The organism is Spirosoma utsteinense (genome assembly GCF_014282275.1).
Classification (GTDB): domain Bacteria; phylum Bacteroidota; class Bacteroidia; order Cytophagales; family Spirosomataceae; genus Spirosoma; species Spirosoma utsteinense.
Genome location: NZ_VFIA01000024.1, coordinates 1 through 99470, shown reverse-complemented (window position 1 = coordinate 99470; position 99470 = coordinate 1). Strand labels below are relative to the sequence as shown.

Here is a 99470-nt window from a genome sequence, read left to right as displayed (position 1 = left end):
TACGAGTACACGCTATCTTCTTCGGTTGGTTGGCTGCTTTTAGCCAACATTCAGATCATGTTGCAACGAATCAAACCAACACCCCCAATATAATTCCCCAACACCTTCTTATAGTTTTGATAAACTAATTGACGAGCATTGAGCCAGATTATTGATTTCATCCTACTTGACCAATGCTTGGGGATTCCCTGAAGTGGTTGATACATTTTACCCCATAAGGGACTCTGTGTATTCTCGGGATGAAGGACATCAAAATTGGGGTAAAAAGGCCCGTAACCTGTTTTCAACTGAATGGGTATCTGAGCGGAGTATGTCATTTGATCCTCATGCGACTGACAGCCGATTAATAAGGAGACCAGAGGAAGAACCCATAAATACCGCTCCATAGACACTACTGTTTAATCAATGGTTGTACCTGCTCAATTGTCTACTGTCAAGTGATTTCTGTATTGCCCTGATTTTATTTGGCAGAATTACATTCATTTTTATACAGCAGCTATTGACGCGACGTACTGCATTTTTGCCTGTTGACGCTGTTTCATTACCCGCTATTTCTTTATCAATTCGCCTTGCCTACGATTACGCTCACTTGATGGTTGGGTATCATAGGCTGAGTGAAGGTAAATCCGGGTAAGACCCCTGGCCAGGCGGTGATAATCTGGCTGGGTGAAAGTCAGATAGGGAGTTCGGCCCCATTTTTACCAACCATCCACTATTCCACGTTTGTGATGCGTGGCTACGCCATGTCACAACCCGAAAAGCCGCCAACTAGGCTAACGATCAACAACGGGGCCACCACCCGGCAGTAATTACCCCCCTACTTCATTTCACGGGCATCGACGCTTTCAAGTCCGCAAACGGAATCACCGTTTTGACCCCATAATCCGAAACCGGCCAGGACTGGATGATGGTGCGAACCGGTAAGCCTAACTGCTCAATGGCTTCGTACAAACCGACCTGACGAGCGCTGGCTTTAGCGGGAGCGCCCGTCCTGGCTATCCATACCGAATCATCTTCGAATAGCAACTGCTCCCCCGGAAAATAGTAAATAAGGTAGTCGTTCGTGTGGGCCGATTGCCGCCCGATCAGGTAAATCTCCAGCGTCAACAGCCCATCGGTGATCGTTCGATGGGTACCTACTCCCTCCAGCTTTAGCGCTTTGGGATCAAGCGCCAGACTATCGGGTTGCAATTGGTGAGGAGCCTCGATCAGATACTTCACATAAGCCTCATTCCCCGGGCTGCACAGAATCGTCGCTCCTTTGTGCACGAAAGGGCGTATGCCTCCCAGGTAATGGGGATGATGATGCCCGAAGACGAAATACCGAATTGGCTTGGTGGGTGCTATTCGGCGGGCTTCGCGAATAATGAGTTCCCCGTTCCGGCTGGTAAGCGGAGCTTCCGCCACCAACAAGAAGTTGGCAAACTCAACCATCATTACTTTGTCGTCGGTGTGGGGTAGATTGATGAAATACACGTGATTATTGTATTTTTCTACCTGCGCAGTAGGCTCAGGCGTATCTGCCGTTTGCAACTGGAAGTTGGCCGGTGTATCGATTAAGTGGGGTGCTTCGGCCGTCAGGGTGCCCAGACTTAGTTGAACTTGATCATGGAGCTTCCCATTAACCTTATCGATCGTTGTTCGGGTGGGCTGTAGACTGGAGCCCAGCGGGATATAGTCGTGGTAGGTGATGGTGCTGCGTACATCGCCCAACAGCTCATCCGCTTGCAAAGTGGTCAGATGCGTCAGCAGCCCATCCGCCCGTCGAATGAATAGCGAGACGATCGTTTGGTTAATGGTCGTGGTATAGCACGCCTGGTCAGCCGTGCTTTGCTTACGATCCAGGGCGATACGCTGTCGATAGCAATAGTCAATGAGGCTAACAGGAGAATAGCGAGCTGTCTGGATAGGCTGTTCTTCCAGCATTGCCCGGGTTACGGGGGCTACTTTGTCCTCGCCGGGTTTGAGCAGGAGCAATGCCTGGGGCGAGGCTTGCGTTTTGTCCAGGTAGGTCTTCTTTCGGATAAGATGATAGAGCGTATCGGTTTGGCGGAAGTTGGCCGCGTTCACCCAAAAAACGCCTTTAGCTTCATAAGGCGTTTGCTGCCAGGGTTCGGCGCTATGCTCCAGTTCGTAACGCTGCTCGTTGTAGGAAAAGCGGAGGTAGCGATTTTGAATGGGTTTTACTTGCCTGGTCCAGCAGGCCTGGAGCGGCTGCTGGCTGAGTGGACCTGTTGATGGAGCTGGCAGCGTTAGCCACGGGAGAAAAAGCCAGAGAAGAGGGTACATCGGTTATCAGTGAGTGAACGGAACGAAGATAGGCAGGCCCCGTTAATTAACTACTGCCAGCAGTGTCCTCTTCAACCTGTTTCATTAACCAAAGGATCTGTTAAAATCCTGTACTGGTACGCAGGTACTTACACAGTCACATGGCTTCGTTACCTGCTCAGTACCTCTCTCATGGCCGTCAGGATTAGCTGATCAACTTCCTGGTGCTCATGAGCATCGGCTGGCAGGCCCACCAGACAATGGATCTGGCCGGCAAAACAATGATAGCGCACCGGCACACCCGCGTTTCTCAGTCGCTCGGCATAGGCATATCCTTCATCACGCAGTGGATCGAATTCCGCCGTTATGACCACCGCTGGCGGCAAACCCGATACCCGTTTGCTTTGGAGGGGGGCCACTTCCGGATTGTCAAGGGCCGCATCGGGTGCATACGCCTGAATGGAGTACTGGCAGAAGGCTTTCGTTTGGAAGTAGCCCGATGCGTAGTGTTGATAGGAGGGATGTTGAGCAAAATTGCGGGGATTATCAGTCGACGGGCAGTTCAGTATTTGTAGCTTTATCCGCCTGGCCAGCCCCTCCTTTTCGGCTTTCTGACAAACGACGGCTGCTAAATTGCCGCCCGCACTTAAGCCTAACACCACAATTCGACTCGTATCGCCCCCATAGCGATGCCCATTGCTGGCCACCCATTTAAACGCGGAATAGGCATCATTGACGGCGGCCGGATATTTATGCTCCGGCGCTACCCGGTAATCAACGGCAAACACCAGCGCGTTGTAGGTTTTCGCCTGCCGCCAGAATTCGTACGCCATGAACGGAAGAATCGGGGTTACAAAACCGCCGGGGTGGTAGCTGATAATGATGGGCAGTCCGGTGGCGTGGGCAGGGTTGTAAACCTGTAGGGGTATACTGTCAGCCGTGATGGTTAAATAGCGCACATCCGCTTTGGGAAAATCGGGTGCTTTCATTTTTATAGCCCGAATCTGCTCAACGGAGGTCGTCAGGGACGAGGGAAGATCGGCGAGCACCGTTCGTAGTGCAACCGCCACCCGGGGGTCCAGCTTGCCCGTTTGGCAGGGCTGTGCCTGGACCAATTGGCTACAAAAGTTGAAAACAGCTAACCCAATGAAGGCTCGTTTCATAATGCTCGAATTTTGTCGATCAAAATTCAGGCAATCGATCGGTTCGGCGGTGGTAAAAACGCGACATTCTTCAGGTGTAGGAGGAGTCGCTCATCCCAAACAAGCGTTCGGGGGCCATCCCATCTTCGCGAGCATAGTTGTTCGGTGTAGTCCCGGCAAAGCGCTGGAAATCCTTGGCCAGGTGCTGGTAGTCGTGATAGCCACAAGCCAGCGCTATGCTGAGCCAATCCAACGTCGGCCTGGTATACTTGATTCGATAGGCGTTATGTAGCCGGGCGATGCGGGAAAAGAGTTTGGGAGCTACACCCATTCGTTTGTTGAAGAGCCGCTCGAACTGCCGGGGGCACAAGCACGTAGCTTCAGCCAACTGGATGATGGATGTCTTCTCCGGCCGTTCGATGAGCAGACTCGTTATACTATCCAGCGGATGGCTGTTTCGCTTGATACCTCCGACGAGCCCCGTCAGGAAACGCTCGACAATGTTTATCATCTCGGGATAGTCGTCGCTACTGGCCAGCCGTTCGTTAACCAGCCGTATCTCCCGGCCGAAAACGGCTTCTGCATCAATAAAGGTGTTGGTTAATTCATAAAATGGAATGCCAGTGATCCGGTACAGGACGCCCGGTTGGAAATCGACCAGCAATACCAGAAAGTCCTGCCCTGTCAAGAGCCGGTTCGTTCGCTCCGTGTACTGACCCGTGATCATGGAACGGGGTCTCTGTATGAGTTTATAGGGAGCAATATGTTCTACCAGTTCACGGCCTCGGGGGTAAAAGGCCATCTGCTGGTCGGGACGGGGTGCATAGGGCTTAAGCGGAGGGCTGGCCACGTCGGCAAACCTGAAGTGCCGGAGATGATAGCCCTTGATAAAATGCCGCAAAGGCGGACTGGGTAAGAAATCCTGACAAATCATAGGCGTAGCCACTACCTTTTACTGAAGTTAATAGTCACTGTGTTTTGTTACGTGGCGACAGGTAAATCAATCAAGGTTTCAGTTCCATAATTGATTAGCAGCTGTCAGGATGATTGGCTGATTATCAGTGACGACAATCGTTTGTTCATGCTGTACGGCAAAGCTGTCTCTGGCGACCAATGTCCAGCCATCTCCCTTCTCCCGGGCGTAGGTGGCTTTGGTGGATAAAAACGTCTCGATGGCCACGACCGAGTTCTTTCGGAAACGAGTTTTATTGGACCGGTCATAGTAGCATAGAATCTCAAGCGGTTCTTCATGCAGGCTTCGGCCAATTCCGTGCCCGGCCAGATTCTTGATCACTCGATAGCCACTTCGCTTTGCCTCGGTTTCAATTAAGCGTCCGATTTCGGCGATTTGTACCCCCCCTCGGATATGACTAATCGCTTTGGCCAGGATGCGTTTCGAGGCTTCTACCAGCCCACTGTGCTGATGAATATCCTGCCCCAGGACAAAAGATCCACCATTGTCTGACCAATAACCATTCAGTTCGGCTGATACATCAATATTAACCAGGTCCCCTTCCTGGAGAAAACGAGTTGCCGAAGGAATGCCGTGACATACTTCCTCGTTTAAACTAATACAGGTCCAGCCCGGAAAGTTGTAAGTGAGCTTAGGTGCCGAACGGGCACCGTGCAGTTCCAGCAGTTGTCGCCCATATTGATCTAACTCAAGCGTCGACATACCTGGACGGGCATACTGTTGCATGCGCCAGAGGGTTGAGCCAACAACGTGGCTAATTTCCTGCATACCTGCCAGGTCTTCTTCAGATTTCAATGACATAGCTTTTTGATTTTATGGCCAGCATGCCTACTCAGAGGCAATATGCACGGCTGAAACACAAAAAAGCACTTACGGTTTTACACGTAAGTGCTTAATTATCAACGTGGGCCAGCCTGGACTCGAACCAGGGACTTACTGATTATGAGTCAGGCACTCTAACCAACTGAGTTACAAGCCCGTTGCTGTTTGATTGCTCGAAACAGCCATGCAAATTTACGATTTTTTTTGAAGGATTGCAGAATCAGCGGGATTATGCGTTGAAAATCCAGTTAATCCTGAAATCCTGTCCGGTATCTTTGTCTGATGTCAGCACCTAACAAAAAGAAGATTCTTAACGACCCCGTCTATGGATTCATCACAATCCCGACGGAGTTGCTGTTTGATCTGGTCGAGCATCCGTTTTTTCAGCGGCTCCGGCGAATCAAGCAGCTGGGGCTGTCGGAGTATGTATATCCGGGCGCTCTGCATACGCGCTTTCACCACGCCCTGGGGGCTATGCACCTGATGGGGCAGGCCATGCAAACGCTCCAGAGTAAAGGCCACGCCATCAGCAGTGCCGAGTGTGAAGCCGCCCAGATCGCTATCCTGCTGCATGATATTGGCCATGGGCCGTTCTCCCACGTACTGGAGTGCTGCCTCCTGGACAATGTGCCCCACGAAGAAATCTCGCTGCTGCTGATGCACGACCTGAACCGTCAGTTTGATGGGCGACTATCACTGGCCATCCGTATGTTCGACGGGAGCTATGAACGGCCGTTTTTCCACCAGCTTACGTCGAGCCAGCTGGACATGGACCGTATGGACTACCTCAACCGCGACGGGTACTATACGGGTGTGGCCGAGGGCGCTATTGGGGCTGAGCGCATCATTAAAATGCTCGATCTTGTCGATGACCAGCTGGTGGTGGAAGCCAAAGGCGTGCTTAGTGTCGAAAATTTCCTGAATGCGCGTCGGCTGATGTACTGGCAGGTTTATCTGCATAAAACGTCTATTTGCTGCGAATCCATGTTGATTCAGATCCTGCGTCGGGCCAAATTCCTGATCGGGCAGCACACGCCTGTTTTTGCACCGGCTGCCTTTCAGCTGTTTCTCGCGGAGCGCATTTCGCTGGCCGAGTTCCGAACCAACCACACCTACCTGAAGGCCTTCACCCAGCTGGACGATTACGATGTCTGGGCCTGCATCAAGGAATGGGCGTTGCACGATGATACCGTGCTGGCAACGCTCTGTCAGATGTTGCTGGACAGGCGACTGTTCAAGGTTATCCTATCGACAGAACCCTTTGCCGGTGCTTTGGTTGATGAACTGGCCGGGCAGCTTCGGCAGGCCGGTTTGCCCGACGAAGACCTGTCTTACTTCCTGGTCGAAGGGCAGGCCACCAATGCGGCCTATCTACCGCTGGAAGAACGCATCAATATTAAGTTGAAATCGGGTAAAGTGATCGACATAGCCGACGCGTCGGATCTGTCCAATATTCAGGTGTTGACTAATATTGTGCGCCGGTACTACGTTTGCTGGGCAAAGGGATTGAATGTAGTCGAAAGTCAGTAGGTCATAACAGTCGTAAGCGAACAAAGTAGCAGAGTACAGGCGTCAGCCACTTTCAACTTACTGGCTAACTGATCGACTAAGCGACTATTTACCGGCTGTTTTATCCGAAAAGTGCAATTTGTTGTCTACCTTAGCGCCCCGAATGTCCGCCAAAACCGGATAGTTCGCGACGGCCGTCATACGTATATGGAGTTAACAGTCAAGCAGATTGCCACACTGCTGGAAGGCGAAGTAGTAGGTAACGATTTACTGAAGGTCAGTAGCTTAGCAAAAATAGAGGAGGGTAAACAGGGCGACATTTCATTTCTGTCGAACCCGAAGTATGAGTCTTTTCTCTATACGACGCAGGCCTCAGCCGTCATAGTCAACCGATCATTCCAGCCGCAAAAGCCAGTTGCGCCAGCACTGATTTTTGTAGAAAACTCCTATTCAGCCTTTACCCAGTTGCTGGAAGAATACCATCGGCAGATCAGTTTTGCCCGTATTGGTGTAGAGCAGCCTGCTTATGCGGGTGCTGGCACGCAGTTTGGCGAACGTGGGTACCGGGGTGCCTTTTCGTATGTCGGTTGCAATTGCCAGATCGGTACGAATGTTAAAATTTACCCGCATGTCTACGTAGGTGATAACGTTCAGATTGGCGATAACACGATTATTCAGCCGGGTGCGCGTATTCTCAGCAACTGCCAGATCGGCCGTAACTGCGTTATCCACCCTGGTGCGGTCATCGGTAGTGAAGGCTTCGGTTTCGCCCCCCAGACTGACGGTACCTATAAAACGATTCCGCAGCTGGGCAACGTTATCCTCGAAGACTACGTGAATGTAGGAGCCGGTACCACCATCGACTGTGCCACGATGGGGTCTACCGTTATCCGGCAGGGCGTTAAACTGGATAACCTGGTGCAGATTGGTCATAACGTTGAAATTGGTCGGGATACGGTAGTTGCCGCCCAGACAGGCATTGCCGGATCAACGAAAATCGGTGAACGCTGTATTATTGGCGGGCAGGTAGGTTTTGCCGGTCACCTCAGCATTGCCAACGGTACCAAAGTCGGTGCGCAGTCGGGTGTTGGGAAATCGATCAAGGAAGAGGGCATATCGCTGAATGGATCAACGGCATTCCTCATGCGTGACAATATGCGGTCGCAGGCAGTATTCCGCCGGCTTCCCGACCTGGAACGCCGTTTAGATGAATTAGAGAAAAAAACAGAAAAATAGTCTGTACCGCGCTGCTGGTGAGCCACTTCACCGAATGCCGGATACAAACCCGTTCTTGATGAATACAAAACAACAGACCATTCAGAAGGCCGTTTCGGTGTCGGGCGTGGGATTGCACACGGGCGTATCGGCAACGATGACGTTCTTGCCTGCACCAACGAATCACGGCTATAAATTCCAGCGCGTCGATCTGCCCGGAAGTCCTATTGTGGATGCTGATGTCGATAATGTGGTCGATCTCTCCCGTGGCACGACCATTGAGCAGAGTGGTGCCCGGATTCACACCGTTGAACACACGCTGGCTGCACTCGTGGGGTTGCAGATCGATAATGTGCTCATTCAGCTGGATGGTCCCGAACCACCCATCATGGACGGCTCATCGATTCAGTTCATCGACGCGCTGCGCGATGCGGGTATCGAAGAGCAGAACGCAACGCGTAACTATTTCGAGGTCAACGAGTATGTTCATTTCCGTAACCCCGAGAAAGACATCGAGCTGGCGGCTTTGCCCCTTAATGACTACCGCCTGACGGTGATGGTCGATTATAATTCGCGGGTGATCAGCAGCCAGCATGCTTATCTGAACGACATCAGTCAGTTTCCGGAGCAGATTGCCAATTGCCGCACCTTCGTATTCCTGCACGAGCTGGAGGCTCTCTATAAGCAGAACCTGATCAAGGGCGGAGACCTGACCAACGCCATCGTTATCGTTGACCGGGAAGTAAAAGAAGGGGAGCTCGATTACCTGGCCGACCTGCTGCACAAACCGAAAGTAAGCGTCAATAAAAACGACGGTATCCTGAATAATCTGGAGTTGCACTACCCCAACGAGATGGCCCGTCACAAGCTGCTCGATATGGTAGGCGATCTGGCACTGATTGGCCGGCCCATCAAAGCGCAGATCCTGGCCGCCCGGCCCGGTCATGCCGCCAACGTGGCTTTCGCCAAAAAGATCAAGAAGCTCATCCAGAAGAACGCATCCAACCAGGTGCCGCAATACGATCCCAAGCAGCCACCGGTACTGGACATCAACCGGATTTCGCAGTTGTTACCCCACCGTTACCCTTTCCAGATGATCGACAAGATCATTGCCCTGGATGAGAACAGTGTGGTAGGCCTTAAGAACGTGACGATGAATGAGCCGTTCTTCGCCGGACATTTTCCCGGCAACCCGGTCATGCCTGGTGTCATGCAGCTCGAAGCCATGGCCCAAACGGGTGGTATTCTGGTGCTTAGCACGGTGCCTGACCCTGAAAACTACTGGCCGTTCCTGGTCGGTATCGAAAACTGCCGGTTCCGGCGCAACGTTCTGCCGGGCGACACCGTAATATTTAAATGTGCGTTTACGACGCCAATGAAACGCGGGATCGTGAAAATGCAGGGCCGGGGCTATGTCAACGACAACCTGGTCTGCGAGGCCGATATGATTGCCAGCCTGGTTAAAAAGAAATGATGAAGGATAAATGATAAATGATGAGGAACCCTGTACCTGGTTTTCATCATGCTGTCCGGGTGGACAAATCATTCGTAACGGTACCGGAAGTGCCGTTTTCATTCATCGTTCATCATTCATCGTAAAAAATATGATTCAACCATTAGCTTATATTCACCCCGAAGCCAAAATCGCGCAGAACGTGGTGGTCGAGCCGTTTGCCATCATCCACAAAGACGTCGAGGTAAGCGAAGGGACGTGGATTGGTTCCCATGCGGTAATCAATGAGGGGGCTCGTATCGGACGTAACTGCAAGATTTATCCGGGTGCTGTAATATCGGCAACCCCGCAGGACCTGAAGTTTAAAAACGAGTATACCCGGACATTTATCGGCGATAATACAACCATTCGGGAGTATGCGACCATCAGTCGGGGAACGGAAGAGCACTGGAAAACCGAAATCGGGACCGATTGCCTCATTATGGCCTATGCACACGTGGCCCACGACTGCCGGATTGGTAATAATTGCCTGATTATCAATAACGTGCAAATGGGCGGTCACGTCCACATGGGCGACTGGGCTATTGTTGGCGGATCGAGCTCTGTACACCAGTGGGTTAAAATCGGTGCCCACGCTATGGTATCGGGCGGGTCGCTGGTGCGTAAGGACGTGCCGCCCTTTACCAAGGCAGCCCGCGAACCGTTGTCCTATACCGGCATCAACTCGATTGGCCTGCGTCGGCGCGGGTTCGATAATGAAAAAATCAACCAGATTCAGGAGATCTACCGGTATATCTATATGCGCGGCCTCAACAATGCCGATGCCCTTACCCAGATTGAACTCGAACTGCCTCCTTCCGACGAACGCGACGAGATCGTAAACTTTATCCGATCGTCGGAGCGGGGAATTATGAAAGGTCCCTCATCGGGTGGTGATCGGGAGTAAACGTACAGTAATGAGTGATAAACGATGAATGCCCGACGGGCTCTGAGCCTTGCCCATCGTTTATCATTCATGGCTCATCCACCCCTCGTCTATGAAAATCGTTGCGGAGCAGATCGGTAAGAAATACCGGAAAGAGTGGATTTTCCGGCGCATCGATCTGACGCTCAATGCCGGGTCGAGCTATACGTTCGTCGGGCCGAACGGCAGCGGTAAATCAACCCTGCTACAACTCCTGGCCGGTAGTTTACCCGCCACAGAAGGGACGCTGACCTACTCCGTAAATGGCCAGGCGCTGGACCCGGAAAACTGGTTCCGGCAGGTGAGCATAGCCGCTCCCTATCTGGAACTGGTGGAAGAACTCACCCTCGATGAGTTGCTGACGTTTCATCAGACCTTCAAACCCTTCAAGCCGGGTTTGACCCTGGGTAAGATTGCCGAGCAGTTGCTGCTGAGCCATGCCCGCCACAAAGAGATCAAGTTTTTTTCGTCGGGTATGAAGCAGCGCGTAAAGCTGGGGCTGGCTTTTTTCTCTGACTCTCCGGTCGTTATTCTCGACGAACCAACCGCCAACCTCGACCGTCAGGGTGCGCTTTGGTACCACGAACAAGTCCGTCAGTTATCGGCTGAGCAACTGCTGCTTATCGGTTCCAACCAGCCCGAGGAATACGATTTTTGTGAAAATGTAATCGACGTCACAGCCTGGAAGTAATGTACTGCGGACTTCAGTCCGCTTTCATTGATTGGTTTTAAACGGACTTCAGTCCGTGGTACGTTCACCGCAATTCCTGCCTCATCCGCTCAATAACCCGCCGTGTTTCGGCAATTCGTGCTTTCAACGCATCGGCGTAGCGCCAGGCCTGCCTTTCCGTAGCTGGATTAGGCCGACTGATCTCCTGTTCGATTTCCTGTAAGTAGCGCTCACTGAGGTCGAGGTAGTGGCCCGCCGTTTGCGGATTATGAAAGCCCCTGCCATCGACCGTTACGTAAACGGGGGTCGTGTGTGCGGCCTGGCTCGGCCCTCCCGTGCAGCGGGCGGCAATCCACCGGCCATAGTCAACAGACGGGATCGTAACCGTCAGTGACAGATGGGCGGCCGACTGTCCCGGCTGGCGCGCCGTTGTTCGCCCGATCACCTGCCCGTGACTGACAAGTTCGAGCGTATCCAGCGGCACTTGTCCGGCATGACCGTAGGCTTCAACGGTTAGGGTCAGGCTGCTGCCACGTGTTACGGCCAGTCGATCGCCGGGAATAGCGGGTTGACGCCCCGCTGCGTTCACCCGCAGATCGAGCATGGGGCCGCTCGACACGAACGTATGACCCGCCCGAACCGCGTTACGCCAGTTGGCGAAGGTAAGCGGGCCGTTAAGCCGGGTGTAGAAACGGGCATTGCCAATGCGGGATGATCGTTCGGGTGGGCCGTGGCCGTGGTCCTGCCCGCACCAGGGAAAGTCGGAACCTGCCGTGGCCGTGAGCGGAATGCCAAGGTCGAGCAGGTGGTAGTAATGTTCGGTATGCAGCGGGTGCTCGTCGACACAAAACTGAAGCAGTTCGAGCGCGTCGACTTTCCCACGCAGGCCGTCGAGCACCAGGCCCCGGTAACCGTGGAATGTTTCGGCCTGATGGGCGTAGCCCGTCATACCCCCGCGCTGGTGAACTTTGTCGAACACCTCATCGAAGAGGTAATACCGGTCGCGCTGCCGGACACGATCCAACGCGCCAATGGCGAAGGCATGGCCCAGCTCGGGCGTGCGGGGATCTTCCTGACCCGTGGTAAGCAGGTAATTCCCTTGTCCGTACAGACCCGCTTCGCCATAGGCATATTGCGGGTAATAGGTCTCCCAGAAATCACCCATGCGCAGCAACGCACCAACGTTGACATCTTCGGCCTGGAGCCAGGTCATAAGGAGCGGGTTCTCGTGGGGCGACCGCCGAATGTGAATATGCCCATCGGTCGAGTACCAGCTTTTATCGGCCATATGGGTCCAGCGTTGCAGCGTGTATGTTTGGCTGAGCGGCTGACCGGGCCTAATCACGACGTCGACCTGCTGCCGTAAAAATTCATGTCCTTTGGATACACTAAGCTGGTAGGTGCCCGGTGGTAGCGTCATTTTAAACTGTCCTGCTACGTAGAACGAGCTGTCGGGTTGAAAGGCGTACCCATCTTCATGATCCCACAGACCATACATAACGGCCACCGCTTCGGGCGGGAGGGCCGCTACGGGCTTACCATCGCGGGTGAGCCGGACCCGAACAGGCGTTGGTTTGCGCGTTGCTGCATCGAGGATCGTTACTGTCAGTAATCCAGGTCGTGCGGGCTGGCTTTGGGCCACTTGTGGTCCTATCGCCAGGAACAGGCTCAGAAAAAGAAAATCATAAAAAGATAGAAGCGGGCGCATACCTGCAAACATACGGGTGCTGTCTTAATAACCCGATTACCTGATAACCATTTCGTGCAGGGGGCGTTCTTTACTAAAATAAACAAGACTATGGAACATTCACTAGCTGGTAAAACCGCCCTCGTTACCGGGGCTGCTTCAGGCATTGGCAAAGCTGTTGCGTTACTCTACGCACAACATGGGGCCAACGTGCTGGTTACCGATCTGGACGCCGAAAAAGGACAGGTCGTCGTCGAGCAAATCAAAGGTATGGATGTACAGGGCCATTTTGTGCTGGCCGATGTGGGCGACCCGTCGGAGTGCGAACGTCTGGTCAACGAAGTCGTCAATCGCTACGGTAAGCTGGATATCGCCTGTAACAACGCTGGTATTGGTGGCGAACTGAATATGACCGCCGACTACAGTCTCGAAGGCTGGCAGAAGATCATCAATATTAACTTGAACAGCGTTTTCTTTTGTATGAAGTACCAACTGGCTCAGATGGTGAAACAGGGGAAAGGCACGATCGTCAATATGGCGTCTATTCTTGGTCAGGTCGGTACGCCCAACTCGCCGGGTTATGTAGCTGCCAAGCATGCGGTCGTAGGGCTGACGAAAACGGCCGCGCTGGAATACGCCCAGAAAGGTATACGGGTCAACGCCGTGGGCCCGGCCTACATCGACACGCCCCTGCTATCGGTTCTTCCCGACGAAGCCCGTCAACAACTGGTTGCCATGCACCCCATCGGGCGGTTAGGTAAGGCAGAAGAAGTGGCAGAACTAGTTATCTGGCTCTCGTCCGAAAAGGCATCGTTCGTAACAGGGTCGTACTATCCAATCGATGGCGGCTACCTGGCTCACTAAGTAGCTATTGATTGACATTAGTCATCGAAAAGCCCATGCTCTTCCTCTCGGAGCATGGGCTTTTCGATGACTAACATACGGGGGCGGTTACAGTCATTTTACCTATGTCGATCGGCTACACGTCGCCCCGCAGTACATCGAGCGGGGGCCTGACCAGCACTTCGCGGCTGTTGAAAACCCCAATCACCACAGTTAGCACCGTAACGACGGAGGCTATGACAAACAGGGGTACGACATCGGGCTGGTAGGCTACCTCGAAGACAAAACGTGCCAACGCCCAGGTTCCCGCTACCGATAGCAGAATGCCCGACAGCGCTGCCAGCAAACCTAACAGGCCATATTCCAGCGCAGTAATGCGCAGAATCTGATTACGACTGGCTCCCAGTGTACGCAGCAGTACGCTTTCGCGCAGCCGCTGGTATTTGCTGATGACGACCGACGAGGCCAGTACCAGCAAGCCCGTGAGGATGCTGAACAGCGCCATAAACCGAATCACGAACGAGATTTGATCAAGAATTTCGTCGACCGTTTTCAGGATCAGGCCCAGGTCGATGGCCGATACGTTCGGGAACTGGCTTACCAAACCCCGCTGTAACACCGCCGACGTCTGGTTGTCGGGTACGCGGGTCATCAGTACCCGAAACTGAGGTGCCTGCTCCAGCACACCCGATGGAAAAACGATCAGGAAGTTGGTTTGTACCCGGCTCCAGTCGACCTCACGGGTACCGCCCACGATGGTTGGGATGGGCGCGCCCTGCACGTTGAAGTTCAGCGTGTCGCCGAGCTTCACGTGCATCCGTTCCATATAGTCCTTCTCCATCGAGATATAGATCGCACCATTTTCCTGATATGGACCTTTGCCGGCCGCAATTTTTTCCGACGAAATCAGGGTATCCCGGTACGTTACGCGATACTCGCGGGTGAAGGCCCAGCTGGGTGGGCGCCGGGTGGAGTCGGCGCGTACCGTGTCGGCAGGCTGGTCGGGGCGGGGTGGTTTGCTTTCTGACGATGTCTTGCCGTTGATATCGTTCAGGCGCATGGTCACAATGGGCACTTCCTGCAAAATCGGCAATTTCTGCTGTTTCACCAGCGCCCGTACACCGGCAATCTGCTCATTCTGAATGTCGAACAGCACCATGTTCGGCTGCTTGCCGCTTCCCGACAGCTGCACCCGCCCCAGCAGCAACCCCTGCGTCAGGTACAGCGTAGCGATCAGGAATGCACCGAGTCCAATAGCCGTCACAAGAATAAGCGTCTGGTTGTTGGGTCGGTAGAGGTTGGCCAGGCTCTGCCGCCATACGTAGCTCCAGGAAGAGGGAAAAAACCGGCGTACCAGCGCAATAAGGCCCAGACCAAGCAGGGTCAGGATACCAAATGCTACGGCTAGCCCACCCGTAAAGCCTACGGCCAGCATGAGGTTACGGGTCTGGAGATAAGCGAAACCGACAATAAAGCCAATAATAAGCAGGTAAACCGCCCAGCGCAACGGATCGCGTCCGCTCAGGTCATCCTCGTACGAATTACGTAGCGCACGAAGGGGTGATACGTTGCGGATAGCCAGCAGCGGCAGCAGTGCGAAGAGTACCGAGATAAGCAGCCCTGTACCGATACCCCCCAGGATGGCTGGCCCCGACAGTGTCGTCTGCACCGTCACGGGCAGGAAGTCGCCGAAGACGCGGGGCAGCACCAACTGCACCGCCGACCCGACCAGGGCCCCAACGGTAGCGCCAATCAGGCCCATCAGCGCGGTTTGGAGGAGATAAATCAACAAGGCCTGCCTGCCGCTGGCCCCCAGGGTGCGCAGAATGGCTACCGAGGCTATCTTCTCTTTTACGTACAATTGAACGGCACTCGCTACGCCCACGCAACCCAGCAGCAGCGCCACAAAAGCCACCAGACTCAGGTATTTTGTCAGATCGGCGAACGAGCGGCCCGTCTGTTTTTTTCGTTCGCTGACGGTATCGTAATTGACACCGTCTTTATCCAGTCGTCCTGAAATTGTCCGGACGTATTTGTCAACATCCGTGCCCGGTGCGAACTGGTAATAATATTTGTAATTGACCCGGCTGCCGCGTTGCAGCAGACCCGTGTTGGCCAGAAACTGGTTCGGAACGAATACCGTTGGCGCAACCGTAGCGGCAATGGCCGCCTGGCCCGGCGTTTTGGTTACCCGGCCTGCAATCAGAAACGACAGGTTTCCCAGCCGGACCGAATCACCGGGCTGAGCCCCCAGTTGCACCAGCAGCGCATCATCAACGAGCGCCACGCGGCCACTAGCCTGCCGGAACGTCTGCACCGCCGATGCGGGCTGCACCTCCCAGGTGCCGTAATACGGGAAATTGCCGGTGAGTCCTTTTACCTGCGCCAGCCGGACTCCGCCCGTTTTAGGAATCGACACCAGCGACGCGAATGACACTTCATAAGCCCGGTCGCGACCCATGGTTTTAGCCAGTTGCTGCGTTTTACGGGTCGGTGGGCGGTTCCAGGAAAGCGTCAGGTCGGCACCGAGGAGTTCGCGGGCCTGATCATCGATACTCAGCGCCAGGTTATCGCCAAAGGAGTTGATAGCGACCAGAGCTGCAATGCCCAGCACAATGGCCGACATGAATAATAATAACCGTTGGCGGCTTCGACGGCTGTCGCGCCAGGCCATCCGGAAAAGCCAGGAGAATTTCATGGAATCTATTATGTTTTATTGAGTGATTAAGTGAATGATTGATTGAGTGAATGAGTGATTGAGTGAATAGCTGGCGCATGCATTATTCACTCAATCACTCATTAAATCATTCACCATTCGCTCTTTCTATCACTCGTTCGCTCTTTCGCTCCTGTGTGTCAGAGACGACCGTGCCGCCTTTGACCCGAACGATACGCTGGGTGCGGGCGGCCAGTTCCAGGTCGTGGGTGACCAGTACGAGGGTAGTGCCAGCTTCGCGGTTCAGTTCGAACAGCAGATCTACGACGGTAGCGCTGGTGTCGGCATCGAGGTTACCGGTGGGTTCATCGGCGAAGAGGAGTTTGGGTCGGTTCGCAAACGCCCGCGCCAGTGAAACGCGCTGCTGTTCACCGCCCGAAAGTTGGGTGGGGTAGTGATGCCCCCGCTGGCCCAGACCCACGCGGTCCAGCAGCGCCTGCGCATTTTTCTGGGCTCCACGCTCACCGCGCAGTTCGAGCGGAACCATGACGTTTTCAAGAGCGGTCAGGGTAGGCAACAGCTGGAAGTTCTGAAAAATGAACCCGACATGCTGATTCCTGATGGCGGCCCGCTGGTCTTCGCTGAGGGTGTCGAGCCGGATGTCGTTCAGGTAGACGCTTCCCGACGTAGCCCGGTCGAGTCCGGCGCACAGGCCCAGCAAGGTTGTTTTGCCGCTGCCCGAAGGCCCAACGATGGCGAACGTGTCGCCCGGTTCGAGAGTGAAGTTGACGCCGTGCAGAACAGTCAGGTTACTGCCTCCACTGGCATATGTTTTCGTCAGATTTTCGACGCGTAGAATGCTCATTGAACAAAATTCAGAGGATACGACTTGTTTGTGTAAACACAACTGCCTTGCTGTCTATGAAGTTCTTACCGGGTAATCGAATGCTGTATTCCGTGATGAGCGGACTAATGATACTCTTAACGGTCTGGGGCTGTGGCTCCTCCGAAACAAAAAGCGACAAGAAACCAGCTGCTGGCTCCACCCAAGCAACTGAGCAGCCTAAATCGACACCGACGTCTACCAAACAGACCGTATTATTTTTTGGGAATAGCCTGGCCGCTGGCTACGGTGTTGAACCAGGGCAGGCTTTTCCGGCCCTGATTGGCGCGAAGATAGACTCGGCGGGATTGAACTACACCGTTGTCAACGCGGGTCTCAGTGGCGAAACAACGGCGGGCGGCAAGAGTCGGATCGGTTGGGTGTTGCGCCAGCCTGTAGCGGTGTTTGTGCTCGAACTGGGCGGGAACGACGGGCTGCGCGGTTTGCCGCTGTCGGCCACGCGCCAGAATTTGCAGGCCATTATGGACACTGTCCGGCGTAAGAGCCCACAGGCGACCATCGTTCTTGCCGGGATGCAGATTCCGCCCAACCTCGGCACGGAGTACACGCGGGAGTTTCGGGAGTTGTTCAAGCAACTCGCCGACAAGAACAAAGCGATTCTGATTCCGTTCCTGCTCGAAAACGTGGGCGGTATTCCTAAACTCAATCAGGCCGATGGTATCCACCCCAACCCCGCCGGTCATAAGATCGTAGCCGAAAACGTCTGGGCCGTCATCAAGCCGATTTTACAGTAACGCGTCTACGTACCGCGGACTTCAGTCCGTTGATCTATAGTATCGGACTGAAGTCCGCGGTACGTAGGCGCGTTACTAGAATGGATAGCCAATGCCGATGTTAAACACCAGATTCTGTTTGCGCCAGTCGCGGCTGCGGAAATTGATCTGGTCAATGACCCACTCGCTGCCGTTGGTTTTATAAGGCTTTCGCAACGGTGTTGCCAGATCCAGACGTACCAGAAAGTAAGATAGATCGATGCGGATACCGACGCCCGCGCCAATAGCAATCTGTTTGTAAAAGTCATTCCTGAACTGGCCCTCCAGCGGATTTGTCGTGAACCGGACTGCCGGATAATACGTCCAGATATTACCAGCATCGACGAAGACGGCTCCCTCGATATACTTGTTGAATTTCTGCCGCAATTCTGTATTGGCTTCCAGCCGGATATCACCACCGCCATCCTGGAACAGCGGCAGGTTACGCAGCGTGTCACGAGTATATAGACCCGGGCCGATAGCGCGCGGCCGGAAAGCCCGTATGCTATTGGTGCCGCCAATGAAGTACTGCCGGGTAAGGGGTAACTGAAAATCTTTTGAGTTCCCATACGGAATGCCAACGCCGACAAAGAGCCGGTTAGCCCAGGTCAGGCTACTCCCCAGTTTGCGGTACAACCGGGCATCGGCATCGAAACGAAGGTACTGCGCGAAGGGAACGCCGAGGATGGTTTTCTGATCCTGACCCTCCTTGAGTGGAATCAGCAAGCTAGCTAAGTTACCGGCAGCTTCGGCGTTGGCAGTAAGCCGGAATGTCGTTGGCGAGTTCGAGCGGGGCGACGAGTTATAATTGAACGTGTATAAACTGCTCAGAATGAACTGGTCCGAGGAAAGGATATTGATATACTGTCTTTTAACAACTTCTGGCGTAAGGGGATCCTCATAAGTTTCATAGAAACGATTAGTTACGCGCTTCAGCGGTACAAAAATGTAGTTTGCGTTGAAGGGCTGAAAAACGTGTTCAACGCGCTGACTCCGACGCCAGGCATAGCCAAAGGTTGTGTTGAATGAATTGATCTTGTACAGGTCCCCGCGAATGATGGTTTGGTACCCCAGCGTAAGATTCGTTTTTGGCAGAGCTTGACGCTGATCAAACTGAAACCGGAACGGACTTACCAGACGCGGAAAGGTAAGTACCGCATCGAGTCCATATCGGTAGTTTGTCAGCGCCTGATCGCCGGCCCCTACTTGAAACTCGATACCTACGTTTGCGTTGAGCGTGAGCAACTCGGCGCGTCGGAGGGCATTCCGGTTGCGCCAGCTCAGGATAGCCTGTGTACCGTTGAAGTTGTTGGAACGGGAGGTGCCATCCAGCTCCAGCCGCACCGATTTTGTGGGGTAGGGGGTCAGGTAATAGTGAACGTCCAGTACGGCGGAGTCGCCCTGCTGGTCGGGGTCGAACCGGTTACGGACAAACTTAAACGCCCCCACGTTGACCAGCCGCGAAAGTGTCAGATCCTGCTGGCGGCTGTTATAGCGAGTGCCCGGCTGTACCGTTATCACATCCCGGAACAGTTTCGGATCGAACCGGCGGCTCGAATCGACGATGTTGAAGCGTTCTTCTGACTGATATGCCTGCTGTTTATTCGTATCGATCCGGGCTGTCGAAAGATTATAGTTTGGGTAGATAAAGATGTTTCGGATGGAGTAGGGCACGCCGGCCGCTTCGGGCATATCGGGCTTGATATAGAAGATCAGTGTGGTCCGGTGGCGTACCGAGTCGTTATCGGCCAGTACGCCGATGTAATCGGGGGTGAAGTAATACAGTCCCCGTTGCTTAAGGGCCTGTCCAATCCGTTCGCGTTCCAGCTTTATGTTATCGAAGCGGTAAGGGTCACCCTTTTTGAAAATAGTTCGCCGGGCCGATGCCTGTAGGGCCTGGATAACCGGACGCACCCCAACGCCCGCCGAGTCCTTCTGAAACGCGACCGAGTCAACGTAATAGCGCTGTTTCATGTCGGCCTGATACACCCCCCGCGCTTTATAGCCTTCCTCTTTCAGTGATCCACTTACGGTTGAGCCAAAATACCCTTCGTTTTGCAACAGGGCGTTCATGACCGGTGCGTTAGCCGATATAGCCCGTGCACTGGCGAATACGGGTTCGCGGCCGAATTTCTTACGAAACCAGGAGCGGAAACCCTTCGGCTTTTTGGGTTCGCCGAACAAATAGTAAAGACCAACCCGAAAGGGGTAGCCAAAAAGTTGTGCATTGGGCCGTGGCCGGGCCAGGGCCGAGAGTTGCTCTGCCATCGACTCCTGCTCTACTTTGGCAACGGTAGAATCAGCGTTAACGACAACATCGGTACCCATATAAAGCCGTTCGTTGGCTGGCAGGTGTTTGGCAATGTTGCAGGCGTTGAGCAAACAAGCGAGTAGCAGCAGACTCAGAACGGTCCATATCGAAAGGCCGGGTGATGGGTGCGTCTGCTTCAGCATAGAAAAGGAAGTTTGTTCAGTCTTTGAGGGATGAATGGCATGAATACTTAATTCAGGGACGTTGTGGATGGGTCGGCCGTACCCACCGACGTTTTACGGAACATCTCCGAAATTGTGTTGTAGTCGAAGGTGATGATAAACCCGACGCCTGTTTCAATAACGAACCCGTCCAGTACGGCCTGGTAGTTGTTGCTTCGGTATGCCCGCAGCACATAACGGCTGTCGCGGGTAAGGCTGTAGTTGACCGACAGGTTGTCGAATACCTGGCTGGCCGAAGTAGCCGCACCCGCTGCATTTTCGAGTACGAAGTTTTTGCCGACCGATACCGTTATACGCCCTTCCAGAAAACTCCGCGACAACCCAACGTTCAGGTCGGTACGGGCCCCGTTGGTAGTGCCGCCGGTATTGGCGCTACCCGTCTGCGAGAGCAGGTTGAAGTCTACATCGAACCCTTTCAGGACGTTAGACGCCAACTGCCCCAACTGGTCGGAGATCAGCTTGCTGACACTGCTACGGGCTACGCCTTCGGCTTGGCTGTTCAGGCCACCGCCACCCGATCCGGAGAAGAAGTCGGAGGTATTTTCGGGCAGGAACCGGTTCAGGATCAACAACGCAAAGACCTGTTTGTTGATCTGCGACTGGTCTTGCCGCAGGGTGGTCAGCTTGTTCTCGATTGTTGTAACGATCGGGCTTGATGCAGCCTGACCACTCTGATCGACACCCGACAGCCGGATATCGAAGTCCAGTTTAGGCGCAGCCAGGTTGTTGCTCATACTCAGCGCCACGTTGAAGGGTAGCTTACGTTTAGCCGCCGATGCGTCCAGCGAGCTGGATTCGTTGCCCACCAGGTCGCCGGGCGGTACCGACACTTTGTAGATCGCCGTGATGTTCAGGTCGGCTTTAAGCGGGTCGCCTGAGAAATTAATGTAGCCGCCTTTCTGAATTTCGAACTGACGCTTCAGCACCTGGTACGTGAGCGAGTACTCACCCTCGGTCACTTCGTAGCGCCCCAGCACGCTGAGCTGTCCGGCCGCGTTCACCGTTACGTTCAGGCGGGCGTTGCCCCGCGCCCGCAGGTAGTCGCCGTTGAGTTCATCGACGATAATGGTCAGTTCCGATTTCTCGTCGGCTTCCAGATCGAGCGAAATATTGGCATTGGTCAACTGATCGAATGCCAACCGGGTGGTCACGCTGTCGCGTTTTGGCCGGTAAATGTATTTGCCCAGCGCCAGCGAATCGTTGTGATCGATAAACGTAACGATACCGTTGGCTTCATTCACATCCACTGATTCGTCGGGTAGTACCACCGACACTTTACTGCCATCTTCGAGTTTGACCGTACCATTGATCGATGCGTTCGTTCCTGCTCCCTTCACGCGCAGGTCGGCCGTGACAGCGGCTTGTCCGTAGGCATAGTCATTGTCTTTACGAGCCGCGTTCAGCACCTGGAAGTTGGCCGCCCTGACGCGCAGGTTATAGGTCGCATCGGGCAGATTTTTCAGCACAACGGTTCCATCGGTGGTAAGTGTCCGACCGAGGGTATCGCGTACATTGAAATCGTTCAGGGTGATGGTCTGACCGGCAAAGTTGAGCTTTTCCTGATCGATGCGATAGGTAGCGTTGAGCTGTTTGATATTGAAGGCGACCGAGTCGAAGGCTACGCTGCCGTTCAGCTGGGGGTTGTCGGCCGAACCATTGACCGTAAATTCACCGACGAGTTTTCCTTTCGCCTGCCTAAGCTCGCCAAAGCTGAAGGCTTCGATTGTCCGGGCATCGAGCCGTTTCAGATTGATTGTCAGATCGAGTGCCTGTTTCGCATTTTCGGGATTATAAAAACCAACGACAGTGGCATCGTTATAAGGCCCGGCTAGAGTGGTGTTTACGTCGATACGCCCATCGGAGTTGTTCCGGAAACGGGCCGTCAGATTCCCGATCGGCTGTGCCATTACCCGCAGGCTGTCGACGTAAACCGAGCCGATGAAGGCCAGTTGGCTATCTTCGGTCATGTAATCCCGTACAACTACTGTACCATTGAGTTCACCAGCCGCCAGCGTCGTATCCTGGTTGGCCAGCCGGGCCAGGTTGGCGAGTTGAATACCGCGGGTCGTTACCCGAATCGGCGCATTTCCGTAAAGTTCGGTGCTGCCCACTTCCAGCAGCTGATTATCCTGTTCCAGCCGGAGGGTACTGATCATTACCCCGCTAGTACCATACTGGACAAACCCGCTGGTATCGGCCGTCCAGCGCTGGTAGCTGGTCATTAAGCCGTCGCGGGCGAACTGAAAGCGGTAACTACTGTCGACGATGCTGAGCGTGCCGGCCAGTGCGTGCAGATCCTGCCCAATGGAATCTTTATTGACGACCGCAAATCGGAACCGGTTGTTGGCGGCTGTCCCGGTCAGGAGGGTTTCGCGAATCTTCAGGTCATCATACAGAATGCCATCGACGCGACCGGCTACCTTCAGCTGGTTGTTGATGCCCCGCAGTGCCAGCGTTGCGCCCTGAATAGTGGTCGTGTCATACACAATGGTGCCGGTACGCACCGTTGCCGACAGGGTCGTATCCCGCAAATTGTCCAGATAAGCGTCGAGCCGGACGGTGTCGAGCCGGGTTAGGGCGGGTACAAAGGCCTGAAACAAGGGATTCTGATACGCTTTCATGTTGACCGTGAACGCGTAGGGCGGTGGAATCGTCTTGTAGGTCAGCGCCGGGATGGCCAGGTATTTGCTGATTTCACCCACCACAATATCGTAGAGCTGGGTATACTCGAATTGTCCATTCAGGGCTACCTGCGCACCGGGCAGTTGTGCGTCGACTTTTTTGTTTTTCCCATCTGCCGATAGTTTGGCGTAAAGTGCATCAACGGGGTAGTTCTTGCCATTCAGGGTAACCACCGCGTCGGTTGCCGATACCGTACCAACCGGTTTGGCCGGATCGGTAGAGGGCATATCGAGTACGATCCTTCCTTTGAGGGAAAGAGGGTCGTTATACAGTTTTAACTGTTGCAGATTCAGTTCCTGCACGACCGCTTCGCCCGTTACGCTCGGAAACTCGCCTTTTAAACCGGCTTTAATGTCCAGTGTCAGGTTGGCATTGGGGTCCTTGAGGCCCCCGGTCAGGGTCAGGTTGCCATTGGCAAGGTTGCCGGTTGCGTCGAGGTTCTGGTACCGGTAGCCGCTCAGTTCAGCCGATTGGACGTTGAGGTCAAACCGGGTCGTCAGCGTGTTGACATCGATGCCACGCCCGTTGAACGTAGCGCGTCCGGTCAGTTTACCCACCGTTCCTTCCTGCTTCAGCCACTTGCCCGCGTCGAAAGCGGTCAGGTCCAGGGTACCTTGATAGGTCTGGTTCTTGCCGGTTACAAATCCGGCCAGTTTACCATCGAAAGCGGCCGTGCCCCAGTCGGTACGTAGGTTGGCATCCAGGACCAGGTTATTCAACTGGCCTTTGATACGCCCCGTCAGGTCGAACAGGGGCGGCAGCGCGATGGACGATGGAATCGACCCTTTGGGGGCCAGTTTGTTGATGTCGGCCAGCCGGGTGGTAGCATCCTTAATGACCAGGTCAAGGCCAATCCGGTCGGGATCGGTCACGTTGGTCAGCCGTCCGCTCATCCGAACGTGCGTGCCCGACAGCATATCGAGACCAAAGCGGGGTATAGTCAGAGCCGCCAGCGTGCCGGTTGCCTGGGCATCGGCCCGAAAGACAGCCCGTGGATCAGTGAATGGGGGCGTATCGGCCAGGAACGGAGCCAGTTGAAGCACATCCATCACCGACAGTCGGCTTTGACGCAGGTTGGCCCGGATACTGACCCGTTTGGCGAAGCGCGGATCGCTCAGCTGCGCCAGAGAATCGTACCGAAGAATTACCTGATCGCGCAGGAGCGACGTGGGCGTCTTAATGAGCATACCCGTCAGGCGCGTATTCTTATCGTCATACAGCACATCGGCATCGAATTGCTGGAGGGTAAAGCCGCTGGTGGCCTTGAACTGAGCGTTCCTGATCTGGCCACTTACCCGCTGACCGCGTGTGCCCAGGTCCTGATAGGCCAGTGCTTTTCCTTCAACGCCAAGGTTGCGCAGGTCGAGGTGCCCATAATCCAGGCCGCGTTTCTGCCGGGCTGCGGTCTCGTCGTCGTATCGGATCCGGTTATTGGCAAAGCGAACCGTGCCAATCTTAGCCTGCCATCCCGGCGTGGATACGTCCGGCGTGGATACGTCCGGCGTGGATACGTCCGGCGTGGATACGTCCGGCGTGGATACGTCCGGCGTGGATACGTCCGGCGTGGATACTACAGAAGCCGTCGATCGGGCCGGAGCCGCTTTCTTCGTCGGCCTGGTCAGGACAGCCGCAATATCGCCATCGGCCATATCGAGCGACTTGATGCCGATTTTTGAACCGTTCAGGTAAAAATAATCTGACTCCATCGCCAATTTACCCACAGTGCCCTGGGTCCGGAAGTCGGCTGTTTCAACGCGTACGTCCCATTTGGCCTTGTTAACCTGCCACTTTCCTAACCTTATATCGAGGGTATCGCTGGGGGCAGAAGGGTCGTCGGGTGTGGGAATGCCTTCATACAGGCGGGTATACGCGTTCAAGCCATTTACCGCTACGTTCGACAGGTAATATCTGGAATTAGTGACGTCGGTTTTATCGAAACCCGCCCGCAGGCTATCGACGTAGGCGTTGACATCGGCACCAACCACATCGTCCCGGTATTTGATGCGCACATCCTTCAGGAAAACACTGGCCAGATTGATATCCAGCGGAGCTACTGTTGTGTCGACGGGTGTGGTCGGTTTGGTGGTGTCGCCCGGTGGGATGAAGGCGTCGAGAATATACTGAAAATTGAAGGCTGGCGGAGTTGTGCCGGTGCTGTCTGCTATCCGGTTGATATTCAGTCGGATGTGTTCGAGGTCAATAGTGTTTATGGCCACCCGGTTATGGAGTAGCCCCCACATATCGAGGTCAACGCGCATACGCCCGCCGTCGAGCAGGGTGTCGCCTTTGGGGGTCTTGAAGAATACGTTCTCCAACTCGATATAGTCGGGTATAGCATAGCGAACTCGCCCGATGCGGAAAGGCGAGTTAAGCTTTCCGGCCAAATACGAATTAACCTGCTTCGTCACCAACTGCTGACCCCAGGGCGTTGTGGCTACGAGCATCACAAAACCCACCAGCAGCAGAATGAGAGCAAAAAGACCAATCAGAATACGAACAAGCGCTTTCGTCACAATAGATAAATGATTTTTCTGGCTGGCAGTATATAACGTAGTCTGGAAATATAACGTCCACAACCGGCATTATGTTACTGGCTGTTACCAAAGCTAAGCCCCTTCCCCGACTTAGCCTAACGTACTCCCGGGTATTTATTAACCCTGTCAGATCAGTCCGGCAGCTATTTTCGTGCCACTCACAGGCGCGCTAACAACAGGATGGATAGGTAATGACCGGCGCGGCAACCCGTCACGGCCCGTCTAAACAGAGACCCATCGGGCGGGCCGGTACCGTTTCAACCGACTGGTTTACGCCTGGAATCGGTCAACCTTTCAGCCGTTTTAGCGTTGTTTTATAGCGCAAGTGTTGCACTCCCGGTTGTAAGCCGGTACTTTTGGCCATACATCTAATCAACCATGAGCGATCTCTTTACTGCTGCATCCATCATCAGCCTACTGACACTGACCTTCCTGGAAATCGTTCTGGGAATCGATAACATCATTTTCATTTCGATCGCGGCCAACAAATTAGCCCCGCAGGATCAGGGTAAAGCCCGGAACATTGGTCTCATTCTGGCAATGGCCTTTCGGCTTGCTTTGCTGATGGGTATTTCTCTCGTTATCTCCCTCAGCAAGCCATTTACGCACATCGATGCGGGCTGGTTCAAGGCTGCCTTTACCGGTCAGAGTCTCATTCTGTTTGCGGGTGGCCTGTTCCTGCTTTACAAAGCCACGTCCGAAATCCACCATAAACTGGAAGGGGGCGGAGAGGACACCGAAGCTAGTGAGGTTAAGGGAAAGGCCACTGTTAGCAGCGTAGTGACGCAGATTGCCATCACCAACATCGTTTTTTCTATCGACTCCATTCTGACTGCCATTGGCCTCACCCAAAATGTAACGATCATGATGATCGCCGTTATTCTATCGGTGATCATTATGATGTTCTTTGCCGGGCCGGTGGGTAAATTTGTGAACGAGCACCCTACCATTCAGATGCTTGGGCTGGCGTTCCTGATCATGATCGGGTTCATGCTCGTAGCCGAAGGAGCCCACCTGTCGGAAGTTGTGTTCTTCGACCAGGAAATTGGCACCGTTCCCAAAGGCTATCTGTATTTTGCCATTGCGTTCTCGCTGCTGGTCGAATTCCTTAACATCCGGCTCCGCAAGGCTGATAAGCCTGTTCAGTTGCGGGGCTACGAAGGTCAGCCCGGGCGCGACGGAATGATATAGATCAGGTAGCCGGTTGGCGGGTTGGTGTATCAGTAGCTGACGCGGAATACGTACCAACGGACTTACTCACCAACTCACCAACTCACTAACAGATTAACTTGTTAACCGATCAACTTACCGACATTCTGCGCAGTCTTGGCGGTTTTGGCCCTGAGCTATGGCTTTCGGCCGCTTTCTGCGCACTGCTGTTGGCCGAATTAGGGCTGTTACGGACCGATCGCCGGCAGGCCCGTCGCTTTCTGGCCGTTATGAGTATTTTGGCGGTGGGGGTCGCCGGTATCTGGGCGGTGGTCATGCCCGTGCGTGGGTTTCTTTTTCTTCGCCTGCTGTTTGTCGACGATCAGGCTATTTATTTCCAGGTAGTGATTGCGCTGAGTGCGCTGTTCGTGCTGCTATACGAAATGGCCTCCCCGCCCCGGAACGCCGTACCGGCAAGGGGGTTGCCCCTCGAATGGTTCCCGATCCTGATTGCCATGACACTGGGTTTGTTTTTGATGACGCTGTCGGTCAATCTGCTCAGCATTTACCTCAGCATTGAACTGGTTTCCATCTGCTCCTATTTACTGACGGCGCTGGTTGCCGACCGGAAAGCATCGGAAGGGGGAATCAAATACCTGCTTTTTGGTGCCATCAGTTCGGCCGTTATGCTGTATGGAATGTCGCTGCTATACGGAATGACGGGTACCCTCGACCTCACCGCCGATGGATTCGGGGCCGAACTGGCGCGACAGGATACGGGCGTCGTGGCCGTGGCCATGCTGCTGACACTGGCCGGCCTGCTGTTTAAACTGGCGGGGGTTCCCTTCCATGTCTGGACGCCCGATGCCTATGAAGCCGCCCCGGTTCCGGTGGCCGCTTTCTTCTCGGTAGCGCCCAAAGCCGCTGCGGTACTGGTGCTGATGCGCCTGGTAACGGCCCTGCCGATGGGTGCTCCAACGGCGGACGGGCTGGATGGTTTCGCACCGGAGGGGGCCACGGCAACTGTGCTGCAAGTACCGCTGGCGGTTCTGGCCCTCGCGGGTATCCTGATCGGGAACCTGTCGGCATTGCGTCAAACGGATGCGAAACGGATGCTGGCCTACTCAACTATTGCTCATGCGGGTTTCCTGCTGGTAGGTGTGGTTGCGCTGAATAAAGCGGGCTTCGACGCGGTCTTGTTCTACGCGGGTACCTACCTGTTCCTGTCGCTGGCCGCTTTCTTTCTGGTCGATTTGCTGGCTCGCCATACGAATAGCGCTTCGTTGGCCATGAGCCAGTTTGCCGGGTTAGGAGCCCGGCAACCCCTACTGTCGGTAGCGCTCACCATTGTGATGCTCGGCCTGACAGGTTTACCGCCAACGGTTGGGTTTACGGCCAAAGTGCTGGCCTTTTCGGCCCTGTACGACGCCTACCAGCATAGCGGCAACCCCTGGTTACTGACTCTTTTTGCTATCGGGTTGCTCAACGCGTTGATCTCGCTGGTCTACTACCTCAAAATTCCTTTCCTGCTCTTTTTTCGCCCGCTGCCGGAACGGTCGGCGTCATGGGTCGGTGGTTCGCTGCCAAAGGGCCCCGTCTGGCTGGCGGTAGGGTTGGTCGTGCCTGTCGTTGGGTTGTTTCTCAAACCCGACTGGTTGCTCAGGCTGATAGCTGGCTGGTAAAGCCACTCCCTCAAACCGGGCACTCCCATGCCGGAAACGCGGCCAGTTTTCGTTTCTTTGCAGGAAAATAAACAGTAAGCGAGCCACAAAAGGCAGGTTTCTACGGAGAAACTGCGCCGGGTCGCCCGCCTGTTTCCTTGTTCCCCGATTCCCACTTTCGCTATGACGAGTCCAGTCCTAGATATGTCTCTTGACGAGTTATTTGATCAATTCGATAAGCTGCGCGTTTTGATTATTGGTGATGTGATGCTCGATTCCTACGTGTGGGGTCGGGTGGAGCGTATCTCTCCCGAAGCGCCCGTGCCGATCGTAACGGTCGACCGGCGGGAACGGCGGCTGGGCGGAGCCGGTAACGTGCTGCTCAACGTGCAGGCGCTGGGTGCCGAAGCGATTATCTGCTCTGTCATCGGTACCGACATACCCGGCGATCAGCTGATGCAGGAATTAGGTGACCGGGGGCTTAACTGCGACGGTCTGATCCGGAGCAACGACCGGATTACGACGATCAAGGAGCGTATCATCGCCAGTTCGCAGCAGGTGGTTCGGGTCGATACCGAAACCGACAAGTACATCAATACCGACGAGCGCACACAGCTCATTGCCAAAGCCAAACAGCTTATACCGACTTGTCATGTCGTTATTTTCGAGGATTATGACAAAGGGGTGCTCAGTAAGGAAGCCATTGCCGAGATCACCGACTTTGCCAATGCCCAGCACGTGCCGACGGTAGTCGATCCTAAAAAACGCAACTTCCTGTCGTATCAGAATACGACCCTCTTCAAACCCAATCTGAAAGAACTGCGCGAAGGGTTGAAACTTGACTTCGACGTAGACAACGCCCGCGAATTCCAGGCGGCTGTCGATCAGCTGAAAGCAACCCTAAACGTGAAAGGAGCGCTTATTACGCTTTCGGAGCGGGGGGTGTTTATCGATTTCAACGGGGAGCAGCGCAAACTCCCGGCCCACATCCGCCAGATTGCCGACGTGTCGGGTGCGGGTGATACCGTCATCAGTATTGCCGCTTGCTGCGTGGCCCTGAAGCAGTCGCCCGCTATTATTGCCGGCCTGTCGAATTTGGGCGGAGGACTGGTTTGTGAGTCGGTTGGCGTGGTGCCTATCGACAAGGCGCAACTAAAGCAGGAAGCAAAAGAAAATTTATAAACATACCCCGGACGTTGGCCCAGGGTATGTTCGGTTGCGGGTCTATTCTCAGCGTTTTCCGATTACGTCCCGTACAGGTGTCCAGGCTACGGCCGGGTAGCGGTCATTATCGAGCGGTTCGTTCCGGACGCTGAACATACTGTGCATATACTGTCCCCGCTGCCAGCCTGGGTACACCTCTGTTTCTCCTTCGGGATGTGCCGCACGTTCCCGCTGGTTGTAGGCCGCCAGTTCATCCCGACTGCCCATACGAATCACGGCGAACTTCTGGCTGGTCACCTCTTCGGCAGCAGCGGCCATTTCATTGGCGCTGATCTGGAAACTGGCAATGCGTAGAATACGGGGTGTAGACGGGTCCAGGGCTGCGGCTGCCGTATAGGCTGCGGTGTTGTCCATAGTCGTGAAGTCTACCCGCCAGTCAGCGTCCTCCCAATACCCGACACTGTTTTTCTTGAGATCGAGAAACGGCATATTGTAGGTCAGAAGCTCGGCGAATGCTCCATTAAGAATTGAGGTTCCTGCCATGGAAGTCGTATCCAGGTGAGCGCTGAACTCGCGACGTAAATCGAAGTTTCGGTTGTAACCGGCGGGGAGCTGGGTATAGTCGCTCGAAAAATCAGATGGGATAAAACGGGGAACGCCAGCCGCCAGCGCTGCGTCGAGCAATGCCGATTGGGCATCCACGATTACGTCCCGCAGGCCCTGCAAGGCCGAGACCACGCAGGAAACACCCTCGCAGGCTTGCGTGAGACCCGCTACATCCGTGAGGGCTACCTGGCTGATCGTTACCCCCGGTTGGTCAAGTTTGGCTAGTTTATCGGCATCGGTACCGGGGCGGACCAGTGCACGAACGTCGGCTCCTTGTTCGAGTAACGCCTTCAGAATGCGTCCGCCAAGGTCGCCGGTTGCGCCTGCTAACAGAATTGTCGTTGTCATGTGTCAATAGATTTTATGACGACAAAGGTCAGCCATATCCCGCGGGATCACCCCCGAATTCTTGCTTTGTTTTTGCTGATTCCTGCTTTGCTTCCCTGGATGCTTAGCCGCGCTGAAACTGGCTTGGACTCATGCCCACATTTCGTTTGAAAGCCACCGAAAAATGGGCGGGAGACGAAAAACCCAGTGCGTCACTAACGCTGTTGATCGATGTATCGTTGGCCCGAAGCAACTGGCGGGCCCGCCGGATTTTCCAATCAAGCACATACTGGTACGGGGAAACACCAATGGCGTGTTTAAAGAGCCGGGTGAAGTGAAACACGCTGAGGTTGGCCAGACCGGCCAGCGTATCGAGCGTTATAAACTGGTCAGCATACGCTTCCAGGTAGGCGTCGATGCGGTTGAGTGCCGCGTTCGGTAGCCGTCCTGTCGTGACCGGACGTCGCTCGTAGCGCCCATAATGCTCGATCAGGTGGAAACACAGCGTATTGATCAGCGACTCGACGTAGAGCCAGCCAAGGGTATGGCTTGTTCCAACGGCGCTCAGCAATTGCTGTCCCAGCGCATTCAGAAGTCCGTCGTCGAACCGGAACTGGTCGCCCAGGTAAAAACGCGACAGGTCCATATCCCGACGGGCCTTATCCTCCAGCTGCTGATTGTCGAGATACAGGTGTATCGTATCGGTTGGCCCGTTCCACGACACCCGGTCATATTCACCACCGGGATACAGCCCCAAATTGCCGGGCTGGAAAACGGCTTGCTGAACACGGCTACCCTGCTGCCGACGAACGGTTACCGGGGGTGCCTGATACAGCAGCAACAGGTGATGGTCGTGACGGTGTGGCGGCAGCTCCATCGCATCCAACTGGTAGCGTTCCACCCTCAGCCCCTGCCAGGCCAGTGACGCACTGGTCACGAGCGCTGGTCGGCTGTACATTTCAGAGTCGTATGTCATCCAGGCAAGGCAAACCACATGGCTTAGTGCCCGGCTTTCACTACACCGGAAAGAACTTTTTTGTTTAGAGGCCACCTACGCCCGGCTGGTGTCCGCCGTTTGTTTGACCGGCTGTCCATATGTAGGATTGAGACCCCGTCAGGGCCTTAATCCTACATATGGACAGGGCTGGATTACATTTCCTTTACTGCATCGACGAAGCAACGGGCTTTGTCAGGGTCGGTATCGGGATAGATGCCGTGGCCGAGGTTGGCAATATAATGCTGGTGGCCAAAGGCGTCGAGCATGCGCTTTACCTCCGCCCGGATCTGGGCGAAATCGGCGTATAGCACGCAGGGGTCGAGGTTGCCCTGCAACACTTTGTTGGGAATCAACTCCCGCGACTCAGCCGGGTCCATGTTCCAGTCCAGTCCGACAACCGAGCAACTCAGCTGGCCAATCTCGTGGCGGGCGAAGAAAGCGCCTTTCGCGAAGACCGTGACGGGCACCGGCGCATGGCTTACCACGCCGTCGTGGATTTCGCTGCCAAGGGCGTCGCAGATCTGCTGGATGTAGGGCAGGGAAAACAGCCGGTACTGCTCCGGCGACAGGATACCCGCCCACGAATCGAACAACTGCACCAGATTGACACCCGCCCGTACCTGCGCTTTCAGATAGGCAATGGTGCTGTCGGTAATTTGCTGGAGCAGCGTATGGGCAAAAACCGGGTCGGTATACAGCAGTTTCTTGGCGACAGAGAATGTTTTGGAGCCTTTGCCTTCGGTCATGTAGCAAAAGATCGTGAAGGGTGCGCCGGCAAATCCGATGAGCGGCACACGACCGTTAAGCTCTTTCTTGGTCAGACGAATAGCGTCCAGCACGTAACCCAGGTCACTTTCGGCATCGGCTACGCGCAGGCGGCTGAGGTCGGCAATGGTGCGAACGGTGGTTGGAAAGACAGGCCCCCGGCTTTCGATCATTTCGTAGGGCAGGCCCATCGCTTCGGGCACAACCAGAATATCGGAGAAAATGATAGCGGCATCGACGCCGAACGCATCGACGGGCTGAATGGTCACCTCAGCGGCCAGTTCAGGGGTTTTGGCCAGGGTAATGAAACTCCCGGCCCGTTCCCGAACGGCCCGGTACTCGGCCAGTACGCGGCCAGCCTGCCGCATCATCCAGACCGGCACCCGCTCGGTCAGTTCACCCCGCGCCGTGCGGAGCAGCAAATCGTTTTGTAAAATCATGGTGCAAAAGTACGACTGAACGGCGATTCGTTGACTGCCATACCTGGGTTTAGCTACAGCTGGATTGGTAGGACCTATCGTTCTGCCCGGCGTTTCAATAAATTTTCACTTAACGGCGGACGTATTCCTGACGCCATGTCAGAAACAAGGCCAACCCTACCAGACCCAGTAGCAGCCCGATGGCAGGCCGGGTTGGCGTTTCCAGGTAGTTCGTGAGCCAGTTGGTATTCCCCGACAGGCGCTCGATGGCGCTGTTACATACAATCTTTGTTAGGGTAGGGTAGGTGATACCGCCCCGCTGGTGGTCATGGCGGCTTCTTTCTTGCAGGCACATACGATCAGGAGAACCCCGGCCAGTAAAGTCGCGGGAGCCGTTGGCGAAAATTTCATAATGAGTACCGGGAGGTGTACTTACTTTAGACAGGCGTCGAGAAACGAAAAAACGGTAGCCAGGTTTTCTGGTGTGTTGAATTGGGGGCCACCGTGGTTAGCGCCTTCGAGCAGGGTAATCGTTACGTTCTGATGACCGAGTATTTTTTCCAGCGCTGCCGCAAAATCGACCGATTGCTGGGTTGGTACCAGGCGATCATCGGTGCCGTGTTCGATGAACATGGGCGGGTCGCTCTGGCTGATATAGGTAGCCGGGCTGGCCCGCTTCACCAGGTCGGGGGCCTGCTGAACAGGTTTGCCCAGTAGCTGCGACTCGGGTGAGTTGGCTGCGTCATGATCGGCAGTGCCCTTGCCGCTGGCCTTGAACTGGGCATCCATCTGGTCGAAGCGGATAGGCCCAAACCAGTCGACAACGGCCTGTACGCGGCTGCTCTGCCCGGCATTGCCAAGACTGGCGTCGTCGAAATCGGTGATGTCGCTGGTGGTACCGGCCATAGCTGCCAGATGCCCACCCGCCGAGCCGCCCCAGGCCGCAATCCTGTTCGGGTTGAGTTGGTAGGTGCTGGCGTGAGCCCTGATAAACCGAATGGCCGCTTTAACGTCCTGGATCTGGGCGGGGAATACGGCTTCGCCACTGAGCCGGTAATTAACGGAGACCACGGCGTAACCCCGTTTGAGCCCCGCCAGCATGGGCGTTAGCTGTCCATCGGCTTTGTCGCCCATTTTGAAGGCTCCCCCATGAATGGGAACAATTACCGGAAACGGGCCCTTTCCCGTGTCGGGCAGATAGATATCTAGTTTCTGAGCCGTAGACTTGTCGGCATAGGCAACATCCAGCCATTTACGCTGGATGGACGCGGTGTTGGCTTTTGCCATTGGCCCACCCGGTGGGACGCCACCCGGTGGCTGAGCGACTGAAACGGAGGCCAGCATGCCTAAACCGGCGAGCATACAAAACAAAAATTTATTGATCATTGAGTAAACTTGTAAGGGGACAATTTTAGATTTTTCAGGAGCCGGATAGCAGGGCCTGATTCATGCAAAATTGCCGCTTATATACGCTACAGTAGTGTACTTTTCAGACTTTTACGGATAATAATCGAACCTGTATCCGCGTTGGCTTCGCCTGGATGCGTATCCGGCCCGTGACCTTACCCTATTCCATTAGATATGATACGGATTACCCAATATGACGGTCTTTACGGTGAATCGACGGCCCGGCCGCAGGAAGAGTATCTGTTCTCCGAACTCCTGGAAACACGTAGCCATACCTTCGACTGGGTGATTCAGCCCCATACTCATGCCCATCTGTTTCAGGTGTTTTATGTGCAGACAGGTACGGTACAGGTTCGGACTGCTCAGCAGAGCCAGTTACTGGAAGGTCCCTACGTACTGCTCATACCACCCAACGCCCTGCACGGGTTCGTGTATTCGGCCGATGCACGGGGGCGCATACTTACGCTGTCCGATTCGCTGCTCGATGACTTTTTTCGAACCAATCCAGCGATGCAGCCACTGCTGAACACCGTGCAGACGATCACTGTCTTTGACGTTACTTATTCAGCCGCTTCCGTCCTGGAACTGATCGAAGAGATCGATGAAGAGCTTTTTAGTGATCAGGTTCAAAAACGGATCATGATTCAGGCCTGCCTGCACCGGCTGTTTATCATTCTGTATCGGCTGCTGAAGCACGGACAAACACGGCTGCCCGATCAATTTAGTCCGGCTATGACCTACTTCCGGCAGTTTCAGCAGCTGATGCGCCGGGCTACCATGGCTACGACCATTGCTCAGGTAGCCGACGAAATGGCCATAACCCCGGTACATCTGAATCGCATCTGCCGGGCCGTGGCGAATAAGTCGGCCTCTGAACTAGTACAAAATCATGTGGTCGCTGAAGCGCAGAAATACCTCGCTTACACGGCTTATTCGATCTCTGAAATCGCTTATCAACTCCATTTCGAGTACCCAACCTATTTTGCCCGCTTTTTCAAACGAAAAACTGGCGTATCACCCAGCCAGTACCGGGAACAGCTCCGGGCCAATGGTGCCGATCGCCCTTTCTGAGGAAGCATAACTACAGCGCTACAGACAAGCCTTGTTGAACTTTCTTTTCCAGAGAAAAGTTAGGTAATTGAATTGCATTATTTACACTATAAAATTATTTAAAGTTTCCGATGAGACAATCCGAAAAATCTGCCTCTGCCGATGAAACAAGCACCGACCAGCGCATACTCGATGCGGCCATGACCTTGTTTTTTCGCTACGGCTACAGCCGTGTGGTGGTAGATGATATTGTGCGGGAACTGGCGATCAGCAAGAAAACGGTGTATAACCACTTCGGCGGCAAGTCGGAGATTTTGACCGCGGGTATCGACCGGTTTGCGCGGCAGTTCCGGCAACGGGCCGATGAGATTGTGAACGATGTGGATTTGTCGCTCCGGCAGAAGCTAAACGCCTATCTTCAGCACATAGGCGGAAGTTTTTCTACTGTGAATAAAAAGTTTTGGGACGATTTAAAGCGCTCCGAACCAGTAGCTTATAAACAGGCTAACGACTTTCGGCGCGACATGCAGCTCCAGTACCTGACCCAGCTTGTCGAAGAGGGGGTACGCGTTGGGTATATCCGGGACGATGCATCCCGGCAGATCGCCATCGTTATGTTTATCAGCGCCGTGCAGCAACTGACCGATACCGATTTTCTGAGCCAGTTCCCCGCCGACATTTCCCGCCAGATACCGGCTACGACCCAGGAACGGATCGATCTGGTCCTTAATATTCTCCTGAGAGGAATCCTGACCGAAAAGTTTTACCTGGAGTGAGTGCCTGTTTTTTTTGATCATAAGGAAACTAAAAAAACGTTAAAAGTGTAATTAATACAATGAAGACAATAATCGCTTCCGCATTTCTAGTTGGCTCGTTACTGGCCACAACGGCCCGGGCGCAGCTCACCCCGCCGGCCGGGTCGGCACCCACCCGGCAAGCCCTGATCGAACAGGCATTAACGAAAAGCTACGCATTGGCTAATAACCAGGCCGAGCAACGGAAAGTACAGATTGAAAAGCAGGGGCTGAAAAACCAGTACCTGCCCGAAATAACCATCAACCCAACCTATACGCACCTCGACCGCGACATTAGTATCATCCTGCCACGGTTGCCCTACCAGCCGTTACCAAAGGAGGTGTATAGCGGGCCTTACGAACTGGAGCAGCAGCTTCAGCCCCAGAACATTCTGAAAGCAACTGTTCAGGCCAATATGCTCCTCTTCTCGGGGACCAAGATCCCGACGCTGAGCAAAGCGCTGTCCTTTAAAGAACAGGCTATTGGTGCGCTGGCCGATAAAGAACGAATGACCATCATCCGGGATGTCACGCTGGCCTATGACCAGCTGGGGTTGATTGCCCAGTCGGAGCAGGTGCTCGACGAAGCCGACAAACGACTCGCCGAGCAGGTACGGTTCATCAACAAAGCCGTGAAAGAAGGACTCGCCACGCCCTACGATCGCAGTAAAGTCGACCTGGCTGTGCAGGACCTGCGGGCAAAGCGTGTCGACCTGAACGGGAAACGCCAGTTGGCCCTCGCCCGCCTGACGCAGCTGACCGGCGTTCCGGCCGACCAGTTATCGGCAATACGCCCCGAACTGACCCGGCTGGTGAGCGATATGAGCGTAGCATCGGTAGACAATCGCCCCGAACTCAAATCGCTGGAACTGGCCCGGGAAGCCACGCGCTACCGCCAGAAAGCGACGCTGTCGGGTTATCTGCCCCAGGTATATGCATTCGGTAAAAATGAACTGTACCGCAAAGACCTGTCGGCCATCGAACCCTACTGGTATGCCGGTGTAGGCGTGCGCTGGACGCTTTTCGACAAGTTTGCGTCGCGTACCGAACGACGAACGGCGCAGCAGGATCTCGATATATCGCAGAACACCCTGGCCCAGACCCGCGACCTGCTGACACTGAACCTCCAGAAGAGCCGCTCGGAAATGGCTACGGCCAATGAGTTGGTCGATGTGGCCCAACAGAAAGTAGGGCTGGCCCGCAAAGCCCTCGACATTGCCACCCGCCAGTATGAGCAGGGACTTATCCGCATCACGGAGCGGCTCGAAGCCGAAACCGATTACCAGAAAGCCGAACTCGATTATGTCCAGACCATTGCCAGCCAACGGGCCGCGCAGGTAGCCCAGCTTGAAGCAACGGGCACCCTCACTATCACCGATATCAACTAATTATTCTTTGTCTTCACGACCTCAGATAAAACTCATGAACGCGCATATTCTTCCGGCAGTAGCCATTAGCCTCCTGACGCTGGCCAGTTGTCAGCCCAAACAAACCCTGACCGCTGATCTGGAAGGGAAAGTGAAAAAAGAAACCGTTGGCGTAACCGCCAAGGTGACCGGCCGCATTGCTCAGCTGCTGGTAAAGGAAGGTGACGTAGTCACCAAAGGGCAGATTCTGGCGCGTATCGACGTCCCCGAAGCCGAGGCCAAACTGCTACAGGCACAGGGTGCCTACACATCGGCCAGAGCGCAGTACCAGATGGCGTTGCATGGAGCCACGCCCAACGAACGCCGACAGGCTGACGCGGCATTATCGGTAGCTCGTGAGCAGGCTGCATTCGCCCAGAAAAGCCTGAGCCGGGTACAGGCTATGTACCGCGACTCCCTGATTTCGGCCCAGCAGTACGACGAGATGAGTGCGAAATACCAATCGGCAAAGGCGCAGCTGACGGGTACGCAGGCCAAACGGGACGAGGTAGATGGCACCGTGCGGGCCGAACGTATCCGGATGGCCTACGGCGATATGCTCCGAGCCGAAGGCGCGCTCAAAGAAGTGCAGGCCGCCCTCCGGGAGAAAGCGATCGTGGCTCCCCAGCCCATGACCATCGAAAGCATCAGCCTGCACGAAGGCGAACTGGCTCCGGCTGGCTATACGGTGCTGTCGGGTTATGACAATAGCCGCACATACCTGCGCTTTACGGTGAGCGAAAAGGAAGTGGCCCGCTTTGCCAGAGGTAACGAATACAAGGTGAAGCTCCCCTTTGCCGCCAACCAGACGGTAGCCGCTAAACTCGTGACCGTTAAGGAACTTAACAGTTATGCCTCCCGAACCAGCAGCTATCCAACCTATGAACTGGGAGAAGCTACCTACGAACTGAAACTGGTCCCTACAGACCCGGCCCAGCAGAACAAATTGCTGTCGAACCAGACCGTGTTATTACCAAACAACTAACCCCTACGAACCATGAAAACGTTTTTCAGGCTGTTGATGCGGGAGTTTCGCCAGTTTTCCCGCAACGGTGTTGCCGTGGCTGTTTTCCTCGGTGGACCGGTCTTGTTCGGGTTGCTGGTGGGCTATACCTACACCAATGCCACCGTTACTGATCTGCCCATTGCTGTAGTCGACCTGAACGGGACGGCGCTGAGCGGCAAGGTCGTCGATGCCCTCGCCGATAATCCCACCGTCAAACTCGTAACGGTATTTCCCGATGAGACTGCTGCCCGCCGGGCTTTTGAAACGGGGCAGTTTGAGGCCGTTGTGACGATACCCGGGAATTTTGAAGAAGCCATACAGCAGCGCCGGACGCCCGAAGTAGAGGTCGACCTGAACATGGCCAATATCCTGACCGCCAATTTTGTGTCGCGGGCGGTACAAACTACCCTGTCGACGCTGAACGCCGGGATCGAAATCGAGGGATCGATGAAACGGGGTGTGCCGGTACTGGAAGCCCGAAACCAGTTTCAGGCTTTCAGCATCAACAACACCCGCTATTTCAATACATCGGGAAACTACGGGTATTACATGCTGCCGGGGGTAACCGGGGCTATTATCCAGCAGGTATTTCTGCTGGTGCTGGCTTTGGCCTTCAGTAAAGAGTTTGAGGAAAACACCTTTGGGCAGCTTACGGAGCAGACCCGCTGGTCGGGGGTGGTGCTGCTGACGAAAACGCTGCCCTACTGGATCATGGGAGCGGGCGTCTGGGCTTTCGTGCTGGGCGTGCTTTTTCCGCTGTTCCGCCTGCCGGACGTTGGGTCGCTACCGGCTCTGCTAACCCTGGTGGCTGCGTTTACGCTGGCGCTGACGGGCCTGGGTATTCTCATCAGCATCTTAATACCTAATCAACTGCGCGCTACCGAAATCCTGATGATCGTAGCCACACCGGCCTTCATTATCAGTGGATACTCCTGGCCCACGAGCCAAATGCCGGTACTGCTACAATATATCGCCCAGGCTATTCCATTAACACACTACCTCAGCGCCCTTCGGAACGTCTTTTTTCTAAAGGCACCCCTGTCGGTAATCCAGCCTCAGGTGCAGACGCTGTTCCTGTACGGAATTGTGATGCTGCTGCTGGCGTGGCTGACCCTGTGGTGGAAAATGCGTCAGTATAAATTGGTAACACCGCCACCCTCACTGGTTGAGCAGCCCGGCTAGCCAAACGGCTGTTATTGCAGACTGCAAGTAATACCGTCCCCGAAACGTTTCGACCGTATAACTGGAAACGTTTCGGGGACGCCGTTTTAAACGATCCTGTTCAGTAGAAGAAGGCAATGTCAACGATATAGGCACCCGGTAACTGGCTTATCGAACTGACTGTGAAGGTCTTCAGGCTGGCACCCTTGCCAGTGTCGCGAATAGTCCGTAATCCCGATAGACTATTACATAACTAATTGAAAATCATTTTTTTATCTTTTTCTTGCAGAACTAAATTTTGTGTCTCACTTTTGTCGCATTACCCCTTGACAGTCAGCTATTCAACTGGCTTATTTATTTACCAGAGTAATCTACTTTGTAGATAGAATAAACAGGATAATGGTTTGTGATAACGTTCAGTAACTATTTTCTTTCTGTTTTTGGTGGGTTTATCAGGCCAATATACGGCGTCGTTACGAGGGCTTCCTGTATCCATTATCGAGACAGCAGACTATATAACGCCACCAGTTATTAAAAAGAGCACCAGACACATTACATAAATCAACTGAATCGTGGACGAATTACCAGTAGAAACCGGACCTGTCAATCCCTACGCACGGACGTTCTTTATACTGTGGGGACTTACGTTGCTTGCTTTAGCGGGTTTTCGGGCCGAGGACCCGGCCTACCGTCAACAACTCGATAGCTGGCACCAGAAACGGGTCGAGTCGCTGAAGGGTGAGAATGGCTGGCTTAATCTGGCCGGACTTTTCTGGCTCAAAGAAGGGACCAACGAAGCGGGTGCCAACCCCGGCAATGACCTCACCTTTCCGGCCGGGAAGACTCCTGCCCAACTGGGCGTTTTCAACTTAACCAAAGGGGTCGTTCAGTTTGAGGCCGCACCCGGAACCGTAGTAGAAGTGGACGGGAAACCAATTCCAGGCGCAACGACCGTTTTCGCGGCCGACCTCGCAAAGCCTGTCACGCTGGCGCATGGCTCGCTGCGCTGGTTCGTCATCAAGCGAGGGGACCGCTATGCCGTTCGGTTGCGCGATCTGGAGAACCCGCTGCTAAGTGAGTTCAAAGGCATCGACCGCTTTCCGGCCAATGAAACCTACCGGGTCAGCGCCCGGCTCGAAAAACCGACAGTGGCCCGAACAATCCCTATCCTGGACGTTACCGGGCAAACGTCGCAGCAGCCGCTGGCCGGTACGCTGGTGTTTACGCTGGCGGGGAAATCCTACCGGCTCGATGCCGTTGGCGAGGGAGAGGATAAACTATTCATTCTGTTCGGCGATGCCACCAATACGCACGAAACGTACGGTTCCGGCCGGTTCCTATACGCCGATAAACCCGGCCCCGACGGTCTGACAACGCTGGATTTCAATCAGAGCATCAACCCTCCCTGTGCCTTCACGCCTTTTGCTACCTGTCCGTTGCCGCCGAAACAGAACCGCCTGGCCGTACCGGTGACGGCTGGCGAAAAGGTTTTTGGCGATCATTAAATCGAATTCAGTACCTATCTACGTCTGCCTGTTAATCAGGCTTTCTTAACTATATGTTGCCAATGCTGACACCGACCAATACGTTTGCGCCTGAGCTTACCCGTGTGCTATCCACCGAAGAGCTTGACTTCTTTACTAAAAATGGGTTTATCCACCTCAAAAATTTTGTCGACCGGACAACGGTGCAGACGTTTCTGCGGGAAATCCAGCGGGTCGAAGCGAACTGGCTTGCCGAAGACGTCGACAAGATAAACGGGACACCCCTCAAGTTCGGCCGCGACGAAAATGGCAAACGCATCGTTCAGCGGTTTTCGTTTACGTCTCTGTTCAGCCCGATACTCAGCGAGTTTCTGGACGATGAGCGGATACAGGGCCTGACCCAACTGCTGGCTCCCTACGAAGGTCGCATCAGCCCCGAAGAAAAGGATGGGTTGGTGGTGAACCACTACGTTCGAACACCTGATAGCAATTTCTCGCGCATGGGCTGGCATACCGATAGCCCGCGGGATCTGTTCCTGGGCCAGCGTATCCGGCCGATGCTTAATGTAGGGCTGCACCTGGACGACTGCCCGCAACGCAACGGTGGTCTGCGGGTATTGCCTGGCACCCACCGGCAGAATGCGCTGATGACGATCTTCCGCAAGCGGCAGTTTATCGATCACCGGCCCGACCCGCGCGAAGTAGGGTTCGACATCGAAGCGGGTGACCTGACCATCCACAACGGCAGCTTGTGGCACCGGGTCGAGCAGTCGCCGTTCATCGGTGCGGCCAGCCGCCGTCGGGTCATGTACATCCCTATCATTACCGGCGATTATCAGTTCAAGCATGCCGCCAGTAAAACGCCTTTTTACCACCGCTTCGCCAAGCGGATTCAGGATTGATGGTGCGAACGTAAACGCGGTTATGGGTGGTGTCGGGTTCACCACCCATAACCACCTGCCACTATCCCCACCCTACACATCGACACACCATTCACTACCAAAAACAAACTAAATTTCCCGCAAATCATGTCAACACAAACCGAACAAAGTCCGCTGGTACAGGAAGTCCTGACCGCAAACGATCACTACGTTGAGAATTTTGGGGACAAAGGGAGCCTTCCGTTGCCGCCGGGTCGTCATTTTGCCATTCTGACCTGTATGGACGCCCGGCTCGATCCGGCGAAGTACGCGGGTCTGGCCGAAGGCGATGCCCACGTCATTCGCAATGCTGGTGGACGGGCCAGCGACGATGCGATCCGCTCGCTGGTGATCTCGTATAAGTTGCTCGGCACCCGCGAATGGTTTGTCATTCACCACACCGACTGTGGAATGCAATATTTCACCGACGATGTGATTCGGGGGTTGTTGGCAACGAGCCTGAAAACGGCGCGGGTCGATGAGACGGGCTGGCATAACGTGACCGAAGACGGTGGATCGGACGAAGCGAAGTTCATCTCGTTCCTGACCATCAGCGACCTCGCCAACAGTGTAACGGAAGACGTGCAGCGCATCAAACGCCATCCGCTCGTACCCGGTGATATTCCGGTTTATGGCTATATCTACGACGTGAAAACCGGACGGCTCATCGAAGTGCCCGAAGCCACCGAAGCGGGTCGGGCCGCGTAGCTCCGTCGACCTACGCTACGGTTACCGGAATGCATATTTCCCGAACAAAAATTGGTGAAGAACCAACCGATTCCGGCGGCAACCGGTGGTTGGTAAAAAATAATTTCCGCCAATGAGCGGCAACTCGTTGGCGGAAATTGACCTCCAGTCCTGGCAGACCTCAGTTTTACAAACCGCAATCAACTCAGTGCGTACGTGCAGGTACAGGCTAATTCCGGGGTGCCGGACGGTGGGCCGGAACTCACCACCTACCGCATTGCCGACCAGAACAACGGGTACCCGAGTGCGCCGGGTAGTCCGTCTACGCTGCAACCTACACCAGCCTTTATCTCCCTCATAAACCGACCTGAATATCATTCAGAACAGGACCGGCTTACCCGCAGTTACAGCATCGACTGCCAACGCCCTGCTGCTGGCGGTGGGAGAACGAACGGCGGGTGGAATTTGCGTTCGAAGCCGATTGCTGGTTCGACCTTGTCCGGACGGGGCGGTGCGGTTTTGGGCATTACAGATGAACGAAAGTGGCTACTTCCGATCCCATTTGCCGATATTGCTGCTCATTCGGACCGTACACAAAATCCGGATTATTGGCCGGTGGGGAGGTTACCCGCCGGGTTTATGCAACCTCTTTTAATTGTACTATTTTATGCTCAACACGTTACGAAAACGCCAATTGATTAGCCATCGGCAATGGCTCTGGATGCTCATGCTGGGTCTTTTGACAGCCAACTCAATCGCCTGGGCCCAAACGGCGACTATCACGGGTACCGTTACCGATGCTGCATCCGGCGAGACACTGGCCGGGGCTACGGTTCAGGTCAAAGGTACCAACACGGGGGCTACCACCGATGCGCAGGGAAAGTACCGGATCAGCGTCGCTACAACCGCGCCAACGCTGGTGTTCTCCTTCATCGGCTACCAGCCGCTCGAACAGGCCGCCGGTAACCGATCGGTGGTGGATGTGAAACTGACCAGTTCCGACAACGCCCTCAGCGAGGTCGTCGTCGTCGGGTATGGGGTCCAGAACCGGCGCGACATTACCACGGCCATCGGCTCAGTGAAAGCGCGTGACATTGCCAACCAGCCCGTTGCCAGTTTCGATCAGGCGCTGGCGGCTAAAATTGCGGGTGTGCAGGTGACGCAGACATCGGGAGCACCGGGGGCGGCCTTGCAGGTGCGGGTGCGCGGTACCGGGTCCATCAGCGCGGGCCTCGACCCACTCTATGTGATCGACGGCATTCCGCTCTCGCGGGATACCAAGTTCGCCACCGGCAGCACGAGTACGCAGTTTCCCGATAATCCGATCAACGTGCTGAGTACGATCAATACCGACGATATCGAAAGTATCGAAGTCCTGAAAGATGCCTCGGCGGCTGCCATTTACGGCTCGCGGGGCTCCAACGGGGTTGTCTTGCTGACCACCAAACGCGGCCGGGAAGGCAAGACGATAATCAACTACGATACGTATGTCGGGTTTCAGCAGGTGACCAAAAAGCTGGATCTGCTGAACGCCTACGAGTATGCACAACTCAATGTCGAAGGCAAGAACACCGCCTACCTGGACCGCAACCCAACCGGTAGCGCCAGCGACCCCAACAGCGTTCGGGAAAAAGGGGTCGGATCGCCAAGTACGCTCATCCCGCCCCAGGTGACGCCTTACCTGTCGGGCCAGTCGGGCCTGACCAGTACCGACTGGCAGGATGAGATCTTCCGGACGGCACCCATCCAGAACCATACGCTGTCCATTGCCGGGGGAACGGCCAACGTCAAGTACTATGTATCGGGGAACTACCTCGACCAGCGGGGGACGGTGATCAACTCGGGCTTCAAACGCTACAGCGCCCGCGCCAACCTGGACATAAAAAGTGGCCGACTAACGGTTGGCTTCAACTTTAACCCAACCTACGCACACCACGACCTGATCAAAGCAGAAGGTCCCTACCTGGCCGATGGCGTTATTGGTCTGGCCGTGCAGATGGCTCCTGTCTTTCCCGTTTATAACGCCAACGGCACCTATAATTTCGATGCCAACGGCTGGGGCTACGGGGCTACGTCGATCCTGAATCCGGTGGCCGTAGCCAACGAAGTGAGCGACAAGCTGAATCAGATCCGGTTGCTGGGCAATGCCTACGCGCAGTACGAGATCACGAAGGGACTGGCTTACCGGCTCAACGTAGGTGCCGATATCAACAACTTCCAGCGCGATTACTACCGCCCGTCGACCGTTGAGATCCGGGACCGCAAAGGGCCGTCGATACCAACTGGCTTCTCGCGGACGCAGAATTACGTGGATTGGCTGGTGGAACATACGCTGAACTATAACCGGAGCTTCGGACTGCACAACGTGTCGGGGCTGGCGGGTTTCTCGGCTCAGAAAGACCGCCGGACCGCCAGCGAACTAACCGCTACCAATTACCCCAACGACCTGGTCCAGACGCTCAACGCCGGGCAGGTTACGTCGGGCAGCTCCGACATTCAGGAGTGGTCGCTGCTGTCGTATCTGGGTCGGGTTCAGTATGACTATGACGGCCGGTACCTGGTGTCGGCGGCTATCCGGGCCGATGGGTCATCGCGTTTCGGGGCGGCCAACCGCTGGGGCTATTTCCCGAGCGTATCGGCAGGCTGGAACATCTCGCAGGAGCCGTTCCTGAAATCGTCCAACTGGCTGAGCGACCTGAAACTGCGCGGGAGCTACGGCCTGACGGGTAATTTCCAGATCCCCAACTATGGCTCGGTCAGTTTGCTCAACTACCAGAACTACGTGCTCGGGCCCGAAACCATCGTGAGCGGACTGGCACCCGGTAACTCAGCCAACGACAAACTGAAGTGGGAAAAAACGGCCATGCTCGACATTGGTTTCGATGCCAACTTCTTCAAAAACCGGCTGAGCCTGACCGTCGATTACTACAACGCCAACACCTCCGACCTGCTGCTGAACGTGCCCGTGCCGCGCACGTCGGGGTTCAGTACCGAACTCCAGAACATCGGAAAAGTGAATAACCAGGGATTTGAGTTCACACTCGGTACGCAGCAGACCTTTGGCAAGTTCGGCTGGACGGCCAGTGCTAACCTCGCCACCAACCGCAACCGGGTTCGGGCCCTGGGCGCGTCGGGCGATCCCATCCTTGTCTCGGGCGGAGTTGCCGGGGCGCAGTTCATCACCCGCATCGGCGAACCCGTGGGGCAGTACTATACGATGGTATACGACGGCGTATTCAAAAGCCAGGCCGAAGTCGATGCATACCCGCATACCGCCACCACCAAACCCGGCGATTTCCGGTTCATCGATACCAACGGTGATGGCCGGATCGATTTCAGCAGCGACCGTACCGTTACGGGCAGCTACTTTCCAAAATATACGTTCGGCTTCACCAACCGCTTCACCTACAGTGGCTTCGACCTGGGCGTTACGCTGCAGGGTGTGCAGGGCAACAAGATCCTGAACCTGATCCGGCGGTATATCTACAACGGCGAAGGGAACGGCAACCAGTTTAGGGGCGCCCTCAACCGCTGGCAGTCGGAAGCCAATCCCGGCGATGGGCTGCACAACCGCGCCAACCGGCTACAGACCGGCTCCAACGGCGAAATATCGACCTGGCATATCGAAGACGGCTCGTATGTACGCATCCGGACCATTACGCTGGGCTACTCGCTGCCTACCGCCTTCATGCAGCGACTGCATCTGACGCGTGCCCGCGTTTACGTCAGCGCCCAGAACCCGTTCACATTTACGAAGTACACGGGCTACAATCCGGAAGTGAGCAGCCGCCCCGATAACGCCCTCTCGGCCGGGGAAGACTACGGCACCTATCCACTGGCCCGCACTACGTCGGTCGGTATCAACCTCAGCTTCTAACTGCTCAACGACCATGAACAACAACTCATTTTTTCGCACGGTTACCCGGTCAGCTTCCGTAGCCGCTGTCGCCTTCATTGGCCTCACTGCCTGCCAGAAGGATTTTCTGGATTTGAAACCGCTGTCGCAGCCCAACGTCGCCAACTTTTACCAGACCGCCAACGACTTCGGTAATGCCGTCAACGGGGCTTACGATGTGTTGCAGTCGGCTAACCAGTATGGCGGGGACTTCAATACGCTGCTCGAGGCCCGGAGCGACAATGTACTGGATAACGACCCCTCGTCGAACGCCGGGCTGCGCTACAACATCGACCGGTTCATTGAACCAACGACCAACTCGGTCCTGCGCGACACCTGGGGCAGTCTGTATACGGGTATCAACCGCAGCAACCTGATCCTGGACAAGATCGACGCCGTGACGATGGATAACACCCTGAAGGCCCGCTACAAAGGCGAAGCCCAGTTTATCCGGGCGCTGTCTTATTTTAACCTGGTTCGGTTGTGGGGTAATGTGCCGCTGGTGCTGACCGCCGGGACCACCGCCGATTCCCGCTCGTATGTGCGGACCGACGTGGCTGGGGTGTATGCTGCCATCGAAAAAGACCTGACCGATGCCGCAGCCAACCTGCCCGCCAGTTATACCGGTGCCGATGTGGGCCGGGCTACCTCAGGCGCGGCAAAAGGACTGTTGGGTAAGGTGTATGTCACCCAGAAGAAGTTCAGTCAGGCGGTGCCGGTGCTGCGCGACGTGATCAGCGCGGGGACCTACCGTCTGCTACCCAACATTGCCGATGTATTTGCGGTGAATAATAAAAACAACGCCGAAATCGTCTTTGCCGTGAAATTCAAAAAAGGCGTCGGTGGGGCGCTGCCCGAGGGCCACAGCCTGTGGTACGGAACCAACATCGGCGACAACATCGAGCCATCGCTGCGGGCGGCTTATCCCGCCGGCGACAAGCGGCTGCCGCTCACGGTACAGATTCCCGTTCCCAGCAACGTGAACGTGGTACCCCGGAAGTTTTACGATGAGTTTTCACCGACAAACGATGTTGGCAACGACTTCCCCGTTCTGCGCTATGCCGACGTGCTGCTGCTTTATGCCGAGGCCCTGAGTGAAAGTGCGATTCAGTTTAACGCAGATGCCCTTACCAGCCTGAACCAAGTGCGGGCACGGGCAGGCGTACCGCTCTATACGCAGGCGCAACTGGGCACGCAGGCCGCATTCCGCGATGCCGTTATCAACGAACGGCGGCTGGAGCTGGCGCTGGAGAACGACCGCTGGTTCGACCTCGTGCGCACCGGTAAAGCCGTTGACGCCCTGAAAGTAACGGGCATTACGGTACCGGCCAGCCGACTCGTTTACCCCATTCCGCAGTCTGAAATCGACACGTATAACAACCCGACAACGTTTCCGCAAAACCCGGGCTATTGATCCTGCACATAGGTTCACGAGCCATTGAATACGATCTGGCAGCGGGGTATGCTGTCTGAAGTCCGGCGGCTTTCCGGCTTCGGGCAGTATACCCCCGATGCTTTCTTCGTGGAGATCCGGGTCTGTCGATCCACTGTTTTTTTATTCTTATATGCGTATAAAATCTCTTGACCTGCTGCGGCAGGAAGCGGCCGTAAACGATGCCACCACGCTCAAACGATCGCTCGGAGCCTTCAACCTGGTTGCCATCGGCATAGGTGTCATCATTGGTGCCGGTCTGTTCTCATTGACCGGCATTGCGGCTGCCAACCACGCCGGTCCGGCCGTAACGCTCTCGTTCGTAGTAGCTGCTGTTGGCTGTGCCTTCAGTGCGTTATGCTATGCCGAGTTTGCGGCCATGGTACCCGTGTCGGGCAGTGCCTATACCTACGCCTACGCCACATTGGGCGAACTGTTTGCCTGGATCATCGGCTGGGATCTGGTCCTGGAATATTCGGTTGGAGCGGCAACGGTGGCCATCAGCTGGTCGCAGTACCTGAACCGGTTTCTGAGCTATTATGGCTTGCACCTGCCGCCCCAGATCATGTTATCGCCCTTTGAGACGGCTACCGGAACCGATGGGTCGATCGTATCGGGCTATATAAACCTGCCCGCCGTACTGATCGTGGTCGTAGTTACCAGCGTCATCATTCGCGGCACGTCGGGGTCGGCGCTGTTCAACGCCATCGTGGTGGCGCTCAAGGTATTGGTGGTGCTTGTGTTCATTGCACTCGGCTGGCAGTACATCGACCCGGCCAACTACCAACCGTATATTCCGGCCAATACGGGTGTATTTGGAGAATACGGATGGAGTGGCGTACTGCGTGGGGCAGGGGTCGTTTTCTTCGTATTTATTGGCTTCGATATTGTCGCTACCATGGCTCAGGAAGCCAAAAATCCGCAGCGCGATATGCCCATCGGTATACTTGGGTCGCTGGTGGTGTGTACCGTGTTGTTTGTACTGTTCGGTTATGTCATGACCGGTATGGCCAACTACACGGAGTTTAAAGACAGTGCGGCTCCGGTAGCCATTGCCATCGAGAAAACGCCGTACCGCTGGCTGGGGCAGCTCATTATCGGGGCCATCCTGATTGGGTATACCTCCGTCATTCTGGTCGATTTACTGGGTCAGTCGCGGGTGTTTTTTTCGATGAGCCGCGACGGCTTATTGCCCAGGACGTTTTCGGAGGTGCATCCGCGCTTCCGTACACCCTGGAAAGCGAACGTGCTTCTATGCGTGTTTATCGGGCTGTTTGCCGGCTTCGTGCCTATTCGGGTAGTTGGCGAGATGACGAGTATTGGTACGCTGCTGGCTTTCGTCATGGTTTGCCTGGGGATATTGATTCTTCGCAAAAAACAACCCGATGCGCCCCGCTCGTTTCGTACGCCCTGGGTACCGGTGGTGCCTATTCTGGGCATCATAACGTGTCTGATCATGATGATCTCACTGCCCGGCGACACCTGGCTCCGGCTGGTGGCCTGGCTGGCTATTGGCCTGGTTATCTACTTCGCCTATGGCCGGAAGCGGAGTAAGCTACGGTCAACCCAATAGGGTTAAGCCTGACGTCGGCCGGATGTTTTCGTGAACGGGAGAATGGCCGATTGGCTGTCTACCGGGAAGACAGGATGAGTAACCGGTACGTGTGACCGGTGAATGGGTATTGGCCCGTAAGGGCTAAAGTTCTTTGTTGGGATGCAGGCAGCTTTGCCAGTATTCAACGATCAGGCGAATCTGCTCGCGCATACCAACATAGTTGGACGCTTTCTTGTAAAATCCCTGAACGGTAGCATCATAAGCTGCCTGAATAAGCTGGGGGTTTGCCGCCGTGGTCAGATAGATGAAAGGGATGGATTTCTGTCGTAGATAGACACTGTCGTTAATGTGGTGCCGGAGTTCCAGCCCGTTCATGACCGGCATATTTACATCGCACAAAATCAGAAAGGGTTTTTCTTCTGTAGTTTCGAGGTAGGTCAGCGCTTCTTTCCCGTTCAGAAAAAAACGGATTTCATTCGGGATGTCAAGCTCTTTGATCGTCTGTTCGATCAGGTATTGATCATCTTCATCGTCTTCGATAGAGATTATAGGACCTTTGAGCGACATGTGATTGATGAAGTAGTGAGTTCGTAAACAAATATACTACTATAGAAGACCATACCTATATACTTTACCAGAAGTGAGCAATCCCGTAACGTTTCCTGCCCATCCATCCAGACCGTTTAAGTATACCGGTCGACGATTCGCGTTAAACCGGTTTTATCGTGAACAGCCTGCTTTAAGATTAATTAAGTTCATATTTATAAAGATTGTTATCTGGGGTACTTTTCCATTAATCTCTTTTTAATCTGCCCTACCTTTGCAAGCGTGATCGTTTTTCACCGGTACTGTACATTCATCGTCTCAGACCATGCCATTTTCAAGCTTACGCCACTATCGTGCGGCTTACTTAACGAATGATCTGACTGCCGGAACCCTGGTTTATCTGGCAGCCTTACCCCTTTGTTTGGGTATTGCCCTAGCGTCGGGTGCCCCCTTGTTTGCTGGTCTGGTCGCGGGAATTATCGGCGGTATCGTTGTTGGGGTGTTGTCCGGTTCGGATGTCAGCGTTAGCGGTCCGGCGGCTGGTTTGGCAGTTATCGTTGGCGAATCCATTGCCCGCATTGGCTCCTACGAAGCGTTTCTGGTGGCAGTTGTGCTGGCCGGGATCTTTCAGCTCGGACTGGGTTTGCTGAAAGCGGGACGACTCAGCAGCTACTTTCCAAACTCGGTCATCACCGGCATGCTGGTTGGTATTGGCCTTGTTATCGTGCTGAAACAGATTCCACACGCCCTGGGACGGGATAGTGATTATGTGGGCGAATTTGAGTTTACGCAACTGGCTGACCAGGAAAATACGCTATCCGAATTATACCGGGCTGTTGTAACGGCCAATCCCGGCGCTGTGGCTATCAGCGTTGTTTCTCTACTCATTCTGGTCTTCTGGAACCGACTGGCAAATCGGGGCATCCGTTTTTTTACAATACTCCCGTCTGCGTTGATCGTCGTACTCGTTGGTATAGCCCTGAACCAGCTTTTCGGCCATTACCTGCCTGGCTGGTATTTGGGCGATTCGAACGAACACATGGTGCGGATACCCGTCCTATCGGCCGACAAGGGTCTGGCATCGATCATCGATTACCCTGACTTCAGCGTGCTGGCCGATAGCCGTATTTACCTCATTGCCGCGACTATTGCCTTAGTTGCCAGTCTGGAAACATTGATCAACCTGGAAGCCACTGACCGGATCGATCCGCTTCGGCGGGTATCGTCGGCCAACCAGGAACTGGTGGCGCAGGGCGTCGGTAATATACTGTCGGGCCTGGTGGGAGGGCTGCCGGTGACATCAGTCGTTGTGCGCACATCGACGAACGTCTTTGGCGGGTCCCGGTCCCGCCTTTCGACCATCGTCAACGGGGTACTTCTGTTGCTGTCGTTATTTCTGGCAGGTTCGGTTCTCAATCACATTCCGCTGTCCTGTGTGGCGGCCCTACTGATCCTGGTAGGTTTCAAGCTGGCCAGTCCGGGCGTTTTCAAGACCGTTTACCGCGAGGGACGAAGTCAGTTTATTCCATTCATCGTTACGGTTCTGGGTATTGTCTTCACCAACCTGCTCACGGGTATTGTGATCGGTCTGGCTGTTGGTTACCTGTTCGTCCTCTACACGAATTCGCAATCATCCTTTCGGGTTATCCGCGACGGTAAAAACGTACTGGTGAAGTTTCAGAAGGATATTTATTTCCTGAGCAAACCAGAGCTGAAAGAGACGCTGCGCTCGTTCAAACCGGGCGATTCTGTGCTGGTCGATGGTCGGTATGCTTCGTTTATCGACCATGATATTTATGTCTTGCTGGTTGATTTTGCCAAAACCGCTCAAACCCGGGGTATTGGCTATGAACTGCGCGAGGTAACTCAACGCAAACAAAATCTACCAAGCCATGCTGGAGTTTGAAAAACTATTGCTCTATAACAAGTCCTGGGTGCAGGATAAGCTCGAACTCGACAGTCAGTACTTCAGTGCGTTGGCCGCCGATCAGAAGCCTAACTTTCTGTGGATAGGCTGTTCTGACAGCCGGGTGTCGGCGGAGCAAATAACGGGTACCGATCCAGGCGAAATGTTCGTACACCGGAATATCGCGAATCTGGTCGTACCCGGCGACCTGAACGTGTTGAGCGTGGTGCAGTATGCGGTAGAAGTACTGCAGGTACGGCATGTGGTTGTTTGCGGGCACTATGAATGCGGGGGTGTGAAGGCGGCAATGGCGGGTAAGCCACTGGGTCTGATCGACCAATGGCTCGTTAACATCGATCATGTTCAACAGGAACACAAAGCCGAGTTGACCCAGATTGAGGATACGCACGCCCGCTTTGACCGCCTGGTCGAACTAAACGTGAAACAGCAGATCCTGAACCTGGCTGAAACCGAGAGTGTACGAAAAATGTGGGCCAGTCATCAGATGCCAACACTGCACGGCTGGGTGTTCAATTTGCGTACCGGCTTGCTCAATGAAGTGATTCATAGGGAGCCAGCAGGCCAGTCTGGCGGTCCCGCCAACAGCCTGAAACAGGCCCAGCCGATAGCGAAAACCGTTCATTAACGGGATTTGTACGGCCTGATGAGGAGGAATGGGCCAAGATTTCACATTTTTGCCAAAATTAGGAAATCCAATGCCATCTCTCTTTATCGACGCCGAACGCCTGCGCGACCTCAACAGCGGATTGGGTCAGGTTTGCCTGCACCTGGGTCATGAACTCGTTCGCCAGTGCCCCCAGGATCGCGACGGCGAACCGTGGAAGCTGACGTTTCTGGTTCCAAAAGGACAAACCGGCGTTTTCGGAAATGCGGTAACTTACGTGGAAGCATCGTGGCAACGGAAGCTCTGGATTCAGGGTACCTATGATGTTTGGCATTGCCTCCATCAGGATTCGTCTTATTTACCTGGTCCGGTATGGAACAAGTCGGCGAAGCTGATGCTGACCATCTACGACCTGAATTTTTTGGAGCGTGTGGATTACTCGGCTGCTAAAAAAGGGCGTAAGCTGGCCCGTCTCCAGCGCAAAATCGATCAGGCGTCGCTGCTGACGGCGGGGTCGGCTTACACCGCATCCGTCGTCAGGGAACACCTCCATATTCCTGAATCAGTACCGTTTCCGGTTGTCTATACCGGTGTCGCCGTTGATCCGAAAAAGGCACCCGCCAGTTTGCCGGCTGATTCTGCACTGGATTCGTTTACCCGTTCCCCTTTTCTGTTTTTTGTCGGGGTTATCCATCCCAAAAAGAACGTCCACACCCTGCTGCCGCTACTGGAAGCTTTTCCCGACTACCGGTTGGTGCTGGCTGGGCCCGACGGTCACCCCTACGCGCAGCACATACGGGAGCAGGCCGAAAAACTTGGCATTGCCGATCGGTTGTTCATGGCGGGTTCGGTCGATGAAGCAACAAAACTGTGGCTCTACGACCATTGCGAAGCATTTCTGTTTCCCTCCCTTTCCGAAGGATTCGGGCTGCCGGTTGTGGAGGCTATGGCCTTTGGTAAGCCAGTGTTTATTTCTACTCTGACCAGCCTTCCCGAAGTAGGGGGCAAGGAGGCCTATTATTTCGAGAATTTCGAGCCGGAGCATATGGCCAAAGTTCTGCACGATGGGCTGCATGATTTCGGGCAGAACGAACTGCGTCAGGACCGTATGAAGAAGCGGGCGGCTGGCTTCAGCTGGCCCGACATAGCGGGGGAATACTGGACGTTGTACAAGAGGTTGGCAGGTGTTTTGTAGTATATTTGAGTGTACGTAAATGAGGTAGACATGGCCCATACAGACGATATCCGGCGGAGTTTTCATCAATTGATCGATATGATCGAGGACGATCAGTCGTTGGTCAGCCTTTACGCAGTGGCAGCGTTGTACATGGATCAGCAGCATTTGCTTTTGGATACCACCGATCCCCATCTTCTTGGCCGTATGCAAACGTCACTGGAGCAGGCTCAACGAGGGGAAGTTATTTCGAATGAGTCCATGAAGACGCAGGTACGTCAGTGGCTCGGGAAATAGCCTGGACGTCCCAAGCCCAGGAGGACTACCGGGCGGTTGTCAGTTATCTGCTGGATACATTTGGTGACGAGGTAGCCGAAAAGTATACAGATCGTCTATTTAATGTGCTGAACAGCATAGCCGCCATGCCACAAATGGGCCGACAGCATCCCCAGCTTTCCGCTATTCGCCAGGTGATCATGAAGCCGTATACGGTTATTTGCTATCTGGTTTTACCCGACCAACTGAAGATTGTCAATCTTCTTGATTCAAGAAGCGAGCAGAATCGGTGATGTGTTTGTGTGTCGAGGACTTCGAGTCGGAGCATATGGCCAAAGTTCTGCACGATGGGCTGCATGATTTCGGGCAGAACGAACTGCGTCAGGACCGTATGAAGAAGCGGGCGGCTGGCTTCAGCTGGCCCGACGTAGCAAAGGACTGCTGGCAGCTGTATCGTTCGTTGGTTGGGGACGCCGGTAACCCTTAGCGAAACGGTAATTGCGCCGTACCTTTGCGCCAACAATGAAAACCTACTTCCGATTACTTTCTTTTGCCAAGCCGCTGGGGCGCTTCCTGACGCCTTTTGTGTTGACCTCGCTCATGGCCAGTGTGTTTGGCGTGCTTAATTTTACGCTGCTTATTCCCCTGCTTAGCATCCTGTTCGACAAGGTAGACTCTGAGCAGATGCGTACGTTGCTAAGCCAGCCAGCCCCCTCGCTGACCAGCTCGCCCGCCAATGCGTTCAGTTATTACTTCGCCCAAATATTCAGGGATTACGGCAAAGTTGGGGCGCTTCAGTTCGTATGTGGCATTATTGTGGCGTCGGTACTGTTTAGCAACCTGTTCAAGTACCTCTCGGTCCGGCAGTTGGAAACGTTCAAGGCGCGGATGGTGGCCCGGTTGCGGGAGGCTGTTTTCGCACAAACGCTCCAGCTTCACCTTGGCTTCTTCTCCAACGAGCGCAAAGGAAACCTCATTTCACGTACTACCTCCGACGTACAGGAAGTCGAAAATTCCATTGCCAACACCATGTCGGCCGCGTCGAAAGAAGTGTTTTTGCTGATCGGTTATATCATTGCGCTGCTCAGCATCTCGGTCAAACTAACGCTGTTCGCTATCGTGGTGATTCCGCTGTCGGGCGGGTTCATAGCCACGCTCGTTCGCCGGATGAAGCGCGACGCGCAGGCGGGGCAGCAGCGACTGAGTAGCCTGGTTAGTCTGCTTGACGAGACGTTTGGCGGTATGCGGGTGGTGAAGGGCTTCGTAGCCGAAGGCTTTATTCTCGACAAGTTCCGCACCGAAAACGAAGGCTACCGGCAGGCGGTACGGTCGCTGGCTTACCGGCGCGAACTGGCCTCGCCCTTTTCCGAAGTGATGGGCGTGGCTGTCGTGTCGGGCATTTTGCTGTATGGCGGGTCGCTGGTGCTGAGCGGGCAATCCGACCTGACGGCGGCTGAGTTTATCGCTTACATCGCTATTTTCTCGCAGGTAACCCGCCCCGCCAAGGATATTTCCAATGCGTTCAGCGGATCGCAGCGGGGCTTGGCTTCGGGCGAACGGGTGCTCGAACTCATCGACACCCAGCCGGCCATTCAGGATAAAGCCGGTGCGGTAACGCTGGCCGGTTTTCAGGGTCGTATTTCGGTGCAGAATGTGTCGTTTGCCTATAACCCCGAAACGCCCGTACTGCGTAGTATCAGCTTCGATTTGGAAAAGGGAAAGACAATTGCGCTGGTTGGTTCATCGGGCGGTGGTAAGTCGACGATTGCCGATTTGATTCCGCGTTTTTACGACCCAACCGATGGCAAGATCCTCATCGACGGCGTCGACCTGCGCGATTGCACCATGGCATCTCTGCGGGGACAGATGGGGATTGTAACCCAGGAAAGTATCCTGTTCAACGATACGATCTTCAATAATATCGCTTTTGGCACGCCCGCTACCGAGGCTCAGGTGATGGAAGCGGCCCGGATTGCCAATGCCCACGACTTCATTGTGGCGCAGGGCAACGGCTACCAGACCATCATCGGCGATCGGGGCGGTAAACTGTCCGGCGGTCAGCGGCAACGGATCAGCATCGCCCGCGCTATCCTGAAAAACCCGCCGATCCTGATCCTCGACGAAGCTACATCGGCACTCGATACCGAGTCGGAGAAACTTGTACAGGAGGCCCTGACCCGCCTGATGGCAAATCGTACGACACTCGTTATTGCCCACCGGCTAAGCACCATTCAACATGCCGACGAGATTCTGGTCGTCAATCAGGGCCGCATCGTCGAGCGCGGTCGGCATGACGAGCTGCTGACACTCGACGAAGGATTCTACCGCCGGTTGAGCACTATGCAGGGGGTTTAATGGCAAGTTGGTATGGTGTCAGGTTACACGCCTGATACCAGGTTAACGCCTTCATTTCCCTACAACAATAGTCCAGGCGGGCCCGCTCATTACGTTGTACTTCTCAGAAAAGTTACCCTGGTTAACCGCTATCGAAAAGTTGAGCAGGCTGTTCATATACGCTACATCATCGCCCGAAGCGGCTTCGCCAAAGGTGTTTACCAGCCGAACCGTCTTGTTGTATAACGTGGTGTCGCCGTGGAAAATCTGAACACGTACCGATTCCCCTGACTTCACGCCAAGCTGGTCGATCAGAGTACGGGGGATGTTGCTCCAGACGTTGCCATATTGAACATCGAGTACCGGAATGTTTCCCTGCACAACTCCCTCTTTCTTATAAACCGCTTTCTGATAATCCAGCCTGACAATGTCGGAAGTTAGTTTCGGACCTATCTGCTGGAACCGGATGATGTGTGCCGCCAGCCGGGCAGCGGTATAGGCATACACATCGCGCCCGTGGAAGGTGTAGGAGGCACCTGAGTTTTTCAATCGATTGATGGCTTCATCGATTGTCCGGACTTCGGCAATGCCGAGGTGTTCGGCCAGCAGCGTGAGTGTGCCGTTGTCGGGGGTGACGATGTAGTGGCCGGATTTTGTGAGCATCACGACCGATCGCCGTTCGGTACCAACGCCGGGGTCGCAAACGGAGACGAAAACGGTCCCTTTTGGATAGTAAGGAACGGTTTGGTGCAGGCGATAAGCCGCTTCCCAGATGTTGTAAGCCGGGATCTCGTGGGTAAGATCTTCCAGCTTTAGTGATGGGGATACACCCAGCGCGACGCCTTTCATGGCCGACACGGCACCGTCTTTCAACCCAAAATCGGACTGAAAGACGACGATACCATTTTGACCTTTCGCCAGGGATGTGGAAAGTACAACCAGTATGACCGTTAACCTGTATATAAATTGCATAGACGGAGTGGTGGGTTAGGTTTTGTAGGGAAATCAAATCAGTTTCAACTCCGCCAGGATCTTTTCTGTAATCCGCCGACGACCCGGTATAAACGTGTCGGGTACGGGCGCGGGGTGCTCCACGTTCGTAGCGAAGAAGTAGACGTTACCATCTTTCTCGACATAGCCAACGAACCAGCCGATGTCGCGTGTGGCTTTGTCAGCGTCGGTTTCTCCCCCGCTGCTGGCCCAGCCAGTTTTGCCGTAGAGTTTATAGACAGGCGTGTCGGTCATAAGTAATCAAGCAAAAATGAACTGAAGTATGTTTGTCATGGCTCCGGCCACCCGGTCCGAGGAACGAGGAATCTTCGGATAAGTGTGGCTTTTCTGGCCATCTCCGAAGATTCCTCGTTCCTCGGACCGGGTGGCCGGAGCCATGATAAACAAAGTGCCGTTTAACTCTGCGCAATTACTTAAGCGTTTTTTGTCCGTAAAAGTAGTCAGGCAATATAGCGTTTCTCCCTGTACGGTAGGTTGATCAGGGGAAAAGTGGCCGACTTTCCTTCATGACGTTTTTTGTGGTCTGCATGCCTGTTATACAGCTAGTCTGGAACTGGAATCAGGCGAATCGCAGCGGGTGTCCGTTCCCTCACTTTGTTTTACTTGTTAGATAGGCTATAGATGCCGATTACTAAATATCTAGCCGGTGACTTACTCTTTTAGTCCTTATCGCTTAACGTTTTTTTGCCATTTTAGTACTGCATGTAGCTGTCCCAACGACGGGGTTAGCCGTAGGTAACTTAACGTTCTTTTATAATGAAAAAATTACTTCACAACCCGAAAGAGGCTACCCGGCCACTATCGGTATTGCCGATTTCGCCGGTCTTTTCCGGCCGACGTATGTTCATGCGTTATGTGGGTGTTGCAACCGCAACCGGCCTTGTCATGAGTTCCTGCACCGATAAAGTTCTCGAACCGCTGGCTGGGCCGGGGGGCGGCTCAACGGCAGGAGCCCGTGCGGGTGACATTATCGAACTGGGCTCGGGCGACGTTGGTGTACTGAACTATGCCTACGCGCTGGAACAGGCCGAACTGCGTTTTCTGGAGTTGGTAACTGATCATTTTTACGCGGGTATATCCGAGAAAGAGCGTCAGGTGTTCATCGACCTGCGAAACCAGGAAATTACCCACCGCGAGTTCTTCAGACAGGTGCTGGGCAGCCAGGCCATTCCGACGCTGACGCTCGATTACAGTAGTGTCGACTTCAACAATCGGGATAGCGTGCTGATGACGGCCAAGAACTTCGCCGATCTGGCAACTGCCGCTTACAATGGAGCCGGCCAACTGCTGACCAATGCCACCAATCTTGGTATCTCGGGAATCATCGTGTCGGTCGAAGCGCGTCATGCGGCTGTGATCCGTGAACTGATCAGCCCGGGCAGCACAGCCTTCGCCGGCGACGATGTGATCGATCCGACAACGGGTCTGGAACGGGCGCTCAAGCCAGCCGAGGTACTGCCACAGGCGCAGCGCTTTATCAAGGAAGTGATTTCAGCCAATAATTTGCCAACCGCTTAAAACGACCTCAACGCAATGAACTTACAAAACATACTTTCCGAATTGGAACAGGTCGATGGCGATGTCTACGACCGGCTGAAACACGTATCCCGCCGTCACATGTTTAGCCTGTTCAGTCGCAAAGCAGCCGCTGTAGCTGCACCGACGGTCCTCGCATCGGCGCTGAACAAAGCGTATGGCCAGTCGCTGGACCCGGTCGTTGTCGACGTTCTGAACTTTGCCCTGACGCTGGAGTACCTGGAGTCTGAATTTTATAATGTAGGCATGGACACGCCAAACCTGCTCACGGGTACGCCCCGTACCGTGTTCGCCCAGATTCAGAAGCACGAAAATGCACACGTGAACCTGCTGAAGTCAGTGTTGGGGGGGCAGGCGGTTGAGAAGCCCCGCTTTGATTACACGGCTAAGGGTATGTTCCCGAATCCGTTTGGTAATTATGAGGTATTCCTGACCCTGTCGCAGGCTTTTGAAGATACAGGCGTACGGGCTTACAAAGGGCAGGCTCCCCGACTCATCAATAACGACCCAATCCTGACAACGGCCCTGCAAATTCACTCGGTCGAAGCTCGTCACGCAGCCCGCGTACGGGAGTTACGTGGACAGAAAGGCTGGATAACGGGAAACATGAGCCCTGGTGTACCCTCGGCTGTTTATGCCGGTGACGAGGCTATCCGACACCTGGAAATTCCATCGACGATCGAAGGGGTTCCTATCGAAAACTCAACCGAAGCCTGGGATGAGCCGCTGTCGAAGGAAGATGTTCTGAAAATTGTAATGCCCTTCCTGGCCTAACAGCAGACGTCGTTTTGCTTACTTAACGTGAATTATGAATAATCTTGATGCTAAGTAACTGCAAATAAGGTACTTAAGGTTGGGTTGATTTGTCATCCCGACGATAGGAGGGATCTTCGGTATATTGGAATCTTCATTTCTACCGAAGATCCCTCCTATCGTCGGGATGACAAATCAATATAGTTTACTTTTTAAATCATCCATCAGTCACCTTACTTAGGCATAGCCGCCAGTCGGGCTCGCTGGGAAGTAGCTTTTTCAACCAACTGGGTAGCATACGTCCGAAGCGTGGCGTTTTTGCCAAATTGAAGATACGTTTTAGCCATGTCGATGGCATCCTGCTGATGGTCGGCCAGCAGCGCTACCACGTTCTTATCCGCATCGCTCGTTAGCTTGTCGCTGCTACCGGTCTGCTGAAGTTTCAGGTTTATGGCTTCTATATTCTGGCTCTGCTGCTGCGTATAGGCCTGGTTGGGCCGCGATGGTTTGATCTGGCGCATGGTACCATCAAGCAGGGCGATATCAGTTTGCGTGCCGGTCGTCAGGGTTTGAATCATCTGCTTTACCGCTGAATCCTTGCTGCTTTGCACGGCCTGTTTCAGGAAATCCTGTTCGCCCTGAACGTGTGTCTTTGCCTGAAGAGCATAGTCGAAATCAGGGTCACCGGTGGCCTGTAGTTTTTTCAGTTTCGTCACCATCTGCTGCATGGGCTGCAACAGGGCCGTTTTAGCGGGGTCGGGCTGGGCCTTGATCCGGGCTGCGTTTGTCGCAGTCGTGCCCGATATTGGTCTGGCCTGAGCGCAGGCCAGCACCGAACCTATTGTCAGAATGCCAACGAAAAAAATAGTGGCTTGATGCAGGAGCGTTTTCATCGTCTGTTAAGGTTGCTGTTGTTGTTAAGATTGCCCGCCAAGTTAAGCGGTTACCTCCTAAAGACAAGTTAACAGGGGTGATGGTTTAACCGAGCCTGTAATCACTCTGCCAATACAAGCAAAAAGGGCCACTAGTGGCCCTTTTTGCTTGTATTGGCAGAGTGATTACAGCCGAATGATCTCGGCACCAATGGCGTTGAGCCGGGTGTCGATATGCTGATACCCCCGGTCGATCTGCTCGATATTGTCGATGATGCTTGTGCCTTTCGCCGACATAGCCGCAATGAGCAGCGCCACACCCGCCCGGATATCAGGCGACGACATGCGAATGCCTTTCAGGGGCAACTGCCGGTTCAGGCCAACTACGGTAGCCCGGTGCGGATCACACAGAATGATCTGAGCGCCCATGTCGATCAGTTTGTCGACAAAGAACAGTCGGCTCTCAAACATTTTCTGGTGAATCAGGAGCGTCCCCTGCGCCTGAACGGCCGTAACGAGCACGATGCTGAGCAGGTCGGGGGTGAAGCCGGGCCAGGGCGAATCGGCAACGGTCATCATGCCGCCATCCAGAAAACTTTCGATCTGGTAGTGCTCCTGGGCGGGAATGAAAATATCATCACCCCGGAATTCCATCTGTATGCCGAGTCGTTTGAATTGGTCGGGAATGATGCCCAACTCCGGAATCCGGCAGTTTTTGATGGTGATCTCCGACTGTGTCATGGCGGCCAGACCAATGAACGAGCCAATCTCGATCATATCGGGCAGCATCGTGTGTTCAGTACCGTGCAGCTCCGATACACCTTCGATGGTGAGCAGGTTAGAGCCTACACCCGTGATCTTGGCACCCATGCTGTTGAGCATCTTGCTCAGCTGCTGCAGGTAAGGCTCACAGGCCGCGTTATAGATCTGAGTGGTGCCTTCAGCCATTACAGCCGCCATCAGGATGTTAGCCGTTCCTGTAACCGACGCTTCGTCGAGCAGCATGTAGGTGCCGCGCAGGTTACTGGCGTCCACTTTATAATACCCGCCGTCGTTGGCGTCGTAGTTGAACTGAGCGCCCAGCTTCTCAAAACCCAGAAAGTGGGTGTCCAGACGCCGACGACCGATTTTGTCGCCACCGGGCCGGGGGATACGTCCTTTCTTGAACCGGGCGAGCATAGGGCCCAATAGCATAACCGACCCACGGAGGGCAGATGCTTTTCGCTTGTAGGTATCGGTTTCGAGGTAGTCCAGATTGACGTCCGACGCCTGGAAACGGTAGGAACTTTCGCCGGTGCGGGTAACCCAAACGCCCAGATCGCCCAGCAGTTCGATGAGCTGATTGACATCCCGGATGCCCGGAATATTATGAATGGTAATGGGTTCTTTTGTCAGCAGAACGGCGCACAGAATTTGTAGCGCTTCATTTTTGGCTCCCTGCGGAATGAGTTCACCCTTGAGCTTACGCCCACCTGTAATTTGGAAAGATGCCATTGGTTAATGATAAATGATGAATGAGGAACGATGAATGCTACTAAATGAAGCATTCATCGTTCCTCATTCATCATTATTAATTTATCGTCTTCTACGGTCGTTGTTGGTACGGTTCGGTCCTGAATTGCCATCGCGTGGTCCGCCGTCACGTGATCCACTATCGCGTGGTCCGCCATCGCGGTTGTTGGGGCGCGGTGATCCGCTGTCGTTGCGACCTGGATTGTTGTTGCCGAAATTGCGGGGGCCACCGTTGCGGTTCTGGCCACCGTCCCGGTTGTTATTAGGGCGATTTTGATTGCGTGGTCCGCCGTCGCGTGGTCCGTTGCGTTGCTGGGAGCCGTCGTTGCGGTTCTGATTGCGTGGTCCACCATCGCGTGACCCGCCATCCCGGTTGTTCCGAAGGCCCTGATTGGTTGACGCGTTGCTGATACGCTGGGGTTGAACCTGGTCGCCGGTACGCTCGCGCGGGGTAGCGTCTACAAGACCCTCCTCCCGAATGAGCTTTATGTCGTCAGAAAGTTTTCCGTTCGAGAGTTCGATCAGGCTCTGGTAGATGGTCTCATCTTCGACCGACTCTTTGTTCCAGGCCTGGTAGAAGGTCCGCATCAGGCGAGCCAGGTAGGAAACGAACGTACGTCGTTCTTCGGGCTCCTCAAGAGCGACCGCTTTGGCAATCAGCAGATCGACATTACGGCCAAAGTGTTTAAACCGTAACTGATGGGTGTTATAGGGAACCCGCTGAGGCTTTTTGCCCAGTGCCTCCTCGGATGGGGGCGGGTAGGGGCTGTCGACGTCGAGGGTGAAATTGGACATGATATACAGGTCGTCCCACAATTTATTGTAGTAGTCCTGCCCATCTTTCATGTTGGGATGAATTTGCCGCATCAGTTCAACCAGGATGTGCGCGTAACGGGTACGCTTCTCCCGGTCTTCGATGTTGACCATGTTGTCAACCAACTTCTGCATACTGCTGCCGTATTCTTTCAAGGGCTGTACTGGATTCGTGATGTATCACAAAAGTACAAACATTCGAACCAAAATCCGCAAGTTGCCTGTCGGGGAACATCTGGGGTTCGGATTTTGTCATTTGCCTATCAACCTCATTTTATGTTTCGTTTTCTTCGTACCTACCGCTCCGAACTAACCGACACGTTTCGGCTGAGCGTTCCCATCGTCATTGCCCAGTTGGGGGTTGTGTTGATGGGCGTTACCGACAACCTGTTTGTGGGCCGTTTATTAGGTGCCGTTCCGCTTGGGGCGGCTGGTTTGGCCAATGCGATCTCTTTTCTGGTCTCCTGTATCGGTGTGGGTGGCCTGTCGGTGGTGGCTGCGCTGGTTTCCAAAGCCCGCAGCCAGAACGACACAGCCGAAGTAAACCGCCTGTTCCGGGCGGGTTTACAGGTCGCCTGGCTGTTCAGCATTGTATTCGGCGGTTTGTCGATCGTGCTGGCCTATAATTTTCAATTATTTGGCCAAACGCCGGAAGTAACGAAACTAGCTGAAAATTTCATGCTGATTCTGAGCGCATCGCTGGTGCCGCTGCTGATTTTTGTAGCCGCCCGCCAACTGGCCGATGGTCTGCGGTTTCCCCGTGTAGCTATGGCCATTACGGTAGGGGCGCTGGTCTTGAATGCGTTTTTCAACTACGTACTCATCACGGGTTTTGGTCCATTCCCGGAGATGGGGTTGATGGGCTCGGCCATGGCTACCCTGCTGTCGAGGACGGCTATGGCGGTTGGTATGCTCGTTTATATCTATCGTTCGGGGCGCTTCAAGCCGTATTTGGTCCGGGCTTTTCGGGCCTTGCCTACCAGTGCCGATGTGCGAACGATTCTTCGCCTGGGCATACCGGGCGGACTAACGTTTTTCTTTGAAGTAGCTACGTTTACGCTGGCGGCCGTACTGACCGGCTGGCTCGGCGAAGACCGGCTGGCCGCTCACCAGATCGCCATCAATATGGCGTCGGTAACCTACATGATGGCAACCGGTATTTCGTCGGCCGCGGCTATCCGGGTAGGGGCGGCTGTGGGGCAGGGAAGTAATCAGGGTGTGTATCGGGCGGGTGTGGCCGCTTTTGCGCTGTCGATCGGGTTTATGAGTGTGGCCGCGCTGCTGTTTTTCACCGCCAACGACTGGCTCGTGTCACTCTACATCCGCGATAACCCCGCCGTGTCAACAGTGGCGGCTACGCTCGTCATCATGGGCGGCATTTTTCAGCTTTCCGATGGTATTCAGGTCGTTGGTGTTGGTGCGCTGCGTGGGCTGTCGGACGTGAATGTTCCCACGCTCATCACGCTGTTTTCGTACTGGGGGGTAGCCCTGCCGATGAGCTATTTGTTGGGATTTACATTTAAAATGGATGTTATCGGTGTCTGGATTGGCCTGCTGGCCGGGTTGACGATAGCCGCCATTCTGCTGACGGTTCGATTTTTCAGACGTGTTCGCCGACTGGAACGAACTGTATCCGGCATCCCTGCCTGATACCTTAGCGAAGCTGACAGGCTTTCGTACCGGCTCATCGCATGCCCGCCAACATCTCCTCGCGGGTGGGGCGGTCGGCAGTCAGGTCGTAGGCGATGCCTTCGCGGTCGAGGTGATCCATAAACTCGGTATAACTGTCCTTCTCCACCGAGAACACATACCAGTTTTCGTAGGGTTCGTTGAATAATTCAACGTCAGCCGCCGACGCTCTGCGTTGTAAATCGCGGTGTTGGGCAATGGCCAGAGCCGCCTGTTTAATTAGAAAATACCACATGGGGAAAAGGATACGTTGAAGCAGTAAAGCTCCTGGTTTGTTATCACACCGGACAACGAAATGAAAACCCCGCACAACGGTTCGCTATGCGGGGTTTTTCTGATCAGTAGGGGAGTGATGGCTGTGGGCAACCGCTCCCGGTATTTAGCTATTTCTGTGCCAGAATGTAATCGGCCAGCACCAGACCGGCTTCATTCAGATACAGGTCTTTTTTCTTCTTGGCCGTATCGGGCGAAGGGGAACCGGTTTCATCGACCGGAGCCGACATCTGCGATACTTTATTGGCCGCTGCCCGCTTGCGTTCCGCTTCTTCGCGCTCTTTCCGGCGTTTCGACTCCAGCAACGAAACCGTTGTGTTTTCTTTCGCTTTCTTAAACTCGTTCAGGTCCTGCGCCAGTTGCTTCAGCTCCGGGTCTGATTTCAGACGCTGATCGAAACGGCTACGCAGTTGGGTAAGGATCTTATCGTCAAGACCGCGTGAGAGGTCATAGCGGGTCGAGTTGATCTGGTCCCAGGGCAGCGCACTTGGCTGCGAACTTTCACCGTATTCCTCAGCGGAGAAGGCCGATGGTAGTTCGATATCCGGCGTTACGCCTTTGTGCTGAGTGCTGCTACCATTGATGCGGTAAAACTTCTGGATCGTCATTTTTACCTGACCTACTTTCTCCGGCTCTTTTGGCAACCACTGGTTGAGGTCGATCAGCGTCTGAACGGTGCCTTTGCCAAATGTCTGTCCACCCACGATGATACCGCGTTTGTAATCCTGAATGGCAGCGGCAAAGATCTCCGATGCCGAAGCACTGAAGCGGTTTACCAACACCGCCATTGGACCATCATAGACAACCGAACCACCATCTTTGTCGGAGTATACCTCGGTTTCGCCCGTCGATTCTTTCACCTGAACCACAGGTCCTTTTGGAATGAACAGACCGGTAAGATCGATGGCTTCGGTTAGCGAACCACCGCCATTGTCGCGTAAATCGATGACGATACCATCGACTTTGTCGACTTTCAGTTCTTCGATGAACTTCTTGACGTCACTCGTCGTGCTGCTGAATCCTTCTTCGCGTTTGCGGGCTCCTTCAAAGTCGCGGTAGAACATGGGCACGTTGATAACCCCGATCTTGAACGCTTTGCCATTATCCGTAACCTCGATTACTTCTTTTTTAGCCCGTTGTTCTTCAAGTTTGATCTTTTCCCGTACCAGCCGGATTTCTTTCGGTGGTGCGCCTGCCAGCGCGTTCGGCGAGATTACCTGTAGGCGAACGATAGTACCTTTCGGCCCTTTGATCAGCTTCACAACTTCGTCGACCTGCCAGTTCATCGTGTTCACGATAGCCCCATTGTCGCCCTGAGCAACACCCGCGATCTTGTCGTTGGTCTTCAACAGGTTGCTCTTGAAGGCCGGACCACCGGGCAGCACGTTCGTGATTTTAATGTATTCGCCATCTTCCTGTAACATAGCGCCGATGCCTTCCAGCGACTGACTCATCTCCTGATTGAACCGGTCGGCATTGGTTGGCGACAGGTAATTGGTATGCGGGTCGAGGGCTTCGGCAAACGAGTTCATATAAAGCTGAAATACATCAGCCCCTTTGATACGGTTAATGGCTTTGTCCAGGTTGGCATACCGCTGGTTCATCGTAGCCGTAACCACGCTGTCTTTCCGGTTGCCGAGTTTGAGTTCGAGCGCCTGATTTTTCAGGATCTTACGCCACAGGTCGTTCTGCTCCTCTACCGTCTTTGGCCAGGCTGCTTTCTCACGGTCGGTGTTGAAGGTTTCGTCGGCCGTAAATGCAAACGGCTTTTTGATCTCCTGTTTGATGAACTCCGACCGCTCCAGGAAACGCTTCCGGAAGACGTTATACAGTTCATAGGCCGCCGTCAGGTCGCCATTGATCAGTGCATCATCGATCTGGTACCGGTATTTCTCAAAACCCGCCACGTCTGACGCCAGCAGGTACGTTTTGTTATTGTCGACCTCTTTGAGGTAGTTATCCCATACCACCGACGACAGCGAGTCGTTGAGCCGTACTTTGCGGTAGTGGTAAGTCGTCAGCAGCTTGGCTACCAGCGTTTCTACCTTTTCCTGCGATATCGACGGTTTCAGGTCGTCGATGGTCGTCGTTGAGGGCGTCGATCGTGGCGACCCGTTGTCAGGGGCACCAGTCAACGGCGAATCCGGCTGAAAACTCAGCATCAGCACGGGCACAAGGGTTACCAGATACTTTTTCATCTATTTTACCCAGATTAATTGAGAATGAGTGAATGGGTTATGAATGAATAATTCGGTGTCACCCTGTACTATTCGCTCTTGTGCTCATTCACAACTCACTCATTGTTTAACTATATCAAGCAACTCCACGTCGAACATAAGTGTTGAGCCTGGCTTGATTTCCTGACCCGCTCCCCGGTCACCGTAGGCCAGCTCAGCTGGAATGTACAGTTTCCATTTAGAGCCAACGGACATCAATTGCAGCGCTTCCGTCCAGCCTTTGATCACTTCGCTAACACCAAACTCGGCGGGGGTTCCCCGTTCTACTGAACTGTCAAATACTTTGCCATCGAGAAGCCGACCGGTATAATGTACTTTAACCCGATCCGTGGCGGTTGGTTTAGCACCAGTACCTTCTTTTTCAATGGAATATTGCAAACCACTGGCTGTGGTGGTCACGCCGGCCTTTGCCTTATTTTCCGTCAGGAAAGCAGTTCCGATTTTTTTGTTCTCGCCCGACACTTTCAGGCCCTCGGCATTCTTGATAGCATACTGTTTTTGCTGGAACGTATTCATCACATCGCCCGCCTGATCAATGGTCAGCAGTGTCTTCTGACCTTTCAACGCATCATTCATTCCCTGCATCAACAGTGCATTGTTGAGGTTTGTCATGCCCTGCTGCTTAAGACTCTGGGCCATGAACATACCAATGCTATAGCTGATCGAATCCTGCGACGACACGACCGATCCACCGGAGGCTGGCCTGGCAGAAGACGCTTTTGTTGGCGTAACGGGTTTCTTGACGGCGGGTTTTTTAGTTTGAGCGGTGGCAGAGCCTCCGATAAAAACGGCCGAAACAATGCCGGCCAGCATCCATTGATTGAACTTCATGCGAACTGAAAACAAGGTGTATAGAGAAGAGACTGATTTATGGATAAAACGTGATTTGGTAGCAGAAAAGTTTGGTAAGGAGCGCTTTTGGTGAAATTTCGCCTGTCTATTTAATTGTTACCAGCATTAAAACTAACAGTATTCCTGCCAATTCGATCGGTGGTCTTCCTTAAAATTTGTTAATTTCTGACAAACGGTTGGCCATCTGGCCGGGCGGTAAACGAAGGCTAAGGGCTGGTATTGGAAAAGTATACACTTTAACCGGTTATTCAGGAGTTTATCTCGTTTTTATCGAATTTTAATCATACCTTTGCGGCCTAAAATCAATCGTTTAAAACCATAATACACATATGGAATCCGTAAGACCCGACGAGATCTCGGCCATACTGCGTCAGCAGTTAGCAGGTACCCAAACCGAGGCTGAACTCGAAGAAGTCGGTACGGTGCTGCAAATCGGCGACGGCGTAGCGCGTATCTACGGCCTCTCGAAAGTGCAGGCCGGTGAGTTGCTGTCGTTCGACAATGGGCTTCAGGCTATGGCGCTGAACCTCGAAGAAGACAACGTAGGGGCAGTATTGCTCGGCGACTACTCAGAGGTTAAAGAAGGTGACACCGTTAAACGGACCGACCAGATTGCCTACGTCAACGTGGGTGATGGCATCCTGGGCCGTGTGGTGAACACGCTTGGTTTGCCAATCGATGGGCTGGGACCTATCCAGGGTGAACTTTTCTCCATGCCGCTGGAGCGGAAAGCACCAGGTGTAATTTACCGCCAGCCGGTAACTGAACCGCTACAGACAGGTATCAAATCAATCGATGCGATGATCCCCATTGGACGGGGGCAGCGTGAATTGATCATCGGTGACCGTCAGACGGGTAAGACCGCTGTAGCCATTGACACGATCATCAACCAGAAAGAATTCTTCGAAAAAGGAGAGCCCGTATTCTGTATCTATGTAGCCTGCGGCCAGAAAGCCTCGACGGTAAAACAGGTAGAGCAGACACTGCGCAAAGCCGGTGCAATGGACTACACGGTTGTTGTAGCCGCCAATGCATCAGACCCTTCCCCGATGCAGTTTTTTGCGCCCTTTACGGGTGCCGCTATCGGTGAGTACTTCCGGGATACGGGGCGTCCGGCACTGGTCGTTTATGACGATCTGTCGAAACAGGCTGTCGCTTACCGTGAGGTGTCGCTGCTGCTGCGTCGGCCACCAGGCCGCGAGGCTTATCCGGGTGACGTTTTCTACCTGCACAGCCGTCTGCTGGAGCGGGCCGCCAAAATCAACTCGAACGACGAGATCGCTAAAAACATGAACGACCTGCCGCCAAGTCTGAAAGACCGGGTGAAGGGGGGTGGTTCGCTAACGGCGCTTCCAATCATCGAAACCCAGGCGGGTGACGTATCGGCCTATATCCCGACAAACGTGATCTCGATCACCGACGGGCAGATCTTCCTGGAGTCGAACCTGTTCAACGCGGGTATCCGTCCGGCCATCAACGTAGGTATTTCGGTATCACGGGTAGGGGGTAACGCGCAGATCAAGTCGATGAAGAAAGTAGCAGGTACCCTGAAACTGGACCAGGCTCAGTTCCGCGAACTCGAAGCCTTCGCCAAGTTCGGCTCAGACCTCGATGCCTCGACGAAATTGACCATCGAACGGGGTCGCCGGAATCAGGAGATTCTCAAGCAGCCGCAGTATTCGCCGGTAGCGGTAGAGCAGCAGGTCGCCATTATCTATGCATCGGTAAACGGGTTGCTGGACAAAGTGCCGGTTAACCGGGTGAGGGAGTTTGAGACCAATCTGGCTATGACACTGAGTGCCCAGCACCAGAACGTGCTGAACGACCTGCGGGCCGGTAAACTGACCGACGAAGCTACGAGTACGCTGAAGAAAGTAGTCGCTGATCTGGCGGCTCAATACGCATAAAAAGAGTCGTCAAGTTTTTTTAGTCATAAGTCGTAAGTGGCTGACGCACCGTTGTTGCTTTTGCCGATCTGTCAGCCACTTATGACCTACGACTAAAAAAACTTACGACAAAGAACTCACACATGGCCTCTCTTAAAGAAGTACGCGCCCGGATTACCTCGATCAACTCGACCCAGCAGATCACCAAAGCCATGAAAATGGTGGCGGCTGCCAAGTTGCGCCGGGCACAGGATAACATCACGCAACTTCGGCCCTACGCGCAGAAGTTAAGTCAGATGCTCGGCACCGTGTCAGCTGGTGCTGAAACGGCAGCAGAAAGTCCTTATAAGCAAGCCCGAACCGTTGGTCGGGCGTTGATTATCGTGATCACCTCAGACCGGGGTCTTTGTGGAGCCTTCAACACCAACGCGGTGAAAGCGGCCCTGCTGCTGATCGATGAAAAGTATGCTGCGCTGGCTCGGTCGGGTAACGTCGAGATTATGGCCATTGGCAAAAAAGGGTCCGAAGCATTCCAGCGTCGCGGCTTTCCGGTCAATACCAACCACATCGATGCGTTCACCGCATTGAACTTCACCACGGTAAAAGCTGCCGCTGAAGAAGCCATGAACGGATTTGCTTCCGGTCGATACGATGTTGTTGAAATCGTCTATAACGAGTTCAAGAACGCAGCCATGCAAATCGTACGGACTGAGCAGATGCTGCCCATCGTGGCAACACCCGTTGTTGGTTCGACAGCCGCTATCAACTACCTGTTTGAGCCAACGGAAGCGGAGATCATTACAGAATTGATTCCGAAAACGCTCAAGACACAACTGTACAAAGCCGTGCTGGACTCCAATGCGTCGGAGCATGGTGCCCGGATGACAGCGATGGACAAAGCCACTGAAAATGCCGGTGAACTCCTTAAAGAGCTGCGCCTGATTTACAACCGGACGCGTCAGGCTGCCATTACGACCGAGATCCTCGAAATCGTGGGTGGTGCCGAGGCCCTGGCCAGCGCTTAGCCGGTTTCGTTCCTAATTAAGATTAACCCCGTGCCAACAGTGGTGCGGGGTTTTTTGTTAGTAGTTTTAAATTGGTTTTCAGCGCCTGTGGTACCGTTATCATCAACGAATGAGATGGTCCTGATGTGTTAGCTTAGATGATCACCCATTCCTGCATTCAACAAGAAACACGACCTTTTCAATGAGTAAATCGATCATTGGCACGCTAAGCCAAAAGAAAAACCAAATTCTCACCCTGTGGATGAGAAATCAGCTATCCGATGGCGGTCTGCGTGATGATCTGATGAACAACGAAGATCTGCGCCAGCAATCGGCAGAACTCCTTGACTGCCTGTTCGATACGGTTACTGACGATACCCTGACCGCGCCCGATGCGCCGTCGCTTGCTCCGTTGATCGACCAGCTTACCCACGTTTCTATGTCACGGGCGCGACAGGGGTTTACGCCCCGCGAAACAGGCACCTATATTTTCAGTCTCAAAGATGCCCTGCTGGAAATATTTCGGCACGAGCGAAAAGAGGATTCGGAGCAGCTGCTGGGTGAGATTCTGCTGATCAGCAAATTTATCGATAGCCTGGGCATCGTTACGTTCGAAACGTTTATTCAGGGTCGTGAAGAGGTTATTATGCGTCAAACCGACGAGATGACCGAAATTTCGACACCCGTGGTGCAGATCTGGGACGGTATTCTGGCTATGCCTCTCATTGGCACCCTGGACAGTTCCCGCGCGCTGGTTGTGATGGAGAACCTGCTCCAGGAAATTGTCCGGACAGGCAGCGGCATCGCCATCCTGGATATTTCAGGCGTGCCGACGGTAGATTCGATGGTGGCCCAACACCTGATCAAAACCGTAAACGCTACCCGTCTGATGGGCGCTGAGTGTATCATAAGTGGCATACGGCCCGAAATCGCACAGACCATTGTTCATCTGGGAATCGATCTGTCGCAGGTTGTTACAAAATCTACCCTCGCCAGTGCGCTCAAGCATGCGTTTGCATCGATGCGTATTGAGGTCAGTAAAGCAAACTCCCGGTCGTTCTAATTCGCTAGGCTATGGATCGGATACCCATCCTGAAAATGGGCCAGTATTTGCTGGTTACCATTCAAGTCGACTTATACGATAGGTTGGCTTTAGATCTTGAATCGGACCTGATCAGTCACATCACACAAACGAATGCACGAGGGGTATTGATCGACATTTCAGCGGTGTCGATCGTTGACTCCTTTATGGGTCGTATCCTGAGCAACATTGCCGGCATGGCCCGCATTCTGGATGCTGCAACCGTTGTGGTTGGAATGCAGCCAGCGGTAGCCATTACGCTGGTGGAGTTGGGGCTATCCCTGACGGGTGTTCATACGGCGTTAAACGTAGAGAGAGGTATCGAGCTGTTGCGTACTAAAACAGGCGGCACCATTGAACCCAGTGATTATGACGAACCCAGCGATGATTGACGTGGAGGCCAGCGAAACACTCGCCGTCCGCCAGGAGAGCGATGTTATTCAGCTTACCAGCTACATCCGGCAGCAGGTGGTATTGATGGGTATGAGTACCCTCAATCAAACAAAGCTGAGTACGGCCTCCAGCGAACTGGCCCGTAACATGCTCATACACGGCGGGGGCGGAACGGTGCAGGTCGAACAGATCAGCATGAAGTCGAAAAAAGGAATTCGGCTCATCTTTACAGACAATGGACCTGGTATTGCCGATATAGAACAGGCCATGCAATCGGGTTATTCGACCGGGTCGGGTATGGGGCTTGGCTTACCCGGTGCCAGGCAACTGGCCGACGAATTTCAGCTGACCAGTGCCGTGGAGGAAGGTACAACGGTAACCATACTTAAATGGGCCAATGACTGATTCACTCCATCGTTCTTACCCGGTTATCGACCGTAGTTACGTGTCGATCATAAAGCGCGATGTTCGGGCGCTGGGCAAGGGTATGGATTTTCCGGCAGCCAAAATCAGCGAACTCGATATCATCGTTGCCGAACTGACCTCCAACCTCGTGAAATATGCGCAGGCGGGCGAGCTGCTGGTTCGTGCCTTGCCCGATAAGCTGAACCCAGGTATCGAACTCATCAGTACCGATGCGGGACCTGGTATGATCGATACCAACCGGATGATGACCGACGGCGTATCGACGGGTGGTTCGCTGGGGCAGGGCCTGGGAGCCATCAACCGGCTGGCAGATCTGTTCCAGTTGTATTCCCTGCCCAATCGATTGACGATCGGACTCGTGCGCGTGTTTCTGAAGTTACCCAAACCACCGGTAACCGTTCCGCTGGCTACCGTTCAGGCATTGGTGGTCTCGAAGGTGGATCAAACGCCCTGTGGCGACGACTTTTACTATAAGCAGACGGCCAGTTCGCTGCGGATGTTCCTGGGGGATGGGTTGGGGCATGGTTTGCCCGCCTACCAGGCCGTCAGGCAGGCTACCCGCGTGATGGACCAGCAGCATACCGATAGCCCGGCGGCCTGGCTAACGGCCATCCATCGGGCCGCTATTGGCTCGCGTGGGCTGGTAGGCACAGCCGCCGTTTATAATTTTACCAGTCGCAAATGGACCGTATGCGGTGTTGGCAACATCAGAACCCAGCTAAGCGGCCTGAACCAATCGAAGAGCTACGCGCCACAAAATGGTATTCTCGGGTATAATCTGCCCCGGCTACTACAGGAAAAAGAGTTGGCCTACGAACCAGGGCAGTGTTTAGTAATGGCGTCCGATGGGCTCCAGACGCGCTGGAATCCAAGCCGATACCCTAACGCGAACCGCTATGACCCCATAGTCCTGGCAGCCGCTATTTATAAAGAGCACGCTCGTCATACCGATGATATGTCGGTTGCCGTTGCCCGTATTTACTGAGACTATGCACGAACTGACGAATCTGAACCTGGATAACGAGATGGACCTGATTCTGGCTCACAAACGGAGCATGAAACTGGCCGAACTCACTGGTTTGTCGCTGGCGTCTCAAACGACCTTCGCTACCGCCGTTTCGGAAGTGGCCCGACTGGCCCTGACCGATGGCGGGCATGCCTCCCTGTCGCTGGGTATCAACACGGACGATGAACGTGGCTGGCAGCTTATGGCGCACCTCAACGATCGCCGTCGTTACCGCAGCACCGTGTCGGATGACGCCCTCAGCTACGCCCGTCGGCTTGTCAACGATCTAAGTGTGACCATCACCGATCGGGGTACCGATATTTATCTGTTCTGTACCTTGTCCGATTTTAAGTCGGTCAGTACGGCCCGGATCGAGGGATGGAAACAGCAGTTTAACCGGGAGCCGCCCGCCACGCCCTACGACGATATAAAACGTAAAAACAGCCAGTTGCAGGAGCTGGCGGAGCGGCTCCGGCTGAGCGAGCAGCAGTACCGGCAAATGACCAATTCGCTTCCGCTGCTGATATTCTCGCTGACGCCAAGCAGCCAGTTGCTGTATATCAATCAGGGATTCATTGCTTTCACGGGTAAGACCCTGGCCGAACTGAATCGGGATGGGTGGCTGAGTATCTATCATGAAGAGGACCGGCCGCTGGTTCGCATGGCCTGGGCCGATAGTGTCGCTACCGGTTTACCGTTTCAGGGAGAGTGGCGCATCCAGAGTAGCCATACCGGCGAGTATATGTGGCATATGGTGTCGGCAAGTCCGTTGCGTAATGCCGCCCAGCAACTGCTGCACTGGAATGGCTTTATGGCCGATATCAACGCGCAGAAAGTGGTACAGCAGACCATTCGTGATAACGAAGAACTGCGCCATACGCAGGATGAGCTGGAAAATAACCGGCAGCAGCTGGCTGTCAATATCAACGAGCTAAGCCGAAGCAACACCGAACTGTCGCAGTTTGCTTATGTCGCCAGCCACGACTTGCAGGAGCCACTGCGTAAAATTCAGGCCTTCAGCACCATGTTGACCGAGCAGTATGGCCCCGCCCTCGATCCGGCAGCACAGGATATCATCCGGCGCATGCAGGGTGCTACGGGCCGTATGCAGGAGCTTATACGCGGCTTGCTGGCCTACTCGCGCCTGAACACCGAAAAGCCCTCGTTCAGGCTGGTTCCGCTTACACCCCTGATAAACGAGGTGCTGGGTGATCTGGAAACGACCATCAACGACCGGCAGGCCGTTATGAACCTGGAACCTTTGCCATCGATCCGGGGCAACGCCATTCAACTTCGGCAACTGTTTCAGAACCTGCTCAGCAATTCCCTGAAGTTTACTCCGCAGGACCGAATTCCGCTGATACATATTCATGCCTCAAGGCTCACCGAGGAGCAGATGCAGGCGTTATATCCGAACGCGTCGGGTACGTTCCTGTCGATCAGTGTGCAGGATAATGGCATTGGATTTGAACAGAAGTACGCCGATCGGATTTTCAATCTGTTCCAGCGATTACACAGGCGCAGTGAATTTGCCGGAACGGGTATTGGACTGGCGGTTTGCCGGAAGGTTGTGGATAACCACGGGGGGTATCTGGCAGCCCATAGCCAGCCAGGCCTCGGGTCGACGTTTCATATCTATTTACCCGCAGAAACGGAATGACAGGTCTGAAATCTTAAAAAAGCTTAACAAACGCTCAATAACTTGTAATTCTGGTGGCGAGTCTACTAAGATTCACGGTCAATTTGCATGATTTTATGTGGCTGATGATCAGTTGGTTATGTTGATAAATTAGGGCTGGTAAATAGGCTGAAAATCGAACTAATAAACACGTGTTTTAGTTATTTAAGTGTCCTATACGAAGGACCAAGCCAGTAGCGTTATCTAGTCGGTTGATAAGCCAGCCAACAAAAACTAACATGAAAATCAAAGCAATAATCACCAGTCTGTTCGTCGCCGGTACGCTGGCGTCCTGCGCTCCGGCCATTACGGTCAAATACGATTATGACCCTAAAGTAAACGTCCGGCAGTTCACGACCTATCGTATCGAAGCCGACCGTACACGCAATGCTGACCCCATCGTGGGCAGCAACCTGAACCAGCGCCGGATTGCCGATGCATTGGAACAGTCGCTCAAGGCACGTGGCTACAAACCCGTGACGCAGGGCGAAGCCGACCTCGTCGTTCGGTTCTTTATGGACTCGAAAGACAAGCAGCAGATTCAGTCGAACAATATGTACTCACCTTATTCGTGGTGGTACGGCGGCATGAACAACAACATGTACTCGCGGCAGTATGAAGAAAACCGCGTTGTCATCAACGTATCCGATGCCCGGACCAACGATATCGTATGGCAGGGCTGGGCTACGGGCCAGTTGAACAGCCGTAACAAAGAGCGTGATCGTGATCAGGCTTTCCGCGAAACGGTAACCAGCATCATGAAAAACTTCCCGGAAAGTGCCGGACAGGATTACGGTGCCGCCCGCTAACAGACCTGTGTTCATAAAAAAAGCCTGCGGCCCCTTGCGGTTGCAGGCTTTTTTTATGAACACAGGTCTGTTGATGTATTACTATTGTTGTTCGATATGCCTTCTACTAACCGATCTATTGTCTATTCACTCCTAACGGTAGTATTGATACTATTGGTAGGGATGATGGCTATGCTCGGCGTGGCGTACCGACGGTATCAGCATGTCGATGATCAGCGGGCCGAGCTACAACGAACCCTGATTCAGCAGGAGCGCCGGATAAGGCAGCTACAAAAACAGCTTCACAAATACCGGGCAATGCAGCCGACAGCCCGGCCCGATACGTTAACTGATACTCACCCTGTTCCTGAAGCAGGCAGCGATTCACAGGCTGCGGTCCAGCCGCTGCCCTGAACAATGCCTGACCAACCGACTATCGGCGCGTCTGGTTGCCCGCTGTTCCACTGCCTGTCAGCCAGCCCGTTTTTCCATCTGGTTTACGAACCAGCAGAAAGGCACCGGCACCCGCCAGCACCTCCACCGCCGATCCCGTTGGCAGCGTGTCGATCGTAGCGGCTGTCGGGTCAGCGGCATCCAGCAGGTTAGCGGGATTGGGCAGGGTCAGCGTTCGGAGGGGGCGCGCAGCCGATTCGGTAGCAGCACTGGCCACATAGCCGGTGAGACCGTCGGGTAACATGACCCGGAGCCAGGTGGACGTCCCACCCACAATCGTCAGAGCCGATGAGCGGGGTAAGTCACGAATACCGGGTACATCGGCAGTAGGGGCGGTCCTGACTGCCGTTCGGGCGGCCGACACCCGAATGGAGTCGCCCAGTCTGGTGTCGGCCAGCAGCGACTGACGGGCCGGACCGCGCCCGAGTCGAATAAACGGCAACGGGTCTGTAGCGCCTTCGCTGAATCCGTAAATACCAAAGTGCAGATGCGGACCAGTCGTTCGGGCATTGCCCGTATTGCCTACAAACCCAATGGTGTCCCCAATGGACACACGCTGCCCGTTTTGCACGTTCCAGCGGTCGAGGTGGGCGTAGTAGAGCCGGATACCGCGCTCATTGTCGGAGACGAAGGCTACATTTCCACCCAGGCTACTGGTACCGACACCCGTAACGATGCCACTAACCGAGGCTACTGCCGGGGTTCCGCGGGGCGCAAAAATGTCTACCCCTTCGTGTCGCCGACGGCCCCCATCACGCGCCATACCGAAGAAACTGCTGATTTGCCGACTGTCGCGGCCTTGTACCGGGAAGCTCAACGCCGGCTCACGGGTAATTGAAATGGTATAGCGGCCGCTTCGGAGTAGTTCGGGCTGAACGCGAATAAGGTAGGTCTGGGTCCGGCGGGGCTCCCAGGCCAGTACATTGGTATCGGCTTTCGAGGCTGCTACGGGTGTGGTTCGCTGCCGGCTTTCCAGCGCCAGTACGTCGATAAAAACCTGCACCTCTTTCTGTCCCTGGGTCTCTACCCGGACCAGCAGTCGGTCGCCCCGTTGCGCATCTACCCGATAGCCAACCGCAAACGCTTTATTTTCGGAGAAGTAGCCACTCTCCCGGTAAGGAATTGTAATCCTGAGCGAATCGCGCAGGGCTCGTTCGCCAGCCGCGAGCCAGTCGGCACCGAGGGCCGTTTTGTCGAGTTTGGCTGTTTTGAGTGACTGGCCATACTGGTCATGGGGAGACGACGAACGAAACAGGCCTGTTGTTGGACCGACGCCCGTACAGGCAGCGGCCAGGGCAGTCAGCAGGCTAATTGAAAACAGACGAAGGGGAATCCTGAATACCATAAAGAAACGACTATAGCCTCCGCACTTAGTCAGGCATAGGGCTCATCTACACCACTTACGGAGTCGATCAATTAACAAACAGGCATAGGGATGGTTCAGGAAAGGAAGTGCCGTGCGGTGGAAACAGCCGATGTAGCCACTCCCTAACAACTGGAACAACCGTTGTTGCCATCTGTTTTCTTGACACAAACGGATTCAATAATTATGGAAAGCCGAGCAAAACTTGCGGGTCATGCCGCCCATCCTATCCTGATCGTTTTTCCGCTGGGGCTTCTGGCTACAGCTACTATTTTCGACATAGTTTACCTGCTGAACGACAATTCAACCTTCGTTCTGGTGTCCTACTGGATGATCGTTTCCGGCCTTGTGGGTGGTTTGCTGGCAGCGGTGCCGGGCTGGATCGACTGGTTCGCCATTCCGGCCGGTACACGGGCCAAGCGTATTGGCCTCGTACATGGTTTGGGTAATGTTGCCGTTCTGCTGCTCTTTGGACTAAGCTGGCTGTTTCGGCGCGACGAAGCGGGGTATGTACCGTCCATACTGGCGTTGGTAGCCTCGTTCATTGCCTTTGCTCTGGCCGGGTTTACCGGCTGGCTCGGTGGTGAGCTGGTCGATCGGCTGGGTGTGGGTGTCGATAATGGGGCTCACCTCAATTCTCCAAATTCGCTCTCCGGTCGGCCAGCAGCTGGTATCGACGGGGCGGGCGGCCATATCACCGATGTGAGCGGTCGGGAGCGGCTGGTATAATTTCGGCGTTTACGCCTAAACGGAGTTTACCGTATCCCGGACGGCCACGTCCGGGTGTAAGATACCACTTCTTCACACCCGAACGTGGCCGTCCAGGATACGGCAGATCACTGGCTGGAATGGAATCTGGTCTGGCGTAAAAACCAGCGTGCGTTCTTACTTTTTCTTGCGGGTGATCAGGTAGACCGGTATGCCCAGGGCTGCAATGAGTAATCCCATTCCCGTATTGAAGCTCTTGGTATACAGCAAGATCAGGCATATGGCGGTCCCCGTCAGCATATAGAGCGCTGGAACCAGCGGGTAACCAAACGCACGGTAGGGCCGCTCGGCCGACGGTTCGCGACGGCGGAGAATGAACAACCCGCCAATGGTAACGATGTAGAAGATCAGCGACGTGAACGTGCAGTAATCCAGCAGGTCGCCATATGTACCCGACAGACACAGCACCGAAGCCCAGGCACACTGGAGCCATAGCGCCTTTGCCGGTACAGCATTTTTGTTGAGGTGAGAAGCCTGCTCAAAAAACAGGCCGTCTTTTGCCATAGCATAGTACAGCCGTGCACCAGCCAGAATGAGACCGTTGTTGCAGCCGAAGGTTGAAATCATGATGAGCACGGCCATGATACCCACTCCCAGATTTCCGAAAACGACCGAAGCTGCGGCCGTACCCACCCGGTCGGCGGTGGCAAACTGGAGCCCGCGCCCCATCACGTCTGTGGCTGTGGGTGAGCCCGTGAGCGGCAGCAGACTCAGGTAAGCGATGTTTGCCAGCAGGTAGATGAGCGTAACCGTTAGTGTACCGAAGAAGAGAGCCAGCGGAATATTCCGGCGTGGGTTTTTGATTTCACCCGCAATAAAGGTCACGTTGTTCCAGGAATCGGCGGAGAAAATAGACCCAACCATCGATGTGCCGAAGGCCAGCAGCAGGGCCATGCCCGCCAGAGGAACGATCTCTCCTGTTGCCGATGTGCTGTTGGCATCCCAGGCATTGGCGAGATTGGCGGATAGAAGGCCACTGTTGAGACCCATGGCAATACCAACGACGATCAGCCCCAGCAGGGCCAGCAGTTTGGCCGACGTAAAGATGTTCTGAATGAGCTTGCCACTTTGAACGCCCCGGCTGTTGAGCCACGTTAGGAGTATTAGACTACCAATGGCATAGAGCGATCCCAGCGTGACTTTGATGGGGCCAAGGGCTACCAGCACGTTCTCGGGTCCGAGCGCCGGGATAAATACAGCCGAAAATTTGGTGAAAGCTACGGCTACAGCCGCAATCACACCCGATTGGATAACGGTGAAAACGGTCCAGCCGTAAACAAAACCCGTCAGTCGGCCATACGCGCGCTGGATATAAATGTACTGACCACCGGCTTTGGGCATCATACCGGCCAGTTCGCCGTAGCTAAGGGCAGCCGCTACCGTCATCACGCCTGTCAGTACCCATAACATAAGCAACCAGCCCGATGAGCCGAGGTTACGGGCCATGTCGGCAGTAACGATGAAGACGCCCGAGCCGATCATGGAGCCGGAGACGATAAGGGTGGAGTCGAGGAGACTCAGCGAGCGGTTAAATTCGGTTTTTTCGTCGGCGGCAGGTTGAACAGGTTGCACAGAACGTAGCCAGTTTAAGTGATTCAACCTACAAGAAGCATGGGATTGGCCGAAATTGCAAATATTCTGTTGCGGTAGGGACATATGCCTTTCTATTGATCGACACCCGTAGCTGTGACAAAAACGGCGTTTGGACGTTAACCAGAAGCCAGTTACCTCCCTATATGAGCCAACAGATGCCTGCCCCTGCCGAAAAAGCTGCCCGAACCCAACCGGGCCCGGCCACCAACAACACCGTTTACGACGCAGACCACGACATCTGGTGGAACCCCGATGAATTGTTCTTTATGCTCAAGACCTCCGTCAATCCGGCGCGGGTTGGCTATTTCGAACGGATTCTACAGGCCCGGACCTCCGATCTGTCCACCAGCACCTTGCTGGATGTGGGCTGTGGCGGTGGTATTCTGGCCGAAGCGTTCGCTGACATGGGCCTGCGGGTGACCGGTATCGACCCATCGGCTTCGTCGGTCGAAACGGCCCGCCGACATGCCTACCAGACAGGAGCTGCTATCACCTATGAGGTAGGTTCGGGTGAGCGGCTTCCCTTTGCCGATGCCAGTTTCGACTATGTCAGCTGCTGTGACGTACTGGAACATGTGCAGGATGTCGACGCGGTACTGGCCGAAATCAGCCGGGTATTGAAGCCGGGCGGCCTGTTTTTCTACGATACCGTCAACCGGACTTGGCTGAGCTGGCTGTTCCTGATCAAAATTGCACAGGACTGGAAACGGTGGGCGTTCATGAAGCCTGACCAGCATCGGTACAGTCGGTTTGTCAAACCAGTCGAACTCCGGGAAAAACTCGCTCAGACCGGGATGCCCAGCCAGGATACCCGCGGTATGGTAGCTAACTACAACGTGTTGAAAACGCTCTACTGGCTCCGGAAACGCACCGCCGGTAGCTGGACCTTCCGCGAACTGGGCAGCCGTATGACCATGCGCGAAGGCCGGGACGTAAGCTTATGTTATATGGGGTGGGCGAAAAGGGGGGAGGAAAGGGAGTAGAGGGGGGAGAGGGAGTAGAGGGAGGAAGGGGAGGAAGGGAACACGCAACCCCTTTCTTCCCCCTACTCCCTCTCCCCCCTCTACTCCCTTTCCTCCCCTTTTCTCACCTTATCTCAATTTCGTCGACGGCTAGCTGAGCCGGTTTGCCGGGGTTACGCAGCCCCGCCGGAACGGTGCCTGCGTTGCGGGCTATGATGCGTACATACCGGGCAGTAGTAGGCGCAAAGTCGAAGGGAAGCCGGACAATGGCGCGCTTGCCACCTTCAGCCGCGTTGGTTTTCGATGTCAGGACCGGTTTGAAGGTCTGCCCATCGTCAGAAACGGAAATCTCCACCTGTTTGGGCAGACACATATTCTTCGCCGTGTATTTGACGAACCCGACCCGAACACTCTGAACGGGCTGGCTCTGGCCGAGGTCGACAACGGCATTGACGTCATTGGCAAACGAGACAACATTGTTCAGCTCATACCCGCCCATACCGCCAACGACACCATTCGTGAGCAGGTAGTTTTTATCGGGTCGGCCGGTAGTTGGCGGAACCTGGAGGGTATACGGTTTGCCGGTCGCCTTCGATACCAGAAACTCGGTTTGCACACGGACAAGCTGGCTCAGTGGCCGGGGACCCTCAAACGTGGCCGCCCGAACAGTCGTTGAGTTGCTGAGGACCAGTCGCTGTTCGGCGCTGGCCGTGGGCGATTCGGCCGATGGAATACTGCCATCGAGGGTATAGCGGATATCGCCCGGTGCCAATGGACTTCGGGCGATCGACACCTGCACTGTTCCTTCGGGTGTGGCCTGTCCGGTAAGCGTCGGGTTGAAAAAGGTCCGGGCGTAGTTGACCTGTTGATTGGTCAGGCGCTCCAGATGGGTGGGTAGCCGCCTGGCAAAATCGTCGTAGCTTTTCAGGGCCAGTGGTGTCCAGACGACTTCGGCCAGTGCGGCTGCCCGAGGCCAGACCATGTACTCGACCTGATCGGATGTTGTGATGTATTCGGTCCATAAATTGCCCTGCGCGCCCAGGATATGCGTGGCTTCGGCGGGCGACAGCTCAGCCGGAGTTGGGTTGTAGGCGTATACCTTCGATAGCGGCAGTGAACCGCCAAAGCCCGTTGGCTCCAGCGCCGGATCACCCTGGTAATGGTCGAAATAGCAGAACTGACCCGGTGTCATGATCACATCATGGCGCTGGCGGGCCGCTTCAGTACCGCCTTTAGTGCCGCGCCAGCTCATCACCGTTGCGTTGGGCGACAAGCCACCCTCCAGGATCTCGTCCCAGCCAATGATCCGGCGTCCTTTTGCCGTCACGAATTTATCGATCCGGGTAATAAAATAGCTTTGCAGCCCGTGTTCATCTTTCAGCCCTTCGCGTTTGATCAGCTGCTGGCAGAACTCGCTTTTGCGCCAGGCATCCTTCGGGCATTCGTCTCCGCCGATGTGAATGTATTTGCCGGGGAAGAGGTCGATCACTTCGGTCAGCACATCCTGCAGGAAGCCAAACGTTTTTTCGGTCGGGCAGAAGACATCGGTGAAGACGCCCCATTTGGTGGCCGCCTGATAGGTAGCCGATGGGTTGCAGCTTAATTCGGGGTAAGCAGCCAGGGCAGCCAGCGCGTGGCCGGGGAGTTCAATTTCGGGTACCACATTGATGTGCCGCTCAGCCGCATAGCGAACGACATCCCGTACTTCATCCTGCGTGTAAAAACCCCCGTAAGGTTTGCCATCGAAGACCTGCGGGTCGTAGTCGTCGTAGTGACCAACAATGGTTTCGCGCCGTTGCGACCCTATTTGTGTCAGCTTCGGATACTTCTTTATCTCGATGCGCCACCCCTGATCGTCAGTCAGATGCCAGTGGAAATTATTGAACTTGTGCAGCGCCATCAGGTCGATGTAGCGCTTGATAAACGATACCGGAAAAAAATGCCGGCTTACGTCGAGGTGTAGCCCCCGGTAGCTGTAGCGGGGGCGGTCCTGAATCCGACAGGCCGGAATGGTCCAGGGGGTAGGTGACGGGCTTACCGATGTAGCGGCACTGGTTGAGACCGGGCCGGTACCCAGCACGGCGGGTGGCAGTAACTGGTACAGGGTTTGTACGGCATAAAAGAAACCGGCCGGGGTGCTGGCTTCAACCGTAATTTGTTTGACAGTAGCGTCGATGCGGTAACCCTCGGCTCCTGTCAGCGAGTCGCGGGTGGGCAGAAACTGAATGACGTTTGGCTGCTGTGCCGAACTGTCCGCGCTACTGTCTCGTCCGCCCTGGGTTGTGGTGCGGACGGCAAGGCCCAGACCACTGGTTCGGTTGATCTGGCTGGCAAAGGAATCGACAAGGGCTTTTAGCGCAGGCTGGTCGGCCGGAACGAGCAGGGTGGTAGCCGGGCCAATGACAAACTCGCCGGGGCGGGGGTCGAGCTGCGCCGGACGCGGAATAAGGGTATAGCGAGTAGGGGTTTGCCCCACACAATGGAACGTAGCTGCCCAGAGTAGAATCGACAGAAAACAGAATGTACGCATGAAATGGAAACGAAGGTCGACTGTCTTTATAGAGTTAGTATTTCAATGCTTAAAAATCACACAAATTGAGCGTTCAATTGCAAGAAATGGAAAAACTACTTTTACGGCTATTACTCAGTTAGTCGATTTTTGCCGGTGCGCAACCCGCCGAACTCCGCCACTATGCCGTTAGGTTGCCGGTATCCGGGCAGGAACCATGACCGCCGTATGTGAGCATCAGACCGACAACCGTAGTACCTGCACCCTTATTAGTGATGTGAACGTGAAACGGCTGGTCAATGCCGTAACGGTCTATTACAACTCTGTCAGTCAGTTTTCACATCCCGAACCGGCTGGAAAAGCGACCAGTACGTCATCGTCGCCCGGCAATACGGGTATGATCGTCAGGCAGTTGATTCTAATAATATTGATTTTACAACCTCGTTTTTATACTTTTACGAGCCTACCGGTCGAAACAAAGTCTATACCGAGTACTTCGGGGACTAGTTCGAACTTAGCAAGACAACATCCGGACCGTACCCAGCTCGACGAACGCAAGGAGGAATAGGTGTATGAGAAAGGGCGGCTGGTAAAAGTGATCAAGTACAATAAATTGAAAAATTTCATAGTGCGGCTGCTGGATTAGTGCAGTGTGGACAGGATAGGGGAGAGGCCGCTGAGTACTGCCGTTTGCGAAAACGGCCGATGCGCCTGCTACACTACCTAACCCACCGTGTTGATGACAAAACTAATCCTCCTGCTGGCTGCCGAACTGGGCCGGATTACCTTCGCCGGCGCTGTAGTTGCCACGCCAAATTATTCGGCTGCTGCCCTGAACGCCCGTCCGAATGGCCTTCGCCCATTGGCTGCTCATGCGCTTGAAAAAACCATCGATCCTGTCCATTTTTGCGGAGAAATCCTGCCGGTCGATTCTCCCGTCATCAGTGCCCGCTGGCTACGAACCCTCAGCCGACAGGCGGCAATGGCCGGTAGCCTGATTGCCCTGAAGCGTCGCGCGCTGGCGGTGTTTCCGCTTATCGAACCGATTCTGAATCAGTACCAAATCCCCTCCGATTTTAAGTTCCTGCTGTTGCTCGAAAGTGCCGTGATCAACAGAGCCGTATCGCGCCGGGGCGCTGCCGGTTTCTGGCAACTGATGCCCCAGACGGCCCATGCCCTGGGGCTGTCCGTATCGCCGAAGCACGACGAGCGCTTCGATCTGCGCAAGGCTACGCATGCAGCCTGCCGGTATTTGAACGACCTTCATAAGCAGTTGGGCTCCTGGATGCTGGTGGCGTCGGCTTACAACGCCGGACCTACTTATATTGGGCAGCTTTCGCGACAGCACCCGACTCTGCATCCGATGGCGCTGCCGTACCGGACTGCCGAAACCAAAGCATACCTCTATCAGGCCGTAGCCATTAAAGAGTTACTAACCCACCCGCATGCTTATCGCAATTACCTCAGCAGTAGTCATCTGGCCGCTCTGAGCGAAGGTATACCAGACCTGCGTTCGGGGGAACGTACCGCCATTATGGCGGCCTTCGATACCGACGAATCTATCGTTAAAAACACTCCGGATGGATCAATAGCGGATTCATTCGAGCCCGATTCGACAACGGCGGTGGTACTGCTGATGGATAATGACACCACCCCTGATGAGGTCCCCGACCCGGACGCTGTCACGCCCGAACCGGTTCTGTCCCTTCAACCGCTTCTGGCACCGGGACCCGTCGAGGTGATGGCGTTGCAGCTGGTAACCCGCAGCCTGAGCGAAGGACCGCTGACGGAAGGAAAATTGTGTCTGTTCCAGGTGATCCAGGCCGTTTCGATCAACGGCCGGAACTTCTCCGTTGGCGACCTCATCCAGGCGCATATCGAAATCATCGATACGGCATCCGGGCGCGTTTACTTACGCACAGACCAGCATAGTACGGGTCAGGAAACGACCGGGCTAAACCTGGTCGCTACCGGCCAGCCCAGCCGGCCAGGTGTCGAACTGCCGTTGCGTTTGGAAAACTGGCGGCTTACCTGGGAGTCGTTATAAGCCATGGTTCGTGTCGGCTTTTTTTGGTGACAATTGGGCGGGTAAACGAACCACAGGCGCTTGCCTTATCCCGGCTTTACTGTCGGTATCCGTGTGAAAAGGGATGCCTTACCCGGCAGGCACTATGGTTATGCACGAAGCGCCACTGAAAGCCAGCCAGGAAATTACTCGTTTAACCGGCTTTCTACCATCTCCGGTGGTCCGCAAAAAGGACCGAACGTGCTCACTTTCAAACTGGCCATGGCCGCTCCAAACTCAGCCGCCTGCGGTATATCGACACCCTGGACGCGCTGGGCCAGGTAGCCCGCCATGTACGTGTCGCCACAACCGGTTGTATCGACCACCGCCGTGGGCGAGAAGGCCCGCACCGTATGGAACGTGCCGTTACTGTATACCAGTGAGCCTTTTTTGCCTAACGTAATAACCACTTCTTCCACGCCCATATCGGCCAGATAAAGCGCGCCTTCCCGAGGGCTTTTTTGACCCGTCAAGACGCCCATCTCCATCTCGTTGGCTTTTAGAATATTCACCAGTGGCAGCGCCTGCTTTTTGGCGGCCCAGTCCCGGTATACCACCTTGTGATTCCGTACGTCGCGCAGGTAACCCTGAATGTCCAGCGAGATGCGGTTCGTTTGAGCCAGCGTTTCCAGCAGTGCCAGTGGAATATCCTGGCTCAGCAGTGGGCCCAGGTGAACAAGTTTGGTGGTCAACGCTGGCATGTGCTCCAGCGAGAAGGGTGACGATTGATGGCGTACCCGTTGCTCAGGATCGCTCTGATCGGCACTGTACTTATTTTCGAAGGAAACGGTATGGTGGCTTGGCAGAATATGAACATCGATGCCGGCTACCCGCATAGGCTCAACCAGGGCATGATCGCTGGCCTCCAGAACGGTTATTACCTGTTGCCTGAGGGGGAACTGCTGTAAGGCGTTGGCTACATAATAGGCGGTCCCCCCCGGCAAACACCGGGTGGTATCGGCGTTGATAATGGTGTCGTTGGAAATAGGTCCTATGGTACAAATATCGTACATGAGTTTGTTGGATGAGAAAAGAAAAAGGTACTTCCTAAGTGGCCCTGAGCAGCCGTTATCGTACCTGTATCTGTCATAAACGGGAATTGGTCACGAATGGCTTTTTGTTTTCCACCCGAACGTCCTTATCCGCGTATCAGGCGGGCTGTGGGTAATCAGCGCCTGTTCGCTGCGTAGCTGAACCGTCAGAAAATGGCAGTGCCAGGTGGAAAATGGAAAGAAAACCATAGAAGTGAACGTCTGGATTAGGTTAACTACAAAAGTTCACCTCTTCAAGTTCGCGGTAATTTGTCGGAATACGGGATTGCCCCAGCCCACGAACGGGGACAAGGAATCTTCGTTCATCTAGTTGAAAGCTGAACGGGCGTACGGAGGCAGGGTATAGCCAACGAGGGAATGATGAGGCCGTTGGGCCTGGGGAGCCATCGTCATGGTTCAGCCAGTTACGGGTACGGCCGCCGGGAACTGGTCAGGCACCGGTCATCGTCGGTAAGGCCCGCTAGCTCAGTACCGGCACGCTGGTCAAGACTTTCGGCCCTTCGCGGTTGATTTCCGATACGTATGCCTCGCTGGTGACGCCCACACTGAGAAAGGCCTGCTGCATGGCGGCACCCACCCGCTCGGCGGTTTGGGCATCGCGGCTGAGGGCGAACATAGACGGGCCGGAGCCGGAGATACTGCACCCCAACGCCCCGTTGTCCAGCGCTGCCTGCTTGGCTTCGTTGAACTCCGGAATCAGGATCGACCGGACGGGCTCAATGATGACATCGACCAGCGAGCGACTGATGAGGTCGTAATCCGGCTTCATCAGGCCCGCAATCAGGCCCGCTACATTGCCCATCTGGATAATGGTGTTTTTCAGCGAGACCTCATTCTTCAGGATAAACCGGGCATCTTTTGTGTTGACTTCGATGTCGGGATGGACGAGGGTGCAGAACAGAATGGCTGGTGTGTCGATTCGAATGACATCCAGCGGGTGGTAGCTCCGGATAACGACGAAGCCACCCAGCAGCGAAGGGGCTACATTGTCGGCATGGGCCGAGCCGCAGGCCAGCCGCTCGCCTTCCATAGCAAACGGCAGCAGTTTCATCGTAGGCAACGGGCGACCCAGCAATTCGTTGATGGCAAAGACACCCGCTACGGCGCTGGCGGCACTGGAGCCTAAGCCACTTCCCAGCGGCATCTGCTTGTGGAGCACTACGTCGAGACCCACGTCGGTCCGACCGATGTGGTGCAGATAAGTCTGGATGGCAATACCGGCCGTGTTGCGGGCGGTTTCGCGGGGCAGGCGACCCTCGTCGCCGATGATATCGGTGATTCGGACGCCCGGTTCGTCACGAACGGTCAGGGTAATCTTATCGCCGGGATTGGCGACGGCAAAACCGAATATATCGAATCCGCAGGCTACATTCGCTACGGTAGCGGGCGCAAAGACGCTGATTGAGTTCACAGGAAAGCAGGTGGGACATACCTGACTACAAGATTAACGGTTTCATCCCGGAAAATCAATCCGATACGGCATCGATGCGCCGGGGAGACGCCAAAGAGGGCCAACGGCGTCAGGCAGACGAACGGTAGTCAGACAATTACCCGGAATGCTCAGCCCGTAAACGTGGCGTCAGGGTTTTAGCCCCTGACGCCACGTTTACGGGCCGCTCGCTGGTGGACAGCTTATTTCTATCAGGATGCGTTGCCCATCGATGGGTACGCCCGTCCTAGGCGTAAGCCTCCATAATTACCGGCCGGCTGATCTCGTCAGGCTCACCGAAGTCGAGGATGACCCGACCCGCGATCTGACCGGCTTTCAAATCGGTCAATACCTCATTGATGTGTTCGAGCCGGTCGGTGTGGTAATGGACCTTTACCTTTCCGCTGGCCGCAAACGCCAGACTTTCGGCCAGGTCCTGCCGCGTGCCGACGATAGAACCCCGAACCGTTTTCCGATTCAGGACAACATCGAAAATATTCATATCGAAATCGCCGGGTGGCAGCCCCACCAGGGCCAGCGTACCGCGTCGGCGCAACATGCCAATACCCTGGGCGAACGCTGTTCGGGAAACCGCCGTCACCAGTACGCCCTGCGCTCCACCCAGTTTAGCCTGAACAACGGCAGCCGGGTCGTCTATTGTGGCATTTATAACCAGATCGGCACCCACGGCGGTAGCCAGATCGAGTTTTTCGGGGCTGATATCGACGGCTACGACCTGCATACCCATCGCTTTGGCGTATTGAACGGCCAGGTGTCCCAGCCCGCCGATACCCGAAATAACGACCCACTCGCCGGGCTTGACTTCGGTTTCTTTAAGGCCTTTATAGACCGTAACGCCCGCACACAGGATAGGAGCCGCGTCGGTGAAGGAAAGGGAATCGGGAATGATACCCACATAATCGGGATTTGCCAGCACATATTCGGCATAACTGCCCTGGACCGAGTAACCCGTATTCTGCTGGTTATGGCAGAGCGTTTCCCAACCCGAGAAACAGTACTCGCAATGCCCGCAGGCCGAATACAGCCAGGGTACGCCTACCCGGTCGCCTTCGTGGATGTGGGTCACGCCCTCTCCAACGGCCACAACCGTACCTACGCCCTCATGGCCGGGAATAAGTGGCAGGGTTGCTTTTACCGGCCAGTCGCCGTCGATGGCATGCAGGTCGGTATGGCAAACGCCACAGGCTGCCACCTGAACCAATATCTGTCCGGGTCCAACGGTGGGTACCGGAACCTGCTCGATCTGGAGCGGCTGCCCGTAGGCGTGCAGGACCGCTGCTTTCATCGTCAAAGGGATCATGTGCGTATATGGAAAGAGGTTAGGATACAAACCTAGCCGGTTACCCGGTGGCTCAGCCTGATACCGATCAGCTGCCGGTCAGATTTACATCATGGATCGGGCACATCGATGGGGTCATCTTTACGGGCAAACTGCAAGTATATGATTCTCACACTCACGCTCAATCCGGCTGTGGATATCAGTATGACGATCGATCGACTGATTCCCGAGCATAAGCTGCACTGCTCACCGCCCCGCTACGATGCAGGCGGTGGCGGCATCAACGTCTCCAAAGCCATTCACCGCCTGGGGGGCCAGTCGATGACGTTGTTTACGTCGGGCGGGTCTTCCGGACTTACGCTCCAGGAACTGGTTGAAAAGGAAGGACTGGCTTACGAGATCATAGGCATCGAGGGCTTGACCCGTGAGTGTTTTGTGGTAACCGAAACCATACCCAACCAGCAGTTCCGGTTTGGTACGCCCGGCCCTACGCTGAGTCATGGTGAAGCGGTGGCCTGCCTGGCCCATCTGCAAACGATGGCTGAACCTATCGACTACCTGGTAGCCAGCGGCAGTTTGACGCCCGGTTTACCAACGGACTTCTACGCGCAGATTGCCCAGTTTGCCAAATCCCGCCATATCCGCCTGGTGCTCGACACCGCCGGGGAGCCGCTACGGGCCGCTCTCGACACCGGCGTATTCCTGATAAAGCCCAACGTGGGCGAACTCGCTCATCTGGTTGGCGTCGACCGGCTCGAAACGGATCAGATCAGCGAGGCTGCCCAAACGCTGATCCAGGCTGGCAACTGCGAGGTCGTTGTCGTGTCGTTGGGGCCGCGGGGGGCCATGCTGGTCACGGCCGAGGGGCACGACTTTGTGCAGGCACCGCCCGTTAAAAAAGTCAGTACGGTGGGGGCTGGCGATAGCCTGGTGGGTGGTCTGGTCTATGCGCTCTCCCAGGGTAAATCGTATGCCGAAGTGATCCGGCAGGGGGTGGCCTGCGGAACGGCCGCTACCATGAACGCCGGCACCGAACTATTCCATAAGGACGATGCCGATCGGTTGCTGAACTGGATCAACCAGCAGCACTATTCGCTCATTGCCTGATGCTTTCCTGACACCCAACTCTTTTTCAACCATGACAAAAATCGTCTTACCCATCGACTTTTCCCCGGCGGCCACCAACGCCGTATCGGTAGCCGCTCAACTGACCCGGCTTCTCAACGCCGACCTGCATCTGGTTCATGTGCTGTCGACCCTACAGCCCGATTATATACTGCCCCAGCACGATGCCGATGAACAGTACCGGAATGCGCTGGGGCATATTGAGCAGGCCTACGATGAGTTGCAGCTACTGCCCTGCCTGAGTGGCCTGCGGGTACATACGCACGTGCTGACGGGTACAGACCCCGTGGACATACTGGCAGACAAACGTTTTTCAACGGCCGATCTGCTGGTCCTGTCGTCGACCGGTGCCAGCGGAGTCCACGAGTTACTGATGGGCTCCAACGCCGGGCACCTGGTCCGGCGGGCGACCATGCCAGTGCTGGTGCTGAAGAATCCACCGGCTTATCTTGACTTGAAAACCGTAGTTTTTGCCTCGAATTTCAATGACCACTACGCTGCGTCGATCGATTTCCTGAAAACCTTGCTCGACTGCTTCGAGTATCCGGCGGTTCACCTGTTGTTTGTCAATACGCTTAGCCACTTTGTGCCGAGCCAGACGAGCCGGGAGCGGATGGAAGGATTCGTCAGGCAGTATGGGCTGAGTCTGTGTACCTACAACCAACAGGATGACTTTGAGGTCGAAGCGGGGTTGCTGGATTTTGCCACCTCGAAAAAAGCTGACCTGATCGTGCTGGGCACCCATGGTCGGCGGGGCCTTCGCCACCTGTTGCAGGGTAGTATTGCCGAGGCTGTAGTCAATCATGCGTCGGTTGCGGTGCTGACCCTGCCGCTCCGCTCCGAACAGGCCCCGATGGTGGTTCTGGACGGTATTTTGTAATGTTCTCTCAACGTGAAGGTCCCCGTACACCACTAACCTGTAATGGTTGTTGGTGTACGGGGACCTTCACGTTGAGAGGCCTTTTCTAGAAGGTAGGCTGGGCAATCAGGTGCTGCCGTATACGGGCTTTAAACGTTCGGAAATCGGCGTGAAAGCTGTCTATCTCCTTGCGCAGATACTGGTGATCCAGCCGGGTTTCTATATCCAGCACATGACCCGTTTGTACGCCTGTGGCGACTTCGCTGTTAATGGCCTGTATCTCAGCCAGCAATCCTGTTGTAAGACGCCGGAAATGGTGTAGCTGGCTGATTTCAGTTTTCCAGTCGTTGGCGTTGGTAATGGCCGGGTCCAGCCCTTCGCCCAGCGTGCCCAGCAATTCTTCCCAGAAGGTGATCTCCTGAAGGGCCAGTTCGAGTTCGCTTTTCCAGATACGGTGGAGGAGGTGAAGCTCGGTAAGCTGGCGATATTGTTCGGTTCTCATAAACAGGGGCTAGTTATAGGTAGGGAATGGGACGTCGTTGGCCGCTTTGGATTTGGGCAGAGCGGTTGTCGTATCGTAAAGCGTCAGTAACGGAACGCGCGGGTGGTAGGCCAGTGGGCGGGTGACGCTCGCGTTCCGGAGCAGATCGAAAAATCCTTTGTGATGCGGAAGCATGACGAACAGGTCTACGGTATGGGTGTCCAGGTAGGCATTGATGCCGTGCTGCACATCATCGTCGTGGATGGTATAGGTTTCAATCTGGAGCTGTGCAAACGCGTTCAGCACATACGTACGGCTCAGCTCGGCTGCGTGGGTGTTGGGTTGTTTCGGATTTTCGATCGTCAGCAGCGTGACCTGAGCCGCTTTCCGATGGGCCAGATCCGTCAGCAGCGCGAAAGACTCGGCATCTTTTACCGAGCGATAGTCGGTGGCCAGCACGATCTGCCTGATCGGGCGAATGAAGGCCGAAGCAGGCACCACCAGTACATTGGTGCTGACCGACCGGATCATGTCGGTTGCCACACTGCCGAACAGTTCACCGTGTCCCGAACCAGTGGCCCCTACTACGACCAGGTCGAAGAACTCTTCGGCCAGCAGCGCTTTAACGGCGCTCACCGGCCCGCCCATCATCACCATGGTCCGGTAGTGGTGATAGTCCGGTATGGGCCTGTCCAGGATCTGACGCTTGAGTTCCAGGATCGACTTCTCGGCCAGCTGCCGCTGTTCGGCCAGCATAAAAGCCCCGCTGAAGCCTACTTCCGGTTCGAGCGGAAACGCATTGAGTAAACAGAATTCGGTCTCGGTATCGGCAAACAGCGCCTGTGTAAAATGAATGGCATGCTGCGACGCCGATGAAAAGTCGGTCAATATGAGAATTTTATGCATGGCGGTATGAGGAAGTTAAACGAGGTTAAAGGGCATAGTCGAGATTCGACATATCATCGATCAGGCGGGGCTGGTCGCTGGTGCCGTCATCATACAGGGTGAGCAGTGGTACCGGGGGTGTGAACGCCAGCGAGCGGGTAACGCTGTTGCCCGTCAGCGCATCTGTCCAGCCTTTATGCCGGGGAATCGTTACCAGCAGATCGGCCGGATGGCCCGCCAGATAGCCCTCGATACCCAGCCGGGCGCTGGATGCCTGCAGGCGCGCGACGGTTGGCTCGATAGGCGACAGGAACTGACGGATACGGGTTTCCCGTTCGATCTGAATCACTTTTTTGCCCGGCGTGTCGATCGTCAGCAACGTCAGCGTTGCCCCTTTGAGGGCTACAAACTCCTTGATGGGGCATAGCAGCTTGCAGTTTTTCAGGTTGGCAAAGTCAGTGGCCAGCACCACCCGCCGGATGGACCGCGCCTGCGCATCGACCGGCACCACCAGCACGTTTGCGTCGATGTGGCGGATCAGGCTCGTGGCGCTGTTGCCGAACAGTTCATTGGTGCCATCTTTCCTGGCCCCCAGCACGATGTAATCATACTGGTCGGCGTTGTTATACTGGCGAACGATATCGAGTAAGTTACCGGGTCGGGCCGAGGAACGAAACGTGTGCCAGTCGGTGGTTACTTCGCGACGCAGCTCGGCAACGAAATGGGATAGCTGCTCGCCAAAGGCGGTTGCGGCTGTTTGTTCTATATGCCGGCTGCTGTAAAAACTATCGGTTTCGACCGGGTACACACAGAGCAGGTGAAATTCGGCGACGGTGTCTCCGAAGAAGGAGCGGGCAAACTGGAAGGCGTTGCCGGAGGCTTCCGAAAAGTCGGTCAGCACAAGGATTTTTTTCATCGTGGCAGTAGGTTTGAGGAAATGCATTAAACGACAATAATTTCTTTCTCTTCCTGATACTGCTGCCGACCGTCGGACCAGTGCAGCAGTGCCCGCCAGACACCTTTGTCCAGGTGAGCCGTGGATACGACCTGCCGGGGCCGGTTACTGGCTACAATCGGCATCCGCACGTCTTCGCCCGTTCGGGTTGCAATGAAGGTCATGTCGCCTTTCTTGAAGGACATGGGCAGGACGAAAGCGAGTAAGCGGGCGGTAGGTTCGAAGGTCATAGCCGTAAGTGGGAAAAGTGAAACGACGCTACAAAAATGGTCGCTGCATACGGCTATGCTTATGACGTCGGTCAGTTACGCCGTTGATAGAATTCAGGTCGGGAGCTGAAGCCAATCACGTCTGAATCAGTGGGTCTGCCGCACCTTTGTCGCATTCGTATGCTCCGTCTTATGCGCCGTTCCCTACTCGTTGCTTTGCTGTTTGTGGTCCTGTCGTCTGCCCATGCCCAGGTCGTTGGCGATTGGGCGCGGCTCCGTCAGTATGCCGATGCCATTGGCGTCGATAGCCTGTGCGATCAGCCCGACGCGGGGTGCCTGACGCAGTATTTTACCCAGATCGTTTACGGGCGGGTACCTCGTCAGATGGGCTATCAGGGGGTGCCGGAGTCTATGGATACCCTGCGCATCAACCGGCTGATCCGCCAGTTCCTGGCTGGTGCCGACTGGTGTCCGCTGCTGGACTCGCTCGAATCGCCGGACGTGCAATACCGGCAGCTGAAGGACTACTGCATGCGCTGTCTGGTCGATGATTACGTGGGCGACTCGCTCACCATCGGGCAGGTACAGGAAACGCTGAATACCTACCGCTGGCTGAACCGATTTGCCTTCGGGAACCGAATTATCGTCAACCTGCCATCGGCTACGCTGCGGGTCATTGACCGGCAGGGAAACACACGGCTAAGGAGCCGGGTCGTGCTGGGCAAGGTCAATACGCCAACGCCGTTGTTCACGGCCTTTATACCCAGTATGGTCATGTACCCGTACTGGAACGTGCCCCGCTCCATTACGGTAAAGGAGTTCGTGCCCAGGATCCGGAAAAACCCCGCCCTGGCGCTGGATGCCCTGAACCTACAGATCCTCGATGCCCGGGGCCGCGTAGTCGACCCGAAGGCCGTAAACTGGTCGGCACCGGCCTCGGCGTTTCCGTACCGGCTTCGGCAGTCGACGGGCTGCGATAATGCGCTGGGGGTGCTGAAGTTCAACGTGACCGATCCTTACGATATTTACCTGCACGATACCAATATACGGTCTGCCTTCACCCGGGAGAACCGCTACCAGAGCCACGGCTGCGTCCGGGTCGAGAAGCCGGTCGAACTGGCCAATCTCTTGCTGGGCTACACCCGCTTCGGGGCAGATTACCTGACCCGTTGCCCCGTCGATGCCAGTCCGAAAACGATACCGCTTGCGCAGGCCGTACCGGTCATTATGATCTATAATGTAGTAGATATAGACGAAGCCGGAGCCATCCAGGTATACCGGGATGTGTATAACCGGTGGCGGCTGCCGTTATAGGGTCAAACCCGTTCCAGCAGCCACCACAGGGGTTTGCGTCGGGGAATGACCTTGTAATGCTGCTGCACGTAGGCCTGGATGTGCTGCTGCGCTTCGGCGACGTCGTCGGTCAGGCAAACCAGTTCCAGGTCCTTCTCGCTGATGGTACCCAGGCGGATCATGTCACGCATGTAGTCCAGCAGGGGCTGGTAGTAATCGCGCCCCATCAGCACCACCGGAAAGTGATGAATCACGCCGGTTTGCACCAGCGTAAGGGTTTCGAACAGCTCGTCCATGGTGCCCCAGCCGCCGGGCATGACCACAAACGCATAGGAGTATTTGAGGAGCAGGACCTTCCGGACGAAAAAGAAATTGATCGTTACGCGGGTGTGCAGGTAGGGGTTGGGCTGCTGCTCGAAAGGTAGACGAACATTACAACCCACCGATTTTCCACCCGCTTCGAATGCCCCCCGGTTGGCCGCTTCCATCAGGCCGGGGCCACCGCCGGTCATGACCGTAAAACCCAGGTCGCTGATAGCCCGGCCCATGTTGCGGGTCAGGCTATAGTAAGGATGCCCTTCCCGAAAGCGAGCCGACCCGAATACCGTTACGCAGGGACCCACAAAGTGCAGGGTGCGTAGTCCTTTGAGAAACTGCCAGCCGATCTGCAAAATAAACCGCAACTCCGAGCGACGGCCCTTGGGACCGTCGAGCGACTGGCGGAGCGAGTCGTCGAGCAGCGGACGAATGGGCGGGCGGGGATTCAGGTCGGTGGGGGGAGCGAAACTAGTCATCGTAGTACGTTTCGGACAGAATCGCAAAAATAGTACCAGTTGACCAGGCGCTATCAGTACGTTTCATAGGTGTAGTAGAGCGTCTCGGTAGCATACTGGCCCGTGACAACCCGACTGGTGGGAAGATTGGCGGTGTTGTAGGTATAGGTATACCTGGAATCGCCGGCCGTCAGGACGTTGTTTCGGCTCAGGTTCAGGTAGTTATCGAGCCCGCCGTAGAGAGCTTCGTTGACCAGAATGCCACCAATTACCGGAATTACCCGACCGGTAAGCATCGGAATGACATAGTTGCCATAGAACGGATTGATTTTGTCATCGAAGGTGTAGGGGGTGGACGATGTGCCCGGCGGGCAGGGAGAGCCATCGGTTCGACATACCGCGAACTGGGCATCTACCAACGTTGCATTGTCGCCGGTGAAGGTATAGGTACGATTGGCGTTGTACGAAATGCCGCTGATACCCACCAGCCGTTGCTTGCTGCTCAGGAGTTTACCATTGTCTTTGTAGGCAAGTTTCACATCGAATAATAAACCGCCCGTATTGCTCGAGTACAGGATCTGGGTCACCTGCCCTGCCGGGTTGTAGAGGTAGTCATGCGTCTCGTAGGGGGGTGTTGCCGGATTGAAAAGAGCCCGCCGGACAATGTCGCGCCGGTGTTGAACAAGGCGGTTTTGGTCGTCGTACCGATAGGTATTCTGTTCGACAGGGCCGAGTGTGCTATCGGGCAGCTGAAACGCGAGGATTGTACTGAGCCGCCCCTTCTCGTCGTAGGTAAACGTACTGACCCGGCTGATGCCAGGCTTGTCGGACACGATTTGCGTCAGGGTTTTGACGCGCAGTCGGCCAGGGCCCGAGCCGGGGGCCAGGTGGTCGGCACAACTGGCAACGACAAGGGCCAGTAGTAAGCCGATAAATTGGGTGAAGAATCGGGTAGTTGTCAAGACGTTGGTGTGTTAGGGTTATTTTATCAATGGATCGATTTCACCAGGTAGCTAAGAGCAGAAGCCGCTACGCAGCCCGGCAGGTAAATGTGAGGAAGAAAAACGGGTCGGCGTATGATACAGGTCAGATAGATAGGTGATTATAATACCAGGCCGATAGGATACTATATAAAAAACCCGCAACGAAGCCGTCGCGGGTTTTCCAAACCCCCATTTCCTACAAAAGAACGGTCCCGTCAGTCGATGATCGTATGGGCTTTTTTCACGGGCTGACGTGTATAGTATATGTTACGGTGGTGTTACAAACCTACCACAAACATAACGGGCCGGGCGCGTGGGGGCGCTGCCCGTCGTCAGGCTGGCTGGTGAAACAAATCAGGTTCATGGCTGACCCAACGCATGGGCCCGGCATAGACTATGCCGCACCTTTGACCATAAACGAAGCCCTGCTCATGAAAACGATCCTGATTCCCATCGACTTTAGTGCCCTCGCTCAGTCTACCGCCCATTTTGGCCTTGAACTGGCTCAGCGTATGACGGCGCGGATAGTTCTGCTTCATGTAGTTCAACCGTCGCCCCCGGTCCCGACCTTCAACGTGCCTGTTGTGGAGCTGACGGCCTGGAACGATACCTTGCAGGCTCAGATGGCCCAGGCGCTAAGCCACTTTCAGGGCGAAATCGGCCACTACCAGCGCGAGCGGGGCCTGACCAGCGTTCCAATCAGCACCCGACTGGTAGTGGGTCAGCCAGCGGACTGCATCCTGGACGTGGCTGCATCGGAGAAAGCCAGCTTCATTGTGATGGGAACCGTTGGGGCGGCCAATGCGTGGGATAAACTGATTGGCTCAGTGGCCTCTGCCGTAGCGCAGCGTGCCGACCGCCCGGTCTGGATACTGCCCGCTGCCGTACCGCTCGACTCGCTCCGGCGGTTTGCGTATTTCGCGGATATGGAGGGCCAGGAGCTTAGCTGTATCAATCAGGTCATGAACCTGGGCGAACGACTGCGGGCCAAACTGGAGGTTGTGCATGTGTCGCCCTTACTCGACGAAGAATTCGACGTGGCTGAGTCGCTGGTCGAATCGTTCGAGGACACCTATGCGCCCGAACGCATTACGTTCCACCACCTGACGTTCGACAGTGTGCCGGAGGGTATCGAAACCTACGTACGCAGCCACCAGCCCGACGTTATCGTGCTGGCGCACCGCAACCGGGGCTTCGTTGAAAAGATATTCCATAAAAGCCTGATCCGCCAGTTATCCCTGACGACGAAACGCCCCCTGCTAATTATCCCGAAAAAAAGCTGATTCCAATGACCCAGGCATACCACAGGAGCGGGTTACCGAGCGATACGCAATCGTCCGTCGGTAACCCGCTCCTGCGTTCGGGAAATCCGCCGAAGGTTGCCTTCGATCCTACTGCTGAACGGGGCACATGGCCATGCGTCTACATGGACTCATAAGCCATCCTGTGCCAGATTAGCCTCTTAGGCCAGATAAAACGGCTGGCTGTACTACGAGGAAATATGACCGAATAGTCAATAGCTGAGATCAGACACCTCTTTCTTTGTCACCTTAGTGGGTGGAATGTATTTAATTAGGTATACTTGTGGATACAAAATGCCTTACACGCTATCCTGTTCGAACGATAGAGACAAAGACGACACATCTGCTGCTAATATGCTGATAATCAATACATTAATATTAATTGGTTTTTCACAAAATAGTGTGTTCGGTGGAGGGTCCAAGCAGGGTAATCTTGGCGGTTCCGGCTGATAAATCCTATTTGGATGTAAATGGGCCCTAAAAAGACATCGGTCGACACGAGGTACTCTAGCGTTAGAAAAGTGCAGAAAAGAGGGCTGAATATATAATGAACTACAGTAGATTTATATCATTTTTGATAATAATATTATGGGCATTTTTGACTGGGGAAAAACAGAACAAATTAAATACCTTGACGATGAAAGGCATAAAACGTGGGATCGATTAGTAAAAATCGAATTGTTTGTAAAGGAACTTCAAAATGAAATAAGAAAAAAGGCTTCTGACTCGGAGCGAGAAGCTGCAAATAGTTCAAGGAAGGCGGCAGAATATAAGAATAAAAGCGAGTTAAGACTTGAAGAGGCTAAAGAGATTGTCAATAAAATAAACTCTGAGTATTCATTATCCATTCAGACAAAAGACGACATACTGAATGTAAAAATAATACTAAATCAGAAGCTTCATGTCGTATATTAGTGGGATGAATTACTCGACTAAAATCAAGGAAGACTTGGATTTGTTGCAAACCATTGAAAAACAACAATATAAAG

At 54.7% G+C, this 99470-nt stretch carries 85 protein-coding genes and 1 tRNA gene; 50 read left to right on the top strand and 36 right to left on the bottom strand.

Annotation, left to right across the window (positions count from 1 at the left end; all coding sequences use genetic code 11):
- Positions 1-822 precede the first annotated feature (822 nt).
- The 5 genes from FH603_RS18385 to FH603_RS18365 all read right to left on the bottom strand — a co-directional run bounded on the left by FH603_RS18385 (position 823) and on the right by FH603_RS18365 (position 5362).
- Positions 823-2289, bottom strand: coding sequence for an MBL fold metallo-hydrolase (locus FH603_RS18385; protein WP_186739086.1), 1467 nt, complete (start codon positions 2287-2289; stop codon positions 823-825).
- Between the two features lie 149 nt (positions 2290-2438).
- Positions 2439-3431, bottom strand: coding sequence for an alpha/beta hydrolase (locus tag FH603_RS18380; RefSeq protein ID WP_186739085.1), 993 nt, complete (start codon positions 3429-3431; stop codon positions 2439-2441).
- A gap of 70 nt (positions 3432-3501) precedes the next feature.
- On the bottom strand, positions 3502-4344 hold the full coding sequence (locus tag FH603_RS18375; RefSeq protein ID WP_317171293.1) for a helix-turn-helix domain-containing protein: 843 nt from the start codon (positions 4342-4344) through the stop codon (positions 3502-3504).
- A gap of 78 nt (positions 4345-4422) precedes the next feature.
- Positions 4423-5184: a type I methionyl aminopeptidase gene (map, locus tag FH603_RS18370; protein ID WP_186739082.1), complete on the bottom strand. Its 762-nt coding sequence runs from the start codon at positions 5182-5184 to the stop codon at positions 4423-4425.
- Positions 5185-5288: 104 nt separating this feature from the next.
- Positions 5289-5362 (bottom strand) — tRNA-Ile (locus FH603_RS18365).
- Between the two features lie 125 nt (positions 5363-5487).
- Between FH603_RS18365 and FH603_RS18360 the strand changes: the two genes are divergently transcribed.
- From FH603_RS18360 to FH603_RS18340, 5 genes are all read left to right on the top strand, one after another.
- The gene (locus tag FH603_RS18360; protein WP_186739081.1) at positions 5488-6735 is read left to right on the top strand and encodes an HD domain-containing protein; all 1248 of its coding nucleotides are present in this window, start codon (positions 5488-5490) and stop codon (positions 6733-6735) included.
- Positions 6736-6921: 186 nt separating this feature from the next.
- Complete coding sequence (gene lpxD, locus FH603_RS18355) at positions 6922-7950, top strand: UDP-3-O-(3-hydroxymyristoyl)glucosamine N-acyltransferase (protein WP_186739079.1); 1029 nt, start codon at positions 6922-6924, stop codon at positions 7948-7950.
- A gap of 58 nt (positions 7951-8008) precedes the next feature.
- The gene (locus FH603_RS18350) at positions 8009-9403 is read left to right on the top strand and encodes a bifunctional UDP-3-O-[3-hydroxymyristoyl] N-acetylglucosamine deacetylase/3-hydroxyacyl-ACP dehydratase (RefSeq protein WP_186739077.1); all 1395 of its coding nucleotides are present in this window, start codon (positions 8009-8011) and stop codon (positions 9401-9403) included.
- A 130-nt stretch (positions 9404-9533) separates the two neighbouring features.
- Complete coding sequence (lpxA, locus tag FH603_RS18345; RefSeq protein WP_186739076.1) at positions 9534-10328, top strand: acyl-ACP--UDP-N-acetylglucosamine O-acyltransferase; 795 nt, start codon at positions 9534-9536, stop codon at positions 10326-10328.
- A gap of 91 nt (positions 10329-10419) precedes the next feature.
- Positions 10420-11037, top strand: a complete 618-nt coding sequence (locus FH603_RS18340) for an ABC transporter ATP-binding protein (protein WP_186739074.1) — start codon at positions 10420-10422, stop codon at positions 11035-11037.
- Between the two features lie 64 nt (positions 11038-11101).
- Here FH603_RS18340 and FH603_RS18335 read toward each other — a convergent pair whose 3' ends face one another.
- Complete coding sequence (locus FH603_RS18335) at positions 11102-12724, bottom strand: CehA/McbA family metallohydrolase (RefSeq protein WP_186739072.1); 1623 nt, start codon at positions 12722-12724, stop codon at positions 11102-11104.
- Between the two features lie 90 nt (positions 12725-12814).
- On the opposite strand from FH603_RS18335, the gene FH603_RS18330 reads away from it, so the two are divergent.
- Positions 12815-13567: an SDR family NAD(P)-dependent oxidoreductase gene (locus FH603_RS18330; RefSeq protein ID WP_186739071.1), complete on the top strand. Its 753-nt coding sequence runs from the start codon at positions 12815-12817 to the stop codon at positions 13565-13567.
- A gap of 115 nt (positions 13568-13682) precedes the next feature.
- On the opposite strand, the gene FH603_RS18325 is transcribed toward FH603_RS18330, so the two are convergent.
- Positions 13683-16220, bottom strand: coding sequence for an ABC transporter permease (locus FH603_RS18325; protein WP_186739092.1), 2538 nt, complete (start codon positions 16218-16220; stop codon positions 13683-13685).
- 130 nt (positions 16221-16350) lie between these two features.
- On the bottom strand, positions 16351-17067 hold the full coding sequence (locus tag FH603_RS18320; protein ID WP_186739069.1) for an ABC transporter ATP-binding protein: 717 nt from the start codon (positions 17065-17067) through the stop codon (positions 16351-16353).
- A gap of 56 nt (positions 17068-17123) precedes the next feature.
- Between FH603_RS18320 and FH603_RS18315 the strand changes: the two genes are divergently transcribed.
- Positions 17124-17840 carry an arylesterase gene (locus FH603_RS18315; RefSeq protein WP_186739067.1) on the top strand — a complete coding sequence of 239 codons (717 nt, stop codon included), beginning with the start codon at positions 17124-17126 and terminating at the stop codon, positions 17838-17840.
- Positions 17841-17915: 75 nt separating this feature from the next.
- Here FH603_RS18315 and tamL read toward each other — a convergent pair whose 3' ends face one another.
- Together tamL and FH603_RS28975 are read right to left on the bottom strand one after the other, a co-directional pair.
- The gene (tamL, locus tag FH603_RS18310; RefSeq protein ID WP_186739065.1) at positions 17916-20312 is read right to left on the bottom strand and encodes a translocation and assembly module lipoprotein TamL; all 2397 of its coding nucleotides are present in this window, start codon (positions 20310-20312) and stop codon (positions 17916-17918) included.
- A 47-nt stretch (positions 20313-20359) separates the two neighbouring features.
- Entirely contained in the window at positions 20360-25546 is a 5187-nt protein-coding gene (locus tag FH603_RS28975) for a translocation/assembly module TamB domain-containing protein (RefSeq protein WP_186739063.1), read from the bottom strand.
- Positions 25547-25945: 399 nt separating this feature from the next.
- Here FH603_RS28975 and FH603_RS18300 point away from each other — a divergent pair, with 399 nt between their 5' ends.
- The 3 genes from FH603_RS18300 to FH603_RS18290 all read left to right on the top strand — a co-directional run bounded on the left by FH603_RS18300 (position 25946) and on the right by FH603_RS18290 (position 29559).
- The gene (locus FH603_RS18300) at positions 25946-26758 is read left to right on the top strand and encodes a TerC family protein (RefSeq protein ID WP_186739061.1); all 813 of its coding nucleotides are present in this window, start codon (positions 25946-25948) and stop codon (positions 26756-26758) included.
- 98 nt (positions 26759-26856) lie between these two features.
- A complete protein-coding gene (locus FH603_RS18295; RefSeq protein WP_186739059.1) occupies positions 26857-28398 on the top strand; it encodes an NADH-quinone oxidoreductase subunit N in 1542 nt (513 codons plus the stop codon).
- A 183-nt stretch (positions 28399-28581) separates the two neighbouring features.
- Complete coding sequence (locus tag FH603_RS18290; protein ID WP_186739058.1) at positions 28582-29559, top strand: bifunctional heptose 7-phosphate kinase/heptose 1-phosphate adenyltransferase; 978 nt, start codon at positions 28582-28584, stop codon at positions 29557-29559.
- Between the two features lie 48 nt (positions 29560-29607).
- Here FH603_RS18290 and FH603_RS18285 read toward each other — a convergent pair whose 3' ends face one another.
- From FH603_RS18285 to FH603_RS18265, 5 genes are all read right to left on the bottom strand, one after another.
- Positions 29608-30495 (bottom strand): NmrA family NAD(P)-binding protein, encoded by an 888-nt coding sequence (locus FH603_RS18285; RefSeq protein WP_186739056.1) that lies wholly within the window; start codon positions 30493-30495, stop codon positions 29608-29610.
- 103 nt (positions 30496-30598) lie between these two features.
- Positions 30599-31450, bottom strand: coding sequence for a helix-turn-helix transcriptional regulator (locus FH603_RS18280; RefSeq protein ID WP_186739054.1), 852 nt, complete (start codon positions 31448-31450; stop codon positions 30599-30601).
- A 173-nt stretch (positions 31451-31623) separates the two neighbouring features.
- Positions 31624-32676 (bottom strand): uroporphyrinogen decarboxylase, encoded by a 1053-nt coding sequence (gene hemE, locus FH603_RS18275; RefSeq protein WP_186739052.1) that lies wholly within the window; start codon positions 32674-32676, stop codon positions 31624-31626.
- Positions 32677-32785: 109 nt separating this feature from the next.
- A complete protein-coding gene (locus FH603_RS18270) occupies positions 32786-33010 on the bottom strand; it encodes a hypothetical protein (protein WP_186739051.1) in 225 nt (74 codons plus the stop codon).
- Between the two features lie 77 nt (positions 33011-33087).
- Entirely contained in the window at positions 33088-34017 is a 930-nt protein-coding gene (locus FH603_RS18265) for an alpha/beta hydrolase (protein WP_208493139.1), read from the bottom strand.
- A 219-nt stretch (positions 34018-34236) separates the two neighbouring features.
- On the opposite strand from FH603_RS18265, the gene FH603_RS18260 reads away from it, so the two are divergent.
- The 13 genes from FH603_RS18260 to FH603_RS18200 all read left to right on the top strand — a co-directional run bounded on the left by FH603_RS18260 (position 34237) and on the right by FH603_RS18200 (position 49470).
- Positions 34237-35133 (top strand): helix-turn-helix domain-containing protein, encoded by an 897-nt coding sequence (locus tag FH603_RS18260; RefSeq protein ID WP_186739049.1) that lies wholly within the window; start codon positions 34237-34239, stop codon positions 35131-35133.
- A 110-nt stretch (positions 35134-35243) separates the two neighbouring features.
- A complete protein-coding gene (locus tag FH603_RS18255; RefSeq protein WP_186739047.1) occupies positions 35244-35888 on the top strand; it encodes a TetR/AcrR family transcriptional regulator in 645 nt (214 codons plus the stop codon).
- 59 nt (positions 35889-35947) lie between these two features.
- Entirely contained in the window at positions 35948-37294 is a 1347-nt protein-coding gene (locus FH603_RS18250; RefSeq protein WP_186739045.1) for a TolC family protein, read from the top strand.
- A gap of 34 nt (positions 37295-37328) precedes the next feature.
- Positions 37329-38297 carry an HlyD family secretion protein gene (locus tag FH603_RS18245; protein WP_186739043.1) on the top strand — a complete coding sequence of 323 codons (969 nt, stop codon included), beginning with the start codon at positions 37329-37331 and terminating at the stop codon, positions 38295-38297.
- A 12-nt stretch (positions 38298-38309) separates the two neighbouring features.
- Positions 38310-39500 (top strand): ABC transporter permease, encoded by a 1191-nt coding sequence (locus FH603_RS18240; RefSeq protein WP_186739041.1) that lies wholly within the window; start codon positions 38310-38312, stop codon positions 39498-39500.
- A gap of 551 nt (positions 39501-40051) precedes the next feature.
- Positions 40052-40984: a DUF1684 domain-containing protein gene (locus FH603_RS18235; RefSeq protein WP_186739039.1), complete on the top strand. Its 933-nt coding sequence runs from the start codon at positions 40052-40054 to the stop codon at positions 40982-40984.
- 62 nt (positions 40985-41046) lie between these two features.
- A complete protein-coding gene (locus FH603_RS18230) occupies positions 41047-41865 on the top strand; it encodes a phytanoyl-CoA dioxygenase family protein (RefSeq protein WP_186739037.1) in 819 nt (272 codons plus the stop codon).
- Between the two features lie 126 nt (positions 41866-41991).
- Complete coding sequence (locus FH603_RS18225; RefSeq protein ID WP_186739035.1) at positions 41992-42591, top strand: beta-class carbonic anhydrase; 600 nt, start codon at positions 41992-41994, stop codon at positions 42589-42591.
- Positions 42592-42786: 195 nt separating this feature from the next.
- A complete protein-coding gene (locus FH603_RS18220) occupies positions 42787-43272 on the top strand; it encodes a hypothetical protein (RefSeq protein ID WP_186739033.1) in 486 nt (161 codons plus the stop codon).
- The gene (locus tag FH603_RS18215; protein ID WP_186739031.1) at positions 43238-46447 is read left to right on the top strand and encodes a SusC/RagA family TonB-linked outer membrane protein; all 3210 of its coding nucleotides are present in this window, start codon (positions 43238-43240) and stop codon (positions 46445-46447) included. The genes FH603_RS18220 and FH603_RS18215 overlap by 35 nt, the downstream gene beginning before the upstream one ends.
- Positions 46448-46460: 13 nt before the next feature.
- Positions 46461-47879, top strand: coding sequence for a RagB/SusD family nutrient uptake outer membrane protein (locus FH603_RS18210; RefSeq protein WP_186739029.1), 1419 nt, complete (start codon positions 46461-46463; stop codon positions 47877-47879).
- Positions 47880-47903: 24 nt separating this feature from the next.
- On the top strand, positions 47904-48050 hold the full coding sequence (locus tag FH603_RS18205) for a hypothetical protein (RefSeq protein WP_186739027.1): 147 nt from the start codon (positions 47904-47906) through the stop codon (positions 48048-48050).
- Complete coding sequence (locus FH603_RS18200) at positions 48031-49470, top strand: amino acid permease (protein WP_186739025.1); 1440 nt, start codon at positions 48031-48033, stop codon at positions 49468-49470. The genes FH603_RS18205 and FH603_RS18200 overlap by 20 nt, the downstream gene beginning before the upstream one ends.
- 123 nt (positions 49471-49593) lie before the next feature.
- Here the strand turns inward: FH603_RS18200 and FH603_RS18195 are convergent, their stop codons facing one another.
- Positions 49594-50019 (bottom strand): response regulator, encoded by a 426-nt coding sequence (locus FH603_RS18195; RefSeq protein ID WP_186739024.1) that lies wholly within the window; start codon positions 50017-50019, stop codon positions 49594-49596.
- 304 nt (positions 50020-50323) lie between these two features.
- Here FH603_RS18195 and FH603_RS18190 point away from each other — a divergent pair, with 304 nt between their 5' ends.
- The 7 genes from FH603_RS18190 (at position 50324) to FH603_RS18160 (ending at position 56334) form a co-directional block, all read left to right on the top strand.
- Complete coding sequence (locus FH603_RS18190; protein ID WP_186739022.1) at positions 50324-51904, top strand: SulP family inorganic anion transporter; 1581 nt, start codon at positions 50324-50326, stop codon at positions 51902-51904.
- Positions 51891-52550 (top strand): carbonic anhydrase, encoded by a 660-nt coding sequence (locus FH603_RS18185; protein WP_186739021.1) that lies wholly within the window; start codon positions 51891-51893, stop codon positions 52548-52550. The genes FH603_RS18190 and FH603_RS18185 overlap by 14 nt, the downstream gene beginning before the upstream one ends.
- Before the next feature lie 70 nt (positions 52551-52620).
- Positions 52621-53724, top strand: a complete 1104-nt coding sequence (locus tag FH603_RS18180; protein WP_186739020.1) for a glycosyltransferase family 4 protein — start codon at positions 52621-52623, stop codon at positions 53722-53724.
- 30 nt (positions 53725-53754) lie between these two features.
- Complete coding sequence (locus tag FH603_RS18175) at positions 53755-54000, top strand: hypothetical protein (RefSeq protein ID WP_186739018.1); 246 nt, start codon at positions 53755-53757, stop codon at positions 53998-54000.
- The gene (locus tag FH603_RS18170; RefSeq protein ID WP_186739016.1) at positions 53985-54272 is read left to right on the top strand and encodes a type II toxin-antitoxin system RelE/ParE family toxin; all 288 of its coding nucleotides are present in this window, start codon (positions 53985-53987) and stop codon (positions 54270-54272) included. Before FH603_RS18175 ends, FH603_RS18170 begins: the two co-directional genes overlap by 16 nt.
- A gap of 5 nt (positions 54273-54277) precedes the next feature.
- Positions 54278-54466: a hypothetical protein gene (locus FH603_RS18165; RefSeq protein ID WP_244968017.1), complete on the top strand. Its 189-nt coding sequence runs from the start codon at positions 54278-54280 to the stop codon at positions 54464-54466.
- 35 nt (positions 54467-54501) lie between these two features.
- The gene (locus tag FH603_RS18160; protein ID WP_186739014.1) at positions 54502-56334 is read left to right on the top strand and encodes an ABC transporter ATP-binding protein; all 1833 of its coding nucleotides are present in this window, start codon (positions 54502-54504) and stop codon (positions 56332-56334) included.
- A 51-nt stretch (positions 56335-56385) separates the two neighbouring features.
- Here the strand turns inward: FH603_RS18160 and FH603_RS18155 are convergent, their stop codons facing one another.
- Both FH603_RS18155 and FH603_RS18150 read right to left on the bottom strand, forming a co-directional pair.
- On the bottom strand, positions 56386-57285 hold the full coding sequence (locus FH603_RS18155; RefSeq protein WP_186739012.1) for an SAM hydrolase/SAM-dependent halogenase family protein: 900 nt from the start codon (positions 57283-57285) through the stop codon (positions 56386-56388).
- 33 nt (positions 57286-57318) lie between these two features.
- Positions 57319-57558 carry a penicillin-binding transpeptidase domain-containing protein gene (locus tag FH603_RS18150; RefSeq protein ID WP_186739010.1) on the bottom strand — a complete coding sequence of 80 codons (240 nt, stop codon included), beginning with the start codon at positions 57556-57558 and terminating at the stop codon, positions 57319-57321.
- A 522-nt stretch (positions 57559-58080) separates the two neighbouring features.
- Here FH603_RS18150 and FH603_RS18145 point away from each other — a divergent pair.
- Positions 58081-58842, top strand: coding sequence for a ferritin-like domain-containing protein (locus FH603_RS18145; protein ID WP_186739009.1), 762 nt, complete (start codon positions 58081-58083; stop codon positions 58840-58842).
- A gap of 15 nt (positions 58843-58857) precedes the next feature.
- Positions 58858-59634 carry a ferritin-like domain-containing protein gene (locus FH603_RS18140; protein ID WP_186739007.1) on the top strand — a complete coding sequence of 259 codons (777 nt, stop codon included), beginning with the start codon at positions 58858-58860 and terminating at the stop codon, positions 59632-59634.
- Positions 59635-59846: 212 nt separating this feature from the next.
- Here FH603_RS18140 and FH603_RS18135 read toward each other — a convergent pair whose 3' ends face one another.
- The 3 genes from FH603_RS18135 to FH603_RS18125 form a co-directional block, all read right to left on the bottom strand.
- Positions 59847-60506 carry a DUF305 domain-containing protein gene (locus FH603_RS18135; protein ID WP_186739006.1) on the bottom strand — a complete coding sequence of 220 codons (660 nt, stop codon included), beginning with the start codon at positions 60504-60506 and terminating at the stop codon, positions 59847-59849.
- Between the two features lie 165 nt (positions 60507-60671).
- Positions 60672-61979 (bottom strand): UDP-N-acetylglucosamine 1-carboxyvinyltransferase, encoded by a 1308-nt coding sequence (gene murA, locus FH603_RS18130; RefSeq protein ID WP_186739005.1) that lies wholly within the window; start codon positions 61977-61979, stop codon positions 60672-60674.
- Between the two features lie 81 nt (positions 61980-62060).
- Complete coding sequence (locus tag FH603_RS18125; RefSeq protein ID WP_186739004.1) at positions 62061-62966, bottom strand: DUF4290 domain-containing protein; 906 nt, start codon at positions 62964-62966, stop codon at positions 62061-62063.
- A 120-nt stretch (positions 62967-63086) separates the two neighbouring features.
- On the opposite strand from FH603_RS18125, the gene FH603_RS18120 reads away from it, so the two are divergent.
- A complete protein-coding gene (locus FH603_RS18120; protein WP_186739003.1) occupies positions 63087-64460 on the top strand; it encodes an MATE family efflux transporter in 1374 nt (457 codons plus the stop codon).
- Positions 64461-64494: 34 nt separating this feature from the next.
- Here FH603_RS18120 and FH603_RS18115 read toward each other — a convergent pair whose 3' ends face one another.
- The 3 genes from FH603_RS18115 to bamJ all read right to left on the bottom strand — a co-directional run bounded on the left by FH603_RS18115 (position 64495) and on the right by bamJ (position 67840).
- A complete protein-coding gene (locus FH603_RS18115; protein ID WP_186739002.1) occupies positions 64495-64734 on the bottom strand; it encodes a hypothetical protein in 240 nt (79 codons plus the stop codon).
- A gap of 148 nt (positions 64735-64882) precedes the next feature.
- Positions 64883-66970 carry a carboxy terminal-processing peptidase gene (locus FH603_RS18110; protein ID WP_186739001.1) on the bottom strand — a complete coding sequence of 696 codons (2088 nt, stop codon included), beginning with the start codon at positions 66968-66970 and terminating at the stop codon, positions 64883-64885.
- A 99-nt stretch (positions 66971-67069) separates the two neighbouring features.
- On the bottom strand, positions 67070-67840 hold the full coding sequence (bamJ, locus tag FH603_RS18105) for a BamJ family beta-barrel-assembly machinery protein (RefSeq protein ID WP_235985510.1): 771 nt from the start codon (positions 67838-67840) through the stop codon (positions 67070-67072).
- Positions 67841-68190: 350 nt separating this feature from the next.
- Between bamJ and atpA the strand changes: the two genes are divergently transcribed.
- The 9 genes from atpA to FH603_RS18060 all read left to right on the top strand — a co-directional run bounded on the left by atpA (position 68191) and on the right by FH603_RS18060 (position 76537).
- Positions 68191-69768, top strand: a complete 1578-nt coding sequence (gene atpA, locus FH603_RS18100; protein WP_186739000.1) for a F0F1 ATP synthase subunit alpha — start codon at positions 68191-68193, stop codon at positions 69766-69768.
- Positions 69769-69890: 122 nt separating this feature from the next.
- Positions 69891-70772 carry an ATP synthase F1 subunit gamma gene (gene atpG / locus FH603_RS18095; protein WP_186738999.1) on the top strand — a complete coding sequence of 294 codons (882 nt, stop codon included), beginning with the start codon at positions 69891-69893 and terminating at the stop codon, positions 70770-70772.
- Between the two features lie 181 nt (positions 70773-70953).
- Entirely contained in the window at positions 70954-71814 is an 861-nt protein-coding gene (locus tag FH603_RS18090) for an STAS domain-containing protein (RefSeq protein WP_186738998.1), read from the top strand.
- Between the two features lie 11 nt (positions 71815-71825).
- On the top strand, positions 71826-72224 hold the full coding sequence (locus FH603_RS18085; protein ID WP_186738997.1) for an STAS domain-containing protein: 399 nt from the start codon (positions 71826-71828) through the stop codon (positions 72222-72224).
- A complete protein-coding gene (locus FH603_RS18080) occupies positions 72202-72630 on the top strand; it encodes an anti-sigma regulatory factor (RefSeq protein WP_235985509.1) in 429 nt (142 codons plus the stop codon). Before FH603_RS18085 ends, FH603_RS18080 begins: the two co-directional genes overlap by 23 nt.
- Complete coding sequence (locus tag FH603_RS18075; RefSeq protein ID WP_186738996.1) at positions 72623-73636, top strand: SpoIIE family protein phosphatase; 1014 nt, start codon at positions 72623-72625, stop codon at positions 73634-73636. The genes FH603_RS18080 and FH603_RS18075 overlap by 8 nt, the downstream gene beginning before the upstream one ends.
- Before the next feature lie 4 nt (positions 73637-73640).
- Entirely contained in the window at positions 73641-75317 is a 1677-nt protein-coding gene (locus FH603_RS18070) for a sensor histidine kinase (protein WP_186738995.1), read from the top strand.
- Between the two features lie 257 nt (positions 75318-75574).
- On the top strand, positions 75575-76144 hold the full coding sequence (locus tag FH603_RS18065; protein WP_186738994.1) for a DUF4136 domain-containing protein: 570 nt from the start codon (positions 75575-75577) through the stop codon (positions 76142-76144).
- 96 nt (positions 76145-76240) lie between these two features.
- Positions 76241-76537, top strand: a complete 297-nt coding sequence (locus tag FH603_RS18060) for a hypothetical protein (RefSeq protein ID WP_186738993.1) — start codon at positions 76241-76243, stop codon at positions 76535-76537.
- A 19-nt stretch (positions 76538-76556) separates the two neighbouring features.
- On the opposite strand, the gene FH603_RS18055 is transcribed toward FH603_RS18060, so the two are convergent.
- Complete coding sequence (locus tag FH603_RS18055) at positions 76557-77921, bottom strand: peptidoglycan DD-metalloendopeptidase family protein (RefSeq protein ID WP_186738992.1); 1365 nt, start codon at positions 77919-77921, stop codon at positions 76557-76559.
- Between the two features lie 204 nt (positions 77922-78125).
- Here FH603_RS18055 and FH603_RS18050 point away from each other — a divergent pair, with 204 nt between their 5' ends.
- Positions 78126-78668, top strand: a complete 543-nt coding sequence (locus tag FH603_RS18050) for a DUF2231 domain-containing protein (RefSeq protein ID WP_186738991.1) — start codon at positions 78126-78128, stop codon at positions 78666-78668.
- Positions 78669-78824: 156 nt separating this feature from the next.
- On the opposite strand, the gene FH603_RS18045 is transcribed toward FH603_RS18050, so the two are convergent.
- Positions 78825-80279 (bottom strand): APC family permease, encoded by a 1455-nt coding sequence (locus FH603_RS18045; protein ID WP_342355219.1) that lies wholly within the window; start codon positions 80277-80279, stop codon positions 78825-78827.
- Positions 80280-80443: 164 nt separating this feature from the next.
- On the opposite strand from FH603_RS18045, the gene ubiG reads away from it, so the two are divergent.
- Positions 80444-81283 carry a bifunctional 2-polyprenyl-6-hydroxyphenol methylase/3-demethylubiquinol 3-O-methyltransferase UbiG gene (ubiG, locus tag FH603_RS18040; RefSeq protein ID WP_186738989.1) on the top strand — a complete coding sequence of 280 codons (840 nt, stop codon included), beginning with the start codon at positions 80444-80446 and terminating at the stop codon, positions 81281-81283.
- A 103-nt stretch (positions 81284-81386) separates the two neighbouring features.
- On the opposite strand, the gene FH603_RS18035 is transcribed toward ubiG, so the two are convergent.
- A complete protein-coding gene (locus FH603_RS18035; protein WP_186738988.1) occupies positions 81387-83792 on the bottom strand; it encodes a glycoside hydrolase family 20 protein in 2406 nt (801 codons plus the stop codon).
- Positions 83793-84510: 718 nt separating this feature from the next.
- On the opposite strand from FH603_RS18035, the gene FH603_RS18030 reads away from it, so the two are divergent.
- Positions 84511-85818 carry a lytic transglycosylase domain-containing protein gene (locus tag FH603_RS18030; RefSeq protein ID WP_186738987.1) on the top strand — a complete coding sequence of 436 codons (1308 nt, stop codon included), beginning with the start codon at positions 84511-84513 and terminating at the stop codon, positions 85816-85818.
- Between the two features lie 164 nt (positions 85819-85982).
- On the opposite strand, the gene FH603_RS18025 is transcribed toward FH603_RS18030, so the two are convergent.
- From FH603_RS18025 to adhP, 3 genes are all read right to left on the bottom strand, one after another.
- Positions 85983-86849: a PfkB family carbohydrate kinase gene (locus FH603_RS18025; protein ID WP_186738986.1), complete on the bottom strand. Its 867-nt coding sequence runs from the start codon at positions 86847-86849 to the stop codon at positions 85983-85985.
- Between the two features lie 499 nt (positions 86850-87348).
- The gene (locus tag FH603_RS18020; protein ID WP_186738985.1) at positions 87349-88299 is read right to left on the bottom strand and encodes a homoserine kinase; all 951 of its coding nucleotides are present in this window, start codon (positions 88297-88299) and stop codon (positions 87349-87351) included.
- Positions 88300-88564: 265 nt separating this feature from the next.
- Positions 88565-89638, bottom strand: a complete 1074-nt coding sequence (gene adhP / locus FH603_RS18015) for an alcohol dehydrogenase AdhP (RefSeq protein ID WP_208493138.1) — start codon at positions 89636-89638, stop codon at positions 88565-88567.
- A 141-nt stretch (positions 89639-89779) separates the two neighbouring features.
- On the opposite strand from adhP, the gene FH603_RS18010 reads away from it, so the two are divergent.
- Together FH603_RS18010 and FH603_RS18005 are read left to right on the top strand one after the other, a co-directional pair.
- Positions 89780-90724, top strand: coding sequence for a 1-phosphofructokinase family hexose kinase (locus FH603_RS18010; RefSeq protein ID WP_186738984.1), 945 nt, complete (start codon positions 89780-89782; stop codon positions 90722-90724).
- 31 nt (positions 90725-90755) lie between these two features.
- Positions 90756-91622, top strand: a complete 867-nt coding sequence (locus FH603_RS18005; protein WP_186738983.1) for a universal stress protein — start codon at positions 90756-90758, stop codon at positions 91620-91622.
- Positions 91623-91707: 85 nt separating this feature from the next.
- Here FH603_RS18005 and FH603_RS18000 read toward each other — a convergent pair whose 3' ends face one another.
- The 4 genes from FH603_RS18000 to FH603_RS17985 are packed head-to-tail and all read right to left on the bottom strand — an operon-like array spanning position 91708 to position 94152.
- The gene (locus FH603_RS18000) at positions 91708-92103 is read right to left on the bottom strand and encodes a hypothetical protein (RefSeq protein ID WP_186738982.1); all 396 of its coding nucleotides are present in this window, start codon (positions 92101-92103) and stop codon (positions 91708-91710) included.
- Between the two features lie 9 nt (positions 92104-92112).
- On the bottom strand, positions 92113-92988 hold the full coding sequence (locus tag FH603_RS17995) for a universal stress protein (protein ID WP_186738981.1): 876 nt from the start codon (positions 92986-92988) through the stop codon (positions 92113-92115).
- 25 nt (positions 92989-93013) lie between these two features.
- Complete coding sequence (locus FH603_RS17990; RefSeq protein ID WP_186738980.1) at positions 93014-93883, bottom strand: universal stress protein; 870 nt, start codon at positions 93881-93883, stop codon at positions 93014-93016.
- Between the two features lie 26 nt (positions 93884-93909).
- A complete protein-coding gene (locus tag FH603_RS17985; RefSeq protein ID WP_186738979.1) occupies positions 93910-94152 on the bottom strand; it encodes a hypothetical protein in 243 nt (80 codons plus the stop codon).
- A 171-nt stretch (positions 94153-94323) separates the two neighbouring features.
- Here FH603_RS17985 and FH603_RS17980 point away from each other — a divergent pair, with 171 nt between their 5' ends.
- Positions 94324-95445 carry a L,D-transpeptidase family protein gene (locus tag FH603_RS17980; protein WP_186738978.1) on the top strand — a complete coding sequence of 374 codons (1122 nt, stop codon included), beginning with the start codon at positions 94324-94326 and terminating at the stop codon, positions 95443-95445.
- A gap of 2 nt (positions 95446-95447) precedes the next feature.
- Here FH603_RS17980 and FH603_RS17975 read toward each other — a convergent pair whose 3' ends face one another.
- Together FH603_RS17975 and FH603_RS17970 are read right to left on the bottom strand one after the other, a co-directional pair.
- Entirely contained in the window at positions 95448-96218 is a 771-nt protein-coding gene (locus tag FH603_RS17975; protein ID WP_186738977.1) for an LOG family protein, read from the bottom strand.
- Positions 96219-96271: 53 nt separating this feature from the next.
- Positions 96272-97159 (bottom strand): hypothetical protein, encoded by an 888-nt coding sequence (locus FH603_RS17970; protein ID WP_186738976.1) that lies wholly within the window; start codon positions 97157-97159, stop codon positions 96272-96274.
- A gap of 383 nt (positions 97160-97542) precedes the next feature.
- Here FH603_RS17970 and FH603_RS17965 point away from each other — a divergent pair, with 383 nt between their 5' ends.
- Both FH603_RS17965 and FH603_RS17960 read left to right on the top strand, forming a co-directional pair.
- On the top strand, positions 97543-98463 hold the full coding sequence (locus tag FH603_RS17965; protein ID WP_186738975.1) for a universal stress protein: 921 nt from the start codon (positions 97543-97545) through the stop codon (positions 98461-98463).
- Positions 98464-99069: 606 nt separating this feature from the next.
- Positions 99070-99396: a hypothetical protein gene (locus tag FH603_RS17960; protein WP_186738974.1), complete on the top strand. Its 327-nt coding sequence runs from the start codon at positions 99070-99072 to the stop codon at positions 99394-99396.
- Positions 99397-99470: the final 74 nt, after the last annotated feature.

Bases quoted from the DNA above. Each gene is read 5' to 3' on its own strand.
- FH603_RS18335 (WP_186739072.1), bottom strand. From the start codon at position 12,724: ATGCGCCCGCTTCTATCTTTTTATGATTTTCTTTTTCTGAGCCTGTTC.
- FH603_RS17960 (WP_186738974.1), top strand. From the start codon at position 99,070: ATGGGCATTTTTGACTGGGGAAAAACAGAACAAATTAAATACCTTGAC.
- FH603_RS18160 (WP_186739014.1), top strand. From the start codon at position 54,502: ATGAAAACCTACTTCCGATTACTTTCTTTTGCCAAGCCGCTGGGGCGC.
- FH603_RS18180 (WP_186739020.1), top strand. From the start codon at position 52,621: ATGCCATCTCTCTTTATCGACGCCGAACGCCTGCGCGACCTCAACAGC.
- FH603_RS17985 (WP_186738979.1), bottom strand. From the start codon at position 94,152: ATGACCTTCGAACCTACCGCCCGCTTACTCGCTTTCGTCCTGCCCATG.
- FH603_RS18340 (WP_186739074.1), top strand. From the start codon at position 10,420: ATGAAAATCGTTGCGGAGCAGATCGGTAAGAAATACCGGAAAGAGTGG.
- FH603_RS18175 (WP_186739018.1), top strand. From the start codon at position 53,755: ATGGCCCATACAGACGATATCCGGCGGAGTTTTCATCAATTGATCGAT.
- FH603_RS18135 (WP_186739006.1), bottom strand. From the start codon at position 60,506: ATGAAAACGCTCCTGCATCAAGCCACTATTTTTTTCGTTGGCATTCTG.
- FH603_RS17980 (WP_186738978.1), top strand. From the start codon at position 94,324: ATGCGCCGTTCCCTACTCGTTGCTTTGCTGTTTGTGGTCCTGTCGTCT.
- FH603_RS18255 (WP_186739047.1), top strand. From the start codon at position 35,244: ATGAGACAATCCGAAAAATCTGCCTCTGCCGATGAAACAAGCACCGAC.
- FH603_RS18070 (WP_186738995.1), top strand. From the start codon at position 73,641: ATGCACGAACTGACGAATCTGAACCTGGATAACGAGATGGACCTGATT.
- adhP (WP_208493138.1), bottom strand. From the start codon at position 89,638: ATGATCCCTTTGACGATGAAAGCAGCGGTCCTGCACGCCTACGGGCAG.
- FH603_RS18285 (WP_186739056.1), bottom strand. From the start codon at position 30,495: ATGACAACGACAATTCTGTTAGCAGGCGCAACCGGCGACCTTGGCGGA.
- FH603_RS18110 (WP_186739001.1), bottom strand. From the start codon at position 66,970: ATGAAAAAGTATCTGGTAACCCTTGTGCCCGTGCTGATGCTGAGTTTT.
- FH603_RS18225 (WP_186739035.1), top strand. From the start codon at position 41,992: ATGTCAACACAAACCGAACAAAGTCCGCTGGTACAGGAAGTCCTGACC.
- murA (WP_186739005.1), bottom strand. From the start codon at position 61,979: ATGGCATCTTTCCAAATTACAGGTGGGCGTAAGCTCAAGGGTGAACTC.
- lpxD (WP_186739079.1), top strand. From the start codon at position 6,922: ATGGAGTTAACAGTCAAGCAGATTGCCACACTGCTGGAAGGCGAAGTA.
- FH603_RS18315 (WP_186739067.1), top strand. From the start codon at position 17,124: ATGAAGTTCTTACCGGGTAATCGAATGCTGTATTCCGTGATGAGCGGA.
- FH603_RS17995 (WP_186738981.1), bottom strand. From the start codon at position 92,988: ATGCATAAAATTCTCATATTGACCGACTTTTCATCGGCGTCGCAGCAT.
- FH603_RS17975 (WP_186738977.1), bottom strand. From the start codon at position 96,218: ATGACTAGTTTCGCTCCCCCCACCGACCTGAATCCCCGCCCGCCCATT.
- FH603_RS17965 (WP_186738975.1), top strand. From the start codon at position 97,543: ATGGCTGACCCAACGCATGGGCCCGGCATAGACTATGCCGCACCTTTG.
- FH603_RS18195 (WP_186739024.1), bottom strand. From the start codon at position 50,019: ATGTCGCTCAAAGGTCCTATAATCTCTATCGAAGACGATGAAGATGAT.
- FH603_RS18065 (WP_186738994.1), top strand. From the start codon at position 75,575: ATGAAAATCAAAGCAATAATCACCAGTCTGTTCGTCGCCGGTACGCTG.
- FH603_RS18190 (WP_186739022.1), top strand. From the start codon at position 50,324: ATGCCATTTTCAAGCTTACGCCACTATCGTGCGGCTTACTTAACGAAT.
- FH603_RS18030 (WP_186738987.1), top strand. From the start codon at position 84,511: ATGACAAAACTAATCCTCCTGCTGGCTGCCGAACTGGGCCGGATTACC.
- FH603_RS18320 (WP_186739069.1), bottom strand. From the start codon at position 17,067: ATGAGCATTCTACGCGTCGAAAATCTGACGAAAACATATGCCAGTGGA.
- atpA (WP_186739000.1), top strand. From the start codon at position 68,191: ATGGAATCCGTAAGACCCGACGAGATCTCGGCCATACTGCGTCAGCAG.
- FH603_RS18025 (WP_186738986.1), bottom strand. From the start codon at position 86,849: ATGTACGATATTTGTACCATAGGACCTATTTCCAACGACACCATTATC.
- FH603_RS18055 (WP_186738992.1), bottom strand. From the start codon at position 77,921: ATGGTATTCAGGATTCCCCTTCGTCTGTTTTCAATTAGCCTGCTGACT.
- FH603_RS18155 (WP_186739012.1), bottom strand. From the start codon at position 57,285: ATGCAATTTATATACAGGTTAACGGTCATACTGGTTGTACTTTCCACA.
- FH603_RS18330 (WP_186739071.1), top strand. From the start codon at position 12,815: ATGGAACATTCACTAGCTGGTAAAACCGCCCTCGTTACCGGGGCTGCT.
- FH603_RS18145 (WP_186739009.1), top strand. From the start codon at position 58,081: ATGAAAAAATTACTTCACAACCCGAAAGAGGCTACCCGGCCACTATCG.
- FH603_RS18260 (WP_186739049.1), top strand. From the start codon at position 34,237: ATGATACGGATTACCCAATATGACGGTCTTTACGGTGAATCGACGGCC.
- FH603_RS18380 (WP_186739085.1), bottom strand. From the start codon at position 3,431: ATGAAACGAGCCTTCATTGGGTTAGCTGTTTTCAACTTTTGTAGCCAA.
- FH603_RS18075 (WP_186738996.1), top strand. From the start codon at position 72,623: ATGACTGATTCACTCCATCGTTCTTACCCGGTTATCGACCGTAGTTAC.
- FH603_RS18140 (WP_186739007.1), top strand. From the start codon at position 58,858: ATGAACTTACAAAACATACTTTCCGAATTGGAACAGGTCGATGGCGAT.
- lpxA (WP_186739076.1), top strand. From the start codon at position 9,534: ATGATTCAACCATTAGCTTATATTCACCCCGAAGCCAAAATCGCGCAG.
- FH603_RS18375 (WP_317171293.1), bottom strand. From the start codon at position 4,344: ATGATTTGTCAGGATTTCTTACCCAGTCCGCCTTTGCGGCATTTTATC.
- FH603_RS18035 (WP_186738988.1), bottom strand. From the start codon at position 83,792: ATGCGTACATTCTGTTTTCTGTCGATTCTACTCTGGGCAGCTACGTTC.
- FH603_RS18090 (WP_186738998.1), top strand. From the start codon at position 70,954: ATGAGTAAATCGATCATTGGCACGCTAAGCCAAAAGAAAAACCAAATT.
- bamJ (WP_235985510.1), bottom strand. From the start codon at position 67,840: ATGAAGTTCAATCAATGGATGCTGGCCGGCATTGTTTCGGCCGTTTTT.
- FH603_RS18080 (WP_235985509.1), top strand. From the start codon at position 72,202: ATGACGAACCCAGCGATGATTGACGTGGAGGCCAGCGAAACACTCGCC.
- FH603_RS18000 (WP_186738982.1), bottom strand. From the start codon at position 92,103: ATGAGAACCGAACAATATCGCCAGCTTACCGAGCTTCACCTCCTCCAC.
- FH603_RS18325 (WP_186739092.1), bottom strand. From the start codon at position 16,220: ATGGCCTGGCGCGACAGCCGTCGAAGCCGCCAACGGTTATTATTATTC.
- FH603_RS18060 (WP_186738993.1), top strand. From the start codon at position 76,241: ATGCCTTCTACTAACCGATCTATTGTCTATTCACTCCTAACGGTAGTA.
- map (WP_186739082.1), bottom strand. From the start codon at position 5,184: ATGTCATTGAAATCTGAAGAAGACCTGGCAGGTATGCAGGAAATTAGC.
- FH603_RS18300 (WP_186739061.1), top strand. From the start codon at position 25,946: ATGAGCGATCTCTTTACTGCTGCATCCATCATCAGCCTACTGACACTG.
- FH603_RS18280 (WP_186739054.1), bottom strand. From the start codon at position 31,450: ATGACATACGACTCTGAAATGTACAGCCGACCAGCGCTCGTGACCAGT.
- FH603_RS18270 (WP_186739051.1), bottom strand. From the start codon at position 33,010: ATGTGCCTGCAAGAAAGAAGCCGCCATGACCACCAGCGGGGCGGTATC.
- FH603_RS18115 (WP_186739002.1), bottom strand. From the start codon at position 64,734: ATGTGGTATTTTCTAATTAAACAGGCGGCTCTGGCCATTGCCCAACAC.
- FH603_RS18350 (WP_186739077.1), top strand. From the start codon at position 8,009: ATGAATACAAAACAACAGACCATTCAGAAGGCCGTTTCGGTGTCGGGC.
- FH603_RS18120 (WP_186739003.1), top strand. From the start codon at position 63,087: ATGTTTCGTTTTCTTCGTACCTACCGCTCCGAACTAACCGACACGTTT.
- FH603_RS18010 (WP_186738984.1), top strand. From the start codon at position 89,780: ATGATTCTCACACTCACGCTCAATCCGGCTGTGGATATCAGTATGACG.
- FH603_RS18005 (WP_186738983.1), top strand. From the start codon at position 90,756: ATGACAAAAATCGTCTTACCCATCGACTTTTCCCCGGCGGCCACCAAC.
- FH603_RS18185 (WP_186739021.1), top strand. From the start codon at position 51,891: ATGCTGGAGTTTGAAAAACTATTGCTCTATAACAAGTCCTGGGTGCAG.
- FH603_RS18085 (WP_186738997.1), top strand. From the start codon at position 71,826: ATGGATCGGATACCCATCCTGAAAATGGGCCAGTATTTGCTGGTTACC.
- ubiG (WP_186738989.1), top strand. From the start codon at position 80,444: ATGAGCCAACAGATGCCTGCCCCTGCCGAAAAAGCTGCCCGAACCCAA.
- FH603_RS18265 (WP_208493139.1), bottom strand. From the start codon at position 34,017: ATGCTCGCCGGTTTAGGCATGCTGGCCTCCGTTTCAGTCGCTCAGCCA.
- atpG (WP_186738999.1), top strand. From the start codon at position 69,891: ATGGCCTCTCTTAAAGAAGTACGCGCCCGGATTACCTCGATCAACTCG.
- FH603_RS18150 (WP_186739010.1), bottom strand. From the start codon at position 57,558: ATGACCGACACGCCTGTCTATAAACTCTACGGCAAAACTGGCTGGGCC.
- FH603_RS18200 (WP_186739025.1), top strand. From the start codon at position 48,031: ATGCGTATAAAATCTCTTGACCTGCTGCGGCAGGAAGCGGCCGTAAAC.
- FH603_RS18050 (WP_186738991.1), top strand. From the start codon at position 78,126: ATGGAAAGCCGAGCAAAACTTGCGGGTCATGCCGCCCATCCTATCCTG.
- FH603_RS18230 (WP_186739037.1), top strand. From the start codon at position 41,047: ATGCTGACACCGACCAATACGTTTGCGCCTGAGCTTACCCGTGTGCTA.
- FH603_RS18245 (WP_186739043.1), top strand. From the start codon at position 37,329: ATGAACGCGCATATTCTTCCGGCAGTAGCCATTAGCCTCCTGACGCTG.
- FH603_RS18385 (WP_186739086.1), bottom strand. From the start codon at position 2,289: ATGTACCCTCTTCTCTGGCTTTTTCTCCCGTGGCTAACGCTGCCAGCT.
- FH603_RS17990 (WP_186738980.1), bottom strand. From the start codon at position 93,883: ATGAAAAAAATCCTTGTGCTGACCGACTTTTCGGAAGCCTCCGGCAAC.
- hemE (WP_186739052.1), bottom strand. From the start codon at position 32,676: ATGATTTTACAAAACGATTTGCTGCTCCGCACGGCGCGGGGTGAACTG.
- FH603_RS18250 (WP_186739045.1), top strand. From the start codon at position 35,948: ATGAAGACAATAATCGCTTCCGCATTTCTAGTTGGCTCGTTACTGGCC.
- FH603_RS18290 (WP_186739058.1), top strand. From the start codon at position 28,582: ATGTCTCTTGACGAGTTATTTGATCAATTCGATAAGCTGCGCGTTTTG.
- FH603_RS18215 (WP_186739031.1), top strand. From the start codon at position 43,238: ATGCTCAACACGTTACGAAAACGCCAATTGATTAGCCATCGGCAATGG.
- FH603_RS18210 (WP_186739029.1), top strand. From the start codon at position 46,461: ATGAACAACAACTCATTTTTTCGCACGGTTACCCGGTCAGCTTCCGTA.
- FH603_RS18240 (WP_186739041.1), top strand. From the start codon at position 38,310: ATGAAAACGTTTTTCAGGCTGTTGATGCGGGAGTTTCGCCAGTTTTCC.
- tamL (WP_186739065.1), bottom strand. From the start codon at position 20,312: ATGCTGAAGCAGACGCACCCATCACCCGGCCTTTCGATATGGACCGTT.
- FH603_RS18360 (WP_186739081.1), top strand. From the start codon at position 5,488: ATGTCAGCACCTAACAAAAAGAAGATTCTTAACGACCCCGTCTATGGA.